General features: G+C 56.5%; 106 protein-coding genes, 1 tRNA gene and 6 pseudogenes (1 of these 113 running past the window's edge). 53 read left to right on the top strand and 60 right to left on the bottom strand.

The genetic code is table 11. The features are described from left to right. The 3 genes in view from urtC to urtE are tightly spaced (at most 3 nt apart) and all read left to right on the top strand, a layout consistent with a single transcriptional unit that may run on beyond the window. On the top strand, positions 1-88 hold the 3' portion of the coding sequence (gene urtC / locus AC2FNC_RS08130; protein WP_209504403.1) for an urea ABC transporter permease subunit UrtC. 1142 nt of this gene lie to the left of the window's left edge; only the last 88 of its 1230 coding nucleotides appear in the window; its start codon lies beyond the left edge, outside the window; the stop codon is at positions 86-88. Further along, a complete protein-coding gene (urtD, locus tag AC2FNC_RS08125; protein WP_209504402.1) occupies positions 85-825 on the top strand; it encodes an urea ABC transporter ATP-binding protein UrtD in 741 nt (246 codons plus the stop codon). Before urtC ends, urtD begins: the two co-directional genes overlap by 4 nt. 3 nt (positions 826-828) lie before the next feature. After that, positions 829-1524, top strand: coding sequence for an urea ABC transporter ATP-binding subunit UrtE (urtE, locus tag AC2FNC_RS08120; protein ID WP_209504401.1), 696 nt, complete (start codon positions 829-831; stop codon positions 1522-1524). A gap of 129 nt (positions 1525-1653) precedes the next feature. Here urtE and AC2FNC_RS08115 read toward each other — a convergent pair. Next, positions 1654-2589 (bottom strand): annotated as a pseudogene (locus tag AC2FNC_RS08115) (IS5 family transposase). Positions 2590-2808: 219 nt separating this feature from the next. On the opposite strand from AC2FNC_RS08115, the gene AC2FNC_RS08110 reads away from it, so the two are divergent. The 10 genes from AC2FNC_RS08110 (at position 2809) to AC2FNC_RS08065 (ending at position 13297) form a co-directional block, all read left to right on the top strand. After that, a complete protein-coding gene (locus AC2FNC_RS08110; RefSeq protein ID WP_209504400.1) occupies positions 2809-4128 on the top strand; it encodes an ABC transporter substrate-binding protein in 1320 nt (439 codons plus the stop codon). Positions 4129-4207: 79 nt separating this feature from the next. Then, entirely contained in the window at positions 4208-5155 is a 948-nt protein-coding gene (locus AC2FNC_RS08105; RefSeq protein WP_170332156.1) for a carbohydrate ABC transporter permease, read from the top strand. Continuing rightward, positions 5152-6090, top strand: coding sequence for a carbohydrate ABC transporter permease (locus AC2FNC_RS08100; RefSeq protein ID WP_010442361.1), 939 nt, complete (start codon positions 5152-5154; stop codon positions 6088-6090). Before AC2FNC_RS08105 ends, AC2FNC_RS08100 begins: the two co-directional genes overlap by 4 nt. Beyond that, positions 6087-6275: a hypothetical protein gene (locus AC2FNC_RS08095; protein ID WP_209504399.1), complete on the top strand. Its 189-nt coding sequence runs from the start codon at positions 6087-6089 to the stop codon at positions 6273-6275. Before AC2FNC_RS08100 ends, AC2FNC_RS08095 begins: the two co-directional genes overlap by 4 nt. Positions 6276-6277: 2 nt before the next feature. Beyond that, complete coding sequence (locus AC2FNC_RS08090; protein ID WP_209597607.1) at positions 6278-7375, top strand: ABC transporter ATP-binding protein; 1098 nt, start codon at positions 6278-6280, stop codon at positions 7373-7375. Further along, a complete protein-coding gene (locus AC2FNC_RS08085; protein ID WP_496715021.1) occupies positions 7368-8360 on the top strand; it encodes an ABC transporter ATP-binding protein in 993 nt (330 codons plus the stop codon). The genes AC2FNC_RS08090 and AC2FNC_RS08085 overlap by 8 nt, the downstream gene beginning before the upstream one ends. 11 nt (positions 8361-8371) lie before the next feature. Continuing rightward, positions 8372-9994, top strand: a complete 1623-nt coding sequence (locus AC2FNC_RS08080; protein WP_209504396.1) for a dihydroxyacetone kinase subunit DhaK — start codon at positions 8372-8374, stop codon at positions 9992-9994. Between the two features lie 7 nt (positions 9995-10001). Beyond that, positions 10002-11060: a LacI family DNA-binding transcriptional regulator gene (locus AC2FNC_RS08075; RefSeq protein ID WP_209504395.1), complete on the top strand. Its 1059-nt coding sequence runs from the start codon at positions 10002-10004 to the stop codon at positions 11058-11060. 27 nt (positions 11061-11087) lie between these two features. Continuing rightward, on the top strand, positions 11088-12143 hold the full coding sequence (locus tag AC2FNC_RS08070; protein WP_209504394.1) for a sugar phosphate isomerase/epimerase family protein: 1056 nt from the start codon (positions 11088-11090) through the stop codon (positions 12141-12143). Further along, on the top strand, positions 12143-13297 hold the full coding sequence (locus AC2FNC_RS08065; RefSeq protein ID WP_209504393.1) for a Gfo/Idh/MocA family protein: 1155 nt from the start codon (positions 12143-12145) through the stop codon (positions 13295-13297). Before AC2FNC_RS08070 ends, AC2FNC_RS08065 begins: the two co-directional genes overlap by 1 nt. A gap of 164 nt (positions 13298-13461) precedes the next feature. Here the strand turns inward: AC2FNC_RS08065 and AC2FNC_RS08060 are convergent, their stop codons facing one another. Further along, positions 13462-14340 (bottom strand): LysR family transcriptional regulator, encoded by an 879-nt coding sequence (locus AC2FNC_RS08060; RefSeq protein ID WP_209504392.1) that lies wholly within the window; start codon positions 14338-14340, stop codon positions 13462-13464. 163 nt (positions 14341-14503) lie between these two features. Here AC2FNC_RS08060 and AC2FNC_RS08055 point away from each other — a divergent pair, with 163 nt between their 5' ends. The 5 genes from AC2FNC_RS08055 to AC2FNC_RS08035 all read left to right on the top strand — a co-directional run bounded on the left by AC2FNC_RS08055 (position 14504) and on the right by AC2FNC_RS08035 (position 18483). Further along, complete coding sequence (locus tag AC2FNC_RS08055) at positions 14504-14767, top strand: DUF4242 domain-containing protein (protein ID WP_209504391.1); 264 nt, start codon at positions 14504-14506, stop codon at positions 14765-14767. A 475-nt stretch (positions 14768-15242) separates the two neighbouring features. Further along, the gene (gene trpS, locus AC2FNC_RS08050; protein WP_496715018.1) at positions 15243-16253 is read left to right on the top strand and encodes a tryptophan--tRNA ligase; all 1011 of its coding nucleotides are present in this window, start codon (positions 15243-15245) and stop codon (positions 16251-16253) included. A gap of 484 nt (positions 16254-16737) precedes the next feature. Further along, positions 16738-16941 (top strand): DNA-binding protein, encoded by a 204-nt coding sequence (locus tag AC2FNC_RS08045; RefSeq protein WP_496715016.1) that lies wholly within the window; start codon positions 16738-16740, stop codon positions 16939-16941. Continuing rightward, positions 16941-17447, top strand: coding sequence for a helix-turn-helix domain-containing protein (locus tag AC2FNC_RS08040; protein WP_058272706.1), 507 nt, complete (start codon positions 16941-16943; stop codon positions 17445-17447). Before AC2FNC_RS08045 ends, AC2FNC_RS08040 begins: the two co-directional genes overlap by 1 nt. Further along, positions 17425-18483 carry a tyrosine-type recombinase/integrase gene (locus tag AC2FNC_RS08035; RefSeq protein ID WP_480624747.1) on the top strand — a complete coding sequence of 353 codons (1059 nt, stop codon included), beginning with the start codon at positions 17425-17427 and terminating at the stop codon, positions 18481-18483. The genes AC2FNC_RS08040 and AC2FNC_RS08035 overlap by 23 nt, the downstream gene beginning before the upstream one ends. Before the next feature lie 3 nt (positions 18484-18486). On the opposite strand, the gene AC2FNC_RS08030 is transcribed toward AC2FNC_RS08035, so the two are convergent. The 5 genes from AC2FNC_RS08030 to AC2FNC_RS08010 all read right to left on the bottom strand — a co-directional run bounded on the left by AC2FNC_RS08030 (position 18487) and on the right by AC2FNC_RS08010 (position 22115). Further along, positions 18487-20322: a 7-cyano-7-deazaguanine synthase gene (locus AC2FNC_RS08030; protein WP_496715013.1), complete on the bottom strand. Its 1836-nt coding sequence runs from the start codon at positions 20320-20322 to the stop codon at positions 18487-18489. Then, positions 20315-21121, bottom strand: coding sequence for a hypothetical protein (locus AC2FNC_RS08025; protein WP_496715011.1), 807 nt, complete (start codon positions 21119-21121; stop codon positions 20315-20317). Before AC2FNC_RS08025 ends, AC2FNC_RS08030 begins: the two co-directional genes overlap by 8 nt. A 107-nt stretch (positions 21122-21228) precedes the next feature. After that, a tRNA-Arg gene (locus AC2FNC_RS08020) sits at positions 21229-21305 on the bottom strand. Positions 21306-21326: 21 nt separating this feature from the next. Continuing rightward, positions 21327-21803 (bottom strand): GNAT family N-acetyltransferase, encoded by a 477-nt coding sequence (locus AC2FNC_RS08015; RefSeq protein ID WP_480518577.1) that lies wholly within the window; start codon positions 21801-21803, stop codon positions 21327-21329. Then, positions 21804-22115, bottom strand: a complete 312-nt coding sequence (locus AC2FNC_RS08010) for an ETC complex I subunit (protein ID WP_480518575.1) — start codon at positions 22113-22115, stop codon at positions 21804-21806. A gap of 269 nt (positions 22116-22384) precedes the next feature. On the opposite strand from AC2FNC_RS08010, the gene uvrB reads away from it, so the two are divergent. Continuing rightward, the gene (gene uvrB / locus AC2FNC_RS08005) at positions 22385-24571 is read left to right on the top strand and encodes an excinuclease ABC subunit UvrB (protein ID WP_496715008.1); all 2187 of its coding nucleotides are present in this window, start codon (positions 22385-22387) and stop codon (positions 24569-24571) included. Between the two features lie 7 nt (positions 24572-24578). Then, the gene (locus AC2FNC_RS08000) at positions 24579-25475 is read left to right on the top strand and encodes a DUF5677 domain-containing protein (protein WP_209507881.1); all 897 of its coding nucleotides are present in this window, start codon (positions 24579-24581) and stop codon (positions 25473-25475) included. 253 nt (positions 25476-25728) lie between these two features. Here AC2FNC_RS08000 and AC2FNC_RS07995 read toward each other — a convergent pair whose 3' ends face one another. Next, positions 25729-26019, bottom strand: a complete 291-nt coding sequence (locus AC2FNC_RS07995; RefSeq protein ID WP_209507883.1) for an antibiotic biosynthesis monooxygenase family protein — start codon at positions 26017-26019, stop codon at positions 25729-25731. 257 nt (positions 26020-26276) lie between these two features. Here AC2FNC_RS07995 and AC2FNC_RS07990 point away from each other — a divergent pair, with 257 nt between their 5' ends. Then, complete coding sequence (locus AC2FNC_RS07990; RefSeq protein WP_496715005.1) at positions 26277-27068, top strand: formate/nitrite transporter family protein; 792 nt, start codon at positions 26277-26279, stop codon at positions 27066-27068. Between the two features lie 110 nt (positions 27069-27178). Further along, positions 27179-27886 (top strand): ORF6N domain-containing protein, encoded by a 708-nt coding sequence (locus tag AC2FNC_RS07985; protein WP_496715003.1) that lies wholly within the window; start codon positions 27179-27181, stop codon positions 27884-27886. A 15-nt stretch (positions 27887-27901) separates the two neighbouring features. Here AC2FNC_RS07985 and AC2FNC_RS07980 read toward each other — a convergent pair whose 3' ends face one another. From AC2FNC_RS07980 to AC2FNC_RS07955, 6 genes are all read right to left on the bottom strand, one after another. Further along, positions 27902-28330 carry an excalibur calcium-binding domain-containing protein gene (locus AC2FNC_RS07980; protein WP_496715001.1) on the bottom strand — a complete coding sequence of 143 codons (429 nt, stop codon included), beginning with the start codon at positions 28328-28330 and terminating at the stop codon, positions 27902-27904. 132 nt (positions 28331-28462) lie between these two features. After that, positions 28463-28870 carry a universal stress protein gene (locus tag AC2FNC_RS07975; RefSeq protein ID WP_480475256.1) on the bottom strand — a complete coding sequence of 136 codons (408 nt, stop codon included), beginning with the start codon at positions 28868-28870 and terminating at the stop codon, positions 28463-28465. A gap of 64 nt (positions 28871-28934) precedes the next feature. Continuing rightward, the gene (locus tag AC2FNC_RS07970; RefSeq protein ID WP_480475254.1) at positions 28935-29261 is read right to left on the bottom strand and encodes an antibiotic biosynthesis monooxygenase family protein; all 327 of its coding nucleotides are present in this window, start codon (positions 29259-29261) and stop codon (positions 28935-28937) included. 140 nt (positions 29262-29401) lie between these two features. Further along, a complete protein-coding gene (locus tag AC2FNC_RS07965; protein WP_496714998.1) occupies positions 29402-31690 on the bottom strand; it encodes a glycosyl hydrolase family 28-related protein in 2289 nt (762 codons plus the stop codon). A gap of 138 nt (positions 31691-31828) precedes the next feature. Further along, positions 31829-32230 carry a DUF4864 domain-containing protein gene (locus tag AC2FNC_RS07960; protein ID WP_480475250.1) on the bottom strand — a complete coding sequence of 134 codons (402 nt, stop codon included), beginning with the start codon at positions 32228-32230 and terminating at the stop codon, positions 31829-31831. Positions 32231-32278: 48 nt separating this feature from the next. Next, positions 32279-33853, bottom strand: a complete 1575-nt coding sequence (locus tag AC2FNC_RS07955) for a lysine--tRNA ligase (RefSeq protein ID WP_480475248.1) — start codon at positions 33851-33853, stop codon at positions 32279-32281. A gap of 390 nt (positions 33854-34243) precedes the next feature. Here AC2FNC_RS07955 and AC2FNC_RS07950 point away from each other — a divergent pair, with 390 nt between their 5' ends. From AC2FNC_RS07950 to AC2FNC_RS07940, 3 genes are all read left to right on the top strand, one after another. Further along, positions 34244-34981, top strand: coding sequence for a class I SAM-dependent methyltransferase (locus AC2FNC_RS07950; protein ID WP_496714995.1), 738 nt, complete (start codon positions 34244-34246; stop codon positions 34979-34981). Then, complete coding sequence (locus tag AC2FNC_RS07945; protein WP_480604824.1) at positions 34978-35352, top strand: EamA family transporter; 375 nt, start codon at positions 34978-34980, stop codon at positions 35350-35352. The genes AC2FNC_RS07950 and AC2FNC_RS07945 overlap by 4 nt, the downstream gene beginning before the upstream one ends. Before the next feature lie 101 nt (positions 35353-35453). Continuing rightward, entirely contained in the window at positions 35454-35876 is a 423-nt protein-coding gene (locus tag AC2FNC_RS07940; RefSeq protein ID WP_480518559.1) for a tellurite resistance TerB family protein, read from the top strand. A gap of 26 nt (positions 35877-35902) precedes the next feature. Here the strand turns inward: AC2FNC_RS07940 and dacB are convergent, their stop codons facing one another. From dacB to AC2FNC_RS07925, 3 genes are all read right to left on the bottom strand, one after another. Beyond that, positions 35903-37381, bottom strand: coding sequence for a D-alanyl-D-alanine carboxypeptidase/D-alanyl-D-alanine endopeptidase (gene dacB / locus AC2FNC_RS07935; RefSeq protein WP_480518557.1), 1479 nt, complete (start codon positions 37379-37381; stop codon positions 35903-35905). A 66-nt stretch (positions 37382-37447) separates the two neighbouring features. After that, positions 37448-38068, bottom strand: a complete 621-nt coding sequence (locus AC2FNC_RS07930) for a nicotinate-nucleotide adenylyltransferase (protein ID WP_480518555.1) — start codon at positions 38066-38068, stop codon at positions 37448-37450. Between the two features lie 32 nt (positions 38069-38100). Next, complete coding sequence (locus AC2FNC_RS07925) at positions 38101-38571, bottom strand: MOSC domain-containing protein (protein ID WP_480518553.1); 471 nt, start codon at positions 38569-38571, stop codon at positions 38101-38103. A gap of 137 nt (positions 38572-38708) precedes the next feature. On the opposite strand from AC2FNC_RS07925, the gene ettA reads away from it, so the two are divergent. Both ettA and AC2FNC_RS07915 read left to right on the top strand, forming a co-directional pair. Then, positions 38709-40376: an energy-dependent translational throttle protein EttA gene (gene ettA / locus AC2FNC_RS07920; RefSeq protein ID WP_480518551.1), complete on the top strand. Its 1668-nt coding sequence runs from the start codon at positions 38709-38711 to the stop codon at positions 40374-40376. 18 nt (positions 40377-40394) lie between these two features. Beyond that, positions 40395-41282, top strand: coding sequence for a hypothetical protein (locus AC2FNC_RS07915; RefSeq protein ID WP_480824482.1), 888 nt, complete (start codon positions 40395-40397; stop codon positions 41280-41282). 188 nt (positions 41283-41470) lie between these two features. Here AC2FNC_RS07915 and AC2FNC_RS07910 read toward each other — a convergent pair whose 3' ends face one another. The 3 genes from AC2FNC_RS07910 to AC2FNC_RS07900 all read right to left on the bottom strand — a co-directional run bounded on the left by AC2FNC_RS07910 (position 41471) and on the right by AC2FNC_RS07900 (position 42605). Continuing rightward, positions 41471-41845 carry a transposase gene (locus AC2FNC_RS07910; protein ID WP_496714991.1) on the bottom strand — a complete coding sequence of 125 codons (375 nt, stop codon included), beginning with the start codon at positions 41843-41845 and terminating at the stop codon, positions 41471-41473. After that, positions 41842-42033, bottom strand: a complete 192-nt coding sequence (locus tag AC2FNC_RS07905; RefSeq protein WP_496714989.1) for a transposase — start codon at positions 42031-42033, stop codon at positions 41842-41844. Before AC2FNC_RS07905 ends, AC2FNC_RS07910 begins: the two co-directional genes overlap by 4 nt. Before the next feature lie 134 nt (positions 42034-42167). Next, entirely contained in the window at positions 42168-42605 is a 438-nt protein-coding gene (locus AC2FNC_RS07900; RefSeq protein WP_496714987.1) for a hypothetical protein, read from the bottom strand. Positions 42606-43138: 533 nt separating this feature from the next. On the opposite strand from AC2FNC_RS07900, the gene AC2FNC_RS07895 reads away from it, so the two are divergent. After that, positions 43139-43345 (top strand): cold-shock protein, encoded by a 207-nt coding sequence (locus AC2FNC_RS07895; protein ID WP_209506380.1) that lies wholly within the window; start codon positions 43139-43141, stop codon positions 43343-43345. A gap of 169 nt (positions 43346-43514) precedes the next feature. Beyond that, positions 43515-44069: a L,D-transpeptidase gene (locus tag AC2FNC_RS07890; RefSeq protein WP_209506382.1), complete on the top strand. Its 555-nt coding sequence runs from the start codon at positions 43515-43517 to the stop codon at positions 44067-44069. A gap of 18 nt (positions 44070-44087) precedes the next feature. On the opposite strand, the gene AC2FNC_RS07885 is transcribed toward AC2FNC_RS07890, so the two are convergent. Then, positions 44088-44714, bottom strand: coding sequence for an arylesterase (locus tag AC2FNC_RS07885; RefSeq protein ID WP_480604886.1), 627 nt, complete (start codon positions 44712-44714; stop codon positions 44088-44090). A 65-nt stretch (positions 44715-44779) separates the two neighbouring features. Here AC2FNC_RS07885 and AC2FNC_RS07880 point away from each other — a divergent pair, with 65 nt between their 5' ends. Both AC2FNC_RS07880 and AC2FNC_RS07875 read left to right on the top strand, forming a co-directional pair. Continuing rightward, entirely contained in the window at positions 44780-45475 is a 696-nt protein-coding gene (locus tag AC2FNC_RS07880; protein ID WP_480554174.1) for an ABC transporter ATP-binding protein, read from the top strand. After that, complete coding sequence (locus AC2FNC_RS07875) at positions 45472-48000, top strand: ABC transporter permease (RefSeq protein ID WP_480604809.1); 2529 nt, start codon at positions 45472-45474, stop codon at positions 47998-48000. Before AC2FNC_RS07880 ends, AC2FNC_RS07875 begins: the two co-directional genes overlap by 4 nt. Positions 48001-48002: 2 nt before the next feature. Here the strand turns inward: AC2FNC_RS07875 and AC2FNC_RS07870 are convergent, their stop codons facing one another. Continuing rightward, a complete protein-coding gene (locus tag AC2FNC_RS07870) occupies positions 48003-48449 on the bottom strand; it encodes an RrF2 family transcriptional regulator (protein WP_267366061.1) in 447 nt (148 codons plus the stop codon). 93 nt (positions 48450-48542) lie between these two features. Here AC2FNC_RS07870 and AC2FNC_RS07865 point away from each other — a divergent pair, with 93 nt between their 5' ends. Beyond that, positions 48543-49112, top strand: coding sequence for a gamma-glutamylcyclotransferase family protein (locus AC2FNC_RS07865; protein ID WP_480495485.1), 570 nt, complete (start codon positions 48543-48545; stop codon positions 49110-49112). Between the two features lie 52 nt (positions 49113-49164). Here AC2FNC_RS07865 and gltX read toward each other — a convergent pair whose 3' ends face one another. Both gltX and AC2FNC_RS07855 read right to left on the bottom strand, forming a co-directional pair. Beyond that, positions 49165-50490, bottom strand: a complete 1326-nt coding sequence (gltX, locus tag AC2FNC_RS07860) for a glutamate--tRNA ligase (protein WP_496714985.1) — start codon at positions 50488-50490, stop codon at positions 49165-49167. Positions 50491-50565: 75 nt separating this feature from the next. Continuing rightward, positions 50566-51000 (bottom strand): DUF1801 domain-containing protein, encoded by a 435-nt coding sequence (locus AC2FNC_RS07855; protein WP_496714983.1) that lies wholly within the window; start codon positions 50998-51000, stop codon positions 50566-50568. Positions 51001-51116: 116 nt separating this feature from the next. Here AC2FNC_RS07855 and AC2FNC_RS07850 point away from each other — a divergent pair, with 116 nt between their 5' ends. Continuing rightward, complete coding sequence (locus AC2FNC_RS07850; protein ID WP_496714981.1) at positions 51117-52049, top strand: MBL fold metallo-hydrolase; 933 nt, start codon at positions 51117-51119, stop codon at positions 52047-52049. A gap of 343 nt (positions 52050-52392) precedes the next feature. Here AC2FNC_RS07850 and AC2FNC_RS07845 read toward each other — a convergent pair. Continuing rightward, a pseudogene (locus tag AC2FNC_RS07845) lies at positions 52393-52470 on the bottom strand (IS6 family transposase); the annotation flags it as partial. A gap of 492 nt (positions 52471-52962) precedes the next feature. Here AC2FNC_RS07845 and AC2FNC_RS07840 point away from each other — a divergent pair. Together AC2FNC_RS07840 and AC2FNC_RS07835 are read left to right on the top strand one after the other, a co-directional pair. After that, entirely contained in the window at positions 52963-53496 is a 534-nt protein-coding gene (locus AC2FNC_RS07840; protein WP_496714979.1) for a hypothetical protein, read from the top strand. 18 nt (positions 53497-53514) lie between these two features. Then, a complete protein-coding gene (locus AC2FNC_RS07835) occupies positions 53515-54375 on the top strand; it encodes an SDR family NAD(P)-dependent oxidoreductase (RefSeq protein ID WP_170537706.1) in 861 nt (286 codons plus the stop codon). Between the two features lie 132 nt (positions 54376-54507). On the opposite strand, the gene AC2FNC_RS07830 is transcribed toward AC2FNC_RS07835, so the two are convergent. From AC2FNC_RS07830 to AC2FNC_RS07760, 15 genes and pseudogenes are all read right to left on the bottom strand, one after another. Beyond that, complete coding sequence (locus tag AC2FNC_RS07830; protein ID WP_170537707.1) at positions 54508-54954, bottom strand: winged helix-turn-helix domain-containing protein; 447 nt, start codon at positions 54952-54954, stop codon at positions 54508-54510. Between the two features lie 228 nt (positions 54955-55182). Beyond that, positions 55183-56217: an FAD:protein FMN transferase gene (locus AC2FNC_RS07825; protein ID WP_496714976.1), complete on the bottom strand. Its 1035-nt coding sequence runs from the start codon at positions 56215-56217 to the stop codon at positions 55183-55185. A gap of 114 nt (positions 56218-56331) precedes the next feature. After that, complete coding sequence (locus AC2FNC_RS07820; protein WP_496714974.1) at positions 56332-57864, bottom strand: ammonia-forming cytochrome c nitrite reductase subunit c552; 1533 nt, start codon at positions 57862-57864, stop codon at positions 56332-56334. Between the two features lie 124 nt (positions 57865-57988). After that, positions 57989-58639, bottom strand: coding sequence for a cytochrome c3 family protein (locus AC2FNC_RS07815; RefSeq protein WP_496714972.1), 651 nt, complete (start codon positions 58637-58639; stop codon positions 57989-57991). 10 nt (positions 58640-58649) lie between these two features. Beyond that, positions 58650-59045, bottom strand: coding sequence for a CBS domain-containing protein (locus tag AC2FNC_RS07810; protein WP_496714970.1), 396 nt, complete (start codon positions 59043-59045; stop codon positions 58650-58652). Positions 59046-59233: 188 nt separating this feature from the next. Next, on the bottom strand, positions 59234-60463 hold the full coding sequence (nqrF, locus tag AC2FNC_RS07805; protein WP_170537712.1) for an NADH:ubiquinone reductase (Na(+)-transporting) subunit F: 1230 nt from the start codon (positions 60461-60463) through the stop codon (positions 59234-59236). 2 nt (positions 60464-60465) lie between these two features. Next, positions 60466-61074, bottom strand: a complete 609-nt coding sequence (gene nqrE, locus AC2FNC_RS07800; RefSeq protein ID WP_496714968.1) for an NADH:ubiquinone reductase (Na(+)-transporting) subunit E — start codon at positions 61072-61074, stop codon at positions 60466-60468. Further along, positions 61071-61751: an NADH:ubiquinone reductase (Na(+)-transporting) subunit D gene (locus AC2FNC_RS07795; protein ID WP_170537714.1), complete on the bottom strand. Its 681-nt coding sequence runs from the start codon at positions 61749-61751 to the stop codon at positions 61071-61073. The genes nqrE and AC2FNC_RS07795 overlap by 4 nt, the downstream gene beginning before the upstream one ends. A gap of 25 nt (positions 61752-61776) precedes the next feature. After that, positions 61777-62559: a Na(+)-translocating NADH-quinone reductase subunit C gene (locus AC2FNC_RS07790; protein WP_496714966.1), complete on the bottom strand. Its 783-nt coding sequence runs from the start codon at positions 62557-62559 to the stop codon at positions 61777-61779. Then, the gene (locus AC2FNC_RS07785) at positions 62556-63668 is read right to left on the bottom strand and encodes an RnfABCDGE type electron transport complex subunit D (protein ID WP_496714964.1); all 1113 of its coding nucleotides are present in this window, start codon (positions 63666-63668) and stop codon (positions 62556-62558) included. The genes AC2FNC_RS07790 and AC2FNC_RS07785 overlap by 4 nt, the downstream gene beginning before the upstream one ends. 114 nt (positions 63669-63782) lie before the next feature. Further along, complete coding sequence (locus AC2FNC_RS07780; RefSeq protein WP_496714962.1) at positions 63783-65180, bottom strand: Na(+)-translocating NADH-quinone reductase subunit A; 1398 nt, start codon at positions 65178-65180, stop codon at positions 63783-63785. Positions 65181-65460: 280 nt separating this feature from the next. Next, complete coding sequence (locus AC2FNC_RS07775; RefSeq protein ID WP_496714960.1) at positions 65461-65778, bottom strand: DUF1622 domain-containing protein; 318 nt, start codon at positions 65776-65778, stop codon at positions 65461-65463. 180 nt (positions 65779-65958) lie between these two features. Continuing rightward, positions 65959-66175 (bottom strand): annotated as a pseudogene (locus tag AC2FNC_RS07770) (IS6 family transposase); the annotation flags it as partial. Positions 66176-66373: 198 nt separating this feature from the next. Further along, complete coding sequence (locus AC2FNC_RS07765; RefSeq protein ID WP_496714958.1) at positions 66374-69418, bottom strand: efflux RND transporter permease subunit; 3045 nt, start codon at positions 69416-69418, stop codon at positions 66374-66376. Between the two features lie 2 nt (positions 69419-69420). Further along, entirely contained in the window at positions 69421-70680 is a 1260-nt protein-coding gene (locus AC2FNC_RS07760) for an efflux RND transporter periplasmic adaptor subunit (RefSeq protein ID WP_496714957.1), read from the bottom strand. Between the two features lie 394 nt (positions 70681-71074). Here AC2FNC_RS07760 and AC2FNC_RS07755 point away from each other — a divergent pair, with 394 nt between their 5' ends. From AC2FNC_RS07755 to AC2FNC_RS07740, 4 genes are all read left to right on the top strand, one after another. Beyond that, on the top strand, positions 71075-72340 hold the full coding sequence (locus tag AC2FNC_RS07755) for an MFS transporter (protein WP_170537720.1): 1266 nt from the start codon (positions 71075-71077) through the stop codon (positions 72338-72340). A gap of 167 nt (positions 72341-72507) precedes the next feature. After that, positions 72508-73638 carry a patatin-like phospholipase family protein gene (locus AC2FNC_RS07750; RefSeq protein WP_170537721.1) on the top strand — a complete coding sequence of 377 codons (1131 nt, stop codon included), beginning with the start codon at positions 72508-72510 and terminating at the stop codon, positions 73636-73638. Positions 73639-74042: 404 nt separating this feature from the next. Continuing rightward, positions 74043-75278, top strand: a complete 1236-nt coding sequence (gene gltS, locus AC2FNC_RS07745) for a sodium/glutamate symporter (protein WP_496714954.1) — start codon at positions 74043-74045, stop codon at positions 75276-75278. 273 nt (positions 75279-75551) lie between these two features. Next, positions 75552-77687, top strand: coding sequence for an adenylate/guanylate cyclase domain-containing protein (locus tag AC2FNC_RS07740; RefSeq protein WP_496714952.1), 2136 nt, complete (start codon positions 75552-75554; stop codon positions 77685-77687). Between the two features lie 130 nt (positions 77688-77817). On the opposite strand, the pseudogene AC2FNC_RS07735 reads toward AC2FNC_RS07740, so the two are convergent. From AC2FNC_RS07735 to AC2FNC_RS07725, 3 genes and pseudogenes are all read right to left on the bottom strand, one after another. Next, a pseudogene (locus tag AC2FNC_RS07735) lies at positions 77818-77961 on the bottom strand (IS6 family transposase); the annotation flags it as partial. Between the two features lie 97 nt (positions 77962-78058). After that, positions 78059-78481 (bottom strand): ion channel, encoded by a 423-nt coding sequence (locus AC2FNC_RS07730; RefSeq protein ID WP_170537724.1) that lies wholly within the window; start codon positions 78479-78481, stop codon positions 78059-78061. A 333-nt stretch (positions 78482-78814) separates the two neighbouring features. Further along, positions 78815-79065: pseudogene (locus tag AC2FNC_RS07725) on the bottom strand (IS6 family transposase); the annotation flags it as partial. 252 nt (positions 79066-79317) lie between these two features. On the opposite strand from AC2FNC_RS07725, the gene AC2FNC_RS07720 reads away from it, so the two are divergent. After that, positions 79318-80931, top strand: a complete 1614-nt coding sequence (locus AC2FNC_RS07720; protein WP_496714950.1) for an alpha/beta hydrolase — start codon at positions 79318-79320, stop codon at positions 80929-80931. A 217-nt stretch (positions 80932-81148) separates the two neighbouring features. Here AC2FNC_RS07720 and AC2FNC_RS07715 read toward each other — a convergent pair whose 3' ends face one another. The 5 genes from AC2FNC_RS07715 to AC2FNC_RS07695 form a co-directional block, all read right to left on the bottom strand. Further along, positions 81149-82618: a tannase/feruloyl esterase family alpha/beta hydrolase gene (locus AC2FNC_RS07715; protein WP_496714948.1), complete on the bottom strand. Its 1470-nt coding sequence runs from the start codon at positions 82616-82618 to the stop codon at positions 81149-81151. A gap of 886 nt (positions 82619-83504) precedes the next feature. Next, positions 83505-85910, bottom strand: coding sequence for a DUF3987 domain-containing protein (locus AC2FNC_RS07710; protein ID WP_496714946.1), 2406 nt, complete (start codon positions 85908-85910; stop codon positions 83505-83507). A gap of 294 nt (positions 85911-86204) precedes the next feature. After that, positions 86205-86441, bottom strand: coding sequence for a hypothetical protein (locus tag AC2FNC_RS07705; RefSeq protein WP_170578751.1), 237 nt, complete (start codon positions 86439-86441; stop codon positions 86205-86207). A 132-nt stretch (positions 86442-86573) separates the two neighbouring features. Then, positions 86574-86993, bottom strand: coding sequence for a hypothetical protein (locus AC2FNC_RS07700; RefSeq protein ID WP_170578752.1), 420 nt, complete (start codon positions 86991-86993; stop codon positions 86574-86576). Next, a complete protein-coding gene (locus tag AC2FNC_RS07695; RefSeq protein ID WP_170578753.1) occupies positions 86990-88264 on the bottom strand; it encodes a site-specific integrase in 1275 nt (424 codons plus the stop codon). Before AC2FNC_RS07695 ends, AC2FNC_RS07700 begins: the two co-directional genes overlap by 4 nt. A 151-nt stretch (positions 88265-88415) precedes the next feature. Between AC2FNC_RS07695 and AC2FNC_RS07690 the strand changes: the two are divergent. Further along, positions 88416-88514: pseudogene (locus AC2FNC_RS07690) on the top strand (MBL fold metallo-hydrolase); the annotation flags it as partial. Positions 88515-88518: 4 nt separating this feature from the next. On the opposite strand, the gene AC2FNC_RS07685 reads toward AC2FNC_RS07690, so the two are convergent. The 3 genes from AC2FNC_RS07685 to AC2FNC_RS07675 all read right to left on the bottom strand — a co-directional run bounded on the left by AC2FNC_RS07685 (position 88519) and on the right by AC2FNC_RS07675 (position 92179). Then, positions 88519-89850, bottom strand: a complete 1332-nt coding sequence (locus AC2FNC_RS07685) for an NAD(P)/FAD-dependent oxidoreductase (RefSeq protein WP_480604804.1) — start codon at positions 89848-89850, stop codon at positions 88519-88521. A gap of 137 nt (positions 89851-89987) precedes the next feature. Then, complete coding sequence (locus AC2FNC_RS07680; RefSeq protein WP_245220582.1) at positions 89988-90212, bottom strand: hypothetical protein; 225 nt, start codon at positions 90210-90212, stop codon at positions 89988-89990. A 308-nt stretch (positions 90213-90520) separates the two neighbouring features. Then, a complete protein-coding gene (locus tag AC2FNC_RS07675; protein ID WP_496714943.1) occupies positions 90521-92179 on the bottom strand; it encodes an NAD+ synthase in 1659 nt (552 codons plus the stop codon). Positions 92180-92332: 153 nt separating this feature from the next. On the opposite strand from AC2FNC_RS07675, the gene AC2FNC_RS07670 reads away from it, so the two are divergent. Beyond that, complete coding sequence (locus tag AC2FNC_RS07670; protein ID WP_496714941.1) at positions 92333-93814, top strand: MORN repeat-containing protein; 1482 nt, start codon at positions 92333-92335, stop codon at positions 93812-93814. Between the two features lie 4 nt (positions 93815-93818). Here AC2FNC_RS07670 and AC2FNC_RS07665 read toward each other — a convergent pair whose 3' ends face one another. Further along, positions 93819-94484, bottom strand: coding sequence for an SDR family NAD(P)-dependent oxidoreductase (locus AC2FNC_RS07665; protein ID WP_496714939.1), 666 nt, complete (start codon positions 94482-94484; stop codon positions 93819-93821). Between the two features lie 289 nt (positions 94485-94773). On the opposite strand from AC2FNC_RS07665, the gene AC2FNC_RS07660 reads away from it, so the two are divergent. After that, positions 94774-96342 (top strand): 2-isopropylmalate synthase, encoded by a 1569-nt coding sequence (locus AC2FNC_RS07660; protein WP_480554184.1) that lies wholly within the window; start codon positions 94774-94776, stop codon positions 96340-96342. A gap of 48 nt (positions 96343-96390) precedes the next feature. On the opposite strand, the gene AC2FNC_RS07655 is transcribed toward AC2FNC_RS07660, so the two are convergent. Both AC2FNC_RS07655 and AC2FNC_RS07650 read right to left on the bottom strand, forming a co-directional pair. Continuing rightward, complete coding sequence (locus AC2FNC_RS07655; RefSeq protein ID WP_496714937.1) at positions 96391-98130, bottom strand: adenylate/guanylate cyclase domain-containing protein; 1740 nt, start codon at positions 98128-98130, stop codon at positions 96391-96393. Positions 98131-98248: 118 nt separating this feature from the next. Beyond that, complete coding sequence (locus tag AC2FNC_RS07650; RefSeq protein WP_496714935.1) at positions 98249-99037, bottom strand: 23S rRNA (adenine(2030)-N(6))-methyltransferase RlmJ; 789 nt, start codon at positions 99035-99037, stop codon at positions 98249-98251. A 155-nt stretch (positions 99038-99192) separates the two neighbouring features. Between AC2FNC_RS07650 and AC2FNC_RS07645 the strand changes: the two genes are divergently transcribed. From AC2FNC_RS07645 to AC2FNC_RS07620, 6 genes are read left to right on the top strand one after another with little or no spacing between them, the layout of a single operon-like run. After that, a complete protein-coding gene (locus AC2FNC_RS07645) occupies positions 99193-100239 on the top strand; it encodes a rod shape-determining protein (protein ID WP_480475196.1) in 1047 nt (348 codons plus the stop codon). A gap of 58 nt (positions 100240-100297) precedes the next feature. Continuing rightward, a complete protein-coding gene (gene mreC / locus AC2FNC_RS07640; RefSeq protein ID WP_496714932.1) occupies positions 100298-101200 on the top strand; it encodes a rod shape-determining protein MreC in 903 nt (300 codons plus the stop codon). Then, the gene (locus tag AC2FNC_RS07635; RefSeq protein WP_480604791.1) at positions 101193-101729 is read left to right on the top strand and encodes a rod shape-determining protein MreD; all 537 of its coding nucleotides are present in this window, start codon (positions 101193-101195) and stop codon (positions 101727-101729) included. The genes mreC and AC2FNC_RS07635 overlap by 8 nt, the downstream gene beginning before the upstream one ends. Next, the gene (gene mrdA / locus AC2FNC_RS07630) at positions 101726-103675 is read left to right on the top strand and encodes a penicillin-binding protein 2 (protein ID WP_496714930.1); all 1950 of its coding nucleotides are present in this window, start codon (positions 101726-101728) and stop codon (positions 103673-103675) included. Before AC2FNC_RS07635 ends, mrdA begins: the two co-directional genes overlap by 4 nt. Then, positions 103672-104811: a rod shape-determining protein RodA gene (gene rodA / locus AC2FNC_RS07625; RefSeq protein WP_480475188.1), complete on the top strand. Its 1140-nt coding sequence runs from the start codon at positions 103672-103674 to the stop codon at positions 104809-104811. The genes mrdA and rodA overlap by 4 nt, the downstream gene beginning before the upstream one ends. 15 nt (positions 104812-104826) lie before the next feature. Beyond that, the gene (locus AC2FNC_RS07620; protein ID WP_496714928.1) at positions 104827-105759 is read left to right on the top strand and encodes a 2-hydroxyacid dehydrogenase; all 933 of its coding nucleotides are present in this window, start codon (positions 104827-104829) and stop codon (positions 105757-105759) included. A 2-nt stretch (positions 105760-105761) separates the two neighbouring features. On the opposite strand, the gene AC2FNC_RS07615 is transcribed toward AC2FNC_RS07620, so the two are convergent. The 6 genes from AC2FNC_RS07615 to AC2FNC_RS07590 form a co-directional block, all read right to left on the bottom strand. Further along, positions 105762-107777, bottom strand: coding sequence for a M3 family metallopeptidase (locus AC2FNC_RS07615; RefSeq protein WP_480554189.1), 2016 nt, complete (start codon positions 107775-107777; stop codon positions 105762-105764). Between the two features lie 75 nt (positions 107778-107852). Continuing rightward, positions 107853-108902: a HesA/MoeB/ThiF family protein gene (locus AC2FNC_RS07610; RefSeq protein WP_496714926.1), complete on the bottom strand. Its 1050-nt coding sequence runs from the start codon at positions 108900-108902 to the stop codon at positions 107853-107855. After that, entirely contained in the window at positions 108902-109357 is a 456-nt protein-coding gene (dut, locus tag AC2FNC_RS07605) for a dUTP diphosphatase (protein ID WP_496714924.1), read from the bottom strand. Before dut ends, AC2FNC_RS07610 begins: the two co-directional genes overlap by 1 nt. A 15-nt stretch (positions 109358-109372) precedes the next feature. After that, on the bottom strand, positions 109373-110569 hold the full coding sequence (gene coaBC, locus AC2FNC_RS07600) for a bifunctional phosphopantothenoylcysteine decarboxylase/phosphopantothenate--cysteine ligase CoaBC (RefSeq protein WP_496714922.1): 1197 nt from the start codon (positions 110567-110569) through the stop codon (positions 109373-109375). Positions 110570-110632: 63 nt separating this feature from the next. Further along, positions 110633-111457 carry a ChaN family lipoprotein gene (locus AC2FNC_RS07595; RefSeq protein WP_480518503.1) on the bottom strand — a complete coding sequence of 275 codons (825 nt, stop codon included), beginning with the start codon at positions 111455-111457 and terminating at the stop codon, positions 110633-110635. After that, positions 111454-112332 carry an RNA polymerase factor sigma-32 gene (locus tag AC2FNC_RS07590; RefSeq protein WP_480475174.1) on the bottom strand — a complete coding sequence of 293 codons (879 nt, stop codon included), beginning with the start codon at positions 112330-112332 and terminating at the stop codon, positions 111454-111456. The genes AC2FNC_RS07595 and AC2FNC_RS07590 overlap by 4 nt, the downstream gene beginning before the upstream one ends. Before the next feature lie 100 nt (positions 112333-112432). Here AC2FNC_RS07590 and cobU point away from each other — a divergent pair, with 100 nt between their 5' ends. The 4 genes from cobU to AC2FNC_RS07570 all read left to right on the top strand — a co-directional run. Further along, positions 112433-112954 carry a bifunctional adenosylcobinamide kinase/adenosylcobinamide-phosphate guanylyltransferase gene (cobU, locus tag AC2FNC_RS07585; RefSeq protein WP_496714920.1) on the top strand — a complete coding sequence of 174 codons (522 nt, stop codon included), beginning with the start codon at positions 112433-112435 and terminating at the stop codon, positions 112952-112954. Beyond that, a complete protein-coding gene (locus AC2FNC_RS07580; protein WP_496714919.1) occupies positions 112951-113529 on the top strand; it encodes a histidine phosphatase family protein in 579 nt (192 codons plus the stop codon). Before cobU ends, AC2FNC_RS07580 begins: the two co-directional genes overlap by 4 nt. Positions 113530-113587: 58 nt before the next feature. Next, a complete protein-coding gene (locus tag AC2FNC_RS07575; RefSeq protein ID WP_496714918.1) occupies positions 113588-114472 on the top strand; it encodes a glutathione S-transferase in 885 nt (294 codons plus the stop codon). Between the two features lie 46 nt (positions 114473-114518). Next, positions 114519-115343, top strand: an 825-nt coding sequence (locus tag AC2FNC_RS07570) for a YifB family Mg chelatase-like AAA ATPase (RefSeq protein ID WP_496714917.1), incomplete at its 3' end; no start/stop codon positions are given.

Here is a 115343-nt window from a genome sequence, read left to right as displayed (position 1 = left end):
CTGGACCAACCACCGCGCGCCGCAACGCTACGGTGCCCCGCTTGGACCCGATGAAAGCGCATTGCGCGAAATGGAGGCCTTGGAATGAGCACTCTGCTGGAGGTCAGCGGCGTTTCAGTCACCTTCGACGGGTTCCGCGCCATCAACAACCTGTCCTTCCAGATTGGCAAGGCCGAGCTTCGCGCGGTTATCGGGCCGAACGGGGCAGGTAAAACGACCTTCATGGATATTGTCACCGGCAAGACCCGGCCTGACGAGGGCCGGGTAACCTGGGGTGAGAAATCCGTTTCCCTGCTGCGAATGAGCGAGGCCAAGATCGCGCAAGCCGGCATCGGGCGTAAGTTCCAGAAACCCACCGTGTTCGAGGACCAGACCGTGCAGGAAAACCTGCTGATGGCGTTGAAGAATAAACGGGGCTGGCTGGGTGTGCTGTTCTATCGCCCTTCGACGGATCATCTGGAGAAGGTCGAGGAACTGGCCGCTGAGATTGGCCTGTATGGCGAACTGCTCCGCAAATCCGGCGAACTAAGCCACGGACAAAAGCAATGGTTGGAAATCGGGATGCTACTGGCGCAGGAACCACGTCTGTTGCTAGTGGACGAACCCGCCGCCGGGATGACCTCGCAAGAACGCGAACACACAACCGACCTGCTGGTACAGGCCGCCAAGACCCGCGCCGTCGTGGTTGTGGAACATGACATGGAGTTCGTCCGCCGCCTGAATTGTCGGGTCACGGTTCTGCATGAAGGCTCGGTTCTGGCCGAAGGTTCGCTGGATCATGTCACATCAAATCAGGATGTCATCGACGTTTATCTGGGGCGCTAAACAATGCTGAAACTGACCGATCTGACCCTGCATTACGGGCACTCGCAAATCCTCAACTGTATCTCGTTGGAGGCCGCGCGAGGAGAGGTGACTTGCGTGATGGGCACCAATGGTGTGGGCAAGACCAGCCTGATCAAGGCGATCTCGGGCACGCATCCGCGCTCGGGCGGCGATCTGATGCTGAATGACGAGGCCCTGCCGCCTCTGCCAGCCCATCGCATGGCGTGGAAAGGCGTGGCCTATGTGCCGCAGGGGCGCGAGATTTTCCCGTTGCTGACTGTGCGCGAAAATCTGGAAACCGGTTTTGCCTGCCTGTCAGCAAGCGAACATTTCGTTCCGGACGAGATCTTCGATATGTTCCCGGTGCTGAAGAAAATGCAGAACCGGCGCGGGGGTGATCTGTCGGGTGGCCAGCAACAGCAACTTGCCATCGCCCGGGCGCTGATCGCCAAGCCTCAACTTTTGCTGCTGGACGAACCAACCGAAGGCATTCAGCCCAACATCATCCAGCAGATCGGCGAAGTAATTCGTCACCTCCGAACCAAAGGAGAGATGGCCATCATTCTGGTCGAGCAGTATTTCGATTTCGCCTATGATCTTGCCGACAAGTTCATCGTCCTGCGGCGCGGCGCGGTCCTGATGCAAGGCACGCGGGACGAGCTATCGCGGGAACAGGTTCTGCAAGGCGTAACGGTTTGACATTCATAAAGGAACCAGCCTATTGAGCGGCGAGAAGCTTCAGGGTTTAAGGGGCGCAATTTAGCACTCCAGCTAGGCTTTGTTGCGCGAAGAGCCTGAAGCCCGGACTTCCCTTTTCCCCGGACGTACTTATCCTGTGGGCTCTGTGACCGGTATGCCGAGCGCGGTGTAGCTGTTCAGGACGGCTGCACGGATTGGGAGTTCGGCGACTGGACGCTCGAAGTCGCGCGCCATGAGGCTCTGCCCCAACAGCTTCACGCAGTGCATCTTCGTTTCGGCGCGACTGCGGCGGTGGTATCCGCTCCAATTTCGCCGGATGGCACGGCCAAGGTATTTCGAGGCGCACAGCGCCTCGTTACGGGCGATAGCGCCTGCTGTCGATGGCTTTCGCGGTTTTGCGTTCTTGCGCGGCGGGATAACGGCGTGGGCACCCCGGTTTGCGATGGCATCGTGGCATTTGCGCGTGTCATACGCCCCGTCTGCGGTGACCGAGGCGATCTCGACATCGACCGGGATCTGGCTGAGTAGTTCAGGCAGCATGGGCGCATCACCGATGTTGTTACCGGTGATTTCGATGGCGCGGATCTCCAGCGTCTGTTCGTCAACGCCGATGTGGATCTTGCGCCAGAGACGGCGTTTCGCGCGGCCATGCTTGCGGGCATGCCATTCGCCTTGGCCCTCCGCCTTGAAGCCGGCGCTGTCGATCAGAAGGTTCAGGGAACCTTGCTAGCCGCGATAGGGTATGGAAACCGCCAGGGTCTTCTGGCGCCTGCTCAGCGTGCTGAAATCCGGCACCGACCAGTCGAGGCCGACCAGGCGCAGCAGGCTCTCCACGAAGTCCGTGGTCTGCCTGAGGGCCATGCCGAAGAGGACCTTCATCGTCGTCAGGCATGTCTGAATCGCAGCGCCGCTATACTGCGGCTGCCGGCCTTGCTTACCGGTCGGCGGTGGTACCCAAACCATGTCCGGATCAAATCAGATCGCCAGGGAGCCACGTTGCTTGAGGGCTTCATTGTAGGCTGGCCAGTTCTTGGTCTTGTAGCTCGGCGGGATAGGTCTGCTCATGCAGTCCAGCTACCACGCTGGATTCACGAGATGAATCCCTCACCCAACCTTTGCGCAACAAAGCCAATCAACAGCTAAAAGAATATCTGACGGCCTCTTCTGACAGTTTGAGGTACGAACCTCAAAAAAATCTGGACATGAGGTGCGTACCTCAAATAGCCTTGGAAGTATGCCGCGATTCGCACATCCTCGATTGACGGCGCAAAAAGGGAGGAATGGATGACTTACACAAAACTGGCCTCGGCCAGCGCAATAGTCCTTGCCGCTACTACTCTTTCTACCAAGGCAAATGCTGAAGATCTGACGCTATGTTGGGCTGCATGGGACCCGGCCAACGCGCTTGTCGAACTATCAAAAGAATTCGAAGCAGAATCCGGCCACACGATGAACTTCGAATTTGTTCCCTGGCCAAATTTTGCGGACCGGATGCTGAATGAGCTGAATTCCGGTGGTAAGCTCTGCGATCTGCTTATTGGTGACAGCCAATGGATCGGCGGTGGCGCTGAAAATGGCCACTATGTCAAACTGAACGACTTCTTCGATGCTGAAGGCATCAGCATGGACGATTTCGCGCCGGCCACTGTCTACGCCTATTCAACTTGGCCCAAGGGCACACCCAATTACTATGCCCTGCCTGCGATGGGCGATGCGAATGGCTGGTTCTATCGCAAGGACTGGTTCGAAAATCCTGAAATCCAAGCCGCATACAAAGAAGCAACTGGTCAGGATTTACGTGAGCCTGAATCTCAGAAAGAACTATTACAGATCGCCCAGTTCTTTCAGGGTCGTGAGATCGACGGCAAGACAGTCTACGGCGCAGCTATCTTTACCGAGCGCGGCTCGGAAGGGATCACCATGGGTGTGACCGGAGCACTGTATCCTTGGGGCTTTAAATACGAAAACACCCCGGGCTCATATGACATGGAAGGCGCCGTAAACTCACCCGAAGCGGTAGAGGCGCTGGAATTCTATAAGGAATTCTACGAAACGGCGACGCCTCCGGGATATACCAACTCTTACATGGGTGAGAGCTTGGACGCCTTCAAGTCCGGTCAGGTCGCCATGGCCATGAACTGGTTTGCGTTCTTCCCAGGTCTCTATGCTGACCCCAATACCGGCGGTGACAAGATCGACTTCTTTGTGAACCCACCGCAAAATCAGGCAGGTTCGACGCTGGGCGGACAAGGTATCTCTGTTGTCAGCTACTCTGACAAACAGGACGCTGCACTTGAGTACATCAAGTGGTTCGCACAGCCTGAAGTGCAGGCCAAGTGGTGGGAGCTAGGCGGCTACTCGGCGCATAACTCAGTGCTGGAAGATCCTGGTTTCGTGGACAGCCAACCGTTTGCCGGTGACTTCCTGGAAGCAATGGCTGGGGTTCAGGATTTCTGGCAAGAGCCTGCCTATGCAGAACTCCTGCTGGCCATGCAGAAACGCATCCACGACTACGTCGTTGCTGATCAAGGTACAGCTCAAGAAGCTCTTAATCTTTTGATCGAAGATTGGACTGAAGTCTTCGAAGACGAAGGCAAGCTGTAGTCCGGACACAGGCAGGAGCGGGCGCAATCCCGCTCCACCTTCACCCGTGAGTCCTAAACCAACAAGAACTGGCAAAGAGATGTCTGACCGGACCGTAGATCGCGTTGCCCAGGCAACGCCCGAGCGAGTTGCGCGAAAAATCCGAGGGTTATCCGACCGCGCGATCGCCTGGATATTCATCTCCCCGACGATTTTTCTATTGCTGGCGATCAACATCTTTCCGTTGATCTGGACCATCCAACTGAGCTTTACCAACTACAAGGCCAACCGGATCGGGCGCGAAGTCAAAGATGTCGGGCTCAGGAATTACGAGCGTATTCTGACAGACTCGGACACCTGGCTAAATATGCAGGCGACGGCGCACTTCCTGTTCTGGACGATCTTTTTCCAGGTCTTGATCGGGTTTACTTTGGCCTGGTTGATCAACAAGAAATTCAAGGGCAACGATCTTTGGACCACGATCATCGTGCTGCCGATGATGCTGTCTCCTGCAGTCGTCGGGAACTTCTGGAAGTTCCTGTATCAACCTCAAATCGGGCTGTTTAACTACATCGTGTCATGGTTCACAGGCAAAGATCCATCGAGCTTTGAAATGCTGGGATCCGTTACTTTGGCCCCTTGGGCGATCGTTATTGTCGACACCTGGATGTGGACCCCCTTCGTGATGCTAATCTGTCTGGCCGGGCTGCGCAGCATTCCCGATTACATCTACGAGGCGGCTGAGATCGACAGGGCCAGCAAGCTGCGGCAGTTCTTTACGATCACCATCCCGATGGTCCTGCCGTTCCTGATGCTTGCCGTGCTGTTTCGAGGGATCGAGAACTTCAAGATGTTCGACCTGGTGGTTCAGCTAACCGGCGGAGGGCCCGGTTCTGTAACGGAACTCACCTCAATCAATCTCAAGCGGGAGGCGTTTGAGAAGTGGCGTACGGGCTACGCCTCGGCCTATGCGATCATCCTTTTCGTCACCGTGTTCGGCCTTGCGTCGATCTACGTCAAAGCCTTGAACAAGGTGAAACAGAGATGAGCAGTTTTTCCGTAACCGAACCTTCGAACCGTTCCAAGTGGATCGCCGGTTTTCTGGTCATCACTTATGCGCTGATCACAATGATCCCGCTGGTTTGGATTTTACTGACAGGTTTCAAGTCTCCAGCCGATGCGATCAGCTACCCACCCAAAGTGGTCTTTGACCCAACGCTTGAAGGGTATGTAAATCTCTTCACCACGCGCACGCGGCAGACGCAGGAGTTTTTGGAAGCGAACCCGCCGCAGAACTGGGCCGATGAGATCGTCCGCCAATACGACATGGTGATTGTCGGGCCATCAAAGTTTGGCGAGCGCTTTATGAATTCGGTTATCATCGGATTTGGCTCGACGTTCTTGAGTATCTTCCTTGGTACGCTGGCCGCCTATGCGTTCAGCAGGTTCAAGGTCCCGCTCAAGGACGACCTTTTGTTCTTTATCCTGAGTACAAGGATGATGCCACCGGTCGCTGTCGCCATCCCAATCTTCCTGATGTTCAGAAACCTTGGATTAAGCGACACGCATCTGGGGATGATCCTGCTGTATACGGGCGTGAATATTTCCTTGGCGGTCTGGTTGCTAAAAGGCTTCATCGACGAAATCCCAAGAGAGTACGAAGAAGCCGCGCTCATAGATGGCTACACGAGGTTTCAGGCGTTTTACAAAGTGGTGCTGCCGCAAGCCGCGACCGGCATAGCCTCAACAGCTATCTTTTGCCTGATCTTCGCCTGGAATGAGTACGCGTTTGCCGTGCTGCTGACATCCGCGAACGCGCAGACTGCACCACCGTTCATCCCAACCATTATCGGTATTGGCGGCCTGGACTGGCCTGCAGTGGCGGCAGGTGCCACGATCTTCCTGATCCCTGTCATGATTTTCACCATCCTGATGCGCAAACACCTGCTGCGTGGGATCACATTCGGAGCCGTGCGCAAATGAGCGAGTTTCTTACCGGATTGATGCGTTTTCGCCGGGGCCCATGGGAGATGATCGCGACCATCCTCATCGCTCTGGGTGTCTTCATGCTTATGCAGCCCTTTGTCCTTTGGGCCTTCACATATTCTTTCATCGTCACGCTGATCGGAACCGTCATGTTCATCATCGTCAGCCATTTCCCGGAGTAGAAATGGCCCAGATCGTAGTTAAAAACGTAAAGAAGATGTTCGGCGATTTCACGGCTGTCCGCGAAAGCTCGTTCACGATTGAGGACGGTGAGTTCTTCATGTTGCTAGGGCCATCCGGCTGCGGAAAGACGACGACGCTGCGGATGATCGCAGGCTTGGAACTTCCGACGTCGGGTGAAATCTACCTGGACGGCGAGGAGATCAGCCAGCGCCCCCCATCGGAGCGAGACATTGCCTTCGTGTTCCAGATGTTTGCGCTGTATCCGCACATGAACGTGCGAAAAAATATCAGCTACCCCCTGATATCGCAGGGCATGCCGCGTGCTGCTGTCAAAGCCAAAGTAGAAGAAGTCGCGGGAATTCTGGGGATCAAGGACATCCTCGATAGCCCGGTAGGTGGGTTGTCAGGCGGCGATAGGCAGCGCGTGGCGCTTGGACGCGCGATTGTTCGCGAACCCAAGGCGTTCATGATGGACGAACCTCTTGGTGCCCTGGATGCCGAATTTCGTGAGCACATGGCCGAAGAACTGCGCGCGCTTCATGATCGCATGGGGGCGACCACTGTTTACGTCACACATGATCAGCTGGAAGCCATGCAAATGGGGGACAAGATCGTGGTGATGAACAACGCTGTGATCGAGCAATTCGGCACACCTCAGGAAATCTACGACAAACCAGCTACGATGTTCGTTGCAGATTTTATCGGGTCTCCTTCGATGAACTTCCTGCCGTTTCAGGGAAAGGTCGCGCCTGGCTCGGAAACGGTGCGACTGAATGGTCACGACGAAGCCGTACCCACACTGTTGGAAGGGGCGGAAGGTGACTTGGTTTTCGGTGTTCGCCCTGAGCATGTTTTTCTGTCGGATGCCAGCGCCTACCGAGCCAAGGTCCTGGCCGCAGAATATCTTGGAACCACCCAGATCGTGACGCTGCAAAGCCCGAACGGAGAGCTGAAAGCCCGCATTGATGCGCGCGAAACCGTTAACCCCGGCGAGACGGTTGGCTTGAAGTTCCGCTCATCCGCAGTGACCCTTTTCGAAAATTCTACCGGACGCGCGTTGAGGTCCGCTCTGAACGACGAGGTACTAAGCAATGGCTGAAGTCGTTCTGGAAAACATTTCGAAGTCATTCGGCGAAATCAAAGCGGTGGATGATATCTCAATGACGATCCCCAACGGTGCCTTTGTGGTTTTGTTGGGTCCGACGGGCGCGGGAAAAACAACGACGCTGAGATTGATATCCGGGCTTGAGAAACTGGATTCCGGAACGGTGCGCATTGCCGGGCGTGACGTTGGGATAGATACACCTGCCCAGCGTGATGTGGCGATGGTCTTCCAGCAATACTCGCTGTACCCCCATATGACGGTGCGTGAGAACCTGTCCTTCCCTCTGAGGTCACCGATCCTGAAGACGCCAGAGGATGAGATCGCCAGGAAGGTCAACGAAGTCTCGGAGATCCTGCAGATCCCGCACAAGCTGGACAACAATGCCACTGAACTGTCTGGCGGCGAAATGCAGCGCGTTTCAATTGGACGGGCACTGGTGCGCGATCCCCAGATTTTCCTGATGGACGAGCCGCTCAGCTCTTTGGACGCCAAGCTTCGGGCGGATTTGCGGGTCGAACTGAAAAGGATTCAGGCCGATCTGGGATCAACCTTGCTTTACGTGACCCACGATCAGGTCGAAGCCATGACAATGGCTACGCATATCGGCGTTTTAGAGAACGGCCGGTTGGTTCAATACGGGACACCCCGGGATATCTACGAAAACCCGGGCAGTGTTTACGTTGCCAGCAGGTTGGGTCTGCCGCGAATCAACATCCTGCCGTCCGAGTTGTTCGGAGGCGATCACAAAGGACCACAGATTGGTCTTCGCCCGGAAAACATCATTGAAGGCGAGGGCAGTGAAGCGCGTGTCATACGTGCCGAACATCTGGGCGACCAAACACGGCTGCACCTGGACCTGAATGGCCACCCGGTTGTCACCCTGATTGATGTTCATCAGGATTACCCCTCTGGAAAAATTATAAAAATTCGCCCCCATAACCCGTTGTATTTTGACGCGTCTGGCGCGCGCGTGAATTAAGGAGCAAAAGCATGGCCCAGTTCCTCAACACAAAAGAAACCCTGGTAACCGAGGCGATAGATGGCCTTTTGGCTTCCTCAGGCGGGCAGCTTACACGGCTGGACGGATACCCGCATATCAAGGTTGTCTACCGGTCGGATTGGGACAAGTCGAAAGTCGCCTTGGTTTCTGGCGGAGGGTCTGGTCACGAGCCCGCCCATGCAGGTTTCGTTGGCGCCGGTATGTTGACAGCCGCGGTCTGCGGCGAAGTTTTCGCCTCACCCTCGGTCGAGGCAGTTCTGGCGGGCATTCTTGCGGTCACGGGTGAGGCCGGGTGCCTGCTTATCGTCAAAAATTACACCGGTGATCGATTGAATTTTGGACTGGCGGCTGAACGCGCCCGTGCATTGGGCCGCAAAGTAGAGATGGTCGTAGTTGATGATGACATCGCCTTGCCCGACCTTCCGCAACCACGTGGCGTGGCAGGTACGTTATTGGTGCACAAAATTGCCGGAGCGCTTGCTGAAGGGGGTGCCGATCTGGACACCGTTACCAAAGCAGCAAGAAGTACCATAGCAAAGGTTGTCAGCATCGGAATGAGCTTGGACACCTGCACTGTTCCGGGCTCTCCAAAAGAAGACCGGATTGCCCCTGGCAAAGCGGAACTCGGCTTGGGCATCCACGGCGAGCCCGGTGTACAACAAGTCGAATTTTCAAATGCTGTATCGGCCATGTCCACGGTGGTGGAGAAGCTGAAGCAAAGGGTGGGTGCCGGGCATTGTGTAGCGTTGGTCAACAACCTGGGCTCTACAACTCCTCTGGAAATGGCTGTCCTCACGCATGCGTTGTCCGAAACTGGTATTGCCCACCATATCATTGGCCCGGCACCGATGATGACGTCGCTGGATATGCACGGGTTTTCGGTATCCATTCTGCCTGTGGATCAGGACGAATTGTCAGCTCTTGAAGCACCTGTTGATCTGGCCGCATGGCCCGGCGTCAATTCCATCGACCCGATCAAAGTAGCCCCGTTGCCTGATGGCCTGACACCAATCGATCCAATCCCTTCGAACAATCCCACCACGAGGGAAACGATCACCCGCTTATCTGAGCTGCTCATCAACGCAGAGAAGTCTCTGAACGAGCTGGACGCGAAGTCCGGAGATGGCGATACAGGAAGCACACTGGCCACCGCCGCAAGAGCATTGCAAGGTAGCCTTGACCGCATGCCTCTTGCTGATCTGACGCAACTGTTTCCGGCGTTGGGCAATGAGTTAAGCCAGACAATGGGCGGGTCGTCCGGTGTGATACTCGCAATCTTCTTCAATGCAGCCGGAGATGCCTGTGCAAGCGGGGCTTCGGTATCGAAGTCTCTGGTCGAAGGCCTGAATCGCGTGAGCCAGGTTGGGGGTGCCAAGGTCGGTGACCGGACAATGATTGACGCTCTGGCACCTGCACTTGCCGCCCTCCCGTCTGGACTGACCGATGCGGCCGAGGCTGCCCGCGAAGGCGCGAACAACACCGCGAATATTCGTCGTGCGAAGGCAGGCCGCGCGGCCTATGTTCCCGAAGAAAACCTAGTTGGACATAACGATCCCGGTGCCGAGGCTGTTGCTTTGTTGTTTGAAGGCTTGGCGCGGGAGATTGAGGGCTGAAGAACACGTGGAAGACCAAAAACAAAAACTAGAATTGGTGAAAAAGCCAACCGTCAACGACCTCGCGCGCGTCGCCGGTGTCAGTCTGGCGACTGTTGACCGGGTCTTGAACAGACGCCCCGGTGTGCGGGCCGTTACCGTACAGAAAGTACAAAAGGCAATTGACGAGCTGGGGTATGTGCGCGACACCGCTGCGGCCAACCTTGCGCGAAACCGAGTTTACAACTTCCTCTTTGTTCTGCCGGACACGGACAACGAGTTTGTGGAGGCAATCAGCAGTCAGATCGCAGAACAGTCACGTGACCAATTTATCGAGCGAACTCGCATTGCGATAAAAAAGGTAGCTCCGTTTGAGCCGCAAGATATCGTCAATATTTTGGATGCTGTCGCCAGTTCGGATGTTGATGGCGTTGCCGTTTTTGGGCCCGAAACGCCTTCTGTTCGTGATGCTGTAAAAAGGCTCAGGGACAAAGGCGTTCCGGTGGTTGCGTTGGTGTCTGACTTGCCGAGTTCTGAGCGAGACCACTTTGTAGGAATTGATAACGTTTCGGCAGGGCGAACCGCAGCTCAGCTGATGGGACGATTTGTGCATCGTGACGGCAAGGTTTTGGTACTTACAGGATCCCGTTTGGCACGTGACCACCTAGAGCGCCGTCAAGGCTTTGATCTAGTTGTAGCTGAGGAATTTCCACACCTCGAAGTCGTAGCGTCTGTCGAGGGCCGGGATGACCCGGATCTGATTTACAAGATGATGCCCGAGATCTTTGAAACCTACCCGGATCTGGTTGGAATTTATTCCTCCGCAGCAGGCAATGCAGGACTGATTCAATTTCTTTCAGAAAACAAGCTCAGCAAAGATCTGGTGATCATAGCTCATGAGCTTACTCCGCTTAGTCGTGAGGCGCTTACGCTCGGTACATTTGACGCTCTTATCTCGCAAGACACTGGGCACATTGTTCGTTCAGCCGTCCGTCTGCTGCGTGCAACTTCAGACAAAGTGCCATTCAACAAAGCCCAGGAACGTATCCGTATCGACATCTATCTGAAGGAAAATTTACCGCCATAGAGACTCAGGTTTTGGGGAGGAAATTCAATGAAGACAATCAAAGGTCCAGCTTTGTTTCTTGCACAATTTGCCGGGGACGAAGCGCCGTTCAATTCGTGGGGCGCGATCACTAAATGGGCGGCTGACTGTGGATACAATGGCGTTCAGGTTCCCAGTTGGGATGGCCGGTTGTTCGACCTCGAACAGGCCGCATCCAGCGTCGGTTACTGCGATGAGTTCAAAGGCAAGGCCCAAGAAAATGGCGTCGAAGTCACCGAGCTTTCAACGCATCTTCAGGGTCAGCTTGTTGCCGTTCACCCAGCCTATGACAGTGCGTTTGATGGCTTTGCAGCGGAAAGCGTCAGAGGAAACCCTAAAGCCCGTCAAGAATGGGCCGTAGACCAGGTCAACAAAGCGCTATCCGCTTCGAAAAATTTAGGCATTTCGGCACATGCGACATTCTCAGGCGCGTTGGCATGGCCATATGTCTATCCTTGGCCGCAGCGCCCTGCCGGTTTGATTGAAACGGCATTTGATGAGCTTGCGCGCCGTTGGGTGCCCATCCTGAATCACGCCGATGAATGCGGTGTCGATGTCTGCTACGAAATTCACCCCGGAGAGGACCTCCACGATGGTGTGACCTACGAGATGTTTCTCGAGCGGACAGGCAATCACCCACGGGCCTGCATGCTATACGACCCGTCGCATTACGTGCTGCAATGCCTCGACTATCTGGACAACATCGACATCTACAAAGATCGAATTCGGATGTTCCATGTCAAAGATGCCGAGTTCAACCCGACCGGGCGGCAAGGTGTTTATTCCGGGTATCAAAGCTGGGTAGATCGGGCCGGGCGGTTCCGCTCACTGGGCGATGGTCAGGTGGATTTCGGTGCAGTTTTCTCAAAAATGGCCGCGAATGACTTTGATGGCTGGGCTGTGGTCGAATGGGAATGCTGCCTCAAACACCCCGAGGATGGAGCGCGTGAAGGTGCTCAATTTGTGTCAGATCACATCATCCGTGTGACCGAGAAAGCCTTTGATGATTTCGCCGACGGTGGCGCTGACGAAGCCGCCAATCGTAAAATGCTGGGGATTGAGTGATGGTCACAGGACGCAGTGAAGAAACCTCAGGACGCATTCGGCTTGGCATGGTTGGCGGCGGAAACGACGCCTTCATAGGGGGTGTTCATCGCATCGCCGCGCGATTGGACGACAAGTTCGAGCTGGTTGCCGGTGCTTTGTCTTCGACGCCAGAGAAATCTCTTGAAAGTGGTCAGGCATTGGGGCTCGAACGGGTCTATGAAGACTTCAAACAAATGGCGATTAGGGAAGCCCGACTGAAATCTGGGATCGAGGCAGTCTCAATTGTCACGCCAAATCACGTTCATTATGCAGCCGCACGTGAGTTCCTGAAACGCGGTATTCATGTAATTTGTGACAAGCCACTCACCTCGACCCTTGCCGATGCGAAAAAGCTGGTCAAAGCAACAGAAAGTGCGAATGCCCTATTCATTTTGACCCACAATTACACAGGCTATCCAATGGTTCGGCAGGCGCGTGAAATGGTTGCCAACGGCGACATTGGCAAGATCCGCGTGGTTCAGGTTGAATACCCACAGGATTGGCTGACCGAGCAGCAGGATTTCAAACAGGCGGAATGGCGAACCGATCCCGAACGCTCGGGCGCGGGTGGATCAACCGGTGACATCGGAACTCATGCATACAACCTTGCCTGCTTCGTGACCGGGCTAAAAGCGGAAAGCCTTGCGGCAGACTTGCAGGCCTTTGTGCTGGGGCGCAAAGTCGATGACAACGCCCACGTCTTACTTCGCTTCAAAGGCGGAGCGCGCGGTATGCTGTGGTCTTCTCAGGTGGCTCCCGGCAACGAAAACGCACTTCGTTTGCGCGTCTATGGCGAAAAAGGCGGGTTGGAGTGGGCTCAGGAAGATCCCAATTACCTGTGGTTCACGCCATACAACGAACCAAAGCGTCTAATCACACGAAATGGAGCTAGTGCTGCTGATGCAGCCAACCGGTTGAGTAGAGTTCCTCCGGGACATCCCGAGGGATATCTTGAGGGGTTCGCGAATATCTATGGAGAGGCTGCTGAAGCGATCCAAGCTTTCCGAAATGGTATTTCACCTGACGCTTCGGTTGTTTATCCAACAGTCTATGACGGGCTCAATGGCGTTAAATTTGTGGCCGCGTGCGTGCAAAGCTCTTCAAGGAATGCGGCTTGGATCGACTTAGCTTAGAATCTGGTTGTGGGCATAGGGCAGAAGGGGGTTGTCACGTTAACTTGCCGTTTAATGAAAGTGTCGCAAACTCTTGGAACGACCAAAGGAAAATACGAGCGAAAAACTCTAACTACAAACGGCAGGAAAATCGGGTTTCAGAGCAGGCCCAAAACCGAAGTTTTTTATCCCGGCCATGCAAAAGTCTGCGAAAACCTCATCAGCGCATCGAGAGCCGGCGAGTATTTTCGGCCAGGGACTGTAAAGGCCGCGATAGTTCTTGAAACTTCTGGCTCCACAAGCGGGCGCTGCAACAAGCCCGGCAGAGTAACCGAATACTCAGGCATGAAAGCAAAACCAATGCCTGCAGCAACCATTGCTTGTACCCAATCTTCGCGCTCAGAACGGAAGCGAGCGTAAAGTTCCACTCCTTTTGACTGACAAACGGACATTACCATCTCGCGCAACTCGCAAGCCAAACGATCTACATAGTTTTCTCGAGATAAATCTTGGAGCGAAATTGAGTTTAGTTGTCCAAGGCGGTGCTCCGGCGGAAAAACAACCACATATCTTTCGACGTAAAGTGGTCTAGCCCTAAACTCTTCTTCCAGTTCTTCAGTCAGCGTCATCAAAGCGACATCGATATCACCATCAGAAAGTTTTTTCTTGAGATCCGACGCGCTTGCTTCATTGACTGACAACTCCAAGCCGCTGTGGTTTTTCTCGAATTGAGCCAGAAACCGTGCAAGGCGAACGTGCCCAATTGTTGAAAGGACACCTAAGCGCAACGGCACCTTTTCAAGCAAACGAAAATTCTGAGCCAGCGCTTGTGTAGCTTCTGCTTCGTCAACGATGTGCTGTAGATGCGGCAGCATTGACTTTCCAAAGTCGCTGACCAAAATTTTCCGGCCTTCCCGATGAAAAACCTGTGCGCCAAGTTCGGTCTCTAATGACTTGACGCCCTTGGTAAGCGCTGGTTGGCTTACATTGCATTCTGCGGCAGCTTTGGTGAAATTCAGATGCTTTGCGGCAGATAAGACATATCTAATCTGAGACATCTCCATATTGGGGCACCTCGTCACTGATGGCGAAAGACAATCACAACGCAGGATACACCGTTTTATCCAAACCTGGAGTTATTAAGTCATAAGGTATCGATAGTTCCCCGAGCCGACGCTCCATAGTGTAATAGATGCACTGGTTTTGATTGTTCGGAAAGGGAACGAGATGTCTGTTTTTATGGTCGAAAGAAACCTCAAGGGTATCACCATGGATGACTTGGGTGCTGCTCAAAAAGCCGCGATAGCAACAGCACAGAAAATGACAGCAGATGGCGACAAAATCAGCTATGTTCGTTCAACATTTGCTCCCGAAGACGGGCGCTGCATGTGCTTGTTTGATGGTGAAAGTGCCGATCAAGTTCGTCGATTGAATGATACCGCCGGACTTCCTTACGACAAGGTCGTGGCGGCAATGGATCTTACCCCGTGACGACTTCTGAGCTTTGGAGTTGTGATTGGGCCCTGAGTACGTGCTCTAGGGCCCTCAGCAATGGTTGAACAGTTTGCAGAGAAATGCAGGTTCGTCCACAGAACGTGAGTTCAATCATCTCCAGATTTAGCACGCGCGGTGAATGGCCTGTCTGGCGAGCAGCGGCGCAGCATCCAGACCAGACGGCCAAGGGCAGCAAAGGGCCGTACTTGCATCGCATAGCGACCCCGATCGCGAACGTACTGCACCGCATCCGAGTTCAGCCTCGAGCCCTTTCCACCATTTGGTTGACGAGTAATCTCGCAGACGATAGCCAGTGTTCTATGGTAAACACTTCGATCATCGCAATGACTTGGTGGCTGGCCTCCTGACAGGGTGGCCCGATGACCAAACGTATTCCGAGGCCGCCGCATGGGCGGCCTTTTGTTTTCCGAGCTTCCCGATGCTCCGTATCCCGTTTCATGAGAAGACGCAAATGAACAGACCAACCATTCTGACAGGTGACCGCACCACAGGACCGCTTCACATCGGGCACTATGCAGGCTCGCTTGCAAACCGGCTGCGCTATCAGGGCAGTCATGAACAATTTCTGCTGCTGGCGGATACTCAAGCCCTAACCGACAACGCCCATGACCCGGAGAAGGTGCGGCGCAGCGTGATGGAGGTCGCGCTGGACTATTTGGCCGTGGGCATTGATCCCTGTCGCACCACCATCTGCCTGCAATCGCATCTTCCGGCGTTGGCCGAGTTGTCGATGCTCTACCTGAACTTCGTCACGGTCGCGCGGCTGGAACGGAACCCGACGATCAAGGACGAAATTCGCGTGCGCGGGTTCGGACGGGATATTCCCGCCGGATTTCTGTGTTATCCGGCGGCACAGGCGGCGGACATCACAGCCTTCAAGGCGACGGTCGTGCCGGTCGGCGAGGATCAGGCCCCGCTGATCGAACAAACGAATGAGATCGTGCGGCGCATCAACGCAACCTCAGGCCGCGCCGTGTTGCCCGAGGCGCGGGCGATCATCCCCAGGGCGGGCCGGTTGCCCGGTATCGACGGCAAGACCAAGATGTCGAAATCCGGTGGCAACGCCATTGCGCTGTCCGCGTCGTCCGAGGAGATCCGAAATGCTGTCAAGGCGATGTTCACCGATCCGAACCACCTGCGTCTCGAAGACCCGGGCTGCATCGAGGGCAATGTCGTCTTTACCTATCTCGACGCCTTCGATCAGGACCAGGACGGGCTTGCCGAGCTCAAGGCTCAGTATCAGAGAGGCGGGCTTGGCGATAGCAAAATCAAGGCGCGTCTGGAAGCTATCCTTCAGGAGCTCATCGCCCCAATTCGCGAGCGTAGGGCACAGCTCTCCGAGGACCGGGGATACGTCCTTGAGGTAATCAAAGAGGGCACGGAACGGGCGCGAGAGCGCACCGAGGCGACAAGGCGCGATGTGGTTAGTGCCTTGGGTCTGTTCCAGTTGTGGGTAACCTGAGGCGGGCGAACCGGATGAAGGTCCGTTTCGCCCGCGACCATGCGTTCGACGGGTCTTCGTTTGTGCGTTTGCAGCGAACGGCAGGTTCGACGGATCGCAGTGCAGAGGAGTGGATCTTCGGAAAATGACTGGAATGGGCCGTCCATTGTAGGACCAACGGCAGCGACGCACGCTTCGCACGTATTTGGGCCGACCGCAGCAATTTGCACTCTGGGCTCGAAGCCGTCTTCCAAGCATTTTTGATTAACGTCAGCTTTCGGGTCATTTGCAGCCGCTGACTCCCTGCGATTTGGATGGCAAGGTCACGCATTTTGCGGTTGGGTCACACCTTTCTGATTCAAGTCACATAATATCAATGATTTAGCCCTGGCATGTGTCACGCCTTTATTGGCGGCGGCCACAGATTTTAGAGATCCGAACTCTCACTTTGTTCAACAGAAGCGGACCGAACTTCCTCGTGCCGCAGTGAGCAATTGAGGTTGATATGCCCAAGTTGACACAAGATCAGCTGGCGGAGCGGTGGCACATGTCGCCGCGGACGCTGGAGCAGTGGCACTGGCTCGGAAAGGGCCCCAGGTTTTTGAAGATCGGCGCGCGCGTTTTATACGATGAAGGCGTGATCGAAGCCTTTGAGGAGGCGCAGGTCTGCCAGAATACATGCGGACCGATTTCCGGGGAGGGTGTGTAATGGCAAAGTCCTTCCCCTCACACAAAGTCAAATCGCACCTTGTCTACACAGTCTGGGAGGTGGCGGACGTTTTAGGCTGCCATCGCCAGACCGTCATTCGCTGGATTGGGAACAACGGACTTGCGGCTGATACCAGCAGCAAGCCCTGGTTGATCGAAGGACATGTGCTCAAGGACTTCCTCGGACAAAGACAACGCAAGGCGCGGTGCAAGTTGGCATTGCATCACTGCTACTGCCTCAGCTGCAGAGGTCCGCGCGAACCCGACGGCAAGATCGCTGACTATGTTCAGGAAACAGCTTCCAGCGGCCGCCTAACCGCCCTCTGTCCGACGTGTGGTGCGGTCATGAACAAGATCATTCGCCGTTCAGATCTGGAAGCCATTCAGGCCAAACTGGAGGTCACACTTCAACAAGCCTCCCCAAGATTAGTGTCCTGTACCGAACCCCATTCAAAAGTGACCTTGAAAGAGGAGCCAGAGACCCATGCCAAAACACACCTCGGATAACCTGCGCATCAAGCGTAAACACCTTGTCTGGCTGAAGGACGCAAAGGGGCTGTCGCAATCTTCGATCGACAAAGCCGCAGCGTCGATTGCCATCTATGATAAATGGCTCAAAGGTAAGGATTACAGGGCGTTCCATTCAGAAAGGGCGCGCGCGTTCAAACGCCATCTGCAAGGTCTGCGCAATGAACGAACGGGCGCGCCACTGTCAGCAGCTACGATCAACGGAGTGCTGCGCGATGTCATGAAGTTCTTTGACTGGATGGCGGACCAACCGGGGCACAAGTCCAGGATCTCGCGCGCAGACATTGCCTATCTCACGCCGGATCGCAAATCGGAACAGGCCCGTCGAAGCACCCTGTGGAAGCCGCATCCGTCCCCTGAGCAAGTAAACCACCTGTTGTCCATCTTGCCTGCAGAAAAAGTGATCCAGCGCCGTGACCGCGCCCTGATCGCTTTCCTTTTCCTGACCGGATCACGTGAAGGTGCCGCCATCACCGTGCGGCTGCGTCATGTCGATCTAGCCAATAAATGCGTTCAGTTTGACGGCCGTTCCGTGGATACAAAGTTTGGAAAGTCCTTCACGACCAGTTTCTTTCCCTTCGGTGATGATGTCGAAAGGATTCTGCGAGACTGGATCACGGAGCTTCGTCAGGACCATCTTTTCTCGGACACGGATCCTCTGTTCCCAAAGACACGCGTCGCTGTTGGCCCGTCCAGACGGTTTGAGGCAGTAGGTATCGCGCGCGAGCCGTGGGCCGGCCCGTCGTCTGCGGCCAGGATCTTCAAGCAATCTTTCGTCAACGCCGGGCTGCCACCGTTTTCGCCGCACCGCGTGCGAGATACGATCGCAGAGCTGGCAAAACTTCACTGCAGGACACCAGAGGACTATAAAGCCTGGTCGCAGAATATGGGACACGACGACGTGATGACGACGTTCAGCTCCTATGGTTCTGTTTCACCTGGCCGTCAGGTCGAACTGATGGGGCGGTTTCGCCGCCGTGGACCGTTGCCAGACGAGGACGCGGTTATTGATTAATGATCAACTCCGGTGACGGACCCGAACGACCACGCGCTCGGGAGCAAGCCGGTATCCGTTCCAAGAGAGATTTTCGATCAACTCTTGGGGCTTATCAACTGACAGACCAGCGGACTCGAATCTCTTTGCAATCGTTCTTCGCGCGGTCAGTATTCTCCGCCTAACGACTTCGCTGGTTTCAACGCCTAATTTTTCGACGAGGTCGCCAGACTTCAAGCAGGGATACTCCAAAGGTTCGAGACCTTTGCCTGCCGCACGGAGCCACTCTTCAGCCAAAACGATCAACAGATCCGCTGTGGCGTTTTTCTTAAGCTCAATATGTTCGCCGATCAAAACCAAACTTGAGGTTTTGTCGATTTCTATGGTCAGCGGTGGTTTCTCTTTCTCGTTTTTATCAACTGAGGGAGCCGGCACGAAAGGCAAGGACAAGGCGCTCTGCATCTCGCCATATAGTCTTGGCAAACTCTGTTCTGGGAACTCGCCGGGTGACTTGCTTTCGAGAGTTCTGCGCATGACAGATGTGACCGCCTTGCCGTGGCGGTTAAGCAAATCTGCGATCATCGACATGGCTGTGTCTGGTGGACTGTCGAGATGATTGACCGCGTCCAGAACAACCGGGAAACTCCGGGCCAGCGCATCTGGTGTGGCGTTCTCGAAGAACACTGCATTGCGTACGTAGGACAACGCCATCTCCCGGTCGGTCCCGTTCGGTCGAGCGTCCGACACAAGGTCCACGCGATAGGCATCTTCCGGGTCAAATCGCTCCAACCCCTTTGAAAGCATCGCGAACCGCCGATCGATACACTGAGAACAGCGCCCACAATGGAAGTATTGATGGGTTTGATTATGCACATCAGCGCAACTGCGCGTCTCAACGATCTGGTCTGCCATGCCAAGATGGGAGATACGTTCCAAAACGTCTGCTTTTGTCCGAGCAAAGAATGGATTGTCGACCCGCATGTCATTTTCAAAAACAAGCCGCAGAAGACCGGTGAACAGCTTCAGTGTCTTTGGATGCGTGGTTCGCGTCGCTCGTGTTCCAACGACGTTGCCGACCAGCGGTAGGTTGAGGCTCACGACCCCGTTTTCATGGAACGACACGCGGTCCAGCCCAAAGGCCGTTGCAGTGATCGACCCAAGTACCGCAAACAAGAATGAGCGTGTGCGATGCGTTCTTTCCGCGGTCGATCGGCTCTTCAACTGGGCGGTCATGGGAATGTGACGGCACATTTCCGGTCCGTACCGTTTGCTCAACGCTGATATCAGCCGTTTCTGGACCGGCGCTATTTTCGTGGACGAGGCACGACTGACCAAAGCAACCCGATGCTTCTGTTCTACGATTTCTTCCACAGCACCCGCAAAGGAATCGAGCCCGCCGGAAAACATCAGGACGCGGTGGGGCTTCCATGAACTATTTCGGCCGAATTTGAAGAAGCGCGATCGCTCTGCATCCGGTTCGTCTTTGGTCGAAAAAGAAAATTCAAAGCGGTCGCCGGATAGAAACATCAACGTTTCTTCCAGAGCCTGTATTACGCTCTCACGTTGCCAGAAATCCAGATCGCGTACCGGCATGGTGGCTACGAACCGTCTGTGCCACTTCTCACCCATCTTCTGATCCGCCGGGCCACCACGGCTGACTGCCGCGTCCGCGCAATAGACAAGCGCGGCAATCTCCAGCAAATCGAGCGCACGATCCTGCAGGGCCTCGACCAATTGACGGTTCAATTGTCCAATCCGCAGCGTCATTGCGACTTCGCGGCCAGCAATGTCGAGACGCAGGACTTCATCACCGCCGCTTTTTGTCAGCGGCGGCAACCATCTGACTTCAACTTCAGACAACGGCGCGACGGCGCCCAAACTCCGAGCGCATCTTTTTGAACGCGTAAGCTGTGAACTTGTCTATTGCATCGCGATCAAGCGCCTGCTTTTGCCAGACGGTTTTGCCATACCAGCCGCCTGCATATTCTTCGACAATTCTAGACACTTCAAATGTGTGCTGGGCGAGGGCTTTTTGAAATGTCACTCGCTGTGCATCGGTGGAAAAGCGTCGATCCTCGCCAGTGTGATTGGCGAGTTCTCGGCTCAGATAATAGTCTAGCGAGCGGTATGTCAGCCGGGCAAAGAAATCCCGCGAGAGTCTCGCAAATGCATCACCCGAGGCGAAGCTCGCGAGTGCTTGGCGAATTTCTTGCGGTGTCGGTTCAAACAGGGATGGCAACCGGTCGTGCAGCTGAACGGAAAGGCTTTCCAAGAGCGCGACCTTCGCCAATTCTCCTGCATCTGAGGAACTTCGGAGATCGAAGCTGTTGCGATCAATGGCACGATCCAAACCGGCCAGCAAGCCGGTCACTGAACCGAGCTCCGACGTCGCAATGCCCAAGTCAGCCAAAGCGTCTTCGAAGCCAGGAGCCCTTGCAAGCAAAGGCAGCCTCACGAGGAGATCACTTACAAACTGAAACCTGGGGTCACGACTCGCCCGTGCGAGATCGCTCTCAGATGCATCCGCTGCGGCCTCGGCGATCTCTTCGACTGACGCATCGGTTGCGATCAGATCAACGACCTCGCGCCACTTCCTGGACCGAGGCAAAGTGCCAAGCCTGATGTGTCCCATCAGTTCCTCCCCTGTCTGCAGAGTCATGCAACCCTCGGGCGAATGTAAAGGGAAAAATCGGCACCTACGCTTACCCTACGCTTACCTATCAAGCAAGATACGCACGAGGTTAATGCATAAACATTTGAAATTATTGGCGATCCCTGAAGGACTCGAACCCTCAACCTGCTGATTAGAAGTCAGCTGCTCTATCCAGTTGAGCTAAGGGACCGCTGCGCCCTTCTTGCGGTTTTTACCCGCGGGGTTCAAGAGGCAAGCGCATGAATGCGCTGTTGGGATCGTCAACATACCCAAAGATTGGCCCGCAATAGGAATAGCCCAGCGACTCATACAGCTTGCGGGCGGCATCATATTCGCGAAGATGGCTCGCCCCGGTCTCAAGAACCAAAGCCTCGCACCCCTCTGCGCCAGCCTGTTCAGCCAGATGCGTCATCAGCACGTGCGCCAGCCCGCGCCCTCTTGCCTGCGCCAGAATATGCACCGATTTCACTTCGGCGGTTCCATCGGGCAGCGCTTTCAGCGCACCGCATCCCAATGGCTGCTGTCCGTCAAAAATGGCCCAGAATCGCACCCCCGGGCCAGCCAATGCTTCGGCGTCCATCGTGTGGTTGCTTTCCGCAGGTCCCGCAGTTTCGCCATGGGCAAAATGCGCCTCGACAATCGGGCGTAATACGTCCGATGTCGGGTCAGCCTCGCGGATTTCGATCATTCAGTGCGTCCAGGGGGCACGCCGGTCGGTTGCGAAATTCTCGCCATAGCCCCGCGCACGCAGATTGGGTTTGCGCTTGTGCGGCTCGCTGACCTCAGCATCGATACCGTGGGCCTTGGCATAATCCAGCGCCTCTTCCCTCGTGTCGAACTTCAGGCGCACCTGAGCCTGCGTGTCGCTGGACGACGTCCAGCCCATCAGCGGATCAACCTCGCGCGCCGAGGCCGGGGCGTATTCCAGAACCCATTTGCGGGTCTTGGCCATCCCCGAGGTCATCGCATTTCTTGCGGGCTGGTAAATCCGTGCGCGCATGTCGCCTCTCCGTACTCACTTGGCTGAGCCCGTTTATGCGTCAGAGCGCGCCCGGGGGCAAGATTGCAATTGTCGCGGCCCTCGCCCGCGAACTCATGCCAGAAACTGTCATCAGGCTGGGATAGGATCGCGCCAAACAAACGCAAGAACATTACACCATCTCACCCCCGCACAGTCTCAGACCGCATTGCGCGCAATGAATTCGGATCGGCCCTTGCAGTTGGACAAAATAAGAACAAATGTAAGGGCCTGACGCCCGGAGCCTGCCTATGCCATACGCCCATTCCGACAAGACCCAATTGACCGCCGAAGACGTGCGCGCCCGCCTGAAACTGGAAGGCGGCAGGCAATTCGTGATGCATACCGAATTCAATCCGGCGGGCGATCAGCCCACGGCGATCAAGGAATTGGCGGGCGGCGTGCTGGACGGGGAACGCGATCAGGTGCTGCTGGGCGCGACCGGAACGGGCAAGACCTTCACCATGGCCAAGGTGATCGAGGAAACCCAGCGCCCCGCCATCATCCTGGCCCCCAACAAAACGCTCGCCGCGCAGCTATACGGTGAATTCAAGGGCTTCTTCCCCGAAAACTCGGTGGAATATTTCGTGTCCTACTACGACTATTACCAACCCGAAGCTTATGTGCCGCGCTCTGACACCTACATCGAGAAAGAATCGCAGATCAACGAACAGATCGACCGGATGCGCCACTCGGCCACGCGGGCGCTGCTGGAACGCGATGACGTGATCATCGTCGCCTCGGTGTCGTGCATCTACGGTATCGGTTCGGTCGAAACCTACGGGGCGATGACGCAGGATCTGAAGGTCGGTCACGAATACGACCAGCGGCAGGTGATGGCCGATCTGGTGGCCCAGCAATACCGCCGCAACGATCAGGGGTTTCAGCGCGGCTCGTTCCGGGTGCGGGGCGACAGTCTGGAAATCTGGCCCGCCCACCTTGAAGACCGCGCCTGGAAACTGTCCTTCTTCGGCGAGGAACTGGAACAGGTCACCGAATTCGACCCGCTGACCGGCGAAAAGACCGACACGATGGACCATATCCGGGTCTATGCGAATTCCCACTATGTGACGCCGAAACCGACGATGCAGCAGGCGATCATCGGGATCAAAAAAGAACTGCGGATGCGCCTCGACCAGCTGGTCGGCGAAGGCAAACTGCTCGAGGCGCAGCGGCTGGAACAGCGCACCAATTTCGATCTGGAAATGCTCGAGGCCACCGGCGTCTGTAACGGGATCGAGAACTATTCGCGCTATCTGACCGGTCGCGCACCGGGCGAGCCGCCCCCGACCCTGTTCGAATTCATCCCCGACAACGCCATCGTCTTTGCCGACGAATCCCATGTCAGCGTGCCGCAGATCGGCGGCATGTACCGGGGCGACTATCGGCGCAAGTTCACGCTGGCCGAACACGGGTTCCGCCTGCCGTCCTGCATGGACAACCGGCCTTTGAAGTTCGAGGAATGGGATGCCATGCGCCCGCAATCCGTCTTCGTCTCGGCCACCCCCGCCGCGTGGGAGCTCGACCAGACCGGCGGCGTCTTCACCGAACAGGTGATCCGCCCCACCGGCCTGCTGGACCCGCAGGTCGAAATCCGCCCCGTGTCGATGCAGGTCGACGACCTGCTGGACGAGGTGCGCAAGGTCGCCGCCGATGGCTATCGCACGCTGGTCACAACGCTGACGAAACGCATGGCCGAGGATCTGACCGAATACCTGCACGAACAGGGCATCAAGGTGCGCTACATGCATTCCGATATCGACACGCTGGAACGCATCGAGATTCTGCGCGACCTGCGTCTGGGCGCGTTCGACGTGCTGGTCGGCATCAACCTGCTGCGTGAAGGGCTCGACATTCCCGAATGCGGGCTGGTCGCCATTCTGGACGCCGACAAGGAAGGCTTTCTGCGGTCCGAGACCTCGCTGGTTCAGACCATTGGCCGCGCCGCGCGCAACGCCGATGGCCGGGTGATCATGTATGCCGACAAGATCACCGGTTCGATGGAACGCGCGCTGGCCGAAACCGACCGCCGCCGCGCCAAGCAGATGGCCTATAACGTGGAACACGGCATCACGCCCGCGACCGTGAAAAAGAATGTCGAGGATGTTCTGGCCGGGCTGTATGCGGGCGACGTGGACATGAACCGCGTCACCGCCACCATCGACAAACCGATGCACGGCGCCAACCTCGAGGCGCACCTGAACGGGCTGCGCGATCAGATGCGCAAAGCCGCCGAGAACCTGGAATTCGAAGAGGCCGCCAACATCCGGGATGAAATCAAACGCCTGGAAGCGGTCGATCTGGCCATCGCCGACGACCCCATGGCCCGCCAATGGGCGGTGGAAAAAGCCTCGGAGGACGCGGTTAAATCGCGCGGACGGTCAACGGCTGGACGGCCGGGGCAGCGGGGCGGGAATGTGAAGAGGCGGAAGAGGTAAAGTAACATTGCCTATTAATGAAGAAATCCTAGCGCACTTTGCCGAAATAAAACCAACCGAAATTCTAGAAGAGAAAATCTTAGCTTTCGATTCGGAGAGCGAATTCGTTGGTGTGTGCGTTGACCTGCTGATTGAAGCGGGAAGCTACTTAATAACAGCGGCATCAATTTACCCAAGTGGTCAAGATGGCTGGACGAGAAACGAGGCAATAATCGGCGGAAGCTTGGTACGGCTCTACAAGCTAATTGATGCCATACTGGATCAAACTTGCAAGCACCGGCTTGAGACTGCATTCATCCTTTCAAGATTGCATTTCGAGACAACGGTTAACTCCATATTTTTGATGAGAAATCCAGAGCAGGCGAACTTTGATAATTTTGTAGCCTACTCGCTGCAACACGAAGGTAAGCTTTTAGACACCATCGACAAAAACGTGGCAGAACGGGACGGGAATTCGCTGCCGATTGAAGACCGTATGCGTCGCTCAATTGAAAGAACGTTTCGAATGTCTCAGCTAGAGAAAAAAGACTTGCCCGCAAATCGAATGAGGGATTGGCAAAACAGTAGCCTTTACAAAAGAGCGAAAGCTATCGGCTTTGGTCAGGCTTATGATGCGGTTTTCGGCGGAGGCTCACAGATAGTCCACGGAAACTGGGGGGATTTGTACCAACATCATCTTGAACCTAAAGGGGACCGTTTTGTTGCCAAGACAAGCTTTAAAATTCCCCGGCCTCAATTCTTGGAAGTAAATGCAATTCACTCTGTTGCCGCTGTTTCGGAGTTCATTTGTTTTTTGGGATTGTATCAAGAACGTCCTGTTTTGGTGGATCTGTTCAACAGCTTTATTGAGCGAGTTAAAACGTTAAGCGGCTTCCACGAGAACTTCTTGGTCCAGAATTCGTAAGCAAGTGTAGGTTGGATTTCCAACCCGTCACTACCAAGCAAACAATACGCATGATCGGTTATTACTCCATCCTAATCGCTACCCCACACTCCGCATTTGCGCCTCGCTCCACCCTCCTCCACGTTTTAAATCGCAAGTTGTGATTCCAAACGGCTGCTATGACGAACGCGAACACCCTGCCCAGCGCGTGTGAGGTCCAAAGCGTTGTTCTCTCCAACTAAAAGAAAGGGCGGGTCTATCCCCGCCCGAACCGTTACCCCTTATCCCAATGGGCAATCACGTCGTACCCAACCGGCGTCGGCGGGCCTTCCATGAATTCAGCGAAATGGCCCCACAGCTCGGCCACTTTGGGCGCATTCGCGTTCGAGGTCGCTTCGCTTTCGACAACCGAGATCACATAGCCCGAACCATCCTCGTTCATCACATTGGTAAAACTGTGCATGCCGGGCATACCCATGATGTCGGATTTCAATTCATTCATCTTCGCCGTCGCCGCCTCGCGCGTACCGGGCTTCATTTTGTATTGGGTAATTCGTGCAAACATCACTATCCTCCGTCGTCTGGCAAAATTGCCATGTAACACGGCCGGAACGGCCCCGCCGCGCGCACCCTAGCACGACAGCCAGAAATCTCGCATTGATACCGGCGATTTGCGCCGATTTTCAACCATACACCGCACTGCATCCGGGCGGCTGTCCCTTCAGGGTTGCAGCCTCGCCCCCAGTGCGGTTGTTTTTGCACCGACGGATGCTTTGATCCCTATCAATGCCGCACCACGAATGCGTCGGCAAAGTGGGTCCCATGCAAACACGGAATCCAACCGGAATTGACGCCTACAAACCCGCCCAGATCGCCGAGCTGGTTGAAACCGCTGGCGTTGCCAAGGCACATCTCACGGTCGGCCAGACGCTGACTCTGGCGATACTTGCGGGTGTGTTCATCGGCTTCGGCGGGGCCGCCTTCACCATGGTCATGACCGGCGTTGACCCGGGGTTTGGACCGGCCCGGTTCCTGGGTGGCGTCGTGTTTTCTCTGGGCCTGATCCTTGTGATCGTCGGCGGGGCCGAGCTGTTCACCGGAAACGCCCTGATGACCATCGCGGCGGTGGATCGGAAAATCTCGCCGCGCGCCCTGCTGCGCAACTGGGGCCTCGTGTATCTCGGGAATTTGGCCGGGGCAATCGCGCTGGCTCTGGCCTTCGCTGCAACCGGTTTGCTGGACGGGCCCATGGGGGCCACCGCATCAGCAATCGCAAATGGCAAGGCCGACCTCTCGGCCACCCAAGCCTTTACGCGCGGCGTTCTGTGCAACGCGCTGGTCTGCCTTGCCGTCTGGCTGAGCTTCGCGGCCAGATCGGTGGTGGGCAAGGTCATGGCGGTACTCTGGCCCATTGCAGCGTTTGTCCTGTTGGGGCTCGAGCATTCCGTCGCCAATATGTACCTGCTGCCGCAAGGCGCGCTTGCGGGTGCCGACCTCGGTTTTGGCGCGGCCATCGGCAACCTGTTCTGGGTCACGATCGGCAATATTGTCGGCGGCGCAGGCGGCGTCGCGCTTGCCTATCGCTTTGCCTATCTGCGCAATACGCCCGGCTGAGCACGCAGTTTATCAGGTTTAGGGCAGGGAGATCCCCACACTCCACCCTTGCACCCCGCCCCACCCTCCTCCACGTTTGAAATCACAAATTGTGATTCCAAACGGCTGCCATGACGAACCCGAAAAACCTGCCCAGCGCGCATGAGGTCCAAAGTGCCATTCACAGGGTACGCGGCACCCGTGTGGTGCTGGCCGAGGATCTGGCGCAGTTCTACGGAAAATCCGTCAGTGCCTTCAATCAGGCGGTGTCGCGCAACACCGACCTGTTCGAAGGCTACCGCTTTCAGCTTTCCGATGCCGAGGTTGCCGATTTGCAATCACAGAATGTGATTTCAAAACCCAAAGGCCGCGGCGGGCGGCGGGTCAATCCGTGGGTCTATACCGATTACGGCGTGGCCATCGCCTCGGCCCTGTTCAAGGACCCGCGCGCGATCAAGATCACGCGGATGATCACCGAAGCCTTTGTCGATGGCGCGAACGCCCTGGCCGAGACCCCGCGCAGCGTGCCGGAAATCCTGCCCCCCGAACAGGCCCCTGCCCCGCTGCTGCCCAATGGCGACCAACTGCGCGAACTGGCTGAAAACATCCTCGATTCCGGCCAGCAGAGCCTTGTCGATTACATCGCCAACCCCACCACCAAACGCCAACAGGCCGTGGCGGTGATCATGAAGACGCTGGCCGAAACCGCCGGGGAAGAGGTCCGCACCCAACAGGAACGCCTGCGCCTGCGAATCGCCGAACGGCTGGCCACCGGCGATTATGCCAGTGACGACGACCGCAAAGGGTTGTTGGAACTGCTACAGGCGATGAAAGGCTAAACCCTTCCCCCGAATTCAGGGGCGCACGAACTTGGCGCTTCCCACCGACCGTTCGCGCGGCTTCAGCTGGTCTTGCGCCTGCACGGTGGTCGCGCGCGGCAGCTCCAGCTCGGCATACCCGCAGGCCACCCCGTCACCATCCGGGTCGTTGCGCTCATGATATCCCGGCTGCCCAGCGCGGAATGGACCGATCCCCATGGCCTGTGTCGCATCACATCCCGCCAGCGCGATCAGGTGGATCACCGCCTCGTCCCGCTCATAGCCCGAGGTGCGCAGAAAGACGCCCGTGGCAATCAGCGCGGTCGTCAGCGGCAGCAGCAGAACCATGACCAGTATCCTCAGCGGGGACAGCGCCTGCCGCCGCGCCGCCTCGGCGCGCTGGTGTCGTTTGGCCGAGCGCGGGTTCAGGTCAGGTGCTTCCTGCGTTGGTTTCTTGAACAACATGCCCAGACCCATAAGGGCAATATGTGGCAAAGCCGAGGCAACACAGTTCCACCGGGTTCAAAAAATCTGGCCCGGCCCGAAACCGCCGCCCGCACAGGCACAACGCGGCTTACTGTCAGTGATGTCCGACCGTCACCGGACCACATGCACCGCGCAAGGGGCGTGGCGCACAATATGGGACGCGGTGGATCCCAGCAGCAGATCCTGCATCCCCGGCCGGTGCGAGGCCACGATGATCAGGTCCGGGTGATGCGCCTCGGCCCAGTCCAGAATGGTCCGGCCGGAATGCCCTTCGATCACGACGCCCGTGGCATTCGGCAATTGCGACGCCAGCGTATCAAGCTCTGACTGAATCGCCTTTCGGGCCTCGGTCAGATATTCGGACGGCATGTACGAGATTGCATAATTTGGAATATGCTCAACCACATGCAGCAATGTGACCTGCGCGTCCGGCGTGGCCAGAACCCGGGCCAGTTTCAACGGCCCGGACGTGTCTCTTTCAGCATCGAAAGAGATCGGAACGAGAATGTTGTGATACATAGCATGCGCCTCCGTTTTGCAGGCTTACTTTGAAACAGACATGCACGGCAGGCTTTGATTCAGGTCAGGTAGAGCCAAATGTCTCTGCAACGTCATACATGACCGGCTCAAAGCTCTTGCACAGCTCGTTGATCTTGCGGTTGCGGTCGCGCATCTCGGCGGTCCGCAGCATGGCCAGGAAATCCTCGCGGCGTTGCCATTGCGAATAGTTGGCAATCCGGGTTTGCGCATCATTCACATGAAGCCCGGCAGAAACAAAGCCGGGCTGCTTCGAGATGAACTCGGAATAGGCGTCGGTCAGCGCCTCCAAAAGGTCCTGACAGGTGCCGGGCGTCATTTCAAACGTGGTGATAACTGTCTGAACACTGGCGTTTTTGGCGATTTTCGGCATCGGGATTCTCCATTTCTTTCCCCAAGCCTAGCACATCAGATTGAAACGTCGCCTATTTCCTTGCCGCTGCGCCAATCCGCGCTTTTCTGCGCCCGTTTGTCAGGTGGCTGGCCACCCGGTATGGGCGACCAGCCGCTGTTTCAACGCTCCATGCGCATCGTGACCGAGACTTCGCCTTTCAGGTGATCTGGCCAGCGCAGAATAAGACTGTCGCCACTGGCCCCCTGTTCGGTCAAAACATGAGGGGCCGAATAGACAAGGTTGTTGAACACCCCGGTCAGCGACCCGATGGCAGTGACCCCATCGCAGCCGCGCGCCTTGCCGCCAAATGGCAACTCGCCGTTTGCCGAAACCGCCCAGACATTCGCGACCGAGTTCTGCTGGCTGCGGACGCGCAGCGGGTTCGATGATCTCTTGGCAATCCCGTGATAGGTATTGTTCTCGTAGGTCACGTTCGAATGCCTGTTATTGTCCAGATCGGCAAAAGATGTATCGACCCGTTCCGCCCGATCGATCGAACCGCTGGTGGCGCGGAACTTGTTGCCGGTCACCGTCACGCCATTCAGGTAATGGCCAGCACCATAGGGGCGGATGATGATATAGCTGAACCAGGCCGGTGCATCGCTCGAGAAAAAGATATTGTCCGTGATGCTCATCGAACTGAACGAAAACCCGCTGGTATAGGTGGGCGCCGCATCCCGTTCATTGGTCCATTCGATAAAGCAGTTGTCGACATAGTTCTCGGCAATGGTCGAGGTGTTGTAGGTGCCGATCATGATCAGCCCTGCGGTACGGACCCCCTGCGGGATGCCGTCGCCCTGAAAGAAATGGTTGCCCAGAACCAAATTGGTGCCACCGCCCAGAACGGCAAAATGCTTGAACCGCACCGCCTGATTGTGACGCAGCTTCACATCGTTCGAGTTGGTGTTCAGCCCGATGGAGTTCCGGTCCGTCACGTCGAGCGCCTCTTCTGAGGACAGGAACTGGCAATTGTCGATCAGCAGTCCCTTGCACCCCGTCGCGGTCGAGGTCAGGCCCCGATCCTTCGGGCGACTGATAAAACAGTCTTTCAACGAAAACGTACTGCCCGAGGCCGCCAGACGAATGCCGCTGCACCGGCTGTTGCACTGAAACTCGATCTGCTCCATGCCGAACTTCCGCAACGTATCGAAACCGCTGAAATCCAGCAGGTATTTGAACGACTGAAAGGTAAAGGTCTGGGTACCGGCGGCGTCATAGATGGGCGCGCTCAGGGTCATCTCACCGGCGCCTATGTTCTTCGAGCGCACGTAAACCTCACGCCCGACACCACTGCCCTCAACCAGCGATCCCACGGGAATATTGGCCACATTGGCGACATTGGTCAGACGTGTCTTGTCCAGGGGGTCATAGGTGGCGACAGAGGTGAAGGTTTCTGTGTCCCAGGCGGTTCCGCTTTTGACATCGAACTGCCCGTTGCGGATCACGCGCCGCGTGGAAAAGCCGCTTTGCTTGTTGGGAACCGCAGCGGCCATGTCGATCGGCGCGGAAACGGAAATCTTGCGCCCGCCCAGATCCAGCGAATCGTGGTCCGAATTGTTCAGCAGCGCCTGAAACGCCTTCTTGAAGGCCAGCTCCTCATCTCCGAACGCCTCGATATATGCGGGCAGATGGAAATCCTTGGTCAGCAACAGCATCTTGTCATCCGGCATGGTGACGGTGCCTTCGAATTCAATCTCCGCATCGATGCTGGTGTTCTCCGCAAGGTGATAGGTGCCTTGCGGAACAAAGACCCGGCGGCCACCGGCGGCCTGATCCGCCGCCTCAAACGCAACCGAGTCATCCGTCACACCGTCACCAACCGCACCAAAGTCGCGTACGTCGACCAGGCTGATCATCTCGCGCAGAAAGAACCCGGTGACATCGGTGATCTCAAGATCATCGACGCGCACCAGCGCGCCGTTGGCCCCTTCGATATCCAGGCCGAAATGCCCGTAAAGGGCGGCCAGCCCCCAGGGCATGTCCACGCCCGGGCGCTGGCCGGTGCCGACAATCGCGGTGATCTCGTGAATCGTGCCATAGCCCGACAGCTGGGTGGCCGGCCCCTGCTCCACAACACCGGCTACGTGCACATCACCCGCGCCACCGGCCCAGGCTGCAATACGCACCGACGGCAACGGGCCACTGATCGCCTTGACCCGGGCTTTGATCTGCAAATAGCAACCGGGCAGAATCGGCGTCTGCCCCATGTAACGCAATTGCTGCGTTGTGTTGACCTTCAGGATTTCAAGACAACCGGCAAAATCCGCATCCGCCGGAACAAATACGCCCGTGCCGGACCCGCCATATGTGGGCGATCCGGGTGTTCCGTCCCCCGCAGACCAAACCGTCAGACCATTCGCGAATTGAGGCGGCATGAACACGATGCCGTCGGTGATTGCCTTGTTCATTGAAAACCCTTTCCCAATCGCGTCGCGCAAATCCGGCGACGCGTCCAAACCCCGTGTTCAGGTCCGCCCCGAACGCGACAGTCTGGATATCGAAAAGGAATTAATCACGGCTCATATCACCGTGACGGTGGTGTTGCCTCAGGCCGCAGGGTCAGCGGCACCCAACAGTTGCACCCCGTTGATCTTCCAGCCTTCCGTCAGCGGGATCATCTGATAGTCCAGAAGATGCACCCGCCCGTTACCGTCCGTAATCATCACCTTCTGCCACAGCGCGCCATCAACCTCGCGCAGTTCCAGAAAACGCACATCGGCAGGACGCCAGACCATGGGATAGCCATTGCGCACCATCGCGCCGAAATTGTCGGGGTTTCGAAACAGACGCTGGATGCTGGGGCTGGCAAAGGTGAAGGCGGTCGCAAAGTCATCCGCCCGGAAGGCCTGTATCTGCGCCGCGATATTGGCCTCGATCTCGGCACTCTGCGCAAACGCGCCCGACGCCAGCCCGGCGCTCAGGGATAATGCAAGCAATAATCGACGCATGGGGCCACCTCCTGTGCCAAGGATAGCCCCATGCCGGTTCAGGTCAAATCAGACCAGCTCTCCGGCCAGTGCCTTGTCGATCAGCGCGATGGTCTCGGGCACGCCGTAAAGCGCGATAAAACCCCCGAAGCGCGGCCCTTGCGAGGCCCCCAGCAGCACCTCATAAAGCGCCGAGAACCATCCTTTCATTGGATCAAACCGCTCGCGGCCGATGGCATAGACCACCGATTGCAACGCTTCATCCTCGGTCGGGCCATCATACGCCTCAAGCGCCGCTTTCAGAGCTTCCAGCGCCTCGCGCTCCTGATCCGTCGGCGCGCGATGCTTGCGCGTCGGCTTGACGAAATCGTTGAAGTACCGCACGGCGAAACCAGCAGCCTTGTCCAGATCGGGATGGCTCTCTGCCGTTGCCTCGGGCGCATAGCGGCGAATAAAGCCCCACAGCGCCTCCTTGTCTTCGGCACCGGAAACCGATGCCAGATTCAGCAGCATCGCAAAGGGAACGATCAGGGTCGATTCAGGGACGTCGCCGCCGTGAATATGCCAGACCGGGTTGTTCAACTGTGCCTTCAGGTCCTGCCCCGGATAGGCGCGCAGCTGCTGATGATACTCATCATAGGCTTTCGGGATCACGTCGAAATGCATCCGCTTGGCCGTCTTGGGCTTTTGGTACATGAAATAAGCCAGCGACTCGGTCGGCGCATAGGTCAGCCATTCGTCAATCGACACACCATTGCCCGACGATTTCGAAATCTTCTGTCCGTTCTCGTCCAGAAACAGCTCATAGCTGAAATGCTCGGGCGCGCGGCCACCCAAGGCCCGGCAGATCCCGTCATAGATCTTTTCGTTGGTCGCGTGTTCCTTGCCGTACATCTCGAAATCAACGCCCAGTGCCGCCCAGCGCGCCCCGAAATCCGGCTTCCATTGCAGCTTCACGTTGCCACCGGTCACGGGAACGGTCCATTCCTTGCCGTCTTCATCATCGAAGGTAACGGTATAGGTTTCGGCGCAGACCTTTTTCATCGGCACATACAGAACCCGCCCGGTTTCCGGGTGGATCGGTAGGAAGATCGAATAGGTCTGCTGGCGTTCTTCCCGCAGGCTTTTCAACATGATGGCCATCACGTCGTCGTAGCGTTCAACCGCACGCTTCAGAATCTCGTCGAACTGGCCCGAGCGATAAAAGTCGCGCGCCGAGTAGAACTCGTATTCGAACCCGAAGGTATCAAGGAACCGGCGCAACATCGCGTTGTTGTGTTCGCCAAAGCTGTCAAATTCGCCAAACGGATCAGGAACCGAGGTCAGCGGGCGCTGCAAATGCTCTTCCAGCGCCTCGGGGTTCGGCACGTTGCTGGGAACCTTGCGCATCCCGTCCAGATCGTCCGAAAAACAGATCAGCTTGGTCGGGATATCCGACAGCGCTTCAAAGGCGCGCTTGACCATCGTGGTCCGCGCCACCTCGCCGAACGTGCCGATATGCGGCAGGCCCGACGGGCCGTATCCGGTTTCAAACAGCACATACCCCTTTTCCGGAGCACCTTTCTGATAGCGTTTAAGCAACCGGCGCGCCTCTTCAAAGGGCCAGGCCTTGGACGACATCGCGGTTTCGCGCAGTTCAGACATTTCAATGTGCTCCATTGGGGAAACGGTCGCGGCTGCACCACGCAACCCGACCGGCTCCTCCTATTGTGCCAGTGCAGCATGAGTCAATAAAGCACCCGTGTTTTAACTGCCCGGAACCCGTGGAAAACCGCCTTGTCACGGGGTTTTGCCGCTAAATGACTGTACTGCCCGCCCTCAGCCTCTGATCCACGCCAGGAGCGTCCGCAATCCCGTACCGGTTTTTCCATCCGCAAGCCTTACTCCAGCCACACTCATAAGATGGGTTTGGCGCGCGAAACATAAAAGACACGGGCGACAGGCTTTGACCTGACCCGGATATTTCACGTGTTTGCACTGCGGTGCTACGATAGAAAGACGCCGGGAAACCTCCCCGGGACCAAAGGAAACTAGATGCGACGCGAAACCAGCAACCTAATCCGCTTTGTGCTCGAGGATATCGTCCCGCCGATCCTTCGCGACAGCGCCGCTTTTCACTGGCTTGCGTGCCGTGTCTGGGGGGAACACATTACCCGGCTGGCAGCGTTCCGCGAACGCGCGCCTTTTCTGACGGACGAAGAATACGAAACGCTCTACCGGGAACACCCGCGCGTGCATGATGGTACTGACAATTCCGACGCCTGCATTGACCGGATCGCCAGCGACATTGTTGGCAACAGCATCTGCGACGTCGGCTGCGGCACCGGGGCTCTGCTGCAACGCATCCGCGCCCTGCGCCCGGACATCACGGCCATGACCGGTGTCGATTTCGTTATCGATGACGCTGAAGCCATCGAAAACATCAGATATGTTGCCGCCCGGATCGAAGACCTGCCTTTTGAGGATAACAGTTTCGACACGGTCATCTGCACCCATGTGATCGAACATCTGCTGGATTACCGCCGTGCCATCGCTGAATTGCGCCGGGTCGCGCGCAAGCGGGTTATCATCGTGGTCCCGCGCGAACGGGAATATCGCTACAGCTTCAACCCGCATTTCAATTTCTTTCCCTACACCCACAGCTTTCTGCGCGCCGTGCATCCCAGCCCCAGCCTTCACACCTGCGAGGATATCGGGCGTGACATCTATTACTGCGAGGATCGACCGGCCGAGGAATCCACCGGAAAGCCCCTCAAGGATCAGGCTGCATGAGCGCAACCGCACCCACAGCACTGGTCTGGACCGGGCTGCTTCTGACACCTGTCATGATTTCGGTCGGACAGGTATTGTTCAAACTCGCTGGCGGGCGGATCGAGGGTCGCACCGCGACCGGTGCGATGGGGCTGTTGCATACCCTGCTCGACCCTTTCTTGCTCGTCGCGCTGGCGATTTACGGCACTGCAACGATACTCTGGATTTACGTCCTCAGGCATGTGCCGCTGTCGCAGGCCTATCCGTTCATGGCCCTCAGCTTTGTCTTGGTCCCCCTCGCCTCGTGGCTGTTCTTCGGTGAAACGCTGGGGCTGCGCTATTGGATCGGGGCGGGCCTTTTGCTCGGCGGTATGGCGGTAATGAACACCTGACCGGTTCAACCTGCCGCACAGTGGGGCAAAACAAGATGTTGAACCTGCCTTGCCCCCCTTCTATCCTGCGCCATTGACGAACCCCAAGCAGGATGCACCGAATGACCGAGCAAGTTCCCCACCCGATGTCCCCACAGGATTGCCTTGTGGCGATCATGGTTGCGATCTCGGCCTCCGACGAAAACATCCGAACTGCCGAGCTGGTCAAGATCGAGGTCGCCGTGAACATGTTGCCGGTCTTCGCCGGGTACGACATCGACCGGATGCGCCACGTGTCGCAGATCGTGTTTGACCTGTTCGAACAGGAAGACGGGCTGGATGCGCTGTTTGGCCTGATCCGGGACAACCTGCCCGAACGCTTGAACGAAACGGCCTATGCTCTGGCCTGTGACGTCGCTGCCGCTGACGGAACGCTGGCCGAATCCGAACTGCGCCTGCTGGAAGAAATCCGGTACGAGCTGAACATCGACCGCCTGCACGCGGCCGCGATCGAGCGCGGGGCCAGGGCGCGCCATACCGTCTGACGCCCGCTTCAGGCGGGTTTCAGGTTTCAGCTTCCATAAAGTGACCCCCAGCGCTCCAGCAAAGCGCGCTGCAATTTTCGCGATCTGCTGTTCCAGCTGCGTGCACCGTCCGGGCGCTCACGCTGCGCGCGTGGGATCGTTGCGCGATGGTCCACGTCGGCGGTGAATATCGCAAAGGCCAGATCGACCCCGTCCGCAGTCGTCAGGAAACCGCCCAACCCGGATACAAAGTTCAATGTCCCTGTCTTGGCATCAACCTTGATCGGGTGGTTCTTGACGGGCCGCCCGTTCCGGTCGGTCAGTGCAAAAGGTTTCATCAAGGGCCGCAACATCCCCGACTTCTGTGTTGCGACAAGGGCCGCAACCAAATCCTCCGGTACCATGCGCGAGGCATCGCTCAGACCCGAATGATCGACCATGGCGATTCCTGTCACGCCGAAACGACTGGCGGCCCACCGGTTCATCTCGGCTGCCGAATCCGCCAGGGTGTGCGGGTTAACACCGCGCGCCCTGGTCGCGGCCAGCCCGACCATCTCGGCCGTCAGGTTGGTCGAGTATTTCAGCATCCCGCGCAGGACACGATCCAAACTGTCGCTGCGATGCACCACAAGATCGACACCCTGCACGCTCTGGCGTGTCACCTGAACGCGCTTCAAAACGATCCCGTTCGACCGCGCCAAGGTGCGAAATACATCGCCCGCGTACAAAGCGGGCTTGCGCACCGGCAACCAGCGGGCCCCGCCATTGCCCAGCGCGCCCTTGGCCACGGTCCAGCGATCCTGCCGCGCGCTTGCCTGATAGGTATAGATCGGCAGGCTACGATCCTCGACCCGCATGGCCGAGACATCCACCGCAGGCACATAACGCTCGCTGCGGGCATCCATGGTTATGTCATAGCCACTCCCTGCGCGTTTCCATTCGAAATGGACGCGATTGAAGTTCAGGGAAATGCCGCTGACGGCCGGGCTATAGCCCACATGATCCGGCTGCTCGGGATCGATGCTGAACACATAAGGCAACGCCCCGTCGTAAACCCTGAACGCGCCGCGCACTTCGATAATCCCGGCCTCGCGCAAATTGGCCGCCATCGTAGCCAGCGCATCTGTATCCAGCAGCGGGTCGCCGCCCCCAACCAGAATCAAATCGCCGTGCAAAACGCCCTTCTCGATCCGGCCATCCGCCACCAGACGGGTCTCGAACCGGTGTTCCGGCCCCAGAACGTCCAGCGCATAAAGCGCGGTCATTGCCTTTCCGACGCTGGCCGGGGGCAGACTTGCGCCCTCGCCAAACACTTCCAGCTGCGCCCCGGTCGCCACATCCGCAACCGCAAACACAACCTCGCCCTTCAGGCCTGCTGCGGCCACCAATCGCTCGGCACCGCTTAATATGACCCCGCGCGCCTGCGGCCTAAGCGATACAAGCGGCGCCTGCGCAAGGCCCGCTGCCGGGATCAGGGACGCCCCTAATCCCCCCAGAAATAAACGACGTGAAAAACGACCAGCCATAGCCGAATTAAAATCCCACAGATCAAAAGCACACAACCACCGTGTTAGATTATGCGCCCGTTGGGGCTATTCCGGCAACACTTCTGCGCCCCATTCGCCGCGTGTCCGGAGTTCGGTCGAACTGACATCGATCATCGGCACGTTCACGAAACACCAGGCCGGAGCCTGCGCCTGCCCCAAAAGGTGCCGCGCCTGCCCGTCAATCCGGTACTTCGCATAAACCCGCGCCGCAGGTGACATCCGGGCCGAGATCCGCTCACCCGGCCGCGCCACCACGCCCACCGGCACAGTGTCCATGATCAGCCGCCAGTCTTTCCAGCGATGAAACTGCGCCAGATTGTCCGCGCCCATCAGCCAGACAAACCGCACCTGCGGGTAAAGCCGCCTGAGCGCTGTCAGAGTGTCCGCCGTTGCCCGCGTGCCGACCAGCGCCTCGATATCCGTCACGTCGACCTTCGGATGCTGCATCACCCGCCGCGCCGCCGCCATGCGCCGCGCGATCGGCGCAGGCCCCCGCTCTTTCAACGGATTGCCGGGTGACACCAGCCACCACGCCCGATCCAACCCAAAGGCCTTCATCGCCTCACGCGTCACATGCACATGGCCCTGATGCGGCGGATCGAATGACCCGCCGAACAACCCAACGACCTGCCCGGGCCGCGCGTAAGGGATGTCGTACCGCTCCATAACCTGCTGATGTTCAGAACCGGGCCGCGTTGTCAATCAATCGGTTGCACGGCGTCGCCCAGCGCAACCCGCCCCGGCCTGACAACTTCGGCGCACCATCCCCCATGCCCCCGCACGGCAGAATAGCCGCCCTTGCCCAGCGCCTCTTCCATCCGGCTGCATGGCGCACAGATCACGGTAAAGCGCAAAACCGCCTCACCCACCTGCACCTCACGCCCCTTGAGCGCGGCCAGATTGATCCCCGAAACCACCAGATTGCGCCGCAGGATTTCGGGCGCGACCGGTCCTTGCCCCAGATAAGAGCCAATGGCCGCCAGATGCTCCCGCTGGATCAAAGAAACCGCCCGCTTACCCGCACGGCCTCGGTCACCTTCCAGCCCATCGGCTGAGACCACCGCCTCCCTCACCACCTCCACCCCAACCCGCCGCTCGGGCCGCAGGCCAATCCACTCCACCCGCCCCGGTTGCGCCCAGCCTGATATCAGTTCCGCCAGTTCCACCACTTCATGCCCCTCATACAGCCCGGCAAACCTAGCCCATGCAGATACGGGACGAAATTCACAAAACCACCAGCTTGCCCCGCCCGCCCCGCTCGGATATCCAGCGTTTCAACCCAATTTCCCGACCCAGAGGACGCGACATGGCCGCCTATCAATATGTCTACCACATGCAGGGTGTCTCCAAGACCTATCCCGGTGGCAAGAAGTGCTTTGAAAACATCCACCTGAGCTTTCTGCCCGGCGTGAAAATCGGTGTTGTCGGCGTCAACGGCGCGGGTAAATCGACGCTGATGAAGATCATGGCCGGGCTCGACACCGACTTCACCGGTGAGGCCTGGGCCGCCCAAGGTGCCAAGGTCGGTTACCTGCCGCAGGAACCGCAGCTGGATGAATCCCTGTCGGTCCGTGAAAACGTCATGCTGGGCGTGGCTGCTAAAAAGGCCAAGGTCGACCGCTTCAACGAGATTGCCATGGAGATCGCCGAGAATTACTCGGACGAGCTGATGGAGGAAATGACAACCCTGCAGGACGCCATCGACGCGGAAAACCTCTGGGACCTCGACAGCCAGATCGACGTGTCGATGGAGGCACTGCGCTGCCCGCCGGACGACGCCAACATCGCCAACCTTTCGGGCGGTGAAAAACGCCGCGTGGCGCTCTGCAAGCTGCTGCTCGAAGCGCCCGACATGCTGCTGCTCGACGAACCGACCAACCACCTCGACGCCGAGACCATCGCCTGGCTGCAACAGCACCTGATCGACTACAAGGGCACCATCCTGATCGTCACCCACGACCGCTATTTCCTGGATGACATCACCGGCTGGATTTTGGAACTCGACCGCGGCCGTGGCATTCCGTACGAGGGCAACTATTCCGCATGGCTGGAACAAAAGGCCAAACGGCTGGAGCAGGAAGCCCGCGAGGACAAGTCCAAGCAGAAAACCCTGCAGCGAGAGTTGGAATGGATGCGTCAGGGCCAGAAGGCCCGTCAGGCCAAATCCAAGGCCCGGATCAACGCCTATAACGAGCTGGCCGAACAGTCCGAACGCGAAAAGCTGACCCGCGCCCAGATCGTCATCCCCAACGGCCAGCGCCTTGGCGGCAAGGTGATCGAGGTCGAGGGCCTGTCGAAACACATGGGCGACAAGCAGTTGATCGAAGGGCTGGACTTCGCCCTGCCCCCCGGCGGCATCGTCGGCGTCATCGGCCCCAACGGTGCCGGTAAATCGACCCTGTTCAAGATGCTCACCGGTCAGGAACAGCCCGACAGCGGCACCATCACGCTGGGCGACACGGTCGAACTGTCCTATGTCGACCAGTCCCGCGACGACCTCAAGGACAACGACACCGTGTGGGAAGCGATCACCGGCGGCGCCGAGATCATCCAGTTGGGCGACGCGCAGGTCAATTCCCGCGCCTATTGCTCGTCCTTCAACTTCAAGGGCGGCGACCAGCAGAAAAAGGTCTCGCTGCTATCAGGCGGTGAGCGCAACCGCGTCCACATGGCCCGCCTGCTGAAAGAGGGCGGCAACGTCTTACTGCTCGACGAACCGACCAACGATCTGGATGTCGAAACCCTGCGCGCGCTGGAAGACGCATTGGTCGATTTCGCCGGCTGCGCCGTGGTCATCTCGCACGACCGCTTCTTCCTCGACCGGATCTGCACGCACATTCTGGCGTTTGAGGGTGACGCGCATGTGGAATGGTTCGAGGGCAACTTCGAAGACTACGAAGAGGACAAAAAGCGCCGTCTGGGACCGGACGCACTGGAGCCCAAGCGGTTGAAGCATAAGAAATTTGCGCGGTAGAGCAAATAGGAGAAAACCTTGCAAGCAAAGCCCCTTACCGCAGGGGCTTTGCGTATACCTAATTTCGAAATTCTCATTCTTGTCTCACGGTTTTATTTCTGGAAACTTGGCAATATGAAACTTGTATCGCGAATATTAACAGCGTCGGCGCTGTCAGCGGAAGTTAACTGGCGCTCTTGGAAAGAAGAATATGAAACCGAAGAAGGGTTCTTGGATCTCCTGAAAGATCCCAAATCCACAAGGTTTGAAAAATTTATGCAGGAATATTCACTATCAAGGACCATCCAAAGTGAAGAAAAAAACGACCGCCTAAACGATAAAGAAAGAAAAAAGAGAGCAATAGAGAATAGAGCAAACGTCCGAGGAACGTTGAGCGAAATTTTCCACGAAGGTGGCAACTTTTTAACCATTAATAATATAAATAAGCACTCAGTTCCCAAGCTCGAAGAACTCTTGTCCGAAGCCTTGAAAGAAGTCGGAATAAAGGTCTCCTCTGGAAATAGAGGGCGATTTACCTCCCTATGTTCGAAACTTCTGACATTTCACTCCCCAAAACTAATAACGCCCTATGACAGATTTGCGCGCCGCGGGATCGCGCATTTGGCTAGTGCGATAAAAAATAGAGACCAAGAAGATAAGGATAAGCCGCACAATGCGAAGTGGCTTCTAGAATCTAGAAATAGCTTTCCTTATGCAAAAAAATATGAAGATTTTCACACTGACTTTTTTGATGTGCGGAAAATATTCAAAGAACAACTTCATAAAGTTGCAAGTGCCGCCATCAAAGAAAACAATGATGCGCTCATTAATCGCAGCCTCGATAACTACGCGATGTATATTGGCGGTCGATGGGGGGATATTTATCCTCGGATACATCTGGAAGAGAATGGGCTAATAACTCCTTGAGGAATTACGAACCGGGCGAAGCAAGCGTAGGATGGGGTTTCACCCCATCACTCACTCAACGACCCTACCTGAACACCCGCACGATCTGTTCCCGCGCACCAAACCACTTGCAAACTTTAACCCCTCAAATGATGGGGTGAAACCCCATCCTACGGCTCACCGAACACCCCCTCGGTAATCACCCCACACTACTCCGGATCAACCCGGCCTGCACGAATATCGCGATGGATCGACGAATACGGCCAATCGGTCGGGCGCTCCACCAACCCATGCTTGACCGGATTCCCCCAACAATAGGCCATATGATTGCGATAATCCTGTTCGTCGCGAATGGTATGTTCCCAAAACCGGCGCTGCCAAAAAGGCGCTTCGCGTTTGTTGGCCCGTAGGCCGGGCTTCAACCCGGCATATCTGCCAGAGGTCACAACAGGTAGATGCGTGAGCTCGGGTGCCGGGCTGAAGCCCGGCCTACGGTTTGCCCTGTTCACGCCCATGGTGAACCGCGCCTTGATCGCGCACCCCACCGCGTGGAATAATCCGCATCGCCCGGCGGCAAGGTTCACACCGCGTGCGCATGATCCGGCAACACCACAAACGCATCACACCAAAACGGACGCTCCCACTGCGCTTCGGCAAAAGCCGCGCGCAGATGTGCGACCTCGCGGATCAACAGGTCCGATGACCGGTCGGCCAGCGACACCGTGAAGAAATATCTGGCACCGGGAATGCGGACGCGGCGATAATCACTCATGCGCGCAAGGTGACGCAGGTATGACTACCAAGTGGTTAACACGCGCCTTTGCAGGCAACTGCCGCAGGTCGCATGCTCCACCGACCCCCGGTGTCCCATATCACAGCATTCAAGGATGGTTGCAGACGCGGCGCTTACCCGAACCGGTTGCCGCGCAGCCGTCCGACACCGAGCAGCCCCGTCAGCGCCCCAAGCAGCAGCAGCCAACTGGCAGGAAGCGGAACGGCCGAGACGTTCACGTCCACCGGCGTTTCTTCGGTCCCAGGCTCATTGCACCACAGCTCGCAGAACTCGGGCCCGGATTCCGCCACGACCTCTGTCCGTTCAGTCAGTATCTCGGGCAAATGCTTGGGTCCTCCAAGCTCGACAAGACGAGGGCGTCTTTCCTTACGGCGCGGGTTCTCCTTCGCGAAGACCGGAGCCTTCAGCTCGTGTTCAAATTCGAACATGTTGTAGAGTTTGAGCCCGCCTTCACGCGCGGTCGGCATAAAACCCTCTGTCCCATATGGAACAGTCAGGGCCTGCGCGGCTCCTGCCCAGCACAACAAGGTTATCGTATAGACAGCTTTCATATCCGCCCCCACAGCTGCCACGCAGTATAGCACCAGATCGCAAATTTTTCAAACATAGCGATTTATGAATAAAAACCGTCAGTTGTGAGGGGAACCCACGCTGAACCGGTCAGAATGACACTGGTCCTGAACACGTGCCTGCGACGAAAAAGTGTCACCCTCCCGCGCAGGCGTGGCACGTGGCGACCGCTCGGCATGGCCGACCGGGAAAGTGTGGATCCGGGTTTTTCACTGCCGTCGCGCGCGTCAACGGACAGGGTGACCAGAGCACCCAGAATGCTGTCAAACATCGCCAAAATCAGCCTGAAACCCATCAGCGGATTCTTGTACAAATCAAGCTATCTGCCCTCTGGCACTAGTACAATCCGTACAAACCACTCTTGCCACAGGCTTACCTCAATGCCATATGCAGGGTGCTAACGTTTTTCTATTTCGACCTACTGTCTCCTTCTACGGCGCTCAGTCTATCGATACAGACATACGACGCCAGGCTGCCGCAACTCCGTGGGCAGCACCAAACAGGAGACACGGAAATGCCAGCAGGCACCGTAAAATGGTTCAACACCACTAAAGGCTACGGCTTTATTGCGCCCGAAGATGGCGGCAAGGACATCTTCGTCCACATCTCGTCCGTCGAACGCTCGGGCCTGACCGGTCTGGCCGACAACCAGAAAGTCACGTACGAACTGCGTTCGGGTCGTGACGGCCGCGAGAGCGCCGACAACATCCAGCTTGCATAAGCTCTTGAAAGGGTGAGGGAAATTCCTCACCCTTTTGTTCAACCGCTGCCGTTTCAGGTGGCCGATTGATCACATCACGGATGCGTGATGCTTGCCCCAGAATTGACCAAATAACATATCATGATGAAACTGGTTCTTGGGTTTCATTGGTCAATTGATGAGGGTTTCGATGTTTACACGCCGAGTTTTTCTGGCCGGAACAGCGGCCACGCTGCTGCCGGGCATCGCCAGCGCCAAGAAAGCGGTCGAGTATGATCCGACACCGCAATTCGTGCGCATCAAAAAGCAGTTCCTGCCCGGGCAGCTGCTGGTCGCCCCCCGTTCATTCTATCTTTACTATGTCACCGAACCACGCAAAGCGATCCGCTATGGCTGCGGTGTCGGCAAGGCAGGTCTGGAATTCACCGGCACCGCTACTATCGATGTGAAAAAGGAATGGCCGACCTGGCGCCCGACCCAAGAGATGATCCAGCGCGATCCGGTGGCCTATGCAAAATTCAAGGACAATGACTATGTCCAGCCGGGAGGTGGGGATAACCCCCTCGGCGCGCGTGCGATGTATTTGTTCCAGAACGGTGTCGATACCTATTTCCGAATCCATGGCACGACCCAGCCACAAACCATAGGCAGGGCGGTGTCAAACGGGTGTATTCGGATGCTGAATGAACATGTCATCGATCTGTATAACCGGGTCCCTATCGGAACGGTTGTCACGGTCGTCTGATCGCTATCGCGGGAATGGCTAACCTTCCCCGCCCGCCTGCGTCACAAGTTGCAACACAGAGGGGCCCAGCGCTTCGACGATCTTCGCCACCCCGGCCGCATTTGGATGAATGCCGTCCGATTGCATGAATTGCGATACGGCTGCGGGGTCACCCTCCGCTGCAAGCCCTTCAAAGAAACTGCTGAAAAACAGAACTTCAAACTCCTGCGCCAGTGCAGGGTAAATGCCATCGAACGCCTGCTTGTATTCAGCGCCGTAGTTGCCCGGCGCCTGCATTCCGATCAACAAGACAGGAACCTTTGTATCGCGTGCAACCTGAAGTATCTTGCGCAGATTGGCTTGCGAAACTGCAGGATCGATCCCGCGCAACACGTCATTCCCGCCTAAGGCAACGATCAGTCCGTCCACATCGGGTGTCAGGGTCCATTCTACCCGCGCAGCGCCACCCGCCGTTGTATCGCCCGAAACGCCTGCGTTGATAACGCGAACATCTTCGCCCTTCGCCTGCAACCAACGGTCAAGCTGGGGAACAAACCCGTTCTCCTCCACCAGCCCGTAGCCTTGCGTCAGCGAGTCCCCAAGGGCTGCGATCACCACCTGATCGGCTGTGGCCGCAAAACCGCAGAACACAAATGGACTTGCCATCAAAACCTTGCGCAATACGGTGATCACTCCATATCCCAAAAACCGCTCCTTTATCGGGAAGACCCATGACGCCTGCTGTTCTCGCTCTTCAGAATGCCGCTTTATCGCTGGATGGCAATGCCGGGCGGGTCGATATTTTGCATGACATCACGTTGACCGTGAACAGGGGGGAAACGCTGGGGCTGATCGGGCCATCGGGGTCGGGAAAATCGTCGCTGTTGATGCTGATGGGTGGGTTGGAACAGGCAACAAGTGGTCAAATCTTGGCCTTGGATCAGAATTTGACAAGCATGGACGAGGACGCCCTGGCGCGGTTTCGGCGCGACAACATGGGCGTCGTGTTTCAGAATTTCCACCTGATCCCAACGATGACCGCGTTGGAGAACGTGGCGACACCGCTGGAACTGGCGGGGCACAAAGATGCGTTCGACCGTGCCGAGACTGAACTGAATGCCGTGGGGTTATCCCATCGTCGCGATCATTACCCGGCGCAGTTGTCGGGCGGCGAGCAGCAACGAGTTGCCCTGGCGCGTGCATCGGCACCACGCCCCAAGATCTTGCTGGCGGACGAACCAACCGGGAATCTGGACGAGACAAACGGTGCCGCGATTGTTGATTTGCTGTTCGGGCTTCGGCGCAAATATGATGCGACGCTGGTTCTTGTAACGCACAGCCGTTCACTGGCTGAACGATGTGACCGGGTGATCAGGCTGCGCGACGGCAGGATTGCCGAAATGACCCGGCAGGAGGCCGCAGAATGAGCCTTCGGCTGGCCGCGCGGCTGGCCCGTCGAGAGCTGCGCGGGGGCCTGCGCGGCTTTCGCATCTTTCTGGCCTGTCTGGCCTTGGGCGTCGCAGCCATCGCAGCCGTCGGATCGGTGAGTCAGGCGATTCAGACCGGGCTGACCCGTGAAGGCGCATCCCTGCTGGGCGGCGATGCCGAGCTTGAGTTCACCTATCGTTTTGCTACTGAGGCCGAGCGCCTCTGGATGCAGCAGTCATCCGAACAGGTGTCAGAAATTGTCGATTTCCGCTCGATGGCGGTTGTGCCCCGCGACGCCGGGCCGGAACGTGCGCTGACCCAGGTCAAATCCGTCGATAAGGCTTACCCGCTCATCGGATCGGTCAAACTGGAGCCGGGCATCACGCTGGACGACGCCCTGAATGGCAGGTCCGGATTACCCGGTGCCATTATGGAACCCGTTCTGATAGACCGGCTTGGTTTGTCGGTCGGTGATCACTTCGCGCTTGGCACGCAAGAGTTCATTCTGATGGCCGCACTTCGGAATGAACCCGACAGCGCCGCGGCTGGTTTTGCCTTGGGGCCACGTACAATGGTGCGTACCGAAGCGTTGCAGGCATCTGGCCTGCTGGAGCCCGGAACGCTTTTTTCGACCAGGTACCGGCTGACCTTGCCCCAAGACGCGAACCTGTCGGAGGTGTCCGCAAGAGCCAGCGCGGCGCTTGAAGGCTCGGGGATGCGCTGGAGCGATGCGCGCAACGGCGCGCCGGGCATATCGGAATTCGTCAACCGCCTGAGTGCCTTTCTGGTCCTTGTCGGATTGTCGGGGCTTGCCGTCGGTGGCATCGGTGTGTCCGCCGCCGTGCGAGCCTATCTGAGTCAGAAAACGGAAACCATTGCGACATTGCGGACATTGGGGGCGGATCGCTCCACCATTTTTCAAACTTACATGATTCAGATCGGGGTGCTGTCCCTGACTGGCATTGTAATTGGGCTGGTACTGGGCGGGATGGCACCGCTTTTGCTGGCACCGCTGCTGGAATACCAGTTGCCCGTTCCAGCAGTGTTTTCTCTGTATCCGCAACCGCTGATAGAGGCTGCGCTTTATGGCCTGCTGACAGCATTTCTTTTCACGCTCTGGCCGCTGGCCAGAACCGAAGATGTGCGCGCCGCAACCCTGTTTCGCGATGCGCTGAGTGCGGCTCGTCCCATCCCACGCGCAATTTACGTCGTGGCAAGCGGGATTGGATTGGCGTCCCTGATCGCGATTGCGTCCTGGTTCAGCGGCTCAACGCGCCTAACCCTGTGGACCAGCGGCGGACTTGCGGGCGCACTGATCCTGCTGGCGCTCGCAGCCCATGCCATTCGCAAACTGGCACGGGCTGGGACACCTTTGGCGCGGGGCCGCCCTGCCCTGCGATGGGCTTTGTCCGCCATCTCTGATCCGCGTGAGGGTGCGGGGTCAGTGGTTTTGTCACTTGGTCTGGGTTTGTCAGTGCTGGCGGCGGTTGGGCAGATTGACGGCACGCTGCGCAACGCGATCTCCGGCAATCTGCCGGATGTCGCGCCCTCTTACTTCTTTGTCGATATTCAAAAAGACCAGATGCCCGGTTTTACCGAACGGCTGCAAACCGATCCTGCTGTCAGCCGCATTGAAAGCGCACCAATGCTGCGGGGCATCATCACCCAGATAAACGGTCGCCCTGCGCGCGAGGTGGCCGGAGATCATTGGGTTCTGGAGGGAGATCGCGGCGTCACCTATTCAGCCCGCCCCCCGGCAAATGCACGGGTGACAGCGGGGGAGTGGTGGGCAGAGGATTATTCTGGCGCACCACAGATCAGCTTTGCAGCCGAAGAAGCCGAAGAGATGGGTCTGAAACTGGGCGATCAGGTAACTGTCAACATCCTGGGGCGGGATATCACCGCAGAGCTGACCTCAACCCGAGAGGTGGATTTTTCCACAGCGGGTATGGGTTTTGTCATGTCGATGAACCCGTCGGCACTGGCGGGTGCGCCACACAGCTTTATTGCGACGGTATATGCAGAAGAACAGGCCGAGGCCGCCATTCTGCGAGATCTTGCAGGCCAGTTCCCGAACATCACGGCCATCCGTGTGCGCGACGCAATTGACCGTGTTTCGGGCCTTTTGGCAGGGATCGCCGCCGCAACCTCGTATGGCGCGGGCGTGTCTTTGTTGACAGGATTCCTGGTGCTGATCGGGGCGGCAGCCGCCGGCGAACCCGCCCGCAGATACGAGGCGGCAATCCTCAAGACGCTGGGGGCTGACCGTGGCCGCATCCTGCGCAGTTTTGGACTACGCTCGGTCCTGCTGGGCGCCGCAGCGGGCTGCGTCGCCTTGCTGGTTGGCATCCTGGGCGGATGGGCTGTGGCCACTTACATCTTCGACACAGGTTTTACCGTGATCTGGTCTTCGGCCTTTGGCATCGTTCTGGCCGGTGTCGGCGTCACGCTCTGCGCAGGTTTCGCATTCGCGCTGCGCCCTCTCTCTGCCCGGCCAGCCCGCATTTTGCGGGCCAGCGACTAAGGTCAGCGTACGCAGGCCACGGGCTGCAACAGCTTCAGCAACGGGTCGTTGTCACAAACCAGCGCATCCAACGACACTTCGTCCAGAGATGCATAGAAAACTTCCGCCGCATCTTGCAATGCCAGCCGCAGCCTACAGGCATCGGTCAAAGGACAGGTGTTGTCCGCATCCGCAAAACACTCGGCGATGGGCAAGGCCCCTTCGACGTGCCTGAACACCGCGCCGATCCGGATTTGGCTTGCCGGACGCGCCAACGACATACCGCCGTTGCGGCCGCGCTGAGTGCTCAGGTAATTCAACTGGCTTAACTGGTTGATCACCTGAGCCAGATGGTTTTCCGAGATGTTGCAGACTTCGGCGATCTCGGCTTTGGTGACCAGCCGGTCCGGGTGTGCGGCGCAATACATCAACAGGCGCACAGCGATATTCGTCCGTTTGGTAATCCGCATGAAGGCCTCCCTGAATAAAAGATGAAGCCTTATTGCATGTCGCGGAAAAAAGCGGTTTGACATACATCAATCGACCCAAAGGACACCTCTCGCATGGCCGACCCCTATTTCTTTGGTTATGGAAGCCTTGTGAACCTCGCCACACATGATTTTCCCGACCCCCGCCCAGCAAAACTGAAGGGGTGGAAACGCGCATGGCGACACACTGATCTGCGCCCGGTCGCGTTCCTGACAGCTGTCCCGGACCCCGAGTCTGAGATCGAAGGCATGATCGCACATGTCCCCAAGAACGACTGGGCTGCGCTGGATGAACGGGAATGGGCCTATGACCGAATTCCGGCAACCCGGTCGGTTTCACATCCGCTGAAACATGAAGTTGAAATAGCTGTCTACGCCGTCCCGCAGGATCGGCACAACGAGCCCAGCAACCGCCATCCCTTGCTGCTCAGCTATATCGACGTTGTTGTTCAGGGTTATTTGCGGGCGTTCGGAGAAGACGGGGCAGACCGGTTCTTTGCAACAACCAGCGGCTGGGATGCCCCGATCCTGAATGACCGGGCCGAGCCACGTTACCCGCGACATCAACAACTCAAACCTGTCGAGCGTGATTTTGTCGATGACCGCCTGACCGGTTTGTCGGTTCGGATTGAACAACCGGTTTGACGACAAAGGGCCACTCCGAAGGCGTGGCCCTTAAATGTCGCGTACTACCGCGTTAGACGCGCGCGCGGATCACCTGCAGCAACGGCAGCAACGCCGCCATTTCCGGGCCACGTTCTGCACCTGTCAACGCCTTGCGCAGCGGCATGAACAGGCCTTTTCCCTTGCGGCCTGTTGCCTCTTTCACGGCATTGGTCCAGGCTCCCCAGGTTTCACCATCGAACGGGCCTTCGGGCAGCAGCGACATGGCCTGAGCGATGAATTCGCGATCTTCATCGGCAACCAACGGTTCGGCGCCGTCACGGCACAGGTCCCACCACCCTTTGAGGTCGGCCAAAGTGGTGATGTTTTCGCGCGCCATGGCCCAGAACGGTTCGGCCAGTTCGGCAGGCACCCCGGCATCCGCGACAGCATCGGCCACATTCGCCAGCGGCAGCGATTGCAGGTATTTGGCGGTCAGCGGGAACAGGTCCTGCACGTCGAACTTGGTCGGCGCGGCACCAAACCGGCTCACGTCAAAGCCGTCGATCAACTCGGCCATATCCGAGCGCAGCTCGACCGGATCGGACGAACCCAGTCGCGCCATCAGGCTCAGCAGTGCCATCGGCTGCACGCCCTGTTCACGCAGATCGCGCAGGGCCAGCGTACCCAGGCGTTTCGACAGAGCTTCGCCCTGCGGGCCGGTCAGCAGCGAGTGATGCGCAAAGCGCGGGCAATCCCCGCCCAGTGCCTTGATGATCTGAATCTGGGTCGCAGTGTTGGTCACGTGATCCGAGCCGCGCACGACATCAGTCACGCCCATTTCAGTGTCATCCACCACCGACGCAATCGTATAAAGAACCTGCCCATCACCACGGATCAGAACCGGATCAGAGACAGAGGCCGCATCGATCGAGATGTCGCCCAGAATTCCATCGGTCCACTCGATCCGTTCGTGATCCAGCTTGAAACGCCAGACACCGTTGCCACGTTCAGCGCGCAGCGCATCCTTCTCGGCATCCGACAGGTTCAGCGCGGCACGGTCATAAACCGGCGGCTTGCCCATGTTCAGCTGTTTCTTGCGCTTCAGGTCCAGCTCGGTGGGCGTCTCAAACGCTTCATAGAACCGCCCCATCGCGCGCAACTTGTCAGCCGCTTCGGCGTAGCGATCCAAACGCTCGGATTGACGCTCGACGCGATCCCAGTGCAAACCCAGCCACTCAAGATCCTGTTTGATGGCATCGACATATTCCTCTTTCGAGCGCTCGGGGTCGGTGTCATCGATGCGCAGGATGAACGTACCGCCCGCCTTGCGGGCGATCAGATAGTTCATCAGGGCGGTGCGCAGGTTGCCCACATGGATGTAACCGGTGGGCGACGGGGCGAAACGGGTGGTTGTCATGGGTGTCTCCTGTTGGCGCGGCTCTTGTCACATGGGCGCGTTTTTGTCCAGCCGCCGCTTGATCCATCAGGTGATTCAACGCGATTCCACGGGCCATATCCTGTCAAGGTCGTCTAACCCGGCGCGAATGAGTTCCGACAGAACCTGCATGTCGATATCCACCAGCTTGTTCACGTACAGGCAGGACTTGCCCAACTTGTGCTTACCCAACCGGGCCAGAATGCCGCCAAAATCCGCGTAACCCAGCATGATATAAATCACCAGCGCCGACTTGCGCGGGGAAAATCCGGTTGCCAGAAAATCGCCCTCTCGGCCCGAGGCGTAGCGATAGTGATAACGGCCATACCCTATCATCGACGGGCCCCACATGACCGGATCAAATCCGGTGGTAGCCCGAAACAGGTCGTCCAGAGCGCGCGTCTCTTCGGCCCGACGTTCTGATTGGACCGAATTAAGGAAGTCTTCTACACTTTGATCCGTTGGAACGGTTTTGTTCTGTGATCGCGACATGAACAAAAATTAACACGTATTGTTCATCCATGCACCCTGCGTGGATGTCGTAACATCTGGTCAGAATCTCACACCGTTCTAGTTTTTCTAAAGGTGTTCTGACAGGGAGAACGATAATGACGATCAAACTTACTCGCCGTGCCGCCTTGGGAACCGCTGCCGCCTTGCCGTTTGCCACGGCAGCAGCGCCGGTTTTGGCCGCAGGCTCTGACGCCAAGGCCAACTCGACCATCGCCAAGTCATTCCATGTCGGCGACTTTACTGTTACGACCTTGCTGGATGGCAGCCTGCCCCGCGATGGCGCCCAGGATATCTTTGGCGGCGGAGCGTCAGATGAAGACTTCGCAAAGGTTTCGGCCGAGAACTTTATTCCCGCCGATACCGCCCAATTCTTCTTTACCCCCTCACTGGTCAACACCGGATCGGAACTGGTATTGTTCGACACCGGTCTTGGGCAGGGCGGCATTCAGGCCGCTTTGGCCGATGCAGGTGTCAGCCCGGATCAGATCGACGTTGTCGTACTGACCCACATGCATCCCGACCATATTGGCGGCATGACAACGGATGGCGCACCGACCTTTGCCAACGCACGCTATGTGACGTCGGCAACGGAATACGATTTCTGGTCCGCGCAGGAGGCCGGAAACAATGTCGGTGATCTTGTGGCCGCAAAAGTCACACCGATGGCCGAGAAGATGAGCTTTGTCGGTGATGGAGAGCAAGTGGCGTCGGGCATAACTGCGGTTGCGGCCCACGGCCATACCCCGGGTCATACGGTTTATCATCTGGAGAGCAACGGACAGAGCCTTCTGCTGACAGCGGACTTGGCCAACCATTACGTGTGGTCATTTGCCCATCCGGAATGGGAGGTTCGGTTTGACATGGACAAGGCCGCCGCAACCGCCGCGCGCCGAAACGTTCTTGGCATGCTGGCAGCCGACAAGGTGCCGATGGTCGGCTATCACATGCCCTTCCCCGCCGCAGGTTACGTCGAAACCCGTGGTGACGGCTTCCGCTATGTACCTGTTTCTTATCAATTAATGGGTTAGAAAACTTGTTCTAAATGCAATAGTATGAGACCTCGCTGGAGTCTCTTGAATTTTTTCTGGGCGTACATCAGGCGGACATTTTGCGATGAGCCGCTTCTCTGTGCGCCCGCAAACCCACCTGTTATCAGGTTAACTAAATCTGTATTACGGAGGACGTTCACCGTCTGCCTCAACCTGCGCATCTGAGCAAGAGCTGCGCTACAGCAACTTGCCACTTGGAGCTTCACGAGGTGCTGTGACTATGGTTTTAACTAACCTGAGTGAGAATGTTGCTTGCTTTTGAGGGAAGAGAAGAATGCCGGTGGTAGAGGAAACGGAGGAAGGGCATCGCTTTTACGCAGAGGCGATCCGTCACGATCTCTTCTGCACTGCCATAGCGCTTCATCAATTTCCTGAGGAATTTCAATGCTGCAGGTTTATTCATGCCCAAATGCTATGCAACCGCCCTGCCCGTCTCAACTCAAGTAATTCTGACAAGACCTTTTGAAAAACGCTCTGAGCCATTCTGGCTCAACTAGCCTTTGAAAAATCCCGGCGATCCCCTCATTATCCAGACTCAGGCGAACACCAAACTGAGATCGAATTTAAACTGGAAGGGATTAGAAGCTTCAGAGAATTAGAGCAGTGCCGTCGTTTGAGGATAAATTGTGTCGTTGGGCTCTGATTGCAGGCTAAGCTCGGGGCATTAGAGAAACCTATTCCGTTCCTGTGCAAAGAACCGCACCGATCGCGAAGCCTTAAATGCGCTTCCGGCCGAGGAGACTCTCAGGTTCATGGCCAATCTTGCTGTCGAGAAATTCTCTGGTGGCAGGGCACCCAATAGGGCCTGGAACAATAACTGCGCTCCGACAAGACCACCGCCGTGCAAATCTGTCTTTCAAGACGAGATTTGAACAAAGCCAGGAGAGTTTGAATGCAAGATCTACCATTCTGGAAAGCGATTTTGATTACATTGGCAATCCTGGTCCTAGCTGCGGCCTACTTTTTCGTCACGTCGCTCCTTGGCCTCAACGACCCCTGGGTCGCATTCGTGGCGGTTACGATGTGGAGCGCCATCGGAATGAAACTCGAACAGGCTCCGGGCGTGTTCATTGGCGGCGCGCTTGGTCTTGTGATTTCCTGGTCGATCTCTGCATTGCCAGACATTTATGGGGACCTCGCACTGGTGATTCCGATCGCTGCGATCGTCCTCGCGATCGCGTGCAAGATCAAAGAGATGCTGCCGCTAATCTGCAACTTCGGCCTTTTTATCTTCCTGACCCTAGGCTCGGCAGACATTGTTGTGAAGGAAGGGATGCAACTTGCTTACGTCGACGATTTGGCATTCGGGGCAATTTGCTTCTGGATCGTCCCTTGGCTGGTCGTGCGCTTGAGATCGGAGGCTAAGACCCAGGATTGGGACAAGAAAAAAGGCCTCCGCGACCGCGTGGCCCCTGAAACAGATTAAACATGGAGGGAATAGGAAATGGGACGTTGTAACGGCAGAGTGGCATTTGTTTCCGGGGCGAGCCGGGGTATAGGCAAAGCCATCGCGATGCGGCTAGCCTCAGAGGGGGCATCTGTTGTATTGAACTCCCCGGTGATGGGGGAAGAGGAAGGACAACCAGGCACATTGGAATCCGCTGTTGCGGATATTCAGGTGATGGGTGGCAAGGCGGCGGCGATAGCCTGCGATCTAACAGATCCAGAGGCGCGAGCGGGGCTCATTGAGCGTGCAAGCGAGTTCTTCGGGCCAGTCGACATACTGGTGAACAACGCCGGGGCCGGAATTATGAAACCGCTTATCAAGATCGAACACAGCGAGCTAACTTTCATGTTCGAACTGAACGTGATCGCACCGGTCGACCTTGCGCGGCAATGCTTGCCTGAGATGAAGAAGGCCGGCGCCGGGTGGGTACTGAACATCGGCAGCGGATCGGCCAAGATAGACGAACTGCCTGGCCGCAACGGCATTTCTAAGGAAGCGACTCTCTCAATGGGGGGATACGGAACAACCAAAGCGGCGCTGGACCGCGCGACCTTGGCACTCTCACGCGAAGTGCAGGAGTACGGGATTTTCGTCAACTCCATGCGGCCAACGGCCATCGTGCTGACCCCCGGCGCGGACTTCACGCGGATGATCGCCAAGACCAACCCGGACATGCTGGAACCGGTCGAAATGATGGCCGAGGCTGCGCTTGAGTTGTGCACCGGGCGCCATGTGGGACGAGTAATCGCGAGCCGCGAGATCATCTATTACGTAGGTGGCAAGGTACACAGTCTGGATGGGAAAACCGTACTGGGCGACGCATTCCTGCTCGGCGACCCGGAGAGCAGCACGGGCTGACACCTTGGTCACTGTCCTGCAGGTCAACCAAAACCCAGGTCGAGCTAACAAGCAGTGGCGTCGCGGCAAGGTCCTGAGGTAACGCTGGCACTCATCGGCTAAGTGATCCGATGGTAAGCCAATTCAACGTGCCTAAAAATGGTTTGCGTCTGGTTCATCGATGATCGGCCACCAAACATGGTTTTCCAGCATCTGGAAATTTGCTGAATCCGAACCATATGTTTTTTTATGCAATTCTAGTAATTTAGAGTTCATGCGACACCCGCCACGAACGAACTTGGAAATTTCTCGGTGAAAGCTGACGTTGAATGCAACTTGTAGTTCGGCAACCTGAACGCCTTCTTTCGTACGCTCAATCACTTTTCCATCGGCCAAGATGTCGAGTTGCCGGCGAACGGTCGTTTGTGGCAAGTTCGTGTATCTAGCAATCGCGCGCGTGCTCCAGGGATGGCGATGGATCAACAAGGTCTGATGCACCCGTTGTAGCGGCTCACTGTAGTTGAACCAATCAAACGTAATCTTCCATCGCCGCCACAGGCGAAGCTGGTTTCGCTCCGTCTCGGTATAGTCCAACTCCATGTAGAATAGATCTACCATAGTTGAGCAATGCATCAAGGACTTCGCCATCACGCATCTTGACCACGATTGCGCTCCTGGTTTCTTCCTTGGTCAACATACATCAACACCGTCGAGGGCCTCCGCTCAAATCATCTGAACGACGTTAGTCACAACGGCGACTGGCGTGTCTGGAACGTGGATGACGGTACTATATGCAATACTGGCCAAAGAGCCTGTCGTCATATCCGGTCAGGCTGTGTCCATAACAAATGGCTTGAAGGCTGCAGTGCTGTGGTCGATCAAACGGTTTCCATCGCGGATAACGAAATACGCCGCAATGCCCTGTCGCTGCGCGAATGCCGGCCCTTCATCCGGCCCCATAACCATCAAAGCTGTCGAAAGTGCGTCCGCAGTCATCGCGTTTTGCGCGATAACAGTGACGGAGGCCAACGAATGAACCACCGGTCGCCCGATGCGCGGATCGATCACATGTGAAAAGATCTGGCCACCCTGCCTGATGAAGTTGCGGTAGTCACCGGAGGTGGCGATGGCCCGATCGTTCAATTCCACGATCCGGTGAACTGCCCTCTGGCTCCGTTCCGGGCGTTCAATTCCGACCCGCCACGGTCGGCCCTCTGGCCTGTATCCCTTGGCTCTTAACTCGCCGCCGAGATCGACAAGATAGCTTTGGACACCCCGCGCATCGAGCATTTCTGAAAGTTGGTCAACAGCATAGCCTTTGGCGATCCCACTGAGATCGATTGCCAGCTGTGGGCGCGTTTTCCATATCTCTGGTCCCTCAAGCATGAGGGCATCCATTCCCAATCGCCGAGCGGTTTGCGATATTTCAACGGTGGTCGGAGGTGCCGGTCTTCGTCCTGAAGCGCCAAAACCCCAGAGCTCGACAAGAGGGCCGATTGTTGCATCAAAGGCGCCGCTGGTCAGGTTGTTTACGCGCCGGGCTTCTTCGATAACTTTGCGGGTGTGGTCCGAAACTGTAACCGGTGAGTTCATGTCAGCTGAATTGAACTTGGATAACTCTGAATCGGGTTGGTAGGTAGACATCAACCTGTCCACTTCCGCCAGCGTCCCCAGCGCATTCAACTGCAGCGATCCGACGGTTCCTGCGTCGTCCGGGAACAAGATGCGGTAGTAGGTTCCCATCGACTCGCCGGAAAGCGTTGCCAAACCCGTCGCATTGGCAACCGCCGGAGTACTGAGGCCTGAGGCTATGCCGGATACGACACCCACCGTTCCAACCAGAAATGTCCGTCTCTTGATCATTGTCTGTACTCCAACATTTTCCGTTTCCGGAAAGCACTCATGACGCACTTCAGCGGCGTGGACTAGTTAGTCAGCCTCGCCAGGCGCACCAAATCGAGACACCAGAAGTCAGCGTCATTGGCTCAACTTGTCTTGCACCCGTCGATCCGCGGCCTGCGTGATGGCCGGTGGAAGCGAACCGACTATGTCATCGGGATCAATTACATCTGGCGCACTGGGAAGCGTCGGATTCATAGTCGGCACCAGATCAATACCATGCTCTGCAGCGACCTTGACCAGGAGCCTTTGACCGTCTTTTGCAACATCAACCGCCTGATCCAGAACCCGGTGCGCCTCGCGCGAGCTGTGCGCTCCGGTTGAGTTCGACGCGCCGATCCAATCCCAGCGCATGCTTGCCCGGCGGTGGAAATCGAGCACATCGGCGAGTTCTTCGGTGATTGCGCGCTCCTGCTCAGCCGTATCGGCAATCTGTGCAAACGGGTCCTTCTTGGCCAGTTCTTCGCGCACCATTGCAATGTCTTCGATCAATGCGAGAACCGCCTTTTCGGCAGTCAAATAGGACGCGATGATGTCTACCTGAATGTCATAGACACGCTGGTACATCTGGTCCCCGGTCATGTCGTTGTGGCAGCTCAGACAATTGTCGATCTTGTTGAGCGGCGATCCCATGGTGTGATCAGTGACTTGCCGGCCATTCCACTCGGTTTTTGGCATGTGACAGTCTACACAGCCCATAAATCTGGAATGGATACCACTGGAAACGACCTCATACTCCGGGTGCTGCATCTTTAACATCGGTGCCTTGGTGACGGCGTGGGTCCAGTCCTGCGCAAAGATTCCAGCCTCGCGCACGTTGTCGTAGTATTCCTCGACCATTTCAAACCGCAGGGGTTGACCCTTAGGCCATTCGGACCAAGGGAAGGTTAGGATTGCGTCCTTTCCCTGGAAATAATACTCGACGTGGCATTGCGCGCAGACGTAGTCGCGCATTTCGCCCGGCGATCCTTTGATACCACTGACCGGATCAGCCTCATAGCCTCGAGTTACCATTGCTTCGATGAAACCCTGCCGGTTCACCCGCAAGCTCATATCGGCGGGGTTGTGGCAGTCGTTACAGGAACTGCCAAGTTGAGCACCCTCAACGCCGTGTCCATAATCGGAACGTAGCTTCTCGATCGTCTCCCAATAAGGCGTGCGATTGAAATCCTCCCAACCCATCTGGTCAGCCAGAACAGGTGCCCATCCACTGTGGCAGTTCATGCATGAACCCGGCTGGCCTTGGAAGTTCGGCAGACCGTGGGCGTTAAGATATTCCTTGTCATTGCGTTTGGTTTCCATCTGGTCAATCTGCGTGTAGTAATGCCCGCGATCCTCATTGAAATCGACGGCAAACGCATATCCGGCCCAGAGCGCTTGTTTTCCGGGATATCGGATCAGTTTGCTGTAAGGGTAGTTGCCGCCGAATGGCGTCGGCGAGTCCATCTCCTTCGTAACCATATACATTTCAACGTAGTCAGGCCAATCGTCCGCCCATGCCTCGATGCGAGGATCCTCGTCACTTGGCCCACCGATCGCGGTGGCAGCAACTAGGACCGACCCAACGGCCGTCGCCGTGATTAGATTTGCTCGCGTAGGATTCCAAGTCATGACGATTCCTCCCTTTGGCTCGCGAACTGCTTTCTCGAGCGATTTCCGAACTTATCAGTTGGCTGCAAGCCAGCGAACTTGGTCCAATGCACCCTCCCAAAAGCAGCCGATATGCAGGGGCAACTCATAGGTCGTGTGGGTTGTGGCAGGTGCTGCATTTCAATGTCTCCAATCGAATGCCATTCTCCTCGAAACCGGCGTGTTTCGTGTTGCCGGAGCCGTGGCAGGTGGCACAAATGTTCTGCTGCTGTGTCACGTCGGCCAGTAAGTTCTCGGTTACGTGCACCTGATGGCAGGAAGAGCAGGACATGCCGCCGTTGTCATGCGCGCTTCCGGTCCAACCGATACCCACCCGGGCACCAGAGGTCTTTTCGTGGCAGGCAAGGCAGGAACTGAACTGGCCTTGCAATGGCCGGCCAACGAAGCGAAAATCATTGAGCGGCGGGAAACCAACACCGCCACGGGCGCTGGAAACATGGAAACTGCCGGGTCCGTGGCAGGACTCGCAACTCTCCTGGCCATAGGGCGTGTGAGGATTGCTCGCGTCCCCATGCGGTGTGTCCGCCATGAGCGTCATATTCGGACCCCCGTGGCAAGACAGGCAGGCTTCGGGGCCAGCACCGGTAAAGCTTGCCTGAGGCAGGTTGCGGACGCTCTGCGCCTTGGTCATGTTGGCGAGGACGCCAAAAGCCAGAACCGTGATCAGAACAGCTGTCACAAAAAAGAATTGGTACGGCTGCCGGTTGGTCCTTGAAGGTTCGCTCCAGTTTCTCATGTCGCACCCATCAACTCGACCACTGCCAGTTCTCGGTCAGGGCAGAGATTATGTCCCGCCGGCTGATCACCCCAACCAGATCGTCGCCTGCCACAACCGGGTAGAGCCTGTGCGGCAGATCCATCAACCGGCGCGTTGTTTCGATCAGCCCATCGTCCGGACCGACGGTTTCTACCTTGCCAGACATGAAATCGCCGACCAGGCCCGCGAATTCGGAGTGGTAGGTGCTCTGGATGACGCCGCGGATACAGTCGCGGTCACTCAGAATTCCAATCAGCGTTCTGTCTTCATCGACCACCGGGGCGTTGGATATGTCATGCTCGTGCATCAAATGCAGAGCTCTCAGGATCTCCGTGTCCCGCGTGAGCGAGACAATGGAACGGGTCATGTAGTCGCGTACGCGCATCTTACGCCTTCCCACCTTCGATTTGAGCGTCGTTCATCGATTTCCTCGGGCAGTCCTTGCGACAGCGCTGACATCCTTTGGGGGTGCAACCAGTCGGCAGGACGTCGCCTCGCATCACTTGAATCACGGCCAGAACCAGGACGTTGCAAAAGATTATGGCTAACGATACAAGAAACATTTCCAATTGCTTACCCTCCGAAATCGTCCAGCAAGATGTTCTCAGCATCAACGCCTTGTGAATCCAGCATATCGATCACCGCGGCATTCATCACTGGCGGGCCGCACATGTAGTATTCGCAATTCTCCGGCTCGGGATGATCGGAGAGATATTCCTGAAGAAGGATTTCGTGAACGAACCCGGTCAGCCCGGTCCACTTGTCTTCAGGCAGGGGTTCCGACAACACCAGATGCCATGAAAAATTTTCATTCTCGCGCGCAAGTTCGTCGAACATCTCGACATAAAACGCTTCTCGCAGGCTACGGGCTCCGTACCAAAAGCTGATCTTTCGTTTGGTTTTCAGGGTGCGCAACTGATGCAGGATATGTGACCGCATCGGGGCCATACCAGCGCCTCCCCCGATGAACACCATCTCGGCAACGGTGTCTTTCGCGAAGAACTCGCCATAGGGTCCGGAGACGACAACTTCGTCGCCGGGTTTGGCGCCGAAAATGAAAGAAGAAACGATGCCCGGAGGTGCATTTTTCGGCGCGTCCGGCGGTGGCGTTGCAATTCGAACATTCAGTGTGATGATGTCGTCCTCGGCCGGGTAGTTCGCCATCGAATAGGCTCGCAAAGTTGGCTCGGTCACGACAGACCTGAGATCAAAGAGTTTATACTTTTCCCAGTCCTCACGGTACTCGTCCGAGATTTCGATCTGGTTGAAATTGAGACTGTAGGGTGGCGCCTCGATCTGAACATAGCCACCCGCCCGAAAGTCGATCTTTTCACCTTCGGGCAGTTCGAGGACGAACTCCTTGATGAAGGTCGACACATTCTCGTTAGATCGAACCTTGCAGGTCCACCTATTGACGCCAAAGACGTCCTCCGGCACCTCGATTTTCATGTCGTTGTCGACGCTCACCTGACACGCCAGCCTCCAGCCCGTAGCCGCATCCTTCTTGTTGATGAAGGATTTCTCGGTCGGCAGAAGCTCGCCGCCGCCCTCAAGCACACGCACCTTGCACTGTCCGCATGTGCCGCCACCGCCGCAGGCCGAAGCCAGAAAGAGATCGCTTTCGCCAAGCGCAACGAGGAGCTTTCCGCCCGGATCCATCGCAATATCGCGGCTGGAGTTGACATTCACATTCACCTGGCCCTGCGGCACCAGACGGGACCGTGCCAGCAACACCAGCACTCCAAGGCTCGACACTATAAACATGAAGAGAACGACCGAGACGATGATTTCGATGCCAACCATATCTACAGCTCGATCCCCGAAATCCCCAGGAACGCCAGCGACATGATGCCAACGGTGATGAAGGTCAGACCCAACCCCTCCAGACCACCTGGTGCGTCGCTGTAGCGCATTTTCTCGCGCAGGCCTGCCAGCGCGACGATGGCGATTGCCCATCCGGTTCCCACGCCGAATCCGTAAACCGCGCTCTCAACGAAGCTGTAATCGCGTTGCACCATGAACAGCGACGCGCCTAGGATCGCGCAATTGACTGTGAGCAAAGGCAGGAAGATTCCCAATGACGCATAAAGCGGCGGCGCGAATTTCTTGAGGAACAACTCAAGGATCTGCACCATTGCGGCGATCACGCTGATGTAGCTGATTAACCCGAGATAGCTCATGTCGAGATCGGGCATACCCGCCCATGACAATGCGCCAGGCTTCAGAAAAAAGACGTAAATCAGATTGTTAAGTGGGACGCTGATGGTCTCCACGACGATCACGGCGATCCCCAAACCAATAGTCGTGCGTACTTCCTTGGAAACTGCCAGAAAGGTGCACATCCCGAGAAAGAAAGACAGCGCCAGGTTCTCGATCAGTACCGCCCGCAGAAAAATGTCGAAAAGCTCGGTCATGAGGCGTTCTTTCCCACCAAGTCGGGGTGTTGCTCTGGCCGCACCTTAACTTCATTGTACTCAGGGGACTCCATCTGCTCGCGTTTCCACGACCGAAGGGCCCAGATAAGAAAGCCAATGATGAAAAACGCGCTGGGCGGAAGAAGCATCAGTTGGTTCGGGACAAACAGACCGCCATCGGTCGCCGTTTGCCAAATCGTCACCCCAAGAAGCGTACCGGCTCCAAAAAGCTCGCGGATAGTTCCGACCGCGACAAGGACCGCCGTATAGCCGAGCCCATTTCCGATGCCATCGAGTAGGGACATGCCGACGCTGTTTTTGGCGGCAAAAGCCTCGGCACGCCCGAGAACAATGCAGTTGGTGACAATGAGGCCGATGAAAACCGAAAGTGTGCGCGCAGCATCTGGGGCAAAGGCCTGCAGAACTTGGTCGACGACCACAACGCCCGTAGCAATAACGGTCATCTGGATAATGATCCGGAGGCTAGTCGGTATTATATGGCGCAGCGCCGAGATTACACCGTTGGAGAAGGTGCAGACCGCGGTAAGCGAGATGCCCATGATCAGAGATGTGTAAAGCGAGTTGGTGATCGCCAGTGCGGAGCACACACCCAACACTTGTAGAAGCACAGGATTGTCCTCGAACACGGGGCCGAAGAGTGTTGATCGGACTGTCATCGTCTGTCCTCCCACATCATGTGTGTCATCGTTTCGGTGGCTCCTCTGAGATTTTCGAAAGGAACGCGCCATATCCGTGCGAACTGAACCAGTAGCGCACCAGATTGGTCACACCGTTGCCGGTGATCGTGGCGCCAGTCAGACCATCGACTTCGTAGGCAGCGGCGGCAGAGGAAGGGCTAACATTGCCGCTAGATATCCGGAACCGTAAGTCGCCGCCGTCGCCGAACAACTTGCGGCCCTGCCACTGAGTCTGCCAGCCCGGGTTTTCGATTTGATCTCCCAAACCAGCGGTTTCGGCCTGTTCGTAGAAGCTGACCGCAGCAATCGTGTTTAAGTCGTTCTCCAAAGCGATGAAGCCGTACATCGTCGACCACATGCCTTGCCCGCTGATCGGAAATATCACCCGCCTCAATTCCTGGTCCTGCCAAACGAGATAGACGACCTCATGGTTGGCGCGGCGACCCAATCGCGCGACATCCTCGGCAGCCGGAATCGCGGTGCTACTTTCCAAATCGTTGATTGCTGACCGCGTATCGATTGAAGCTGGGTCGACCTCCGCCGCGAATTCACCTGTCCCGAGGTCCACGACCCGTGCATCGAGCTGCTCGACAACCTCAAAAATGGTGTTGTCGTCGGCGTTTTGGTCCACGAGTCCCGTAAGCGCCACGACATTGCGGTAGCGCTGTAAAGCTTCGTTGCGCTCCTGTATTGGGCGTAAGGTGGTTGTCGACACGCTGACCAGAATGGCGCACACCAGTGCAACGCCGGCCAGAACCGCGAGCGAGCGGAGGGCGTCCCGGTTCATTGCTTTTTCTCCTGTCGGATGCGTCGCCGCTTGATGTTACGTTCAACCACAAAGTGGTCGCACAGCGGCGCGAAGATGCTTGCCAACAAAATCGCGAAGACAACCCCTTCGAAATAAGCGGGGTTGGTAAGACGCACGATGACCGTGACGACGCCGACCAATATACCAAACGCCCATCGACCAGTTCGGGTTGTGGCAGCGGCGGTTGGATCCGTCGCCAGAAATACCGTGCCGAACGCCCAGCCGCCCAGGACGGTGTGCCAGTACCAAGGCATATTCAAAGCTGCAGACTCCGTCGGTGCAACCATGGCGACCATACTGACCGTCGCGACCAAGCCTACCAGCGAACCGGCCATGATCCGCCACGAGGCGGAGCCGGTCGCCAGCAGAAACGCCGCCCCCAGAAGGCATCCCAAAAGCGAAGTCACCCCAAAAGGTCCAGGTTGGTTGCCAATAAACAAAAGCCACCAGCTGTAATCGACCGAGATCAGCGCCGGGACACCGCCTTCGAGTATCGCCAATTCTAGAGTGGTCGGCTCTTGATAGCCCGCCAGAGGAATCCACACTCCCGGTCCGTGCAGGACACTCGAGTATGAAAAGAACAGGACGCATATGCCCAGAATAACCGGGCTCACGAGATAGCGCCCGGTTCCGCCGAAAATCAGCTTTCCGATCACCATCGCGGCAGTCATGCCGTAGAATACCTGAAACAGGGTGGCGGTAGGGGGCAGGATCAGTGCAAAAAGCCAGGCGATGCTCAGAACCCCTTCGTCTAAAGGTCGCTTGCGGTGGGTGGCGAAGAGGATCTCCCAGAGAACGCCGATAATCAAAGCGGCCAGAAAGATCGGCAGGAAGTAAAGGAACCCGTGCAGCCAGCACGAAAAAATGTTCTCCGGTTCGATTGGCAGCCCGATGCCTTCGATCAGTTCCGCACGCCAACCTGACAAGTTCTGGATACCTGCGATCTGCATTCCGACCGCGATTTGTTCTCCGACATTCCAAACGCCGATAATCCAGCAAGGCAGAGTGGCGACTATGAACCGGTTGAGAATTCGGTCGATGTTGTTGGCATCCCGTACATGTGGGGGCGACAGGGTCCGCATCGTCATGCGCCACCCCAAGCGGCCGCTTAACTCCCTGAGCAGATCGAGATTGTCCGGTTCAGGTCTGCTTCCGGTTCCCACTCTTGCGTTCCTATCTGGTCTGGGAGTCGCCATGCCGGATCAACCGTCTCTTTCGATCGTTTGCAGATTCCGGCGCAGCACCGACGCATAGTCGTTTTTTCCCGGACAGATAAAGGAACAGAGAGCCAGGTCCTCTTCGTCCAGCTCCAAAGCTCCTAGCGCCTGGGCCTGATCCGTATTGTGGATCAGAAGCGACTTGAGCAATGGTACCGCCAAAATATCCATCGGTATCAACCGCTCAAATGCATCGATCGGCACCATCGCAGACGCCCGTCCGTTTTGATTTGTCGTGAAGTCCGGGCGGCCAAACGCTTTTACAAGGAGATCGCCGAATGCGTACCTGTTCTCCCGCGGTTTCGCCCATGGCCGCCACCGGCTTGGTTGCATTTCAGGAACTGCCGAGATCTGCAGATGGTATCGGCCGAGGTAGGCTTCGGCCCCGCGGGCACGCCGGCCGCTCAGCACACATCCAGAGATCAGCCGGGCCGGCTGGTTCCCCGAAGTCGGCGGTGAAAGCTCATCTGCTGTAAGCGATGGAAGATCAGCGCCAAGTCGGGTACGGACCATCCTGGGTCTTGTGAAGCCGGTGCCCCCTAGTGCAACAACGCGTTCGGTCCAGATGCGCCCTTCGTTGATGAGCTTTCCGATCGCAATGACGTCCTGATATCCGATATGCCAGACCTCGGATTCGGTCCCGACAGGATCCAGATGGTGAATATGGGTGCCTGGCAGGCCGGACGGATGCGGCCCCTCAAAAACGACATGCTTTATCGCGGAAGACACCCCGACAGGTCCCGACCATCCGGTTCCGGTGCAGAGGAACACCATCTCCGAAGCCAGACCTGCTACCAGTTCCAACCCCCGCTCAAAATCGTCCCGGTAACTTGCCACGACCGTTTCCGGATCTCCGGAAAGCGGGCGCGTATCGCAGGCCGTAACGAAGATTGATCTCGGCTGGGCGTCTGATGCGGGGACGCGACTGAAAGGCCGTGTGCGAAACGCTGTCCAAAGGCCGCTCTCCAGAAGGCGGGTCCGCAGGGCGTCGCTGCCCTTGTCTCCGCCACCCGGGTTACTGGTGGTCGCGTCAGATTCGCTGGTTTCATCAACGTCGATGACAACCGACTTGAGCACACGGCGCTCCCCGCGATGGATATTGGCAATCGTACCACTTGCAGGCGCGGTAAAAAGAATGGCCGGATCGCGTTTCTGTTGGAAGAGAGGCTGACCAAGCCTAACTCGATCCCCTTCGGCGACCAGCATTTTCGGGTCCAGACCGATGTAGTCCGCTCCGATGAGAGCTACTTTACCCGACCCGGCTGCATCCTCTATGACTGGCGCAGGGGCGCCGCCAATCGGAATGTCGAGTCCCTTGGTAATTTTAGTGTGCTGCGACAGCTTGTTTCCCCCCACGGCAAGCCAATGAGTCTGGCTTCGCACGGACCGCTATGCCAGAGCGAAATCCTCCCCTTTGGCACAACCGGAACGGCTGCAGTCAAATCTGTGAACCGGCGCCAGCCTGATGCCGGGCTAACTCAAAATCGTATTTTTGGGCTTGCCCCCAGTCAATACTTCAGCGAGCCGAATTGGCTCAGTTTCGAATGTTGGCTTAAGGCGAATCGTCGACGCCGGCAACACTGGTATCGGCCGAACTCACTGCAACGGCCCCAAGAACTCCGCCCCTATTTAATGAGGGGCAGTGCTGAGGGGGAAACCGCTCTTATTGCGGTGCGTGGCCCTGTTTGGTCAATCGCTCGAGTTCCTTGTCGAGGAAGTACGCCATGAAAACCCGGATAACGACGACGGCGGCTACGATACCCAGATCTTCCAGCGTCCTGCTGGCGATGCTGTGGAGCACGTCAGAAACAATAAGTAATTCAAGCGCAAGCAATATTAGCCGTCCGAGGCTAATACGGATATCGTGGGTTAACTGCTCTGGGTTCTTGCCTTTGAAATACGATTTCACGGCAAGAACGACTATTGTTAGGATCCAGACGCCGAGAAGCGCTACAACCAGAAGATCGATGATGTCTGCCAAGAATTCGGCTGCGTGGTGGACGAATGGCACGATTGGACCCGTTCATTGGTTTCGTTGATATACTATAGCTGTCCGGATTGACGGCTAAAACGACGAAATCTATGTGATCATGCCTTCCCAATTTGAAAGAGCTGTCAGACGGATTCGAACTCGTCTCTGTTAGGCCAGTGACGCTGTCCTTTATTCCATGCCAAGTTCGCGCCACTCGGCAAGATCGGCGCTGCGGGTCAGCTTGAAGGTGTCTCGGCTGGTGAGAGATCGTTCCTGGTTGAGTGGTTGTAAACGAAGAGTGAATGGCCGCGAATTTCTGCAAACTTCGCATACGCGTGAAACGCTGGATCGCAACTTCTCGTCGTCGGAACGGCAGGTGAGAGTTCTCAACCCGGTTGTCGAGCCACCAAGGTCTTCGACATTCCAAAGCGAGAGTGGAAACCGAACGTATAGCATCACCGCCAAGCGGATGATCTCGGGACTAGACTTGAAATACTTGAAAGTGGAAAGTTTATTAATGCCCAAACGCTACGCAAACCCCCTGCCCCGCTCAAGCAAAGTTAATCTGACAAGAACTTTTGCGGCTACGATTAAGTTACAGTCGTTAAGTTGCGGTTTCGAGTTCATCTATTCTGAAGAAGATTGAGTAAAGAGTTGGGACTATAATCAGTGTAAGCACAGTCGCAAAACTCAAGCCGCAGATGATCACCACTGCGAGTGACTCGAAAAACGGATCCCACAGCAAAGGCATTACTCCAAGAACAGTAGTAAGTACTCCCAGTGACACTGGGCGGACGCGTAGAACAGCTGAGTCGACAACAGCCTGTAGTCGAGGTTTTCCACCAGCAATCTGAGTGTCGGTTTCGTCAATAAGGACGATAGCGTTTTTGATTAGCATCCCCGTTAGAGACAAAATACCCAGTATTGCCATAAATTCGAGCGGGGTTCTGGTTGCCGCAAGCCCCCATACGACTCCAATGAGAGCCAGAGGTACCGTCAACCATATGATCAGTGGCTGACGGACTGCGTTAAACAAGAAGAAAACAACGACAATCATCGCTCCGAACCCAAGCGGCATAGTCGAAGCCAAACCGTCGTTTGCACTTTGCGAGTCCCCATACTCACCCCTCCATTCAAGAGAATACCCACTTGGCAAATTGATTGCCTCTACAAGTGGTCGGACTTGAGCGAAAAGGTCGCCTGAGAGGACTTCTGGTGCATTATCGGCTTGTGCGGTGATTGCAAGCTTGCGGTCAATGCGCCTAACGTTCCCAGCTTCGAAAACAAGATCAAATCGCTCAACAACTTGGGATATTGGAATGTACCCTCCGGCTACATCGCTAAAAACTTGGATGTTTTTTAGGTCAGTGATATTGTTTCGGTCTGCTTCGAATGGGCGCATAACTACGTCCAAGAGGTTGTCGCCTTCGCGATAAATCCCTATTGGCGCCCCTACTTGATGCCAGTAAACTGCCCTGGATATTTCCGCTTGGGTTAGACCCAGCCTACGGGTGTTTTCTGTGTCAATAACTGGTCGAATTACTTGCTTTTGCTCGCGCCAGTCGTCTTTTATCGCGATGGCGCCGTTTTCAGCGAATATCAGTTTTGCCTGTTCGGCGAGTTCGCGAAGCACAACGGGATCGGGTCCCGAAAATTCAGCTTCAATTTTCGATCCACCACCAGGGCCCAGTACAAACTTCCAAACTTTTGCATATGAGTCAGCGTAGTTTTGGTTGACCCAAGTCTGAATTTCCGGCTGCAATGCATCGATCTGCCGATAGTCCTCTACATCCACCAAAATTTGACCATAGGCGGGGTTCTGGTCTTCACTGTCGTATACCAACATGAAGCGTAAATGCCCGCTGCCCACGGACAGATTTGTAGAGGTGACACCTGGTAGAGTTAAGAGATGCGCTTCAATCTCTCGCATGTCCTGACTGGTTTGTTCAATGTCGGTTCCCTCTGGCAAAAAGTAGTCCACTACAAACTGTGCCCTAGTGCTGTTGGGAAAGAAGCCCGGCGGTACTAGCGCAAACCCTGCGATCGCAGAGAGAAAGAGCGCGACAACAAGCCCCACAGTAAGGTACCGGAATCGGATCGCATACGCGAGGAGCGAACGATAACCACGGAGAATAGCATTCTCTGCAGGCGGTTTTTCCGAGGTTGGCTTCAGAAGTAGAGTGCAAAAATAGGGCGTGAGCCATATCGCTACCAACCACGAAAAAAGCAACGAGATCGAAATGGTCCAGAAGAGGCTCCCGGCGTATTCTCCAGTGTTGTCCGGTGAAAAGCCAATTGGGGAAAACGCCAACAGCCCTACAACTGTTCCTCCGAGTAGCGGCCATTTGGTTTGATTAACGACAGAGATAGCAGCGTCGCTGGTGGCTTCACCGCGTTGAACGCGGACAAGCGTACCTTCGACAACGACAATAGCGTTATCAACCAGCATGCCGAGCGCAATGATCAGCGCGCCTAGTGAAATCCTTTGCATGTCGAGCCCCAGGAGTTGCATACCGGCAAGCGTGCCTGCGACAGTGACCAACAGAATACCCCCCATGAGTATTCCGGATCTTAACCCCATAAAAATAAGCAATATGCCTACAACGATGATGAGCGCTAGAACCACGTTCATGACAAAGTCGTTGATCGATTCTTTTACCGAAGCAGACTGATCAGAGATTGGCAAAATCTGGATTCCGATTGGTCTTAGGTTCTCCAACTCGTCTATCCGTTGCTTGACGGCTTCGCCCATGTTCACAACGTTTCCGCCTAGGCTATTGGATATTCCAATTCCAATTGCAGGCTGACCATCCCGAAAAAGTAGGGGGCTTGCGGGCTCAACGTAACCGCGCGACACGGTTGCGATATCGGAAAGTCGAAATGATGCACCGCTACTCGGCACAGATACGACTAAGTCTTTAATAGCATCAATTGAGTCGACTGCTGCCGACGGCCGTATCTCTATGCGACGCGAGTTGGACTTGATGGAAGCCGCGGGCGCTACGAGGTTCTGTCCCTCTAGAACTTGCCCAATTTGTTGTGGTGAAATTCCCAGTTCTATTAACCTTGCTGGCGCATATTCCACAAAGATTGCTTCTTCTTGTTCGCCACTTAAGACAACCTTGGAAACACCGCCGACGGCAACCAATTCCCTCTGAAGCTCCTTCGCATACTCGTGAAGCTCGGCTATTGAATAGCCATCGCCAACAATCGCGAAATATAAGGCATACACATCGCCGAAGTCATCGTAGACCTGAGATTGGAGTGCGTTCGGCGGTAAACTTGCTTGAGCGTCAAGAATCTTTGCACGCAGTTGGGCAAATCTTGCGTGAAGCGATGGATAATCGGGCGTCGTGGGGATTGTAAATTCGACGGTTACAGTACTAAGCCCGGGTGAGGAGACTGACTTCACCTCTTCTACCCCTTGGAGCTCTTGTAGAGCATTCTCAATGACCTCGGTGACTTCTTCCGCGACTTCTTCTGCAGTGGCACCCGGATAAGGTGTTATGACCTGAGCTTGCCTGATTATGAACTCAGGATCTTCGAAACGAGGAAGAGTTAAATATGCAAAATAGCCAACCACCAAGATTAGAATAGTCACCAACGCCGAAACTAGGCGCTTCTCAATTGCAAACCTAGCGAGATCCATTTTTACTCACCAACTTTTGTAATCGGCCGAACTACCATTCCATCCTGAAGTTCGCTCAAGCCTGCAGTTACAACCCTGTGTCCTTCCTCAAGGCCCGACTTAACGAACACGAAGTCGTCAAGTATTTCCCCCAGTTCTACTGGTCGACGCTTAACGGTGTTGCTGGATCCATCCAACAACCAGACATAAGGAGAACCGTCGGGGCTTGCCGCTAGTGCTGAAAATGGAGCCACAACCTGTGTGTCGCTTGGCCCGTCTGCTCTTATAATCACGCGCGCAACCATCCCAGGCAGTACCACCAAGTCTTCAGGCGGGGTTACTGACAGACGACCACGATAGGTTTGTGTCGCTGCGTCCGCTTGTGTAGAAAACTCGACAAGGTCTGCGTTCATTTCTACGCCAGGCAAGGAGTCAAACGTAACTAGACTTGCAACATTGTCGAAGCCTATTGACGACATTGCGATTATGTCAGCGCCAGGTAAGTCATAACTTACATCCACGGTAGAAAGATCTTGGATTAAGGCGATGGCTTCACCGGCTTGTACATTTCGGAAGTTGTCCACGTTGCGCTTGGCAATCGTTCCATCGAATGGCGCTCGAAGTGTTGCATCAGAAAGATTGTTTTTTGCCGATTGAATTTGTGTTTTAAGCCCACGGATCGCCGCTTCTGCAGCAATTATCTCTTCGGGCCTCCCACCGACTCGACCAATTGTCAGCCGCTCTTGTTGCGAAACCAACTCGGCTTCTGCCAGACGAAAGGCAGCCTCACGTTGCTGGTATTGCGCAGTAGGGATGACACCCCTCTCCAAGAGCTGAGCTGAGCGGATGTATTCTTCCCGAGCTTGATCTCGTTGGGCTTGAGCCGCCTGAACCGAGGCTTCTAAAGCTGTAATCTCTTCGGGGCGTGCACCTGATCTCAGTACTGCTAAGTTCGCCTCGGCCTCTTCTAGTTGGCTATCAAGTCTTGCCACTTCAACTTCGAAGTCTCGGGTGTCTAGTTGGGCAACAACGCCTTCCTGTACTACGCTATTAGAGGCTCTAATTGGTAATTCTATAATTCGACCACTGACTCGAAAAGAAAGCTCAACTTCCCTCGAAGGGTAGACAATAGCAGGATAAATTCTTTCAAAGTCAGAGGAGGCTTTAACAACAGTGAAGACCTTTGCTGGTCTTATCGTTTCTGTGGTTTCTTGTGCTGCGGTCACGATCGGAAAAGCACCAAGTAAAACAGTCGCGAATGCACCTAGGAAAATCAATTGCATTGTTGTTCCCCTACATTTTCGAAGCCTCTCGCTTATTGCGCACTTGCAAGGGCGCAAGAAGCTTCGTGAGAAAAGAGATTGATTGAACCAACTTTGCCCGCGTCAGAAGGTTTTCACAATTGAATTCGAGCCAAAATGGCTCAACGTAACCACGGGTACATGGACACAGTTTATTGTTGTATTTTTTGCGCAACTAAATGCAGACCAAAATACCATTTTTGCGCAAGCCTGAAGTTCCAATACAACGTTCAGCGGTTTTCGGTTTCAGCAAAACTCAATTTCAGAACCTATGTGAGCAGCGTTATTTTCTGGGAGATACTGCGCCTCTACTTGAGTAGAAGTGAGAAGTAGGAAAAACTGACCGAGACTCGGTGCAACTTGGAGCTTAAGTCCATTGGCAATCAGAAACCAAGTTCTCAATCTTCAATCACTCTTCATATCAATGGCTGCTGTTCAGTTGGCCACTGCTGGATCTGGCACTTTGGTTCCGCTCGCGTTTTCTGAAATTGGAGCATCTCAAGAAGCCGCTTCGATGGCGGCGTCGGCATATTCGGCAGGATTTTTAGTCGGTTGTTTTGTCGTGGCCAGATCCATTGCCGATTTTGGCCACATCCGTGCATTCGCTTCTGGGGCAGCTATTGCAATATCGGTGTCCATTCTATTTTCGGTTTCCACCAGCACACCATTTCTTGTCTTTTTGCGTTTCTTGAGTGGCTTGGCGACCGCAGGGCTGTTTTCGATCGGCGATACTTGGCTCAATGAAACCGCAGAGGAAAAGACACGCGGTAGCGTCCTTGCCGTCTATTCGATTATCGTAGGCATAGTCGCCGTATTCAGTCAGTTTTTGGTTTTTGTAGTGCCTGGCGATATTCGAGAGGCATTTACCTATGTCGCTTTGTTTTACTGCATATCGGTTGTGGTTATCTCAACTACTCGATCAACGCCGCCCAACAACGACTCCATGGTACCTATTCGCGCGCGCGGATTGTTCAAAGATGCACCAGCTGCGGCCGTAGGTGCATTCGCTGTCGGAGTGGTGTCCACAACGCTGTTGAGCGTCGTTCCTTACAACGCTGCTCAGCTTGGGATTGAGATCATAAATGTGGCAATTATGGTTGCCTTAATCTATCTGGGGCGAGTTCTTTTTCAATTTCCGCTTGGTTGGCTATCCGACAAAATGGACCGTCGGGTAGTAATCTTAATTGCTTCGGTCACTGCAACACTTGTTCTTTTTGTTATGGGGATTCTCGTCGACGTGGACTACGACCATAGCGTTAATTCATTCGACTACGATTCAATCGGTTTCGTAATCCTTTCCATCATACTGGTGTTACTGGGCGGCAGCTTGCTCACCCTCTATTCTTTGCTTGTGGCGCACGCCCTTGATCGAACGGTTCCGGTCTTTGTCTCTTCGGCGGCGGTAACTATGCTATTAGTTTGGACATTGGGATCCATAACCGGTCCGTTGATCGCGAATGCCGCCACCACCTACTTCGGTGACATCGCGCTCTATTGGGTGAATTTTGCGGTCATGCTGTGTTTTGCTTTGTATTTGGGGCAGAGGATATGGTCAGTTGAGCCCGTGTCTCGTGCCGAGCAGACATCTCACACCGACGTCCTTCCAACCAGTACAGAAATGGCCCCTACCGAGAAACGGTAATTGGATGAAAAGTACGTTTTCAAATTTTAAGCGAAATTTTACCGCGACCAAAATGATGGAAGCACACAATGCGCGCCTAAGGTTGAAACGGCGATCAAGAGATATGGCACAGGTTAATGGTGTTGGGGCTTAGTCGAAGAAGGTTAGTCGTGGGGGAGACGGGACGCATGCATTGGAGAAAGCTCTTTGTTTTACTGCTGCTTTTCCAAGTGAGTTGCTCAAGTTTTTCGAGGACTCCAGTAAGCGCCCCTGATCTCCAGAACCCTCAAGTTCCGGGCATCGAAGGTGCTCGATATTGGGCCGATGTCGCGCCAGCCAATTTAAGTGAGCTTCTCGAAACCGCTCTACGCCAACGACGAGCATCAGGGATTTCTTCTGATTACACCCTGACATTGTCAGGCGGTGGTGAAAATGGAGCCTTTGCCGCCGGCATTCTTACTGCATGGAGCGAAGCCGGTACTCGTCCAGAGTTTATGGCAGTCACAGGGGTTTCGACGGGTGCGTTGGCAGCGCCCTTCGCCTATCTGGGAAGCGATTATGACGATGAACTCAAAAAACTCTATGGTGGGCTGCCGTCGTCTCAGATTTTTAGAGGAAGGTTCATTACTGGGATCCTGAGCGGTTCTTCCGTGAAGAATTCTGAGCCACTAAGGCAGCTTATTGAAAGCTACATTACTGACGATTTTCTAGCAAAAATTGCTAAAGAACACCGTCGCGGACGGCGTTTGTTAGTTCAATCGGTCAGCTTGGACGCACAAAGGCCCGTGCTTTGGGATTTAGGCGTCATCGCTAATAGCCAGTCACCTAATGCAAAAAAGGTATTCAGCGACGTGCTACTAGCCTCAGCCTCAATACCAGGCGTTTTCCCTCCCGTTCTAATCGACGTAGAAACTCAGAATGGTGTCCGAGATGAACTTCACGTCGATGGCGGTGTCTATTCTCAAACCGCTTACGTGCCCGGATGGGATATTCCGAGGAAATTTGCTAGCGGTGGCAAGTTGTATGCGATCCGAAACGGTAAAGTTGAGCCAGAACTAAAAGTGATAAAACCGGGGGTATTCCACGTCTCTAGACGCTCGCTTTCTACACTTATCAAAGCCCAAGGCGTAGATGATCTGAAGATTGCATACAAACTTAGCCGGCAGAGAGGCGCTGAATACCAAGCCACTTGGATCGGAACGGATTTCGACTTTCCTTTAGCTGAGCCTTTCGATCCAGAGTACATGCGGGCGCTGTTTGACTACGGCTATCAGCGATTTAACTCGGGGGCACTCTGGAGCGATCGACCTCCTAGATGAACTAGAGAATTGCTGTCTACCACGGCCGAACTCGGCGGGCTGGCCACAAATTTTCCTCTTCCGCAATTTTCTAGAACTGTCGGTGAGTGAAGCTGAGCAGGATTAGAGACCTCTTTTGACCTAAGACGGTGTAAGAATGTGTTTTCTCGTCCGCGATAGCAGGAGCTCCAGCAACAGCAAGAAAGTCGATAATGACAGCGCACTTGATCAAGTACTTCACGTCGATAACCCTTTAATTCTTCATAGATTGGATACTTGTCTTCAGGATCAGCCAAATCTAGCTGCAGGATCGTTTTGTTGCACCCTCGTTCGATCATGCTCTACCATCGGGCCATATTTTCTGGTTGCGTCTGTGCAGCTCGTTCAAGACTGAATAGTGGTGCGGCGAAGTTAGGAGTCTGTTCATGGCAGAACCGATAGTGGTGGACAGTTTTATTGCTGTGACTCTGGGTATCGTTGTGTACTTTCTCGGATCAAGGCTCACAGAGCAGTTTGAGCTTTTACGCAAGTACTCAATCCCCGAACCAGTTTCAGGGGGCTTACTGGCAGCACTAGTGACGCTAGGCGTGGTGACTGTGACCGGGCGAGAAGTAGTTTATGATCTGGCTTCGCGCGACTCTTTGCTGATCTACTTCTTCACCACAATTGGTCTTAATGCGAGGTTCTCAGACCTAGTTAAAGGCGGCCCACTTCTGGGCCTTATGCTTGTTTTGACCATTGGGTATATGTTTATCCAGAATGGAATAGGCGTTCTCGGAGCTTCACTATTTGGGTTGCCATCTCAGGCTGGTGTGATGATGGGGACAACATCTCTCATCGGTGGTCACGGTACAGCCATAGCGTGGGGCCCAGTTGTAGAAGAGCAATACGCTGTAGCGGGCGCGGCAGAACTCGGCATCGCTGCTGCGACGATCGGGTTGATAATGGCAAGCCTGATCGGTGGTCCAATCGCCAGTTTCTTGATCGCCCGTGACCAACTAGAGCCAAGTGCGAAGGAGATAACTGCGGCTACCAATTCCAACGAAAAAGGCAGTGAGTTGGTCACTTCAACCGATCCAAATGGTGGTCCGACGAATCCAGGAATGATGAGAGCCATTCTTTGGACACATGTTGCAATTGTGATTGGTTACATTGCAGATGAATCCTTGGAACTTACTGGAGCAAACTTGCCACTCTTCGTGCCATGCCTTCTTTCTGGTATTTTACTTGCAAACCTGACGCCCAGAGTTTTTCCAAAGATCAAGACACCAACGGGGACCGCCTCTTTACAACTATTGCAAGACTTTTCGCTAGCGGTGTTTCTTTCAATGTCGCTAATGAGTATGCAACTTTGGACTTTAGCGGGCTCCGCTGGGGTTTTAGCCGTTACGATGACGCTTCAAGCTGCCGCTGCTGCAGTTTTCATTATTTTTGTAGTCTATCGAACGATGGGGCGTAACTACTTTGCTGGCGTGATGTCGGCTGGTTTCGCGGGTTTCGCTCTTGGAGCTACACCAACGGCTATCGCAAACATGACTGCTGTTACGCACAAGTACGGCCCGTCTCCGCTTGCCTTCATTGTGCTTCCGTTGGTTTCAGCTTTCTTTGTCGATATTGCTAATGCATTTATCATCCAAATGTTCGTTTCGAACCTACCTTAGGGTTTGTTGAATTGAGTTTTATAGCCAAAAGACGACAGTTGTCACCAAAGCAATAATGGAGAGGAACGTCGTTGGGCACCGGTTGTGTCGCGTTGCGACACGCTTCATGCCGTACTTTAGTATTAGGTTTTGGTGAACCAAAAGTGCTAAAGGAGCCAAGGAAGAACACTAATGCCAATACTTTTTTCCTAAGGGAACAATTTCTTCAAGATTTTCATTTTTGATACGACGAGCGGCTGGACTTCTATTGCCACATTTCAATTAATTGCCGGTATGAAAGTACGTCTCCATATCGGTGTTGCGACGTTATTCACGTTTCTGACATTAGTCGTAACAGCAATGCTGGTTGCCATTCTTTATTTTGGCAACAGAGAACTCGCCATTCGTACCGCGAAAGAGCGGATGGCCGAGGCCAGAAGTCAGTCAGTCGATGAGATGTTAACCGTAATACGCGGAGCGGGAAGTGTCGTATCTTCTGCATCTGTCTTTCTTTCCAATTTTTCGGAAGATGCTGGCTCAAGTGCAGGTTTGGACGTGCTCTATTCGCAGATGCAAGGCAATGAGCACTTTTATGGCCTGTATTTTGGCGAGGAAAAATCCGGAGACTTTTTTCAGAATATAAACCTTCCAAAACACTGGAAAACTTTTGGACCGAGCGCCTTGCCAGTACCGGAAGGAGTAGATCGCGTCCAACGGACAATTTCCGATCAATTTGGCGAACGTGTGGAAACTTACTTTTGGTCCAATGGCCGTTCGCTGGCCACGCCATTTCTTAGTGGAACCACTGTCTACGATCCTCGAACACGCCCTTGGTATCACGGCGCGTTAGAGCAAAGCGGCGTTTACGTCTCGCCACTTTATCAGTTTGAGAGCACAGGACGTCTGGGTGCGACGTTCTCAAAAACCGTAGTTGACGACGAAGGAAGATTGCTTGGCGTCGTTGCGCTCGACATAACAATATCGGCACTTTCGCAAATCCTAGATGATATCAGGATCGGCGAATATGGTTTGGTTTTCATGCTAGATCGCGAAGGTCGCCTACTTTCGTACACCAGCACGCGATCCGAAGGTGGAGAGCCGCGCTTCGTGAGCTCCAGTACGAACGAGTCAATTGAAGGCAATAGCAAAATTATTGACACTGTCATTGATAAATGGCGATCAAGTCAGCAGGATTTTTTTCGCATAGCTCCAGCATCCGATGGGAGAAACTATATCACATCTGTGATGCCAATCCCTGAAGTCTTCGGTGCCCAACCTACGCTCGGGCTTATAGTGCCGGAAGATGAGTTTATCGGAGAAATAAAAAGAAACACGACTCGTGCCATACAAATCGGCGTATTTGCTTTGGTTCTGGCTGTCGCATTTACCTTTGTTGTCGCCCGTCTATTGAGTAAAAATCTTGTGCGCGTGGCGACGGAAGCGAGAAAAGTCAGTAACTTTGAACTAAGTGAGAACTTGAACCTTAAATCAAATATTCAGGAAGTCGCCGAACTTGGAGCAGCCATTGCAAGTATGAAAGCAGGATTGTCGAGTTTCGGTGCGTTCGTACCAAAGGAGCTGGTGCGCTCTATCCTTTCAAAAGCAGAAAGAATTAGCGTTGGGGGAGAAACGCGCGACGTGACCCTCATGTTCGCTGACCTCAAAGGGTTTACGCGCCAAACCGAGGGACTTGAACCCGAAGTTCTAATGCCTGCTTTGTCCGAGTATTTCGAAGTAATGGAAAAAGAAATATCCGGTAATCAGGGTACAGTGGACAAGTACATTGGAGATGCCATTATGGCTCTATGGAATGCTCCGCTCGATGATACTGATCACCCTGTTCATGCTTGCCGTGCAGCTTTGGCGTGTTTACAGGCTGAGGCGAAACTCAATTCCGATGGTGGAGCGTTACCGTTACGTCCGTTGCACACGCGTTTCGGTCTGCACACCGGTCGCGTAGTCGTAGGTAACGTTGGGTCCCTCTCAAGATTGCAATACACTGCTCTCGGTGCTGCCGTTAATTTTGCCTCCAGACTGGAAAGCTTGAACAAAGTTTATGGTACAAGGATTCTTGTATCGGCAGCTATAGCTGTTCACGTTGAAAACAAGTTTCTGCTACGCGAAGTTGACTTTGTAGTGCCTGCTGGAACTAGTTTACCTAGCCGTATCTTTGAACTGATTGCAGAAAAAGACGATAAGAGTGAGTTTTCGAAGAGGGCAACCACGGAACGCGAACTCGAAGAATGGCGTGTATGCTATACCTTATATCAGTCTGGAAAATGGAGTGATGCATTAGACGCGCTACGGTCGCATCGTAAAATCGCCACTAACAAGCTTCTTGTGGATACCTTTGTCCAACGATGTAAAAGTTTTGCATCGAAACCTCCAGACTTTGACTGGGATGGCATTTATCGTTTCGACATGGAATAAGAGAAGTCTGCCACAACCTAGCCCTCGGTAGACACTGCATTTTGCAATCGGCACTCATACATAAAACTGAAACCAACTCGGAAGGGGCTAACAAGCCATTTCGAACTAGTAACTAATAGACCAAAGAACTGTTCCACCAAAATCGAATAGTTTCGTGACTGACATTGATGCCACGTTCATGCAGTAGATATTCAACTTTCCGCAGCTAAAGAGGAAGGCGCGAATACATCATAACTGCCAGATGGATTATCCCCGGGCTGGTTTTTAGTATCAAATGGAGATTGTTGTGTCACGGCGGGAGGGTACTGGACCACACTGCACGTCGCAATTCCCGTTAGTCTGACAATACACTTCTAACAAGGCCTATATAGTTAGAGCCGCCAATCTCGGATATAGCGCAATGAATCGGTCAATGCGGCTGTCATGAGGCCGAACATAAGAAAACCATTTGCTCCGGTCATGCCTCCCAGAAGGCGATACTCGATAGGGACGAGCACGTCGCCCAGCCCTAGAGTCGTGTAAGCAATCAACGAATAATAAAAGGCTTCCTCCAGCGACGAGAACACTCCGATCCATCTGAAAACAAACGCCCAAAGCCAGATCCCAACGGTTACCATTGCCATCGCCGAAAGTATTATCATCATGATAATCAGAAATGGTTTGGTAGGGGTGGTCGAACCTTTCAACCAAGATTCCATACGTTCAACCAATTCGTTCATGGCCCACCAAACCAATACGCCGCAGATCAGGGACAACAGGGTCATGGCGGAGCCAACAGCCAATTGATACAACATTTCACTTTGCCTATTTTGCTATTCAGAAATCAACTCAAGGGTTCGCGTCGTCAACGAAAATCTGATCCGACATCGCTTGTTTGGCAACTAGCTTTGAGGAGTGTTCGCAACTCGTTTTGCGGGGAATCGCCTGGAAACTGAGAACCCTGCACTGGCCACAGTGCACTTGGATCCGGACAGAGGCATCCACGCGGCACAACGTGTTTTTTTTAGAACCTGCCAACCGGTCTGTTATGCGTTCCCAAACCGCAAAAGCCGCAGCTAACCATGTTCAGTTTGTCACGGTCTATAAGCTGAACTACGCAGTAGGACTAATGCAGATTGTTTCCGAACATCCACGTGCCATTTCCATTTCGAGAATGCGAACAACTGCTGGACTCGCATTCTATGGATTTCAGAGGCGAATGACGGCCCGCTTCGTTTCCACTAGAACCGCACTGTCTCGTGGCTAACGTCGATGCCGCGTCCGTTCAGCTGATCCTCGACGTTCTGTAGCGAAAGAGGAAACCGGATGTACAACATCACCGCCAGACGAATGATCTCAGGGCTGGTTTTGAAAAACATAAATGCGAGTGCTTGGTCATGGCGAGACGCTAGCAAAGCCCCTGCCCGGCTCAAGCCGGTTTAATCTGACAAGATCTCTGCGACCATATGTGCTTCCCCGGGGAAATAGGCCGTAATATCTCCGATGCTTGGGATACCCCGGAACTTGCACAGTAAGCATGGCCCATCGCGCCGCGTTTCACTAAACTGTTCGAGTTGTCTTGGTACGTGGAGGAAAAATTGTGCGGTGGATAAGACCACTGATTGCCGGAATATCCCTCCCGTGCCTCCTTTTGGGTCTTCTGTTTTTTGCGGCTTCACTGACCCCCTCGCTCATTCCGCGCGAGCCGTTGGTTCAGGGGTTGTTGGGCGGGATATTGGTGGCGCTTGGCTACCTTCTGGGGCGTGTGCTCGAACTGATTTGGCTGGCCGCTGATTTGCCGCGCATGCGCGGACGATTAGCGCTTGTCGGCAACCTTGTCTTTGCAGCCCTTGTCGCCGGAATTGCGATATGGGCCCTGACCTTCAGCTTTGAATGGCAGAATGAGCTACGCGCAAAGATGGGGATGGAACCTGCAGATGCAAAGCACCTGGTGCAGATCCTTTTGACAGGGGCTGGAACCTTTGTGCTTTTCTTTCTGATCGGCGCTTCCGTGGCAACCCTGTTCCGATGGGTCAGGGACCGCTTCTATCGTTTCATGCCGCCGCGCCGGGCCAATGTTTTGGGGGTTGTGACAGTCGCCCTGCTGCTCTTCGTTGTCACCCGTGACGGCATCTTCGACCGGGTGGTCACCGGCCTCGATGAAAGCTTCGAGGCTGCTCAGATGCTTTTTGATAACGCGCCTGACTTGCCGGAACGACCGGATCAGGCCGGTTCCGAAGCGTCTCTGATCGACTGGGCCGCGATGGGTCAGCCCGGCCGGGATTTCGTCCTGGATGGCCCGGACGCCGAAGCGATATCCACCTTCACAGGCAAGCCCGCGCTGGACCCTATACGGGTCTATGTCGGCCGGGCAAACGGCGAGTCACCGCAAGAGCGGGCCGAACTAGCACTTGCCGAGCTTAAGCGGCTGAGGGCTTTTGATCGGGAGGTTCTGATCGTCACTAGCCCTACAGGAACCGGTTGGATGGACCCGGGTTCTCACGATCCGGTGGAATACATGCACAATGGCGACATCGCGACGGTTAGCGCACAGTATTCCTACCTACAATCGCCGCTGGCACTGGTTCTGGAAACCCGGACCGGCCTCGATCAGGCAACCGCGCTTCTCGAGGTGGTACACTCCTATTGGCGGACGCTGCCAAAGGATCGCCGCCCAAGGTTTTACCTGCACGGTTTGAGTCTTGGTGCTTGGTCGTCGATGTACGCCACAAACTTCTTCCGCCTTGCCGACGACCCGATCGATGGGGCCTTTTGGGCCGGCCCGCCGTTTCCGTCAAGGTTCTGGCAGCAAGCGCAGAACGCGCGCGAACCTGGCAGTCCATGGGTGCTTCCAATCATTGGGAACGGATCGTTCGTCCGATTTGCGTCACACTTCTCGGATGCCTCTCAAGCCATCGCGGACTGGGGGGAGATGCGGATCGTATTCCTGCAGTATTCCAGCGATCCGATCGTTTTCTATGATCCGAGCTCGCTTTGGCGATCACCGCCCTGGATGAACGAACCTCCCGCCGAAGATGTTTCAAAGCACCTCGTCTTCATCCCGGTAGTCACGCAGTTTCAGTTGGCCCTCGACATGGCGTTATCTTTCGGTACGCCGCCAGGACATGGCCACGCCTATTTTGCGCAGGATTACATCTCTCCCTGGGTCGAGGTCACGGCCCCCGAGGACTGGACCACTGCTGATACCCAACGGCTGAAAGCGCATTGCAATATCGGCTACCAGCTTGGATGCCGGAACCGGTGAACCGGTCTTAATGTTCCCTAATCTGTCTTGCGAACTCGGCACGGTGCTGTCAGACGAATTCGAAATCGTCTCTGTTCATGAAGAACAGCCGTTCCTTAGCTCCTCCAAATAAGGGCGGGTTTACGGGTCCGATTGCCCGCAAAGCAGACATTCAACGAATTTTGGTCAATGTCTGCTCTGCGGACGGAGCGGTCATTCAAAATTCGCCCGAACAGCGTCAATCGCTGGTACGACATGAAAAGCTCGACGGGTCCCGAGGGTCACCATTGCCGTCATACTTTGCTAATTCAGGATAGGCGCAAATGGGTCTGGCCCCAACTGGCTGAGCCTGATCGTCTAGCCAATAGGCGATGATCTCGTCCGGTGCTTCACCCGTTTCCGCCCAGTTGTCGATCTCGGTAAGGAAATTCACCCACGACGGGCCGGGGCCACCAAAACAGTGCTCCACTCCGGGCATCATGAACAGTCGTACATCCTCAGCGGCACTAGGATCATGTGCCAGGACGTCGTCATAGTAGCCAACCATAGCCAGCCCGGATTGTGCGTTGTCGGACCAGCCGGAATACAACAGCATCTTGCCACCGCGCCTACGAAACTTGGACAGATCGGGGTTCGTTGCATTTAAGGTTTCCGCTGCTGCTGACGAATCCCTCGCGTAGGTTCTGAAGTCAAAATTCTCGTATGTCCAGGTCGGGTCGTGATAAACGAAATTCTGCATGATCCCATTGCCGAAGCTGAAGAATGCGTTCGGCGAGACCGGAGCCTCGAAACCGCCAGAACCGACACCTTCCTGAAAATCTCCTTCAGCTTCCTGATATTTTAGTCCACCGGTCAGCCAACGACTCCAGCCGCCTTCGGCAGTCTCACCGCCAAACGGAAATCCGTAATAAAGTTGATTTCCGTCAGCGTCCTTTGGTCCTTCGTAGACAACTTTAAATGCCGCTATTTCCTCCACGCTCAAACAGTCTCCGGTTTTTTCAGCCTCGCATTGCAGGCTGGTCACGTCGAATTGGCACTGACGCGGGTCATTGAGAATACCGTCCTCGAGCCCATCAAGCACGTCGCAAGCAGCCAGATAAGAACTCTCGACCAATTTTTGGGCTTCCCGACCGACAACCGCTTGCTCCAAGTCCTTGGGATCAGGGTACATCACCTGATTGATGCTGATCGCCTGCATAGCTATCCCTGTCCAATCAATGGCATAGGCCCCTGCGGCGACCGCGTCAAAATCCTCGGGATAACGTAGAGCGGACATGATAGCCTGACCTCCGCCACGCGAGCAGCCCGTAAAGTAGCTGCGGGAGATCGGCGTCTCGTAGTAGGAGTTTATTAGGGCTTTGGCCGTAACCGCCGTTCGGTGTACTGCCAGATGTCCAAAATTGACCAAGGCCTCCAGATCGTTAAGAGCCCAGCTGGCATCTGCGGGATGTCCCTGATGTCCGGTATCGGTGCCGACCGTCGCATAGCCAGATTGGAGCGCTCCGTACAGAAGCGCCGTGTTCATCACTGATCCGACAAAACCGCCACCGCCGCCCATGACGAATTTGCCATTCCAGCCGTCTGGTAGAAGAAGCTCAAAATATATCCTGCCGCCGATCACGCCGTTGACCGAGCAATGCGCGGCCGGGTCCTCCGAGGCCTGCACGACAAGATAGTCGACATCAGGAAGCGGAATGAGCGCGTCCAAGTTACACGCCGGTTGGCCCCAAGCGGATAGAGGGGCGTGCAACGCAAAACCTGCCAGGACGATTTTTGCAAAAGCTTTTAACATGCCTTCCCCTTCTTCTTGGATTTGCCATTGGGATATTAACCTCAAACGGCAATCGTAAACATGGGGCTGTGACATAAGCTATACTGAGCTTTTGTCGCCGTCTGTGATACGTATTCTGAAAGCCCGCAAGGGGCTCAAATCGGCCATCTGATTCTTTGTGTCGAATGACGTGTTCTGCACATTAGGCGGATAATCGGGCGGCAGCTTCCGTTCAAATTGGAACCCTGATTTAAAGGCGGCAGGAAGATTGTCCATGTTGATTCTGTTCTGGCTTGACCAAGAGCACGCAAATCGCAGCAAGCGCATTTGTCCGAAATCACGCGGCGTCGCCCGGTCGGTCTGATAAGCAATCGAGCTGGGGATGCATTACAGCCTCAATTGGGTTTTCCGAGAAAAAAATTTTGCGAGGCGCTCTGCCAAGCAGGCACCCGGCCTTTTGGTCGAGGGGGGGTCTTTGACTGGATAGTCTTTCAGCCGTGACGACCAGCGTTCAGAGGGGGTTGGGTGAGATCGAAACACCAGACTGCCAACACCCGTGCGGCGGCGGCGGTCTTGATGGTCGACGAAGGGGTCGGTTTTCGGGTCTCGCGCCCCAACTGCTCTACCAAAAAAGGGGAAATCGAGTTAGCTAAGAAAAGATCGGCGAGGGCGCAAAGACAAAGAAAAAAAAGAGATAGATTAATACACATATATGTTTCCCCCTTTTAGTCTTTTAGCCCATGTTTTTATGGCTAAACCTCGTGGGGAACGGCAGGAGGGACGCCGTAGGGTTTGCGTACGGATAGCTAGAGCACTCCTCATGTCAGAGACCCTTGGGAATGGGGAAGGAAACGATTTTCGACAATTTCCCTCCGATGCTTCCCCCTTCCCGCGCAAGTCTTACCATCGCAGGAATGGTCGGAGCACCTGCACCGTCTACCCTCGGAATGATTTCTCCGTAGGCGTCTGGATCTATCAGGGCCTCGAACTCTGACTTGACGACCTGATACGGTGCGTCGCTACCCTTGACCGCCTTAATAACGTCCGTTTGCCTCGCCCAGCCCTCATCGTCAGCGTGCCTCGCCACAGCCCTCAGGATGCGTTTCTGGATTTTGTCGAACTTGTCAACGGCGGTGTGTTCCTCCGCCTCGGGCGCAAACCGCTGGATAGTAAACGCGACCAAGCGAGCCGCATATTGGATCGTCTCGAGATCGACAACGACTTCCGAAATCTGATCGTCCAACGCCGCGTTGCCCAGCGCGACACTGCCAGCAATCCTAAGTGCGTTCTCGAGGGCGCGTGACCACAAGCCTGCCACAGACGGCGGAGCGGACTTCATCCATTCGTCGAACAAACGCCGAATGTGCATGAAGTAATCAAGGGCGTCAGGCGTCAGGGGTATTTTCCAGAACCGCTTGCCCCCCTCACCGAACCAGAACCGATTGTCGCTCAAACCACCCTCCGGCATCTGCCAGTCTGCGATCCGCTGCATAGCGTCTACGATGGCACTGTCGTCAGCTTCGCCGGGGAAGTCTGTGAGGGGCGGCGTCTGATCCATCCACAAGATCAGCATGCGGCCCATAAAGCCGCTTGTTGTGCTGCCCTTGCCCATACCTTCGACCAGCTCACCCCCAGTTGTGGTGTAAAGCCCTATCAGAAAGGGGTTAACTACCTCAGGTTTACTGTTTTTAGAGTTGGCGTATTTCCGAGCGGGGATGCTGCTTGTGGCCGAAGTGAATGCCTGCATAGTCAGGTTGATCATCTGGTAGTCATGGCCTTTGGCAGCTTGCATGGCCTGCAAGTATTGCCCAAACTCATCGACCGCCATAATCACTCGAGGTTGGTCCGACAAAGTGTCATGCATGGCGGAGCTTGATGCGGGTTCTCTAATGAAGGGGATGCTGGCTATTTTGGCCGCCGCTCGAGCGATCCGCCGTGCATCTTCTTTGCCCGAGCCGGTCGGCGCAGCGACCAGCACCTGCAAATTCAAAGGCGTTACGTGATGCGGGGTCTCCACGACGAACTGATGCTTTGACACGGCCGCCAGCGCCACGAGGCCGCCGGCCAAACCGAAGAAACGCGTCTTTCGATTGGAAACCGCCTCGGCATGGTCGATAATTTCCCCCAGTAACCCGGCAGGCCTTGTAAGATCGACGCAGACGGTTTGAGCGGCCTCAGTGCTATCCGACGGCTCAGAGACCTCATGAGCGCTCTCAACTGCTGTGGTCTCAGCCCAGCGCTTGCCGAGATCTGTTGTCTTGGCCTTGGCTTGCCACGGTTTCTTGTCGAAACCGTTCTCATTTGCCCAGGCCACTAGCGAACGCCAGGTGATCCGACTGCCTTCTGTTTCCCGTTCCCACCAGAGGCTTTCATTCCCAGCTGCATTGTAGTTTGCGCCGCGATGACAAAACTCATCCCAAATTTCCGAGACATCCCAATCAACCCGCATCTGGAGGTCTTTGCAGGCGAATGTGAGGTCGCGCCACGGATCGCGCTCGTTTTGGTAGGGCGTGCCCTCGAGCGTCGTCAGCATGGCCTTTACCGCCTCGCGCTGAGCGTCCTCGTTTAGGGCGTTCAGCCAATGGTCATTCCAAATGCGGTCCGTCTTACGCTTGGCCCCGTCCACGTCGGTATCTTTTCTAGGGGACTTGGCGTGGCCGATGGCGTCTCGGAGGGGAGTTAAGTTGCACTCAGTCACGGCCCAATCGTCCTCGAAATAGCTCCATCCCGTGACAGCTGCAAAGCGTGCGTCGGAGGCGTATAGGCCAGCCTTGGAGCCGTCGCCCAAATCCACCTCGTGGATGAACTCTGAGCCGAGATCGCCTCGAGCCCTGATCATCCTCAACCCCGTGCCAGACACGCTGAACTCGACGTAGGTGCAGAGTTGGTCTGCCAGATCGGCTGCGCGACCCACAGGTTTACCATTTGAAATGCAGTCGTCCAAGTCGATCATTACGAGGGCTGATCCGGTGCGAGGCAAGTATCCCACGCCGTGCGAGCCATCTTGTCCAAACGTTGCCCCCTCGTTGAGCCTGCCCGCGTGGCTGATGGCTTCATCGAAGGTTAGTGTGGCTGCAGACTTGGCCCCAGAGTTGGCTCTCGTCTCGACGTCGATGGGAACTTTGTCTGTGTCTTGGATTTGCCACACGAGCCAGTTCCGCTCTGCGGTTGCAGCGCCCCAAGCAGAGCCCGATGGGAAGCCGTTGATGAATAAATCTTGTTGTATCATTGCGTCCTCGCGATACTGTTGGTGGCCTCATGTCGATGGGCTTCAAATTGGCTGTTGCGTTAAACTGGCACCATCATTGACGATGCCTTTTGGTGCTGTCCTTGGGGCCCAAGAGGGCTCCACTTTTCATTTTGGGATATGCGGCCTCCACACTATGCGAGGGGTCTGAGCTTTGATCTTGCCGCAGACCTTTTGGATGCCATTGCATCGCTCTCCGATTGGACTAACAGCCCACATCTGAGCATTCTGGCAGCCTTAACGCGGTCGGCGATGTCTAGCTCTGTCTTGGTCATATCACTTGTTCCGGTTGAGTGTGCGTGCCGAGCCGACATCGACGCGGCGCTGGGCCTCGGCGAATAGCTCGTGCGTATCGTAGGTGGCGCGGCCATTGATCATGACCGTCGGGAGGGCCCAGTTGCTGATCGACTTAGCCGTCGTCTGGAAGCCCGCCAGTGTGAGCAGCTCAGCGCCGTAAGCGCGTCCCACTCGAGCCGGGCAAGGCTCCGGGAGTTGCAGGGTGTAAGAGTTCATTTTCGTCACCGTATTAGTTTCAGTGACCACCCATCTTGGGAACAAATTTTCCAAAGGGAACAGTTGGTTTTACCACCTAGCAGCTAGGTGGCAAAATTAGTCTGGGAAAATTGACCAGTTCACAGGAAGCAGTCAATCGAGGTCTTGGAAATAGGTTTTCAACTCGACTTCAGCGCGTCGGGATCCGATCACATCATTGCCTAGCGCGTCTGTGGCCGCCTTAAACGCCCCGGCAAAACCGAGGCTCCTGTTCTGGCGGATGATGACCTTCGCCTCATCGATCACAGCCTGTCGTTTGGCTTTACGTTTTGCGGCGGCCTTCCGCTGCCCAACTTGCCGCTGCTCGAGCAGGACGCTTTGGCTAACCTTATAGCGCGCCTCAACCACGGCCTGCAGCTTGGGCGGATCGGAGCCGTCGAGCTCCAGCATAGCCAGTTTAAAAAAATCTTCAGCGCTGACTTCCTCACCCAAGGGTAGGTGCGCCAAACGCTCTGCCTCTTCGCGCGATACGCCGAGGCGCTGCTGGATCCCTTTGATCACATCAACTTTCATGACAGCCTTACCACATTGCTTACTCCGTCCGAGCTCTCGATGATCTGCTCAAGAAGATGACCCCAAGCCATCATAACCGCCGCTTGCTCACGTCGGCGCTCGGAGCGCTGATAGACACCAAGGACGCCACCGCGCGTCGCGCTTTGCTTGTGGTTTAAGACTGCATCGACAACGCTCTCGGGGAAGCTCGCACCACTCTCACCGAGCAGGCTCGCGAACGTCCGCCTAAGGTCATGGATCGTCCAGTCAGTCACCGAGGGGGTCTGCTCGTGGATCACGCGGTTTAAGTTTGACTGGCTCGAGAAGCGCTTGCCGCGCGAGTTCGGAAACACCAGCGCTCCGCCGACTTTCGACTTCCGCCTTTGGAGGATCGCTTGAGCCTGCGGCGGTAACGCGAACACGTGCTCCTGACCATTCTTGGTCATGCTGCCCGCCTGCCTCCACTCGTTGAAGCCCTCATCCAACTGATCCCACGAAAGGGAAAGCCCTTCGCTAATCCTACAGGGCACGCAGATCATAAAGCGCAAGAAGTCCCGACGCGTCTCGTCGAGAGCTTCGGCCTCATGCCAGAGTTTCCGCAGTTCATTCGCGGTCAGGACACGCTGTCTCGGCGCGCCGGTCGCGGGTCTCGGCAACTGCAGTGCGAGATTCACGTCGATTAGCTCCTCAGCGACACAAAAATCGAGGAAGCGCCGGATTGCGAGGAAGCGGATTGCCCACGTCGTCCCGGCTCGATTGCTGAAGAGCCGGCGCAGCGGCTTTAGAGTGATACCCTCCGGCGTTAGGCCCATCACACCCAAGTTCTCGAGAACGTATTTAGCACCGCGTTCTATGGAACCCACATAGGCCCGGTCAAGCTGCTGGCCTGCCTGGGATTTGGAGGGTCGGGCCCGAAAGTTCTCAACGAAAGCAGGCAGGAGTTCGGCGCACGTGCGTCGCTCCAGTCGCTCTGCGACGCGCTGGGCCGCCGCTAGACGATGCGCCTCCGCAGGGTCGCCGCCTGCCCGGACCTCGGCCTTAGCCGCCACCGCCAACGCCCTCGCCTCCTCCAGTGTCATGTTGGCGTGTGATCCGAGGGTGAGCGTCCGCGTCGGCCAGCGTCGACCGTCCGGGCGTGTACCCCTCGGCTTGTATTGAAAGCGCCAGACTTCCGACTGCGCGTTGATCTTCAACGTCAGGTTCGGAACCTGCGTGTCTTTAAGTGTGATCGGCAAGCGAACGCCCTGCTCGCGCTGCCGTATTGCGGCGGAATAAGTCCGCTGGTTAATCATCGCTTTGTGCCTCCCAGGCGTACGCTGAGCGTACGATAACGTACGCCCATATTGGAGGTCAATGGAAGTCAATGGAAGAATTGAAAAACTGTAATTCACTGTTTTACATAATTTAAATGTGCTTATCTCACGGGTTACAAAAACTTCGCAGATGATCGGATATCACATGCCCTTCCCTGCCGCGGGCTTTGTCGAGACACGGGGCGAGGGCTTCCGCTTTGTTCCAGTCAGCTATCAGATGATGGGCTAAGCCCCTAGTAACCCGGATCCGGTCGCACTTTTGAGCCGTCAGTGAACCGAGACAGACGGAACGCTGTCGGATCCACACAAGGGGTTGAATCAGTGACAAGGTCCGCTGTCAGGCGGCCGGCGCCGGGCCCGATGCCAAAGCCGTGGCCGGAAAAGCCCGTGGCGATATACATACCCGGTACGTCATCCACGCCCGAGATTACGGGAATGGCGTCGGGGGTGACATCAATCATACCCGCCCAACTTTGGACGATTTCACTGTCCAGCAAAGCAGGAAATCCTTTTCGTGCACTGGCCCAGGCTTGTCGCAAAAACTTCTGCGAAGGTTCAGGATCCAAAACCCGGCACAGCTCGAACGGGGTTATGTCGGTCGGCAACCATCTTCTGTTTTGACGGGCCTCGATAGCCCACTGATTTGACCAGCGAAAGCGCAGGGATTTCCATTCCTGCGCAAAGGCAAAGCGAAACTGCAACCCCAGCCGGAAACTGTCCGGTACGATATCGACCGTGTTCTGATGTCCGGACGCGATGGTGTGCCCCCCATCAGCGCGCTTTCGGATCGCAACATCATCCGACCATAACGCAGTTTCGGGCCCATCTTTCACCGGAGAAGTCCGCAGAACCGTATTCAGAACCTTAAGCTGCGGCAGGTTGATACCTGCATTTCCCGCAAACAAACGCGACCACGCGCCCCCCGCCAGAACCACGCGCCCGCAGGCGACCTTGCCGCGCTCGGTGAATACACCAGCAATACGCCCATCCTGAATGTCTACACTTCGCACGGCGCAGCCTGTCATGATTACAGCACCCAGACGCCGTGCGGCTTCGGCTATGGCCGGGGCAGCCCATTGCGGCTCGGCGCGCCCGTCCTGCGGCATGTACAGGGCAGATGTCAGGCCGGTTTCATGCCCGTGCAACAACTCTGCCAACTCGCGTCCCGACACCATTTTTGCCCCGGTCTGTAATCCTTCTACATGGCGCATCCAACGCTTCAGATTGACTTCGCCCCGCTTGCCGGACGCGCCAAAAAGAATGCCGGATTGCGTATATCCGGTATTGCCATCCAGGCGGGCATCAAGGGTCGGCCATATCCGCAACGCCTCTTGCATCAGGGGAATTTCGCGGGGGTCTCGCATACCCAAACGCACCCACCCCCAATTGCGCGAGCTTTGTTCAGCCGCAATCTGTCCCTTTTCGCACAAAAGGACGGAAGCTCCGCGTTCTGCCAGTTCCAGCGCTGTTGAAACGCCGATTATGCCGCCGCCAACAACGACGACATCAACAGATTTGGGAAGGGCAAGATTGGATTCTACGGGGTTCGGTTTTGGTGCCGTCATAAATATGCATTACTCTGTCGCCTGAACCCGTATGGGGACCAAGGTCTAGAAGTTTGGCAACACGAATTGTCGCAATGTTGGCACTATTTATGACGCCTGTGGCCCAGACGCCAACGGCATCGAAAATCCTCAGCACATCACGCTGCGCCGGACAGTTCCGCCCATTTCTGACGCAGCTTCGCGGTCAACCCGGTGTCTTTTTGCACGGTCTGGGCGGTTACGTCCTTCTGCGGCAACAAGCTTGGAAACTCAGCCCGAAGCGACGCCGCTGCCTGTTCGTCGGACAGCCGCTGTTCATTCAGGACACCGGCAATCGCCGCTTCCAGCTTTTCCTCATCCAACTCCTGCGGCGGAGATTCCATCGTCCGCCGTTTCAAAAGAGCATGATGCGATCTCTGATATTCACTATACATGTCAAAACCAAACCATTTACTCAGACATCCAACCCCGGATGCGTCACACTTCATCAAAATCGGCTTGCGACTTTGAGAATTGCGTCGCATCCGCCCCACATAGGGCAATTTTCAAGCTGAAATGTGGCAGAAAGTTGTCACTGCAACAAGTCAAAGGCCGGATTTTGTTCCTCTGGCAGGCCCAAAACGAGAAATCGGAAAACAATCAAAAGGAGGGAAACTTTACTGTTTCCAATGCAACGCGCGAATTGCGGCAATCAGGGGCGATCGCGCCAGCGATTCACAATTGGATACCGCCGGTCCAGCCAGAACGCGCGGTTGCTCAGGCGCGTACCGGGGGCGGACTGGAACCGTTTATACTCGCTGATATAGACCAGATGTTCGACCCTCTGAGCATCTGCTTCGTTGTACCCGGCGGCGACGCAATCCGCGATCGATCCGTCCAGATCAACCAGGATCTCAAGTATTCCGTCCAGCACCGGGTAATCTGGCAGGCTGTCGCTGTCTTTCTGATCTTCGCGCAGTTCCGCACTGGGCGGTTTGTCGATGACAGAGGGACGGATCACTTCGCCTGCAGGGCCCATCATCCAGTTGCGGTGATTGGCATTGCGCCAGCGACAGGTTTCGAACACACGGGTCTTGTAAAGATCCTTGATCGGATTATAGCCGCCGTTCATGTCGCCATAGATCGTGGCATAGCCCACGGCGACCTCGGATTTGTTGCCGGTGGTCAACAGCATTTCGCCGAACTTGTTCGAGATCGCCATCAAAAGCAACCCACGCAGGCGGGATTGAATGTTTTCTTCGGTCAACCCTTCATCCAGCCCTGCAAACAAGGGTGCCAAAGTGCTGGTAACGGCTGCACGGCTGTCCGAGATCGGCACGTAGTCATAATGCACGCCCAGCGTTTTGGCGACCGCCTCGGCATCGTCAAGCGAGGCCTGACTGGTGTATTCCGACGGGAGCATCACGCAGCGGACATTTTCGGCCCCGATGGCATCGACTGCAATGGTCGCGACCAGCGCGGAATCAACCCCGCCGGACAAACCCAGCAGCGCCTTTTTGAAACCGGTTTTCCCCATGTAGTCGCGAAGAGACTGCACCATCGCGCGGTAATCCTGCTCCCACTCATCCGGTTGGGGCACGATTTCACCTGATGCGATCCGCCAGCCGTCTTCGCCGCGCTCAAGGTCGACTTGAGAGAGTAGCTCGTCGAAAACAGGCATCCGGAACGCCAATTCCCCGCCCGGGTTTAGGCCAAAACTGGCACCGTCAAAGACCTGATCATCCTGCCCGCCAACCATATTCAGGTAAATCAGTGGCAGTCCCGTTTCGACCACGCGCGCGACCATATGGTTCAACCGCACATCGTATTTATCCCGGAAATAGGGCGACCCGTTGGGGACCAACAAAAACTCGGCCCCGGTTTCCTCCAGCGTTTCTGCCACGTCCGGGTGCCAGCTGTCTTCGCAGATCGGGCTGCCAATCCGGAAATTCCCTACCGAATACGGCCCACCCAGAGGTCCCGCATCGTAAAGGCGCACTTCGTCGAACACCGTCTCGTTCGGCAGGTGGTGCTTCAGAACCTTGCTGGTGATCCGGCCACCCTTCAGGATCAGGTAGGCGTTGTACAGCTTTCCATCATCGACCCAGGGACCACCTATGGCAATTGCAGGACCTTCGGCGCATTTTGCAGCCAGCGCTTCAACCGCAGACATGGCTGCGCGGTGGAATACCGGTTTGAGAACCAGATCCTGCGTGTTGTAGCCGGTGATGAACATCTCGGGGAAAGCCACCAGATCCGCGCCCGCTGCCTTGCCTTGTTCCCATGTCGCAAAGGCCTTTGCTGCGTTGCCTTCGATATCGCCAACGGTCGGGTTCAGTTGCGCCAGAGTGATGCGGAAACGGTCGGCCATGCTGCCCTCTTGCCTCGTAAGTCCTATTGCCATTTAGCAGATCACCGCGCGAGTAAAAGACCAATGCGGCAAAAGCCGTTGCTCTGCCTGCAACGGTACCTTAGTTTTGCGCAAGAGATATCACCAGCGACGACCGGGCAGACAGGACCAGAAATGAACGTGATCCGAAACTCAATTTTGGCAGCGGGGATGAGCCTGGCAGCTGCCACTGCTTTCGCGCAGGACGGGACTGTCATCGTCAAGGATGATGAAGTTGGCGGTGTCTATGAAGGCACTTACGAGAACGGGTTGCGGCACGGGACAGGAACGTATCGGCTGCCGAATGGGTTTGAATACACGGGGCAGTGGGTAGAAGGCGAAATTCAGGGTCAGGGTACGACACGCTACCCCGACGGGTCAGTCTACGAAGGCATGTTCGCCAAGGGTCAGCCCGAAGGGCGCGGCAAGATCATCTATGCCAATGGCAGCAGCTACGAGGGCGATTGGTCCAAAGGGTCAATCAACGGCACCGGCATCGCTGAATTCGCGAACGGCACGCGCTATGAGGGTGAGTTCAGGAACGCTCAGCGACATGGCAAAGGCGTGCTGAGTTTTCCCGACGGATATATCTATGATGGCGACTGGGTCGACGGTGAGCGGCAGGGCAAGGCCAGGATCACCTATACGGATGGCAGCGTTTACGACGGCGACGTCAACGCAGGTTTGCGCGATGGAACCGGCACGCAGACGATGCCCGACGGAATGGTGTATTCAGGGGATTGGTCCGGCGACCAGATCACCGGGACGGGCAGCCTGACTTATTCCAATGGCGATATATACGAAGGCGAACTTCAAGAAGGGCGCCGCTACGGTAAGGGCAAAGTGACCCACGCGCAGGGGGATGTTTACGAAGGCGATTTTGTCGACGACCGTCGCCACGGCAAAGGAACGTTCACCGGAACAGACGGCTTTGTGTATACCGGCGACTGGAACGCCGGGCAGATTGAAGGCCTAGGCGAAGTGACCTATCCGGATGGCTCTGTCTATGTCGGCGATTTCGTTGCCGATCTGGCCGAAGGAAACGGCAGCATCACCTATCCGGACGGATCGACCTATGAAGGCGAATGGATCGCGGGTGTTATCGAGGGTCAAGGCACGGCCACGTATACCAATGGTATGATCTACAAAGGCCAATTCAAAAACGCGCAAAGCCACGGCAAAGGTGTGGTTACGCGCGCAGATGGCTCGGTATATGACGGCGACTGGGTTGAAGGTGTGCGTCAGGGCAAAGGCAAGGCGACCTATTCCGATGGCACGGTCTACATCGGTGATTTCCAGAACGGAAAACGGCATGGCAAAGGCGAAATCGTAACCCCCGCCGGGTTCAAATATTCGGGCGACTGGTCGGACGGAAAAATCAACGGCGTGGGTACCGCCACCTACTCGAACGGCGACGTGTATGAGGGCAGCTTTGTCGACAACAAACGGCAGGGCAGTGGGACGATGCGCTATGCCAACGGCCAGGAGGAAAGCGGTGTCTGGGAAAACGGCGTGTTGCCGGACCAGACCTCGGACCAGCAGAGTGACGCTGACACCCCTGCCCCGCAACCCGGCCCGGATGCAAATACTGAGGCAACCGGAAGCTCGGACGGGTGAGGGCTCACCACGGGACCGGCTTACCGGCCCAATCATAGAACCCACCGGTATCAGCCAGCGTTAACCCGCGTATCACGTTCAACAGGTTGTCGGCGGCTGCTTCAGGTTCGACGGCAGGATGACGACCCAGGTATTTGTTCGTGAACTCTGTTTTTACCGTGCCGGGGTGAAGGGCGACGCAAATTGCTTGTTTATGTGTTCGGGCCAATTCAATTGCGGCGGTATGGACGACCTGATTGACCGCTGCCTTAGCCGCACGGTAGCTGATCCAACCACCTGTCCGATTATCCCCGATTGATCCCACCCGCGCCGAAAGCACCGCGAATACAGATCGTCTATGTCGCGGCAACAGCTGATACGCGCGGCTTAGCACCAATGCCGGACCAACGGCATTCAACGCAAACTGATCCATCATGGCTTTGGCTGAAATCGCCCGAATGGTCTTTTCCGGCAAAGCGCCGTCTATCTCTAACGCGCCCGAAGCCACCAGAATCAGATCAAACTGGTCTGGCAGGCTTTCAAGCATCAGCATCGTCCTGTCCCGATCAGTCAGGTCAAAGCCGTCCTCCGACCGGGACAAACGCGTGACCGAAACGCCCTGCTCAACCAGCCGTCCGGTAACAGCTGCGCCAATTCCGCCAGAAGCACCAATTATCAATGCAGTTTCCATCCGTGACCAGCTAGCGGCGCTGTGCGAACAATCAAGGCTGTCAAAAAAGGGCAGTTGCCAGAAGTTCGCGTATTGCAAATTGGTTCTTTCCATTCCCGGCGGGCTCTGTATAACCTCTATCCCATGATCAACCGCGCAGATATCCCTTGTGTCGACACCGCCCTTCGCGGTGCGTCGCTGCGTGGCCTACTGATCCTAATCCGCCTCTGAGCGTGCCATCCGGCGCGCCCGCTCAGAGGAGGACGCCAGCGCGCCATAGGCTTTAGGACAGAAGAAGAAAGAGAACCCCATGACCAACGTGACCGACCAAGACCGCGTCTTGATCTTCGATACCACTTTGCGCGACGGCGAGCAGAGCCCCGGCGCCACCATGACCCATGACGAAAAGCTCGAGATCGCCGAGTTGCTGGACGACATGGGCGTCGATATTATCGAGGCCGGCTTCCCCATCGCGTCGGAAGGCGATTTCAAGGCTGTGACCGAAATTGCACAACGGTCGAAAAACAGCCGCATCTGCGGTCTGGCCCGCGCGAATTTTGCCGATATCGACCGCTGCTGGGAGGCGGTAAAACACGCCGAGAAGAACCGCATTCACACGTTCATCGGCACTTCACCGCTGCACCGTGCCATCCCGAATCTGACGATGGACGAGATGGCCGACAAGATCCACGAAACGGTCAGCCATGCGCGCAACCTGTGCGAAAACGTGCAGTGGTCTCCGATGGACGCGACCCGAACCGAATGGGATTACCTGTGTCGTGTGATCGAGATCGCGATCAAGGCCGGGGCAACCACGATCAACATCCCGGATACGGTGGGCTATACCGCTCCGGTGGAAAGCGCGGACCTAATCAAGCGGCTGATCGAAACGGTGCCGGGGGCGGATGGCGTGATCTTTGCCACCCATTGCCACAACGACCTTGGCATGGCGACCGCGAACTCGCTGGCCGCTGTCGCAGGCGGTGCGCGCCAGATTGAATGCACCATCAACGGTCTGGGCGAACGCGCAGGCAACACGGCGCTGGAAGAAGTGGTCATGGCACTGCGCACGCGCAACGATATCATGCCGTGGCACACTGGCATCGACACCACCAAGATCATGCACATCTCGCGTCGGGTCGCGACGGTCTCGGGCTTTCCGGTGCAGTTCAACAAGGCAATTGTCGGCAAGAACGCTTTTGCCCATGAAAGTGGCATCCATCAGGACGGGATGCTGAAAAACCGCGAAAACTTTGAAATCATGCGTCCTGAGGACATTGGTCTGTCGGGAACATCCTTGCCGCTTGGCAAACATTCGGGCCGCGCAGCCTTGCGCGACAAGCTCGAAACGCTGGGGTTTGAGGTTGGTGACAACCAACTCAAGGATATCTTCGTCCGGTTCAAGGATCTGGCGGATCGCAAGAAAGAGGTGTTCGACGACGATCTCATTGCGCTGATGACGCTGGACGAGGCTGACGACCACCTGCAACTGGTTTCGATGAAGGTGACTTGCGGCACGGGTGGTCAGGCGGAATCGACGGTCGAGCTGGAAGTTGAAGGCGTGGACAAAATCGCCACCGAACATGGCGACGGCCCGGTGGATGCAACCTTTAAGGCGATTCGTGCGATTTATCCCAACACGGCGCGTCTTCAGCTTTATCAGGTTCATGCCGTAACCGAGGGCACGGACGCGCAGGCAACGGTTTCCGTGCGCCTGGAAGAGGATGGCATGATCGCAACAGGCCAGTCGGCAAACACCGATACCGTCGTGGCGTCAGCTAAGGCTTATATCCACGCTCTCAACCGCCTGATCGTGCGCCGTGAAAAGGCTGGACCGGGCGCAGATGCGCGCGAGATCAGCTATAAAGACCTGACCTGATCGACGAAGCTCCAGAAAACGGCCCGAACTTCCGGGCCGTTTTTTACCTCAGGACAATCCGGCCTTAGCCAGCCCCTGGATAAGATGCTGCAAATCCTCTTCGCGTCCGTAATGAAGGTTCGCGACAAGGTCCTGAACAGTCAAATCCGGCTGTGACACATGGATTTCCTTGACATGTTGGCGGGCTTTGGCCTCGTTGCCCAGCCAACTGTGACACGCCGCAACATAGGCGTGCTGAACCACATCCAATGCCGGCAAGCGCGAAAAGTCCTCGATCGCAGCTTCATATTGCTTTGCGCCGAAATGGGCTTTGCCCAAATGGCTCCAGAACCGGGCCGGATGATGGGGGTTCAGACGCATCGCTTTTTCGATCCACTCGGCGCCTTCCTCGGGCCGACCAGACCAGGTCAGCAACTCTCCCATCTGCACCACGACCAAATCGTAGTTTGGATTCAAAGACAGCGCGCGTTCCTGATGGTAGCGGGCGCGCCCAAGGTCATTTTGCAAAATTTCCACCGCCGCCATCAACCTGTGTACGTCGGCATCGTTATCGTCCAGTGACGCCGCCTTCTTGGCCGAATCCAACGCCAGCATCTTCATCGCCTCGCCGTCCTCGGCCCAGCCGTACCCCCAGGCCTGACCGCGAATGCAACCGCGCCAGGCATGGGCATGAGCATATTCCGGGTCCAGTTCGATGGCCCGCTCGATCAGTTTCATCGCTTCGGCATTGTCCTCACGTGTGCTGCGGTGGTGCAGAACCTTTGCGGCCAGAACGCACTCATAGGCCGCGAAATTTGAAGGGGTCTTTCGCTTTAAGTCTTCCTGTTGCGACGCTTCGATGCGGCCCGGCAGTGTCGCCACAACTGCCGAAGTGACCTCGTCCTGGATGGTAAAAATATCATCCAGGTCACGGTCGTATTTCTCGGCCCAGATATGGGCGTCGTTCTGACTGTCGATCAACTGTACCGTGACGCGCAGGCGATTTCCGGCTTTGCGCACACTGCCTTCGACGATGTATTGCGCGCCCAGAGTCTCGCCGACTTGGCGAAGGTTCACGGCCTGCCCCTTGTAGACGAAACTGGAATTGCGCGAAATCACGAACAACTCGTGCCGACGGCTGAGTTCGGTTAACAGGTCTTCAGTCAAACCGTCGACGAAGAACTCCTGTTCGGGATCGCCGCTCATGTTCTCGAACGGCAGAACCGCAATTGTCGGTTTGACGACTCTGGTTGAGCCGTCCTCTTTGGAATTTTCACCAGCCGCCGCAGCAGGCGCGTCCAGTTCAACGCGGAAGGCATGAACCGGCTGGGAAATATTCTTGAGCGAAATCTCCCCCAGATCCTGAAAGCGAAGATCCAGCCGACTGGTCACCTGGTTGTGCACCGCGCCGGAAATCAACACGTCACCAGGAGAGGCAGACTGTTCCAGGCGCGCGGCCACATTGACCCCACTGCCGAAAATATCCCCGTCTTCAAAGATGATTTCATCCAGATTGATGCCGATCCGAAATTGGATGCGCTGATCCTTAGGCACATCTGCATTTCTGCGAAACATCCGGTTCTGGACTTCGACGGCACAAGCCACGGCATCGCAGGCGCTGGTGAACTCGACCAACATCCCATCGCCGGTTGTCTTGATAACAGTGCCTCGGTTTTTTTCGATCGACGGGTCGATTAATTCGATCCTATGAGTGCGCAAACGGGCCAAGGTGCCTTGTTCATCCGCTTCCATCAGGCGGCTGTAACCCACCATGTCTGCTGCCAGAACTGCTGCGAGTCTGCGATTCATTGCGATCCCCCCAGCGCCAAGTCTAGTGCCGCATGCCCTGACCGAACAAGAATTTTAATCGGTACATGCAAGGCGTGTATCGGCGAGGTGGCGTGCGCCTTCAACATGTCGTCTGGTGTCAGCCGAGACCGGAAAACAGCGCATCCAGTTTTTGCGTTTCTTCGGCAAATCCGAATGGCGCATTCACAAAGAACATCCCGGACCCCACCATCCGATGCCCTTCGCGCGCGGCGGGAAAGCGGACCTCATGACGCACAGATTTCGGCATATTCTGAGCCTTCAAAGCGGCGACCATCCTGACGTGCCTCTCATCTGTCAGGATCGGGTACCAAAGGGCAATCACGCCCACATTCCACTTGCGGTGCAGCTTGGCGATTATGCCGGGCATGCGGTCGTAATCGGTTTTCACCTCGTAACTGGGGTCAATCAGCATCATGCCCCGACGCGGAGTCGGAGGCAGCAAAGACTGTGCCAGATCGAACCCATCCTGCTGATAGACCTTCGCCCCAAACGGCGACATCGCCAACGACAGGGCCGCAAATTCCTGTGGGTGCAGTTCCGCGAGGTGCAAACTGTCCTGTTCCCGCAACATAGTCGCGGCAATCATAGGTGATCCAGGATAGGCCATGTCGCCGTACCGGGTTTGTACTTGCTTCAGGACCTGCGCCATCGGGTGGTCGGGCCCGAACCACCCTTCCCGCTGTGCGCGACCGATCCCTGCCGCTGCCTCTCCTGTCCGAACGGATTCGTCTGCATCCAACCGGTACAACCCACGCCCGGAATGCGTCTCGATATAGCTGAGCGGCTTGTCTTTGCGTGTCAGATAATCCAGCACCCACGCCAGTAATGCGTGCTTTTGGACATCCGCCAGATTCCCGGCGTGGTAAATGTGTTGATAAGAGAGCATTTTGCCTTCTAAAGTCCCATTCAATAAGGCGGAAAGGTGCTGATTGTCGCGGAATCAGCCCTTTTACCGGGCGTGATGGCACCCTATAAGTCATCCGTCCCGAAACCGTCGAGTCGCGGGCAGTAGAAAACCGACATTACAGGATCAGGGAAAACATGGGGATCTTTGGCAATCTGGGCGGCCTGTTCACAGCGGACATGGCTATCGACCTTGGAACAGCAAACACGCTGGTTTACGTCAAGGGGCGCGGTGTCATCCTGTCTGAACCTTCGGTTGTGGCCTATCACGTCAAGGACGGTGTGAAGAAAGTTCTGGCCGTTGGCGAAGATGCAAAGCTGATGCTGGGTCGGACACCCGGTTCGATCGAGGCCATCCGTCCGATGCGCGAAGGTGTGATCGCCGATTTTGATACTGCCGAAGAAATGATCAAGCACTTCATCCGCAAGGTGCACAAGCGCTCGACTTTCTCGAAACCCAAGATCATTGTCTGCGTTCCCCATGGCGCAACCCCGGTCGAAAAGCGCGCAATTCGTCAGTCGGTCCTGTCAGCAGGTGCCCGTCGCGCGGGCCTGATTGCCGAACCGATTGCGGCCGCGATCGGGGCCGGCATGCCGATCACCGACCCGACCGGCAACATGGTTGTCGATATTGGCGGGGGCACCACCGAGGTTGCGGTTCTGTCGTTGGGCGACATTGTCTATGCCCGTTCGGTCCGTGTTGGTGGTGACCGGATGGACGAGGCCATCATTTCCTACCTGCGTCGCCAACAGAACCTTCTGGTGGGTGAATCCACGGCTGAGCGCATCAAGACAACCATCGGCACCGCCCGCATGCCCGACGACGGGCGCGGTCAGTCGATGCATATCCGGGGGCGTGACCTGTTGAACGGCGTGCCCAAGGAAATCGAGATCAGCCAGGCCCAGATAGCCGAAGCGTTGTCAGAGCCCGTGCAACAGATCTGCGAGGCGGTTATGACCGCACTTGAGACAACGCCGCCCGACTTGGCTGCGGACATTGTCGACCGCGGTGTGATGCTGACCGGTGGCGGTGCGCTGCTGGGCGATCTGGACCTGGCCCTGCGCGAACAGACAGGCCTGGCGGTTTCCATTGCGGACGAAAGCCTGAATTGTGTGGCTTTGGGCACCGGCAAGGCACTGGAATATGAAAAACAGCTGCGCCACGCGATTGACTACGAAAGCTAAGGCGCGCACCCTCGGAAGATAGGGTTATATCGGCGCGAGCAGCACGGGAAGGTAACCTGTGGCAATAGACCGATCACAGCGCGATGAGTACACGACCCCCCTGCGACGCTTGTTGCTGGGGATCGTTGTGTTGTGCCTGCTTGGTATCTTCCTTTTGTGGCGGATCGACAGCCCGCGCGTAGAACGGTTCCGCGCGCGAATCGTGGATTCGGTTGTACCATCGATGGAATGGGCCATGGTCCCGGTGACTGCCGCCGTCAATCTGGTGCGTGACTTCCAAAGCTATCAGCGCCTGAGCGAGCAAAACAGGGAACTGCGTAGCGAACTGCGCCTAATGCGCGCCTGGAAAGAGGCTGCTTTGCAGCTTGAACAGGAAAACGCGCGACTGCTGGATCTGAACAATGTCCGCCTTGACCCTCGTCTGACCTACATCACCGGCGTTGTCATGGCCGACAGCGGGTCGCCATTCCGGCAATCCGTTCTGCTGAATGTCGGAGAGCGTGACGGGATCGTAAATGGATGGGCCACGATGGACGGCATTGGCCTGGTGGGCCGGATATCAGGTGTTGGCCCTGACACGGCACGCGTGATCCTTGTGACGGACGCGACCAGCGCCATTCCCGCAACCATTCAACCTTCTGGGCAGACCGCTCTGATCAAAGGCGACAACAACCCCGCGCCCGCGGTGGAGTTTCTTGAGAACCGCGAGTTGGTTCGCCCCGGTGACCGGGTGATCACTTCGGGTGATGGCGGCGTGTTTCCTGCGGGCCTGCTGATCGGTCAAATCGCGGCAGACCCAGGGGGGCGCCTGCGGGTCCGACTGTCGGCAGATTTCGAAAGGCTCGAGTTTCTCAGGGTTCTGCGGTTTCACTCGGCTCCGCCCATTCAGGATCCGGGCAGTATCGTAGGCCCCACCCGCCCAGAGGTGGCATTGACCCCGGATGAGGTCAGCGATGGATAGACCGACCTCGCAAATCTGGGCCATGCGCAGCCTTTATGCCTTGCTAGCTTTTGCTGTGCTTTTTCTGCACCTGTTGCCATTGGACGCTCAACCCGATCGTTGGCCTTTTCCCGACGTCCTGATTGCCCTGACTTTTGCCTGGGTGTTGCGGCGGCCCGATTACGTCCCGACTGTTTTGGTCGCGCTTGTCATGCTGATGGCCGACTTTCTGCTGCAACGTCCACCGGGTCTATTGGCAGCGCTGACCGTAGTCGGGTCGGCCTATCTGCGGTCAGCGGCTTTGGGTATGAGGGATGCGGGATTTGCCGGGGAGTGGATGTCTGTCGGCATTGTGATCACGGCGGTCATCTTGATGAACAGGTTAGTACTAACGGTGATGTCCGTGCAGCAGGCTGCACTGGGGCCGGTCGTGGTTCAGCTTGTGCTGACGGTCGCTGTCTACCCGTTGGTCGTGTTGCTTAGCCAAAGCGCGTTGGGAGTCCGCCGCATATCCGCTGCTGATGTCAGCGCTGTGGGAAGCCGGGCATGAAACAGCGCAAATCCAAATCCCAGGGCCTTGCCTATAAGCGACTGCCACGCAGAGCGCTGTTGCTGGGTGGTCTACAGGCGGTGTTCATAGGCAGTCTGGCGGCACGAATGCGGTTCATGCAGGTAGAACAGGCCGACGAATATCGCCTGTTGGCCGAAGAAAACCGCATCAACATCCGGCTTATCCCACCGACCCGTGGGCGTATCTATGACCGGAACGGTCAGATCATCGGCCAGAACTCACCTTCCTATCGCATCGTCATTGTGCGTGAGGATGCCGATGACGTGGAAAAAGTCATCGCCAAACTGTCGGAACTGATCCCTCTGAACGAAGATGAGATCGAGCGCGCCAGGACTGAAATGCGCCGCTCGGCCCCGTTTCTGCCGGTGACGCTGGCGGATCAGGTTACGTGGGAGGATATCTCGAAGGTTGCGGTCAATGCTCCGGCGCTGCCGGGCGTAACGCCCGAGGTCGGCCTGACGCGGCAATACCCACGATACGAGGATTTCGCCCATATCGTCGGCTATGTCGGCCCGGTCAGCGACTATGACCTCAGCAAAATCGAAGACCCTGAGCCGGTATTGCGCATCCCAAGGTTCCAGATTGGAAAGGTCGGCCTTGAGGCCAAGCAGGAAATCGAACTGCGCGGCAAAGCCGGTGCAAAGCGGGTCGAGGTCAACGCGACGGGGCGTGTCATGCGCGAGCTTGACCGGCAGGAAGGACAACCCGGGGCAGATCTGCAACTGTCCATCGACGCTGAACTGCAACAATATGCACAGGCGCGACTGGCGGGCGAAAGTGCGGCCGCAGTTGTCATAGACTGCGAAACCGGCGACCTGCGCGCGGTTGCCTCGGCACCCAGTTTTGATCCGAACCTGTTTGTTCGCGGCATTTCGGTCGCCGATTACCGGGCACTGACAGAAGACAAGTATCGTCCGCTGGCGAATAAGTCCGTGCAAGGCACATATCCTCCGGGATCGACCTTCAAGATGGTCACCGCGCTGGCCGCGTTGGAAGCTGGCGTAGTCTCCCCCGGCAACACCGTGTACTGCCCCGGGCACCTGAAGGTCGGCAGTCGTCGCTTCCATTGCTGGAAACGTGGTGGGCACGGGACGGTCGACCTCAACCTCTCGCTGAAACGCAGCTGCGATGTCTATTACTATGACGTGGCTCTGCGGGTTGGCATCGACAAGATCTCTGACATGGCCCGCACTTTGGGACTGGGGGTCAAGCATGATATCCCGATGTCTGCAGTGGCAGATGGGCTGGCCCCCAATCAGGAATGGAAGCAGCGCACGTATGGTCAGGAGTGGCTTGTGGGCGATACGGCAAACGCGTCCATCGGTCAGGGCTTCATGCTGGCTTCGCCGCTGCAACTGGCTGTGATGACCGCCCGCATCGCCACCGGTCGTGCAGTCACGCCGCGCCTGGTGCGCTCGATCGACGGTGTTGAACAACCCTCGGGCGCTGGAGAGCCACTGGGCCTCAATTCCTACAATCTGGAACAGGTCCGCAAGGCCATGTTCTCGGTCTCGAATGACAGGCGGGGCACGGCATATCGAAGCCGCATCATCGCGGATGAGTTCCGGATGGCAGGGAAAACCGGAACCAGCCAGGTTCGAAACATCACCAAGGCCGAACGGGCGGCAGGCGTGATCCGCAACGAGGACCTGCCGTGGGAACGCCGCGACCACGCACTGTTCGTTTGCTTTGCACCGTTTGATTACCCGAAATACGCCGTAGCCGTGGTTGTTGAGCATGGCGGCGGCGGGTCCACGGCCGCAGCCCCGATTGCACGCGACATCATGCTGCAAGCTCTTTATGACGGCACTCCGCCGCTTGAAGCCTACCCCGTCGCCGACCGCGAACACATCAAAGAACAGCAAAAACGGCTGGAGGGTGAAAAACGCCCCAAGGCGCGACCGGATGGAAAGGACCGTGCATGAGCTATCTTGAATATGCCGTCAAATCCACGCCGTCGGGGTTTCGCAAATTCCTGTATATGAACTGGCCGCTGACGTTGCTGTTGATCAGCACCGCCAGCGCGGGATTTCTGATGTTGTATTCCGTTGCGGGCGGTTCGTGGACGCCCTGGGCCGAGCCGCAGATGGAACGTTTCGGGCTTGGTCTGGCAGTGATGTTCATCATCGCACTGGTTCCGATCTGGTTCTGGCGCAACATGTCGGTGCTGGCCTATCTCGGCTCGGTGGCTTTGCTGGTATTTGTTGAACTGTTCGGCACCATCGGAATGGGTGCGCAGCGCTGGATCGACCTTGGGTTCATGCGCCTGCAACCCTCGGAGGTCATGAAAGTCACGCTGGTCATGTTGCTTGCGGCCTATTACGACTGGCTTCCCTCGCATAAAACATCCCGCCCGCTTTGGGTTCTTATCCCGGTTGTCCTGATCATCCTGCCTACATTGCTGGTTCTGAAACAGCCCGATCTCGGCACATCTATCCTGCTTCTGGCCGCAGGAGGTGGGTTGATGTTTCTGGCAGGGGTTCACTGGGCCTATTTTGCCGCCGTTATTGCTGCTGTCGTGGGTCTGATCGCCACTGTTTTCAACAGCCGTGGGACCGACTGGCAATTGCTGAAGGACTATCAGTTTCGGCGCATCGACACCTTTCTGGACCCGTCCACCGATCCCCTGGGGGCCGGTTACCACATAACCCAATCCAAGATTGCCTTGGGTTCCGGGGGCTGGAACGGGCGTGGGTTCATGCAGGGCACGCAGTCCCGCCTGAACTTCCTGCCCGAAAAGCACACCGATTTCATTTTCACGACGTTGGCCGAAGAGTTCGGATTTGTCGGGGGAACGACCCTGTTGACCCTTTATGCCTTGATTCTGGTTTTCTGCATGGTCACGGCACTGGCAACCAAGGACCGGTTTTCATCTCTGGTCACGCTGGGTATCGCGCTGAACTTCTTCCTGTTTTTTGCCGTCAACATGTCGATGGTGATGGGCATGGCTCCTGTCGTGGGTGTACCATTGCCGATGGTCAGCTATGGTGGCTCGGCCATGCTGGTTCTAATGGCAGCCTTTGGCATCGTCCAAAGCGCCCATATTCACCGCCCCCGTTGATCTGAAAGGTCTCTGATGTCTGTGAACGTCCTGTTTTCCGCGCGCCCTGCCCTATGGCCGGTGTATGAGCCGCTGCTGACACAATATCTTGATGAGGCGGGTCTGGACGTTCAGCTTGGAACCGAGTTCGAACCGGATCAGGTCGACTACGTTGTTTACGCCCCAAACGGAGGGGTACAGGATTTCAGACCTTTCACGCGCCTGAAAGCGGTGCTGAGCCTTTGGGCCGGGGTCGAAAAAATCGTGGGTAACGAAACACTGACCGTTCCGCTGGCGCGGATGGTGGATCACGGTCTGACGCAGGGTATGATCGAGTGGGTGGTTGGCCACGTGCTGCGCTACCATCTGGGGATGGACTGGCACATCATGGTACAGGACGGTGTCTGGACCCCAGACGTCCCACCGCTGGCGCAAGAGCGCAACGTTTGTATTCTGGGGCTTGGTGCATTGGGCGAAGCCGTGGCCCGCGCGCTGACAGCGCTTGAGTTTCGGGTCTCAGGCTGGAGCCGTACAGCCAGGGACATTCCCGGTGTAACATGCCTGCATGGTGCCGAAGGGTTGCGCCAGGCGCTTTCTCACGCAGAAATTGTAGTACTGTTGCTGCCCGATACTACTGCCACTGAAAATGCGCTGAATGCGGAAACGCTGGCCCTGCTGCCCAAAGGTGCGCGGATCATCAACCCGGGACGCGGGCCGCTGATTGATGATGATGCGCTGTTGAATGCCCTGAACTCGGGTCAGGTGGGCCACGCAACGCTGGATGTGTTTCGTGTCGAGCCCTTGCCCGCCGACCACCCCTATTGGGCGCATCCGAATGTCACCGTGACCCCTCACATAGCGTCCGAGACACGCCCTGTCACTGCCGCACAGGTCATTTGCGAAAACATCCGGCGTGGCGAAGCCGGTGAGCCCTTTGTGCACCTGGTCGACCGCACGCTGGGCTACTGACGTCACGCCGCAATCAAACCGCGGCCTTTTAGCAGGGCATCCACGCCCGGCAATCGCCCCCGGAACGCAAGATACAGGTCCTCTGCCTCGCGCGAACCGCCGGTGGACAAGATACTATCTTCCAGCGCTTTGGCCCGTTCGGGATCGAAGGCGCCACCTGCTTCTTCGAAGGCGGCAAAGGCGTCAGCATCCATCACCTCGGACCACATATAACTGTAATAGCCCGAGCTATAGCCATCGCCTGCGAATACATGCGCAAAGTGGGGCGTGGCATGGCGCATTCCAATGGCTTGCGGCATCCCCAACCCGGCTAGAACCTCGGCCTGTTTTGCCATCGGGTCTGCTGGGGCGTCGCCATCGTGGAAGGCCAGATCAACAAGGGCCGAGGCGACATATTCCACCGTCTGGAACCCCTGGTCGAAATTGGCAGCATTCAGCACTTTTTCAAGCATCTCTTGCGGCATCGGCTCGCCCGTTTCGGCATGGGTGGCAAACTCGGCCAGAACTTCGGGCACTTCCAGCCAGTGTTCATAAAGCTGGCTGGGCAGTTCGACAAAATCGCGCGCAACCGAGGTACCCGAGATGCTTTCGTAGGTCACATTGGACAGCATCTGGTGCAAGGCGTGGCCAAATTCGTGGAACAGGGTGCGTGCATCGTCATAAGACAGCAGTGCCGGATCACCCTTGGCGAAGTTGCAGACATTGATGACAATCGGTGCCTGTTCATTCGGGAATCTGGCCTGTGCCCGCATCGCGCTGCACCAGGCACCTGATCGCTTTGACCCCCGTGCAAAGTAGTCACCGATGAACACGGCGACGTGCCGACCGTTGCGTGTAACCTCCCACGCGCGGCAATCAGGGTGATAAAGCGGCACGTTCAAAGGCTTGAATTCCAGCCCGAACAGGCGATTTGCGCAAGCAAACGATGCCTCGATCATTCGGTCAAGTTGTAGGTAGGGTTTCAGTTCCGCCTCATCCAGATCATGTTCCGCCTTACGCCGCTTTTCAGCATAATAGCGCCAGTCCCATGCTTCCAGCGGGCCGTTGACGCCGTCGTCCTGCATCATCCGGGTCAGGATTTCTGCGTCCGCATCGGCGCGGGCCCTGGCAGGTTCCCACACCTGCATCAACAGCTTACGCACCCGGTCCGGCGTGCGCGCCATCTCGGTTTCCAGCTTGTAATCGGCGAAACTGTCATAACCCAACAGCTTGGCGCGTTCCTCACGCAAACCCAGAATCTCAGCCGCGATCTCGCGATTGTCGGTCTCGCCGCCATTCGCCCCGCGGGCAGCCCAGGCGCGATATGCTTTTTCGCGCAGGTCCCGACGAGGTGAAAACTGAAGAAACGGCACGATCAGCGACCGGGACAGAGTAACAACCGGCCCCCCCGCGCCCTTTTCCACACCAGCAGCGCGCGCCGCATTCACAACGAAATCCGGCAGGCCCTGCAGATCTTGTTCGGTCAGGTCCATGAACCAATCCCGCTCATCCGCCAGCAGGTTCTGGGTAAAGGATGTCCCCAACGAGGCGAGGCGCGACTTGATTTCTTGCATACGAGCGTCTTCCTCCCCGTCCAATGCCGCACCTGCACGAACAAAACCTCGATGGGTCAGCATCAGAACGCGTGCCTGTTCCTCGGTCAGGTTCAGGTCATCGCGCCGTGCCCAAAGGTCGGCAACGCGTTCAAACAGCGCCTTGTTCGAGGAAATTCCCGAGAAATGCGCCGAAAGCTTGGGTGAAAACGCGCGCTGCAACTCTTCCCGCTTTGGGTTGCTGTCTGCGCCTGCAACGGTGAAGAAGACCGACAGAACCTTGTCCAGCTGCTCGCCCGCAGCCTCGAGGGCTTCGACTGTGTTGGCGAAAGTAGGGGCCTCTGCATTTGCTGCAATCGCATCGATCTGGGCGTTATGCGCGGTCATCGCCTGATCCAGAGCCGGGGCAAAATCATCATCCGAGATATCGGCGAAAGGGGCTATTTCGAATGGGGTGGTCCAGTTGGACAGGATCGGGTTGGTCATGCGGATCTCCTTTGACCCTATAGCTAGTTCGCCATGGCCGGGTGTTCCAGAACCCCCAGCCCACGTTAAGAAAGGTTAATCGCTTGCGGTACCGCAGATGGGGCAATCAGCACGGCGGGTCAGTGTGATCTTGCGGCTTTCACCATATAGGGCGTCGTAGATCAGCATCTCACCCCGCAGCGCCATGCCAGCGCCCGTGATCACCTTTATCGCCTCAACCGCCATCATCGATCCGACGACGCCCGGCAACGGGCCAATCACACCGGCCTCGGAGCAGGACGGGGCCAGACCGGGGGCCGGGGCTTCGGGAAAGATACACTGATAGCACGGGCTGCCATTGGCTGGGTCAAACACGCTGAGCTGCCCTTCCCACTGCGACAAGGCCCCCGAAATCAGAGGCTTGCCCAGCGCGGCGGCAGTCCGGTTGGCCAGATAGCGGGTCTCAAAATTATCCGTACCGTCAAGGATCAGATCGAAGTCGGCAAAAAGATCTGCCGCGATATCATCGCTCAATCTGCGATGAAAGGGCAGAACCACCACATTCGGGTTCTGCGCCTCCATCGCTTGCTGGGCGGAAAAGACCTTGGGCATATCGATATCTGCATCGCGGTGGATCACCTGCCGCTGAAGGTTCGCATTCTCGACTATGTCGTCGTCAATGACCCCGATTGTACCCACACCTGCGGCCGCCAGGTATTGCAGCGCCGGGGCGCCCAAACCTCCCGCACCGATCACCAGAACACGGGCTTGTTTCAACTTTTTCTGACCCGGCCCGCCCAATTCGCGCAGCACGATGTGGCGGGCATACCGGTTCAGCTCGGTTTCAGTGAAACGGTCAGAGGGCAAGGTAGATTCCGGTTTGGAGGCCTTTACTGCACGGTTGCGAAGGGCCTTCAGCACACGGCCATATAGCAAAACGATGGCCGCGAAACCTGCAAGGATCAGCCACAGTGCCGCGGACCCACCGGTTGCTTCGCGCAGGGGATGCCCATCCGGAAAGATCAGATGAGACAGGATCACCCCGACCAACAACACACTCACCGACACCACACGCGCGGTTTTTGACGCGCCCGCGATATAGCCGACGCCCCATAGCCCAGCTGCCAGAACAAGAACCAGCAGCATCAGCCGCGCCCGGTCGAGCCGAAACCACCAGCCCCGCGATCTGTTTCACCCAATGCCTCAGCCAGTTCGAATGCCGCCTGCACAACAGGGGCAACTACCAGCTGCGCGATACGATCGCCATGAGCAATCTCGAACCGTTCCTGGCCGGAATTCATCACGATCACCCCCAAAGGTCCGCGATAGTCACTGTCAATAGTGCCCGGCGTATTGGGCAGCGTGATCCCGTGTTTCAGTGCAAGGCCCGAGCGGGGTCGAACTTGAACCTCGTATCCCTGCGGGATTTCAATGCGCAGACCGGTCGGCACAAGCGCCCGCTGTCCGGGCTCCAGCATAATCGAAACCCCCTCGGGCAAGTTGGCACGCACGTCCGCGCCAGCAGCACCCGCAGTTTCGTAAGACGGAAGCGCCACGGCGGGGTCTGCCCCGTCTTCGCGGATCACTCGAATTGCAACCATGGTTTTGCCTTTCCTTCATCCCGCCAACGCGTCTGCGATCCTGCTTGCCAACCGCCGCGCAACCTCGGCCTTGCCCATACGCGGCCATTCTTCGGCTCCGCTGTCCGAGATCAGGATAACTGCATTCTCGGACCCGCCCATGATCCCGGTGGCAGGGCTGACATCGTTGGCAACAATCCAGTCACAGCCTTTGCGCAGTCGCTTGGCGGTGGCATGTTCGATCACGTCATCGGTCTCGGCTGCAAAGCCGACAACCAAAGGTGGGCGCCCATTTTCCATCCGCGAGACGCGTCTGAGAATGTCGGGGTTCTCGGCAAATTCCAGAACCGGCAGACCGTCGCGGCTTTTCTTCAGTTTCTTGTCCGACGCACTGGCCACACGCCAATCTGCCACCGCCGCCGCAAACACGCCCGCGTCGACGGGCAGCGCCGCATCAACCGCGTCCGACATCTGTTGCGCGGTCTCGACCGGCACGACCTGCACACCCGCCGGTGGCGGTACGTCAGCAGGGCCCGTGACAAAGATCACCTCGGCCCCCAAATCCGCAAGCGCCTGTGCCACGGCCGATCCCTGCGCCCCGGAAGAGCGGTTCGCGATATACCGAACCGGATCAATCGGCTCATGCGTCGGGCCCGATGTTACCAGCACGCGCTTTCCTACCAAGGGTCCTGCCGCAAGCTGCGCCTCAACCGCCGCGACGATTTCCAGCGGTTCTGACATGCGTCCGGGGCCATATTCACCGCAGGCCATATCACCTTCATTTGGGCCAACAAAGCGCACGCCATCCGCTTGAAGCTGCTTCAGGTTGCGTCGCGTCGCCGGGTGTTCCCACATGCGTACATTCATCGCGGGCGCACACAGAACAGGCGTGTCCGTCGCCATCAGAAGGGTCGATGCCAGATCATTTGCCAACCCCCCGGCCATCTTGCCCATCAGGTCCGCGGTTGCTGGGGCCACAACAATCAGATCGGCAGAGCGTGACAGCTGGATATGGCCCATCTCGGCCTCGGCGGTCAGATTGAACAGATCGCCATAGACCTTTTCTGAGGCAAGAGCAGACACGGACAGAGGTGTTACAAATTCCTCTGCCGCACGCGTCAGCACAGGCGTCACGGCCGCGCCACGCTCACGCAGCTTGCGGATCAGATCCAGCGATTTGTAGGCCGCTATGCCGCCGCCAATGATCAGCAGAATGCGTTTGGATGACAGCATGTTCAGCCCTTCCTGTCCCGGTCGGCCCCGACATTAGGCAAGGCCAGCAGGTTGTTCCAGCGATTAATTCTGAACCTGAAACGCCACACAGGGGTCTTCACGCTCTACTGTGGGGCTATCGATTACGAGATCAAAGTCGCCATCGATAATATCGTCCTCAGACTGTCCGACCGAGACCACCTTCCATCCGGGTTGTAGCCGTTCAAGATATGTCGGGATACCTCGGTCTTTGCGCGCATGTCCGTTCCCAGTGATCACGGCAACCGGGCCACCCGTTTCTTCCATCGCGCGCATCACGGCGCGAGCCAGCACAGCATCGCGCAGTCGCTGGATCGCAACCATCTGGGGTAACATCTCTGGCGGGAGAGCATCGCAATGCGCGGCCAGTTGATCCGCCTCGCGCGCCTCCTGCTCCTCAGGCGTCAGCGGTACAGTCAAACCATAACGCGCCGCATCTGCACCCAACGCGGTGGCTGCTCCGCGTTCCATCGCGGCCCGCGCGGCAGCACGCGGCACCATGGCCCCGTAAACCGGCGCGCCTGAGGCCTTGAACACCGGATAATACAGCCTAAGAGGTGGCCAACCGCTTTCTGCCCATTGCAGAATGCGGCTCAACTCTTCAGGGTTGGACACCGCTTTTTGCGCCAGCCGTTGCGCGCCTTCTTCGGTAACCATCTCCCAGACAACAGCCGAGGGTGAGATTTTCATAATCGCTTCAGCTTGAATAAGGTGGTGGCGGGGATTGTCGTGAACCTCTCCCAGAATGACCACATCCGCATCCCGCATCGCGAGAGCCACATCATCAGAAATAAGATTTTCCGCCAGTCCAGGTCGCGCTGCTGTAACCGTAAGGCCCAGAACACAGGCAAGAATCGCAAGCTGTTTCATGCGATGAAGTGTTGCACCTCGCTCGACTGGGCTTCAAGGTTCTTGCGCATTTTTGCGAACGCCGCAGCCTCAAGCTGTCGCACGCGTTCCTTGGACAGACCCAACTCGACGCCGAGACTTTCCAGTGTCCGCGCAGGCTCGCGCAGTTTGCGTTCGCGCACAATGAACCGCTCGCGGTCATTCAGTGCGTTCATCGCGATCAGCAACCACTGGCGCAATTGTTTGGTATCGTGGGTGTGTTCAACTGCTTCGGCGGCCTGTTCACGTTCATCTTCCAGCGCATCGATCCATTCACGCCCGTCTTCGTCGGCGGATTGCACCGCGTTCAGAGAAAAATCTGACCCTGACAGCCGACCTTCCATCAGTTCAACGTCGCGCAGAGGAACCCCGATTTCCGTGGCAATCATCTGATGCAGCTGGTGGCGATCCAATTCAAGACCTTCGGTCGCGGCCTCGCGTTCAAGGCGGGCCTGAACCCGACGCATGTTGAAAAACAGCGATTTCTGCGCCGAGGTGGACCCCGTTCGCACCATGGACCAGTTCCGCATCACATAGTCCTGAATGCTCGCCTTGATCCACCACACCGCATAAGTCGAAAACCGCACGCCGCGATCAGGGTCGAACTTGTCTGCGGCCTTCATCAATCCCAGACCGGCCTCTTGGATAAGGTCATTCATCGGCGCGCCATAGCGTTTGAACTTGGCCGCCATCGAAATTGCCAGCCGCATATACGCTGTGATCAGGCGGTGCAGTGCCTGTTCGTCACGCTGGTCACGCCAGGCATAGGCCAGCTTCAGTTCCGTTTCCGCATCCAGCAACTCGGCCTTCATCGCTTGCCGGGACATCGAAAAATCTGTCGCGTTGTCCAGTGCCATAAACCTCTCCCCTGTTTTGCAGGCGTTGGCCGGGCTTGCCATGCCGACCTATGACCGATACGCAAAACAGCACCAATTGGATCATCTTTAGGTAAGTACTGTGACGTCAGATTTAACCTTAATTCTGGGTGGAGCTGCTTCGGGCAAGTCGGCATTTGCCGAGAACCTCGTTGTTTCTACTGGGAAAAATAGAGTTTACCTAGCGACATCACAAGTGTTTGATGACGAGATGCGGCAGAAGGTTGATCGCCATCTGGTACAGCGGGGCGGCGGTTGGACCACGATTGAAGAGCCTCTTGACCTGGGACCGGTGCTGTCCAGCCTATCCTCGGATCAGGTGTGTCTGGTAGATTGCGCCACCATATGGCTCAGCAATCATTTGCTGGCCGAAACCGATCTGGGGGCAGTCCAAACTGACCTGCTAAAGGCCCTGCGCGCATGTACAGCGCAGGTAGTGATCGTGTCGAACGAGGTCGGGCACGGTATTGTTCCCGATAACCCGCTTGCCCGTCGCTTTCGCGAAGCGCAGGGTCGGCTGAACATCGCACTTGCGGCACAAGCTGATCTGGTGGTGCAAGTGGCTGCCGGGTTGCCGTTGGTCCTGAAAGGGCAGCTGCCGTGACGCGACTGCATCTTGTTCGCCATGGGCCTACGCATGCGAAGACGATGGTTGGCTGGTCCGATCTGCCTGCTGATCTAAGCGATACAGCAGCGCTGAAGCGCCTGCACGATCATTTGCCACCCGATGCACTTGTGATTTCGTCCGACCTGTCGCGTGCAATTGACACTGCTTCGGCCATTCAGGGCCAGCGTCACCGTCTGCCACATCACCCGAACCTGCGGGAAATCCATTTCGGTCAGTGGGAGCTTCGCGGGTTTGCCGATATTGAAGCCGAAGACCCCGAGCTGGCTCTTGCCTATTGGGACAACCCCGGTGATGTCCGCCCACCGCAAGGTGAAAGCTGGAATGAGGTCCGCGACCGGGTCGATTCCGCGATCGACGCGCTTATGTCCGCGCATACGGGCCGCGATCTGGTGATCGTCGCGCATTTCGGCGTAATCCTAACGCAAGTACAACGCGCCCTTGGTCTGGACGGGCAGCGGACCTTTGCGCATCGGATCGACAACCTTTCCGTTACGGATATTGCTGTCAACGGCGGGGTGTGGACTGTCGGATCGATCAATCACCTTCCGTGAACAGGTCCAACACAAATCACTGATTTACCGGTCCGCAAAGCTGAGGCATCGTCCGCGCATGACATATGACCTTTATATCGGCGATCGCCTCTTCTCCAGCTGGTCAATGCGCGGCTGGTTGATGCTTGAGAAATTCAACCTGCCCTATCGCAGCCACATGATCGGCCTCTATTCCGGCACCATGGCGCAAGACATGGAACCGCTGGCCCCTGCCCGCCTTGTCCCTGCCCTGCGCATGCCGGATGGAACGGTTGTGGGGGAAAGCCTGGCGATGGCCGAAACCCTGGCCGAACGCCACCCCGATGCCGGGTTGTGGCCTTCGGATGCCGCAGCCCGGGCAACAGCCCGCTGGCTATGCGCCGAAATGGTAGCCGGTTTCAGCGCCCTGCGTGGAGAATGCGCCATGCAGCTGCGCAACGTGTGGCAAGGCTTTACGCCGTCTGAGGCGACTTTGTCAGACCTGGAGAGGATTGAAACACTCTGGGCACATGCGCGGAGCGTGTCAGGGGCAGACCAAGGCCCGTTATTTGGTGCCTATTCACTGGCAGACGTCTTCTACACACCCGTTGCTGCGCGGATTATAGGATATGGGCTGCCGGTGTCAGAGGCGAACCGGGCTTATTGCATGGAATTGCTCTCTGATCCCATAGTCAGACAGTGGCGCGCCATGGGATTGACCGTTGTGTACGACACCTTCCCATACGCGCAGGGTTTACCGTCCAGCCCCTGGCCGGTCGGGGGTGTATCTGCTGCGAAGCCGGTTTCAGGTGGTCCGTCAATCAACGCCGCCTGCCCGTATTCCGGCAAGCCTGTCACCGATTTCCTGGAGCTAGACGGACAATGTTGGGGGTTCTGCAACCCATTCTGCCGGAACAAAACCGTGGCCGATCCCGAAGCATGGCCCAAATTCGCGGCCATGCGCGCAGCCGTTAACGACTCTTAAACCAGAACCGTGGCAGCAACGTCCTGTTAAACAAAACAGGACTGCCATGGTCGCCCGCGCCCACACCGTTGCTTTTCAAGGCGTTGATGCCCGCCCGGTCGAGGTGCAATGCGCAGTCTCACCCGGACTGCCAGCCTTTTCCATCGTGGGCCTGCCCGACAAAGCCGTGTCCGAGGCGCGTGACCGCGTCCGCAGCGCGCTGAACGCGATGGCCATTGCGCTGCCGTCCAAGCGGATCACCATCAACCTGTCCCCCGCCGACCTTCCTAAAGAAGGCAGCCATTTCGACCTGCCCATCGCGGTCGCGCTTTTGTCCGCGCTCGACATCATCCCTGCCGATGCCGCGGAAAGCACCGTTGCATTGGGGGAGTTGTCACTCGACGGTTCTCTGGTGCCCGTTGTTGGTGCTTTGCCCGCCGCGATGACGGCCGCGTCAGAAGACCGCACATTGCTTTGTCCGCGCGCCTCCAGCGCCGAGGCGGCCTGGGTCGATGCCACTCAGGTGATCGGTGCCGGATCGCTTGGAGAGGTCGTGCGCCATTTCTCAGGCCAATCCCCTTTGCCAGCGGCACAACCCGGCGAAGTGAACCTGACACCGTCCAACCGCGACCTGCGCGATGTGAAAGGGCAGGAGCGCGCCAAACGCGCCCTGGAAATCGCCGCCGCCGGACGTCACCATCTGATCATGATCGGCACGCCGGGATCGGGCAAATCCATGCTGGCGGCGCGGCTTCCCGGAATTCTACCGCCGCTTACAGCCGTGGAAGCCCTGGAAACGTCGATGATCCAATCGCTATGCGGGTTGCTGGATGAAGGCGGAATAAACCGCACACGCCCGTTCCGCGAACCGCACCACACGGCCTCGATGGCG

It is taken from the genome of Ruegeria sp. BHSA123, from assembly GCF_059613425.1.
This window is presented reverse-complemented; position numbering and strand designations above follow the sequence as displayed.

Excerpts from the sequence above, each read along its gene's own strand:
- urtD (WP_209504402.1), top strand. The coding sequence starts at position 85 with ATGAGCACTCTGCTGGAGGTCAGCGGCGTTTCAGTCACCTTCGACGGG.
- urtE (WP_209504401.1), top strand. The coding sequence starts at position 829 with ATGCTGAAACTGACCGATCTGACCCTGCATTACGGGCACTCGCAAATC.
- AC2FNC_RS08110 (WP_209504400.1), top strand. The coding sequence starts at position 2,809 with ATGACTTACACAAAACTGGCCTCGGCCAGCGCAATAGTCCTTGCCGCT.
- AC2FNC_RS08105 (WP_170332156.1), top strand. The coding sequence starts at position 4,208 with ATGTCTGACCGGACCGTAGATCGCGTTGCCCAGGCAACGCCCGAGCGA.
- AC2FNC_RS08100 (WP_010442361.1), top strand. The coding sequence starts at position 5,152 with ATGAGCAGTTTTTCCGTAACCGAACCTTCGAACCGTTCCAAGTGGATC.
- AC2FNC_RS08095 (WP_209504399.1), top strand. The coding sequence starts at position 6,087 with ATGAGCGAGTTTCTTACCGGATTGATGCGTTTTCGCCGGGGCCCATGG.
- AC2FNC_RS08090 (WP_209597607.1), top strand. The coding sequence starts at position 6,278 with ATGGCCCAGATCGTAGTTAAAAACGTAAAGAAGATGTTCGGCGATTTC.
- AC2FNC_RS08085 (WP_496715021.1), top strand. The coding sequence starts at position 7,368 with ATGGCTGAAGTCGTTCTGGAAAACATTTCGAAGTCATTCGGCGAAATC.
- AC2FNC_RS08080 (WP_209504396.1), top strand. The coding sequence starts at position 8,372 with ATGGCCCAGTTCCTCAACACAAAAGAAACCCTGGTAACCGAGGCGATA.
- AC2FNC_RS08070 (WP_209504394.1), top strand. The coding sequence starts at position 11,088 with ATGAAGACAATCAAAGGTCCAGCTTTGTTTCTTGCACAATTTGCCGGG.
- AC2FNC_RS08065 (WP_209504393.1), top strand. The coding sequence starts at position 12,143 with ATGGTCACAGGACGCAGTGAAGAAACCTCAGGACGCATTCGGCTTGGC.
- AC2FNC_RS08060 (WP_209504392.1), bottom strand. The coding sequence starts at position 14,340 with ATGGAGATGTCTCAGATTAGATATGTCTTATCTGCCGCAAAGCATCTG.
- AC2FNC_RS08055 (WP_209504391.1), top strand. The coding sequence starts at position 14,504 with ATGTCTGTTTTTATGGTCGAAAGAAACCTCAAGGGTATCACCATGGAT.
- trpS (WP_496715018.1), top strand. The coding sequence starts at position 15,243 with ATGAACAGACCAACCATTCTGACAGGTGACCGCACCACAGGACCGCTT.
- AC2FNC_RS08045 (WP_496715016.1), top strand. The coding sequence starts at position 16,738 with ATGCCCAAGTTGACACAAGATCAGCTGGCGGAGCGGTGGCACATGTCG.
- AC2FNC_RS08040 (WP_058272706.1), top strand. The coding sequence starts at position 16,941 with ATGGCAAAGTCCTTCCCCTCACACAAAGTCAAATCGCACCTTGTCTAC.
- AC2FNC_RS08035 (WP_480624747.1), top strand. The coding sequence starts at position 17,425 with ATGCCAAAACACACCTCGGATAACCTGCGCATCAAGCGTAAACACCTT.
- AC2FNC_RS08025 (WP_496715011.1), bottom strand. The coding sequence starts at position 21,121 with ATGACTCTGCAGACAGGGGAGGAACTGATGGGACACATCAGGCTTGGC.
- AC2FNC_RS08015 (WP_480518577.1), bottom strand. The coding sequence starts at position 21,803 with ATGATCGAAATCCGCGAGGCTGACCCGACATCGGACGTATTACGCCCG.
- AC2FNC_RS08010 (WP_480518575.1), bottom strand. The coding sequence starts at position 22,115 with ATGCGCGCACGGATTTACCAGCCCGCAAGAAATGCGATGACCTCGGGG.
- uvrB (WP_496715008.1), top strand. The coding sequence starts at position 22,385 with ATGCCATACGCCCATTCCGACAAGACCCAATTGACCGCCGAAGACGTG.
- AC2FNC_RS07995 (WP_209507883.1), bottom strand. The coding sequence starts at position 26,019 with ATGTTTGCACGAATTACCCAATACAAAATGAAGCCCGGTACGCGCGAG.
- AC2FNC_RS07990 (WP_496715005.1), top strand. The coding sequence starts at position 26,277 with ATGCAAACACGGAATCCAACCGGAATTGACGCCTACAAACCCGCCCAG.
- AC2FNC_RS07985 (WP_496715003.1), top strand. The coding sequence starts at position 27,179 with ATGACGAACCCGAAAAACCTGCCCAGCGCGCATGAGGTCCAAAGTGCC.
- AC2FNC_RS07980 (WP_496715001.1), bottom strand. The coding sequence starts at position 28,330 with ATGTTGTTCAAGAAACCAACGCAGGAAGCACCTGACCTGAACCCGCGC.
- AC2FNC_RS07975 (WP_480475256.1), bottom strand. The coding sequence starts at position 28,870 with ATGTATCACAACATTCTCGTTCCGATCTCTTTCGATGCTGAAAGAGAC.
- AC2FNC_RS07970 (WP_480475254.1), bottom strand. The coding sequence starts at position 29,261 with ATGCCGAAAATCGCCAAAAACGCCAGTGTTCAGACAGTTATCACCACG.
- AC2FNC_RS07965 (WP_496714998.1), bottom strand. The coding sequence starts at position 31,690 with ATGAACAAGGCAATCACCGACGGCATCGTGTTCATGCCGCCTCAATTC.
- AC2FNC_RS07960 (WP_480475250.1), bottom strand. The coding sequence starts at position 32,230 with ATGCGTCGATTATTGCTTGCATTATCCCTGAGCGCCGGGCTGGCGTCG.
- AC2FNC_RS07955 (WP_480475248.1), bottom strand. The coding sequence starts at position 33,853 with ATGTCTGAACTGCGCGAAACCGCGATGTCGTCCAAGGCCTGGCCCTTT.
- AC2FNC_RS07950 (WP_496714995.1), top strand. The coding sequence starts at position 34,244 with ATGCGACGCGAAACCAGCAACCTAATCCGCTTTGTGCTCGAGGATATC.
- AC2FNC_RS07945 (WP_480604824.1), top strand. The coding sequence starts at position 34,978 with ATGAGCGCAACCGCACCCACAGCACTGGTCTGGACCGGGCTGCTTCTG.
- AC2FNC_RS07940 (WP_480518559.1), top strand. The coding sequence starts at position 35,454 with ATGACCGAGCAAGTTCCCCACCCGATGTCCCCACAGGATTGCCTTGTG.
- dacB (WP_480518557.1), bottom strand. The coding sequence starts at position 37,381 with ATGGCTGGTCGTTTTTCACGTCGTTTATTTCTGGGGGGATTAGGGGCG.
- AC2FNC_RS07930 (WP_480518555.1), bottom strand. The coding sequence starts at position 38,068 with ATGGAGCGGTACGACATCCCTTACGCGCGGCCCGGGCAGGTCGTTGGG.
- ettA (WP_480518551.1), top strand. The coding sequence starts at position 38,709 with ATGGCCGCCTATCAATATGTCTACCACATGCAGGGTGTCTCCAAGACC.
- AC2FNC_RS07905 (WP_496714989.1), bottom strand. The coding sequence starts at position 42,033 with ATGAGTGATTATCGCCGCGTCCGCATTCCCGGTGCCAGATATTTCTTC.
- AC2FNC_RS07900 (WP_496714987.1), bottom strand. The coding sequence starts at position 42,605 with ATGAAAGCTGTCTATACGATAACCTTGTTGTGCTGGGCAGGAGCCGCG.
- AC2FNC_RS07895 (WP_209506380.1), top strand. The coding sequence starts at position 43,139 with ATGCCAGCAGGCACCGTAAAATGGTTCAACACCACTAAAGGCTACGGC.
- AC2FNC_RS07890 (WP_209506382.1), top strand. The coding sequence starts at position 43,515 with ATGTTTACACGCCGAGTTTTTCTGGCCGGAACAGCGGCCACGCTGCTG.
- AC2FNC_RS07885 (WP_480604886.1), bottom strand. The coding sequence starts at position 44,714 with ATGGCAAGTCCATTTGTGTTCTGCGGTTTTGCGGCCACAGCCGATCAG.
- AC2FNC_RS07880 (WP_480554174.1), top strand. The coding sequence starts at position 44,780 with ATGACGCCTGCTGTTCTCGCTCTTCAGAATGCCGCTTTATCGCTGGAT.
- AC2FNC_RS07875 (WP_480604809.1), top strand. The coding sequence starts at position 45,472 with ATGAGCCTTCGGCTGGCCGCGCGGCTGGCCCGTCGAGAGCTGCGCGGG.
- AC2FNC_RS07870 (WP_267366061.1), bottom strand. The coding sequence starts at position 48,449 with ATGCGGATTACCAAACGGACGAATATCGCTGTGCGCCTGTTGATGTAT.
- AC2FNC_RS07865 (WP_480495485.1), top strand. The coding sequence starts at position 48,543 with ATGGCCGACCCCTATTTCTTTGGTTATGGAAGCCTTGTGAACCTCGCC.
- gltX (WP_496714985.1), bottom strand. The coding sequence starts at position 50,490 with ATGACAACCACCCGTTTCGCCCCGTCGCCCACCGGTTACATCCATGTG.
- AC2FNC_RS07855 (WP_496714983.1), bottom strand. The coding sequence starts at position 51,000 with ATGTCGCGATCACAGAACAAAACCGTTCCAACGGATCAAAGTGTAGAA.
- AC2FNC_RS07850 (WP_496714981.1), top strand. The coding sequence starts at position 51,117 with ATGACGATCAAACTTACTCGCCGTGCCGCCTTGGGAACCGCTGCCGCC.
- AC2FNC_RS07840 (WP_496714979.1), top strand. The coding sequence starts at position 52,963 with ATGCAAGATCTACCATTCTGGAAAGCGATTTTGATTACATTGGCAATC.
- AC2FNC_RS07835 (WP_170537706.1), top strand. The coding sequence starts at position 53,515 with ATGGGACGTTGTAACGGCAGAGTGGCATTTGTTTCCGGGGCGAGCCGG.
- AC2FNC_RS07830 (WP_170537707.1), bottom strand. The coding sequence starts at position 54,954 with ATGGAGTTGGACTATACCGAGACGGAGCGAAACCAGCTTCGCCTGTGG.
- AC2FNC_RS07825 (WP_496714976.1), bottom strand. The coding sequence starts at position 56,217 with ATGATCAAGAGACGGACATTTCTGGTTGGAACGGTGGGTGTCGTATCC.
- AC2FNC_RS07820 (WP_496714974.1), bottom strand. The coding sequence starts at position 57,864 with ATGACTTGGAATCCTACGCGAGCAAATCTAATCACGGCGACGGCCGTT.
- AC2FNC_RS07815 (WP_496714972.1), bottom strand. The coding sequence starts at position 58,639 with ATGAGAAACTGGAGCGAACCTTCAAGGACCAACCGGCAGCCGTACCAA.
- AC2FNC_RS07810 (WP_496714970.1), bottom strand. The coding sequence starts at position 59,045 with ATGCGCGTACGCGACTACATGACCCGTTCCATTGTCTCGCTCACGCGG.
- nqrF (WP_170537712.1), bottom strand. The coding sequence starts at position 60,463 with ATGGTTGGCATCGAAATCATCGTCTCGGTCGTTCTCTTCATGTTTATA.
- nqrE (WP_496714968.1), bottom strand. The coding sequence starts at position 61,074 with ATGACCGAGCTTTTCGACATTTTTCTGCGGGCGGTACTGATCGAGAAC.
- AC2FNC_RS07795 (WP_170537714.1), bottom strand. The coding sequence starts at position 61,751 with ATGACAGTCCGATCAACACTCTTCGGCCCCGTGTTCGAGGACAATCCT.
- AC2FNC_RS07790 (WP_496714966.1), bottom strand. The coding sequence starts at position 62,559 with ATGAACCGGGACGCCCTCCGCTCGCTCGCGGTTCTGGCCGGCGTTGCA.
- AC2FNC_RS07785 (WP_496714964.1), bottom strand. The coding sequence starts at position 63,668 with ATGACGATGCGGACCCTGTCGCCCCCACATGTACGGGATGCCAACAAC.
- AC2FNC_RS07765 (WP_496714958.1), bottom strand. The coding sequence starts at position 69,418 with ATGGATCTCGCTAGGTTTGCAATTGAGAAGCGCCTAGTTTCGGCGTTG.
- AC2FNC_RS07760 (WP_496714957.1), bottom strand. The coding sequence starts at position 70,680 with ATGCAATTGATTTTCCTAGGTGCATTCGCGACTGTTTTACTTGGTGCT.
- AC2FNC_RS07750 (WP_170537721.1), top strand. The coding sequence starts at position 72,508 with ATGCATTGGAGAAAGCTCTTTGTTTTACTGCTGCTTTTCCAAGTGAGT.
- gltS (WP_496714954.1), top strand. The coding sequence starts at position 74,043 with ATGGCAGAACCGATAGTGGTGGACAGTTTTATTGCTGTGACTCTGGGT.
- AC2FNC_RS07740 (WP_496714952.1), top strand. The coding sequence starts at position 75,552 with ATGAAAGTACGTCTCCATATCGGTGTTGCGACGTTATTCACGTTTCTG.
- AC2FNC_RS07730 (WP_170537724.1), bottom strand. The coding sequence starts at position 78,481 with ATGTTGTATCAATTGGCTGTTGGCTCCGCCATGACCCTGTTGTCCCTG.
- AC2FNC_RS07710 (WP_496714946.1), bottom strand. The coding sequence starts at position 85,910 with ATGATACAACAAGATTTATTCATCAACGGCTTCCCATCGGGCTCTGCT.
- AC2FNC_RS07705 (WP_170578751.1), bottom strand. The coding sequence starts at position 86,441 with ATGAACTCTTACACCCTGCAACTCCCGGAGCCTTGCCCGGCTCGAGTG.
- AC2FNC_RS07700 (WP_170578752.1), bottom strand. The coding sequence starts at position 86,993 with ATGAAAGTTGATGTGATCAAAGGGATCCAGCAGCGCCTCGGCGTATCG.
- AC2FNC_RS07695 (WP_170578753.1), bottom strand. The coding sequence starts at position 88,264 with ATGATTAACCAGCGGACTTATTCCGCCGCAATACGGCAGCGCGAGCAG.
- AC2FNC_RS07685 (WP_480604804.1), bottom strand. The coding sequence starts at position 89,850 with ATGACGGCACCAAAACCGAACCCCGTAGAATCCAATCTTGCCCTTCCC.
- AC2FNC_RS07680 (WP_245220582.1), bottom strand. The coding sequence starts at position 90,212 with ATGGAATCTCCGCCGCAGGAGTTGGATGAGGAAAAGCTGGAAGCGGCG.
- AC2FNC_RS07675 (WP_496714943.1), bottom strand. The coding sequence starts at position 92,179 with ATGGCCGACCGTTTCCGCATCACTCTGGCGCAACTGAACCCGACCGTT.
- AC2FNC_RS07670 (WP_496714941.1), top strand. The coding sequence starts at position 92,333 with ATGAACGTGATCCGAAACTCAATTTTGGCAGCGGGGATGAGCCTGGCA.
- AC2FNC_RS07665 (WP_496714939.1), bottom strand. The coding sequence starts at position 94,484 with ATGGAAACTGCATTGATAATTGGTGCTTCTGGCGGAATTGGCGCAGCT.
- AC2FNC_RS07660 (WP_480554184.1), top strand. The coding sequence starts at position 94,774 with ATGACCAACGTGACCGACCAAGACCGCGTCTTGATCTTCGATACCACT.
- AC2FNC_RS07655 (WP_496714937.1), bottom strand. The coding sequence starts at position 98,130 with ATGAATCGCAGACTCGCAGCAGTTCTGGCAGCAGACATGGTGGGTTAC.
- AC2FNC_RS07650 (WP_496714935.1), bottom strand. The coding sequence starts at position 99,037 with ATGCTCTCTTATCAACACATTTACCACGCCGGGAATCTGGCGGATGTC.
- AC2FNC_RS07645 (WP_480475196.1), top strand. The coding sequence starts at position 99,193 with ATGGGGATCTTTGGCAATCTGGGCGGCCTGTTCACAGCGGACATGGCT.
- AC2FNC_RS07635 (WP_480604791.1), top strand. The coding sequence starts at position 101,193 with ATGGATAGACCGACCTCGCAAATCTGGGCCATGCGCAGCCTTTATGCC.
- mrdA (WP_496714930.1), top strand. The coding sequence starts at position 101,726 with ATGAAACAGCGCAAATCCAAATCCCAGGGCCTTGCCTATAAGCGACTG.
- rodA (WP_480475188.1), top strand. The coding sequence starts at position 103,672 with ATGAGCTATCTTGAATATGCCGTCAAATCCACGCCGTCGGGGTTTCGC.
- AC2FNC_RS07620 (WP_496714928.1), top strand. The coding sequence starts at position 104,827 with ATGTCTGTGAACGTCCTGTTTTCCGCGCGCCCTGCCCTATGGCCGGTG.
- AC2FNC_RS07615 (WP_480554189.1), bottom strand. The coding sequence starts at position 107,777 with ATGACCAACCCGATCCTGTCCAACTGGACCACCCCATTCGAAATAGCC.
- AC2FNC_RS07610 (WP_496714926.1), bottom strand. The coding sequence starts at position 108,902 with ATGCTGCTGGTTCTTGTTCTGGCAGCTGGGCTATGGGGCGTCGGCTAT.
- dut (WP_496714924.1), bottom strand. The coding sequence starts at position 109,357 with ATGGTTGCAATTCGAGTGATCCGCGAAGACGGGGCAGACCCCGCCGTG.
- coaBC (WP_496714922.1), bottom strand. The coding sequence starts at position 110,569 with ATGCTGTCATCCAAACGCATTCTGCTGATCATTGGCGGCGGCATAGCG.
- AC2FNC_RS07595 (WP_480518503.1), bottom strand. The coding sequence starts at position 111,457 with ATGAAACAGCTTGCGATTCTTGCCTGTGTTCTGGGCCTTACGGTTACA.
- AC2FNC_RS07590 (WP_480475174.1), bottom strand. The coding sequence starts at position 112,332 with ATGGCACTGGACAACGCGACAGATTTTTCGATGTCCCGGCAAGCGATG.
- AC2FNC_RS07575 (WP_496714918.1), top strand. The coding sequence starts at position 113,588 with ATGACATATGACCTTTATATCGGCGATCGCCTCTTCTCCAGCTGGTCA.